Raw genomic sequence first — 114,458 nt, 5'->3', positions numbered from 1 at the left:
TCCAGGCGGATGCCCTTCTTCACCAGCTTGAAGAAGGTGAGGTTCTCGTGGTCACCGGGGCCGAGGATGCGCGGCGGGCGGGACACCGTCACCGGCAGCCGGTCTCCATAGGAGAAGGCGATGCGCTCCGCCTCCGCCTTGCTCTCGCCGTACCACTCGTGCGGCTGGAAGGCGTCCTCCTCGACGTGCGGGCGGGTGGGGGAGGAGGGCCCCATGGCCGCCAGCGAGCCGACCAGGACCATTCGCGGACGGTGACCCGCGGCCACCATGGCGTCGCACAACAGGCGCGTGCCCTCCGCGTTGACGCGCATGAAGTCCTCGCGTGTCGCGCCGCGGCGAACTCCGGCGAGGTGGAAGACGACGTCCTGTCCCTCCACGGCGGGGCGCAGCGAGGCCGCGTCCGTCACGTCTCCCTCCACGCGCTTATAGGAGATGCCGGCCAGTCCCGAGGCGTCTCCCCGAGGGCGCAAGAGGCACGTCACGGTGTCGCCGCGTGCCGCCAGGGCACGGGCCAACCAGATTCCAAGGAAGCCACCGGCTCCGGTGATGAGGGCTCGCATGGGTCGTTTCATCCGAAAAAGTACACCTCGTCCGCAAGAGGAATCCCACGTCCCCTGGTGCGAACCCGCGAGGGAGGACCCCGCGCGAGGCCGGATGGTCGGCCTCCGGAGTCGTCCCGCGAGGCTCTTCCCGAGGGAAAAGTGGCGCTGGGGCCGGATTCTCGGGGCGGGATGCGCCGCGAGAGGGGGGCGTCCGAGCGAGAACCGTGTTGCGGAGCCGGTTTCTCGGGCATGAAACGCGTTGCGTAGGGCGTTTCTAGAGGGAAAAACGCAGGAGAGGGCTGTTTTTCGGGCTTGGGCGTGCTACCTACGCCCCACCGGCACTGGCTTAAAATCAAGCGAGGCCGCACAACGTCCCCTTCGGAGGGGAGGAGACTCAAGACGAATGGCCGCCAAGAAAGCTGCTGCGAAGAAGGCTCCCGCCGCCAAGAAGGCCCCTGCTGCCAAGAAGCGTGCGCCCAATGCGTCGTTCATGAAGGAGATGACTCCTTCCGCCGCCCTGGCTGAGATTGTCGGCGCCAAGCCGCTGCCGCGCACCGAGGTCGTCAAGAAGCTCTGGGCCTACATCAAGAAGAACAACCTCCAGGATGCGAAGAACAAGCGGCAGATCAACGCCGACGACAAGCTCAAGCCGATCTTCGGCGGCAAGAAGAACGTCACCATGTTCGAGATGACCTCGCTGGTGAACAAGCAGCTGAGCTGACACCGTCGCCGGGGCCACCCGGCAGTTGCATCCCCGAGGGCTCTCCGGAAGTTTCGGCGAGCCCTCTGCTTTTTGGTGCGCGCGCGTGTGCCGTGCGCACGTCAATCCAGGCTCTTGGAGCGTTGGATAGAGGGCGGAAGTCACACCCCACGCTGGCGTCAGGCGCGCGGGAGCCCTACCTCTGGTCCCCATGTTGCTCGACGGACTGGAAGAAGAGGGAACCGCTCCCACGGGGGCGTCGGGTGCCACCCTGAGCGCGGAGTCCCTGGCGGAGGGACTGTTCGCTCGCGTGAAGCAGGAGCTGGGGCCGCGTCCCCGCACGCCGCTGTCCACTTATCGGGTCCAACTGCACCGCGGGTTCACCTTCCAGCAGGCGCGAGAGGTGGTGCCGTTCCTGGCCCGCCTGGGCGTGAGCGACTTCTACGCCTCGCCCTATCTCAAGGCGACACCGGGCAGCACCCACGGCTACGACTGCGTGGACCATACGCGGCTCAATCCGGAGGTCGGCTCGCCGGAGGACCACGCGGCCCTGTGCGCCAGCTTGCGTGAGCACGGACTGGGGCAGGTGCTGGACGTGGTGCCCAACCACATGGGCATCGAGCGCGACAACCGCCTGTGGTTCGACGTGCTGGAGAACGGCCCCTCGTCCGTCTACGCCAAGTACTTCGACATCGACTGGTCGCCGGTGAAGGACGAGCTGCACGACAAGGTGCTGCTGCCGATTCTGGGAGACCAGTACGGCATCGTCCTGGAGCGAGGGGAGCTGAAGCTGTCCTTCCGCGAGGGCGCCTTCTTCATCCACTACTATGACCACCTGCTGCCGGTGGCGCCCCGGCAGTACGGCCGCATCCTCCGCCACGGCCTGGAGCGGCTGGAGGCCCGGCTGGGCACCGAGGCCGCGCCCATGGTGGAGCTGCTCTCCATCCTCACCGCGATAGACCACCTGCCGCTGCGCACGGAGGTCGAACGCGCCCGCGTCGTGGAGAGGCACCGCGAGAAGGAGGTCATCAAGCGGCGCCTGGCCGCGGTGGCGGCGTCCAGCGAAGAGGCGCTCTTGTACATCGAGGACAACGTCCGCGTGTTCAACGGGGAGCCGGGCAACCCGCGCTCGTTCGACCTGCTGGACGCGGTGCTGTCCTCGTGCAGTTTCCGGCTGGCGCACTGGCGGGTGGCGGGCGAGGAGATCAACTACCGGCGCTTCTTCGACATCAACGGGCTGGCCGCCATCCGCGTGGAGGACCCGGAGGTCTTCCAGGAGGCGCACGCGCTCATCTTCCGCTGGCTGCGCGAGGGCTGCGTCACGGGGCTGCGCATCGACCATCCGGACGGCTTGTTCGACCCCACCGCGTACTTCCTGGACTTGCAGGAGCGCTACTTCGTGGAGCGCGCGCACGCGCTGTTCCTCCAGGAGCAGGCGGGGGACGACACGCGCTGGCCCGGCGTGGAGGCCGCGCTGCGCGAGCGCTGGCGGGCGGAGGTGACGGAGAACCCGTCCAGTCCCCTGCGCAAGGCGCTGTACGTGGTGGTGGAGAAGATACAAGGCGGTCGCGAGCGGATTCCCGAGGCGTGGGCGGTGCACGGCACCACCGGCTACCGCTTCGCCAACGCGGTGAGCGGCCTCTTCGTGCACCCGGCGGCGGAGACACACCTGACGGAGACGTACGAGCGGCTCACCGGGGAGAAGGGCGACTTCGCGGAGCTCGTCTACCAGAAGAAGCTCCTCATCATGCGCGTGTCCATGGCCAGTGAAATCAACGTTCTGGCCCACGAGCTCAACCGCATCTCCGAGATGAGCCGGCGCACGCGCGACTTCACGCTCAACTCGCTGCGGCGCGCGCTGGTGGAGTTCGTCGCGCTGTTCCCCGTGTACCGCACGTACGTGGACGGCTGGCGGCCGGGGTTGGACGCGCGCGACGTGCAGTACGTGGAGTGGACGATTCAGCGCGCCAAGGAGCGCAACGCCACCACCAACGCCTCCATCTTCGACTTCCTGCGCGACATCATCCTGGGTCGCTACCCGGAGCAGTCCGACGAGCGCGAGCGCGCCGTCATGCTCCGCTTCGCGATGAAGCTCCAGCAGGTGACGGGGCCCGTCATGGCCAAGGGCCTGGAGGACACCGTCTTCTACATCTACAACCGGCTGGTCAGCCTCAACGAGGTGGGCGGCGAGCCGGAGCGCTTCGGGGTGCGCGCCAACACCTTCCACCTGCGCAACCAGGAGCGCGCGGAGCACTGGCCCGCGAGCCAGCTCACGTCCAGCACCCACGACACCAAGCGCAGCGAGGACGTGCGCGCCCGCATCAACGTCGTGACGGAGGTGCCCGAGGACTGGCGCAAGCTGGCGCGGCGGTGGATGCGCCTCACCGAGAAGTTCGTGAAGCCGCTGCCCTCCGGACCCGCGCCCAGCCCCAATGACGTCTACCTCTTCCTCCAGACGGTGGTGGGCGCATGGCCCATGGGCGAGTCCCAGTCACCGGAGGCGATGGCGGACTTCCACCGCCGGGTGCGCGAGTACATGGCCAAGGCCATCAAGGAGGCCAAGGTCCGCACCTCGTGGACGAACCCGGACGGCGCCTACGACGACGCGGTGGCCGGCTTCGTGGACGCCTGCTTCGACGGGGACAAGGGCGCCACCTTCCTGGAGGAAGTGCGCCGCTTCAAGCGCCGCATCGAGCGCGCGGGACAGCACAACGCCCTGGGCCAGCTGCTCTTGAAGCTGGCCTCGCCCGGCGTGGTGGACACCTACCAGGGCTGCGAGCTGTGGGACTTGTCGCTGGTGGACCCGGACAACCGCCGGCCGGTGGACTTCGCCGTGCGCGCTCAGTTGCTGGATGCGCTGGACGCGCGGGCGAAGGAGGACCGGGTGGGGCTGTGCGCGCGACTGGTGGAGACCCTGGACGACGGCCAGGCGAAGCTCTTCTTGTTGTCGCGCGTGCTGCGGCTGCGGCAGCGTCACGCGGAGTTGTTCCGCAACGGGGGCTACAAGGCCCTGGAGCTGTCCGGGCCCCGGGCCCAGGCGGCGGTGGCCTTCGTGCGCGAGCTGGAGGACTCCGTCATCCTGGTGTGCTCGCCGCGCTACACCCTGTCCGCGCTGGAGTCTTCCGAGGGGCTGGCCGGTGCGTATGAGAACACGTTCCTCGACCTTCCGGAGGCATATGCGGGCATGATGTTCCGCGATGTCTTCACCGGGCGACAGGTACGGCCCGAGCGTGGGTCGGGTGGCGTGGTGCTGCCTCTCGCGCCGCTCCTGTCGGGGTTCCCGGTGGTGCTGCTGGAGAGGAGCACTGGATGAGGAGGGCCGAGGTGCTTCCAGGGAAGCCGTTCCCCCTGGGCGCCACGTACGACGGGCATGGGGTCAACTTCGCGGTCTTCAGTGAGCATGCGAAGAAGGTGGAGATCTGCCTCTACGACGCGGATGAGCCGTCGAAGGAGACGCGCCGCTTCCCGCTCCTGGAGAACACGCACCAGGTGTGGCACGGCTATGTGCCGGACCTGACGCCGGGGACGCTCTACGGCCTCAGGGTCCACGGGCCCTTCGAGCCCAAGAAGGGCCTGCGCTTCAACCCGCACAAGCTGCTGGTGGACCCGTACGCCCGCGCCATCCACGGCGGCGTGGACTACCGCGGCGCCATCTACGGGTACGTGGCCGGCGGCAAGGAAGAGGACCTGGTCCAGGACAAGCAGGACGACGCCGCGGCCGTGCCCAAGGGCGTGGTGCTGGCGGACTCGTTCGACTGGGGGGGCGACACCCATCCCCGCGTGCCCTGGCACCAGACGGTCATCTACGAACTGCACGTCAAGGGCTTCACCAAGCTGCACCCGCGCGTGCCGGAGGACCTCCGGGGCACCTACGCGGGGCTGGGCCACCCGGCCGTCATCGAACACCTGAAGAAGGTGGGCGTCACCGCGGTGGAGCTCCTGCCCATCCATCACATCGTCGACGAGCCCTTCCTCGCCGAGCGGAAGCTGACGAACTACTGGGGCTACAGCACGCTGGGCTACTTCGCGCCGGACTCGCGCTACAGCGCCGCGGGCTCCCGGGGCGGCCAGGTGGACGAGTTCAAGGCCATGGTGAAGGCGCTTCACCGCGCCGGCATCGAGGTCATCCTCGACGTCGTCTACAACCACACCTGCGAGGGCAACCACCTGGGCCCCACGCTGTCCTTCAAGGGCGTGGACAACGGCGCGTACTACCGCCTCACGGAGAAGGACCCGCGCTACTACCTGGACGTCACGGGCACGGGCAACTCGTGGAACGCCACGCACCCGTACGCGCTGAAGCTCGTCGCCGACTCGCTCCGCTATTGGGTGGAGGAGATGCACGTGGACGGCTTCCGCTTCGACCTGGCCACCACGCTGGGCCGCGACAGGCACGGCTACGACACGCGCGCGGCCTTCTTCCAGATTCTCCACCAGGACCCGGTGCTCAGTCAGGTGAAGCTCATCTCCGAGCCCTGGGACGTGGGCGACTTCGGCTACCAGGTGGGCAACTTCCCGGTGCTGTGGAGCGAGTGGAACGGCAAGTACCGCGACACCATCCGCCGCTACTGGAAGGGTGACGACCGGCAGGCGGCGGAGATTGGCTACCGGCTCACCGGCAGCTCGGACCTGTATGCGCTGTCCGGCCGCAAGCCCACCGCGAGCGTCAACTTCGTCACCGCGCACGACGGCTTCACGCTGCACGACCTTGTCACGTACAACGACAAGCACAACGAGGCCAACGGCGAGGAGAACCGCGACGGCGCCAACGACAACCACTCCTGGAACTGCGGGGTGGAGGGCGAGACGACCGACGCGAAGGTCAACGCCCTGCGCGAGCAGCAGAAGCGCAACTTCCTGGCCACGCTCTTCGTGTCCCAGGGCGTGCCCATGCTGGTGGCCGGCGATGAGATGGGCCGCACCCAGAAGGGCAACAACAACGCCTACTGCCAGGACAACGCCCTGTCGTGGGTGGACTGGGAGCTGACCGACACGCAGCGCTCCCTGCTGGAGTTCACCAGCCGCCTCACCCGCCTGCGCCGCGAGCAGCCCGTGTTGCGCAAGCGCCGCTTCTTCCGCGGCGCGCACATGTGGGACAGCGAGCTGAAGGACCTGGCGTGGTTCCGCCCCGACGGCAAGGAGATGAAGAAGGACGACTGGGAGAAGCCCTACGTCCGCTCCCTCGCCTTCCTTCTGGGCGGCGACGCCATCGCCACGCCGGATGACGAGGGCAACCGGATTGTCGGCGACACCGTGCTCGTCCTGATGAACGCGCACCACGAGCCCATCTCCTTCCTCCTGCCCGCCCTGGAGTGGGGCGCCGACTGGGAGCAGGTGGTGGACACCTCGACGGCGGCGGAGTCCCAGCACACACACACACCCGCTGGCGGCAAGGTGCAGGTGGCGGGGCGCTCGCTGATGGTGCTGCGCCGACCCGCGACGGAGTGATGGGGTGGTCGGGCCCCTGAAGGTGGGAGGGGCCCTGGTTGTACGGAAGTGTCGACGCCCGGACGCGCCACCGCTAGGGTGCGCCGGCTGTTTCTGAAACAGGATTCATACGTGAATACGCAAGTCGCGCTTTGGGTGGGCTTCAACCTCTTCGTCCTGGCGATGCTCGCCGTGGACCTTGGTCTGTTCCACCGCAAGGACCACGCGGTGACGCCCAAGGAAGCGGGCATCTGGACGCTGGTGTGGATTTCCATCAGCCTCGCGTTCTGCGGGGGCATCTGGCACTTCTCGGGGAGCACCCCGGCGCTCCAGTGGCTGACGGCGTATGTCGTGGAGTACTCGCTCTCCGTCGACAACCTGTTCGTCTTCCTGATGGTGTTCAGCTACTTCCGGGTGGCGGCGGAGCACCAGCACCGGGTGCTGTTCTGGGGCATCATCGGCGCGTTCATCATGCGCGCGGTGCTCATCATCGCCGGCGCCGCGCTGGTGCAGCGCTTCCACTGGCTCATCTACCTGTTCGGCGCCTTCCTCGTCTTCACCGCGGTGAAGATGCTCGTCTCCAAGGACGAGGAGATGGACCCGGAGCAGAAGGGCATCGTCAAGCTGGCGCGCCGGGTGCTGCCGGTGGCCCGGCTGGGCGAGGGCAGCCGCTTCTTCCTCACCGAGGATGGCCGCCGCAAGGTGACGCCGCTGTTCATCGTCCTCCTGGTGGTGGAGGCGACGGACCTGCTGTTCGCCCTGGACTCCATCCCCGCGGTGCTGGGCATCAGCCAGGACGCGTTCATCATCTACACGTCCAACGTGTGCGCGATTCTGGGCCTGCGCTCGCTGTTCTTCGTGGTGGCCAGCCTGATGGACAAGTTCCACTTCCTGAAGCTGGGGCTGAGCGGCATCCTGGCCTTCGTGGGCGTGAAGATGTTGATTACGTACTTTGACATCCACCTCCCCATCGCCCTGTCGCTGGGTGTGATTGGCGGCATCCTCCTGGCCGCCATCGTCGCGTCGCTCATCTGGCCCAAGAGCCCGGAGCCCGGTCATGACCGGGAGAGCGCGAAAACCTGAACCCAGACGGGCGGCCTCCGGGGTTTTCCTTGCAACCCGGGGGCCTTGCCTTCAAATGTGGAGGCATGTCTTCCAGCGCCACCACTGATGGCCTCCGCATCACCGTGAAGCCGGCCTACTGGCCGGAGCGAAGCTCGCCCGAGTCGGGTCAGTACGCCTTCATGTACACGGTGGAAATCGTCAACGAGAGCGAGGCGCCCGCGCAGCTGAAGTCGCGGCACTGGGTCATCACCGATGCCACCGGGAAGGTGGAAGAGGTGAAGGGGGAGGGCGTGGTCGGCCGTCAGCCCCGCGTGGCCCCGGGCGAGCGCTTCGAGTACACGAGCTGGGCCATGCTGCGCACGCCGTTCGGCACCATGCGCGGCAGCTACGAGATGGAGCGGCCGGACGGCACGCACTTCGAGGCGCGCATCGCGGAGTTCGCCCTCACCCTGCCCAACGCCCTGCACTGATGATGACTCCGGACCCGAAGCGGGGGCTGCTCCTCATCAACCTGGGCACGCCGGACGCGCCCGAGTCCGGGCCGGTGCGGCGCTACCTGCGCGAGTTCCTGAGTGACGCGCGCGTGGTGGACATCCACCCGGTGGGGCGCTGGCTGCTGCTCAACCTCTTCATCCTCCCGACGCGGCCCGCGAAGAGCGCGGAGGCGTACCGCAAGGTGTGGATGAAGGAGGGTTCGCCCCTGCTGGTGTACAGCCGGGAGCTGGAGGCGGCGGTGCGCGAGAAGCTGGCGGGGGAGTACGACGTGGAACTCGCCATGCGCTACGGCAGCCCGTCCATCCCCGACACGGTGGCTCGGATGCGCGCGCGCGGCGTGACGGACTTCACCGTGCTGCCGCTGTACCCGCAGGAGGCCACGTCGTCCTCGGCCTCGTCGCTGGCCCGGGTGTACGAGGTGATGACGGAGGGCTGGGACGTGCCCAACGTGCGCGCGGTGCCCGCGTTTCATGGGCACCCGTCCTTCCTGGACGCGTTCTCCGTGGTGGCCCGGCCGGTGATTGCCGAGGCGCGCGCGGACCATGTCCTGTTCAGCTTCCACGGCGTGCCGGAGCGGCACGTGCGCAAGACGGACACGTCGGGCCAGCACTGCTTTGCTTCCGCGGGCTGCTGTGACGCGCTCACGGACGCCAACCGGCACTGCTACCGGGCCCAGTGCTTCGCCACCGCGCGAGGGCTGGCCGAGCGCCTGGGGTTGCCCGCGAGCGGGTGGACGGTGTCCTTCCAGTCGCGGCTGGGGCGCACGCCGTGGGTGAAGCCCTACACGGACCTGGTGCTGCCGGAGCTGGCGAAGCAGGGCGTGAAGCGGCTGGCGGTGATGTGCCCGTCGTTCGTCGCGGACTGCCTGGAGACGCTGGAGGAGGTGGGCCTGCGGGCCCGCGAGCAGTTCGTCGAGGCGGGGGGCGAGTCGTTGACGCTCGTCCCCTCGCTCAACGCCCACCCGGCCTGGGTGGACGCCGTGGTGCGGCTGGTGCGCGAGTCCGACGGAGCGCCTACTGCTGCGGCTTCGCCGTCGGCTGGGGCGCGGCCGGAGCGGGAGCCGACTCCAGCGCGGTGAGCTTCAGCTTCACCGTGCCAGGCGGCACCTGGAGCGCGGTGGGGGAGACGGTGCCTCGCGTCGACGAGGTGATGCTGCCCTCCCACGAGCGCCACTTGCCGGCCTTCACCAGGAACTCGCCACGGCCGACGATGCGCACCTCCGCGCTGGCGTCCGTCGCGGTGGGCGGGGCGCCCTCCGGTTCGTCTCCGCCTTCTTCCGGGAGGGCGGCGCGCGCGGGCACGGCGGGCATCGCGCGACGGGTGGCGACCTTGCCCGCGAGCTGGTCCAGCAGGTCGTACTCCAGCGTGGCCACCTGCTCGCCGCCGTCCGCGGGGGTGAGCGCGGTGAGCTTCACGCGGTTGCGGCGCTCCGTCTTGACGATGGTGAACGTGGGGCCCAGGGCGTCGTGCGTCAGCAGCTCCGTGCCCAGCGCCCAGGTGTCGTTGGGGCCCACCGCCGACAGGGGCAGCTCCAGCACCAGCGAGGCCGTGTTGCGGGTGATGCCCTGGAGGCCGTCGAGCACGAAGCCGCGCTCGCTGACGGTGCCGGTGTCCTCGGCGGCGTTGGTGCCCTCCGGGATGACGCGCAGCCGGAAGTCACCCGAGTCGCCGTGCTCCAGCACATAGGTGAAGGCGCTGGGGAACGCGGGGGAGGGGGCGGCGGCGCGCTCGGGCTTCGGCGCTTCCTTGTCGCGGCCCTTCTTGCCCTTGGCGGGCTTGGCCTCCTCCACCTCCTCGACGGCGGCGGGCGCGGAGCCCGCTCGGTCCAGGGTGAGGCGGTAGGCCACGGGCGCACCGGCGGCGGGCTTCCAGCGCAACACCACCTTGGACGGGTCCACCGTGGGCGCGGCCGCGGGCTGGGCGGCACCCGCCTCCTTGGGGGTGTCCTTCAGGCCCGGAGGCCGGGGAATGGGCTCGAGCTGCCCTCGGGGCTCTTCCTTGCAGGCGAACAAAGACAGGGCAACGACCAGGCCGAACAGGCTTCGCATCACGCGGGGACGCTCCTCTGCGAGGACATGCGGGATACCGGAGCCCAGGAGGGCATTTCAAGTCCGTCACCCGGCCGCGTCTGTCGAATGCTTGCGTGAGTTTCCTCCACGGGCTCGCTTGACGCGCCCGATGAAGTCGGGGTTGCGGTGCCCGGCCTCATCCCTTGCAGCCCCAACTCCTTGCATCGCGTTCTGTGGCCGGGTGCGTCATGCGAGGTGGCTGGCGCCCCGGGACTCCTCGCGGTCGTGGAGTCGAGGGGCGCGACGGCACTCAGGTCCGTCGCGCCCGGGTGCTCACTGGGGCGCGTGCGCCACGTAGAAGTCGACCTGCTCCTTCACGCGCCCGGCGAACTCCGGGTTGAGGCGCTCGAGGATGTTCCACTCCAGCTCCAGGAGCCTGCGGATGTTGGGGCGGGCGGAGCGCGTCTGCATCTCCGGCTCCGTCCCCACCAGGGCGGCGGGAGTGGCGTTGGGGGTGTTGTGCACGGTGTCGTAGCCCGTGTGGACGAGGCCGGGGAGGGCCTGGGTCCGGCCGAAGGTCGTGGCGGCCATCTCATAGGCGCGCACGGAGAAGCGGCCATCGGCGCGGATGTGCCCCTCGACGTACAGGCGGGACCAGCGCGTGCCGATGTCGAAGCTGCCCGTCACCTTCCAGGGCGTCTGCAGGAAGTAGGGGTCGGTGCTGGGCAGCAGGTCATAGCCACGGTCCGCGATGACCTTCTCCGCGGCCTTCATGACCTCCATGGCCGGCAGGTCATACACGACGAGGCTGCTGGTCCGCTCCAACAGCACCTTCTGGGGGGCGGCGCACCCCGCGAAGCACAACGCCGCCACGATGCTCGTCATTGCCGCGAGCCATTGCTTCCGCACCATCATCGTCGCCTCGTTCGCTGGAGTGGACCGCGCGACGCAAGGGGAGTCGTGCGCGCGGTGCAGCGAAAACAACGAGGGATGTTTCGGGGCATATCGCCTTGGGCGGGCACTCGTTGCCGCGTGGTGCCTGGAGTCGCGAGGTAACTCCACTTCGGTGCAGGCCAGCCGGCGACTGGCGTCGCGACACCTCCACCGCGCATGTCGCTCAAGCGTTGGGCGCGCGGTGCGCGAGAAGGACAATCAGCTCGAGCTGTTTCCTCGGCGGCCGTTGCTGCTCGGTGACGGGAGCGCGCGAGACTCCGTGTTCGCGTGGAGGCTCGGGAGGCGGGCCCCTCGACGCGATACCTCGCCTTCCGTTGCTGTTCAGGGCTGAGGGTCGCGAGGCGCGGCGGCGCGGGAGAGTCTGTCTCGCACCGCGATGCCCAGCCCGCTGGCGGCGGGGAGACAGACGACGAGCACGTCATGCCCCCGCTCGTCCGCTTCACGCAGCCTCGCGTAGAGCACTCGCGCGGCTCCGGCCGGGTCCTCGGGCACGTCGAAGCGAGGCACGTCCGGCGGCAACTCCAGGCTCTCCGGTCCCAGCACGCCCACGCGCAAGCTCTGTTCCCTCAATGCCCGCACGCGTGCTCCGGCCTCTCCCGGCTCGGCGAGCACCACGCCCGCGCGCGGCGCGTAGTGCGACGCGAGCGAGCCCGACACGCGGACCTTGGATGCGGCACGCACGGGCACCGGATGTCCCAGCACGCGCTCGACGTCCTCGGCGGACAGGCCACCAGGGCGCAGGATGGCGGGGGCGCCGGAGCTCAAATCGACGATGGTGGACTCCACGCCCACGGTGCTCGGTCCACCGTCCAGCACCAGGTCCACGTCCGCGCCCAGGTCCGCGCGCACGTGCTCCGCCGTGGTGGGGCTCACCCTGCCGAAGCGATTGGCGCTCGGCGCGGCCACGCCTCCGCCCAGGGCCTTCAGCACCGCGAGCGCCACCGGATGTCCCGGCACGCGCAGCGCCACCGTGTCCTGGCCGCCCGTCACGGCGTCCGTGGCCCGGGGCGTGCGAGGCAACACGAGCGTGAGCGGTCCAGGCCAGAAGGCCTCGGCGAGACGGTGCGCGGCGTCGGGGATGTCCCGGGCCCAGGAAGACAGGTGCTCGGTGCCAGACAGATGGACGATGAGCGGGTGGGTGGCGGGGCGGCCCTTGATGGCGAAGACACGGCGCACCGCCAGCTCGTCCTCGGCGTTGGCCGCGAGGCCGTACACCGTTTCCGTCGGCAGGGCGATGACACCGCCGTGCCGCAGCAATTCCACCGCGCGCTCGACGAGCTCCGGATTTAGCATGCGTGGCCGCACTGTCGCGCCGGGAGGAAGCATGGGCAAGTCGCACGTCTTCGATGCGCGCAGTCGGATGCCGGTGTCGGCCTCCGAGCTGTTCGCCTGGCATGCCCGGGAAGGGGCGCTCGCACGGCTGACGCCCCCCTGGGAGCGGATGGAGCTGCTGGAGCGCTCGGGCGACGGCATCCACCCTGGCGCCCGCGTCACCATGCGGATGCGCCTGGGCCCCTTCCCCCGCCGCTGGGTGGCCGAGCACACGGCGTACGTGCAGGACTCGCTCTTCCAGGACACGCAGGTGTCCGGCCCGTTCTCGAAGTGGGTCCACACCCACCGGATGTGGCCCGAGCCCGCGACGAACTCCTCCGTCCTGGAGGACGAGGTGGAGTACGTCCTGCCCATGGGCCCGCTGGGCAGCCTCTTCGGTGGAGGCACCGCGCGTCGCACGCTGGAGCGGATGTTCGCCTATCGCCACCGGGTGACACTGGAAGACCTGCGGCGCCACGCCGCCTTCGCGCACGCTGGCCCCCTCACCGTGGCCATCACCGGAGCGTCCGGCTCGATTGGCTCGTCGCTCGTGCCGTTCCTCTCCACCGGCGGCCATCGCGTGAAGCGCCTGGTGCGAGGCCGCGCGGACGCGTCTGGGAACGAAGTGTCCTGGGCACCCGACAAGGGAGAGGTGGACACCGCCGCGCTGGAAGGCGTGGACGCGGTGGTGCATCTGGCGGGCGCCAACGTCGCGGGCAAGCGCTGGTCCCCCGAATACAAGGACGCCATCCTCAAGAGCCGCACGGAGGGCACGCTCACGTTGTCGGAGGCGCTGGCGCGCATGAAGCGCAAGCCTCGGGTGCTGGTGTGCGCGGCGGGCAGTGGCATCTACGGCGACCGGGGTGACGAGCCGCTTACCGAGGAGAGCGCCCCGGGCACCGGCTTCCTCGCGGACGTGTGCCGCGCCTGGGAGGCCGCCACCGCGCCCGCGGAGGCCGCTGGCATTCGCGTGGTGCACCTGCGCATCGGCCCCGTGCTGGACGCTCGCGATGGCGCGCTGGCGAAGATGCTGCCCGCCTTCCTCGCGGGCGGCGGTGGACCCATCGGCTCCGGTCGCCAGTGGATGAGCTGGGTGTCGATGGAGGACATCCTCGGGCTCTTCCACTTCAGCCTCTTCACGGAGGCGGCGCGTGGCCCTATCAACTCCGTGGCGCCGGGAGCGGTGCGACAGGCGGACTTCGCGAAGACGCTGGGTCGGGTGCTGAGACGGCCTGCCTTCCTGCCGATGCCCGCCGCGGTCATCCGCACCCTCTTCGGGCAGATGGGGCAGGAGGCCCTGCTGGCGGGTGCCCGGGTGCTTCCCTCCACCGCCGAGCGGCTTGGCTACTCCTTCCTCCTGCCGGACCTGGAAGGGGCGCTGCGCTTCACGCTCGGCCGCACCACGGCGGGGCCGGAGTTCCGCCACGACTGAGCGGTTCGGCGCTTGACAATGCCCCCTGGGGGGACTGATGGAATGGCCCCCTATGATTCAGGTCGAAGGGCTGACCAAGTACTACGGTGAGCATGCGGCCATCCGGGACCTGGCTTTCACCATCGGCCAGGGTGAAGTCATCGGCTTCCTCGGCCTCAATGGCGCGGGCAAGTCGACGACGTTGAAAGTCCTCGGCTGCGTGCTCTTGCCAACCGCCGGCCGTGTCGTCATCGACGGCCATGACGTGGTGAGCAATGCCCACGAGGTGCGACAGCGCATTGGCTACCTCCCGGACGTGCCGCCGCTCTACGAGGAGATGACGGTGGGCGAGTACCTGGCCTACGTCGCGCGCTTGCGCGGCGTGACGGCCCGGGACGCCACCGCGCGCGTGGGCGAGGCGGAGGAGAAGACGGGTCTTCGCGAGGTGGATGGCGAGCTCATCTCCACGCTCAGCCATGGCTACCGCCAGCGCGTGGGCGTGGCGCAGGCGCTGGTGCACAAGCCCGCGCTGCTCATCCTCGACGAGCCCACCAGTGGCCTGGACCCTCGGCAGATTGTCGAGATGCGCGACGTCATCCGCGGGCTCAAGGGCACGCACACGGTGCTCGTCTCCAGCCACATCCTCCCGGAAATCTCCCAGACGTGTGACCGGCTCCTCATCATCCACAAGGGGACGCTGGTGGCGCAGGGGACGGAGGAGGAGCTGGGACGGAAGATGGGCGGCGGAGGCTCCATCGAGGTGGAGGTGCGGGGAGACCGGGCGCGTGCGCTCGAGGTGCTCAAGCCCTTTGGTGCGGTGGACGTGGACCGGGCGGCGGACGGCGTGGTGTCGCTGACGCTGCGGGCCTCTCCGGACGAGCGTCCGCGCGTGGCGCAGGCGGTGGTGGGCGCGGGGCTGGAGTTGTTGCGGTTGGACCAGGGCGCGGGCCAGTTGGAGTCCATCTTCCTGCGACTGACGCACGGTCAGGAGGTGCGCGCGTGAAGGCCCTGCTCATCGCCCGTCGCGAGCTGTCCGGCTACCTGCGCACGCTCAGCGGCTACGTCGTCATCGCGGTCATCCTCGCGTTGAACGGCCTGTTCTTCAACGCGTACGCCCTGGGCGGCGCGAGCAAGCGCTCCGCCGAGGTGCTGTCGCAGTTCTTCTATTACTCGAGCGGCTTCACCATCGTCGCCTCGGTGTTCATCTCCATGCGGCTGTTGGCGGAGGAGCGGCAGACGGGAACGCTGCCTCTCTTGTACTCGTCGCCGCTGCGAGACCGCGACATCGTGCTGGGCAAGTTCCTGGCGGGGCTGGCCTTCCTGTCGCTGTACGTGCTGTGCACGCTGTACATGCCGGTGCTGGTGCTGGTGAACGGCAAGGTGTCCTTCGGCCACGTGGCGGCGGGCTACCTGGGCCTGCTGCTGCTGGGCAGTGCTTCTCTCGCCGTCGGCACGTTCGGCTCGGCGCTGGCGCGCAACCAGTTGCTCGCGGCGATTACCTCCGCGGTGATGCTGGTGGCGCTCATCCTCTGCTGGCTGCTGGCGCGAATCACCGAGCAGCCGCTGTCGGATGTCTTCAGCGCGATGTCCCTGTGGAACCAGCACTTCCCGCCGTTCCAATCGGGGCTCATCCACGTGCGTGACGTCGTCTATTACCTGGTCGTCACCTACGTGGCGCTGTTCGCGGCCACCCGGGTGCTCGAAGCGCGGAGGTGGCGATGAGCACCCGTCCGGTGGGCAATGGGCTGGCGGCGACGCTGGTCTTCGTGGCGGGGCTGGTGGCGGTCTTCATCGGCGAGCGCATCCTGGGCGTGGGGACGGGCCGCGCGGCCTTCTCCGGGCTGGGCGCGGTGGCGGCGGTGGGCGCGGTCATCTGGCGCTTCGCGCGCTCCCGTGGCACGGGCGCGGACCGGCGCACGGTGGATGTTTGGGTGTTGGGCCTCTACGGACTGGGCCTGCTCGCGCTGGCGCTCTACTTCCTCCAGTCCGATGTGGGCACGGCCCTCTTCGGCGGGCCGTTGTCGCAGAAGGCGCCCAAGCTGGCGGTGATGCTGGCGGCGCTGTTCCCCGCGCTCTTGACGTGCTGCCTGGTGCCGCTGGCGCTGGTGGAGACGGCGGCGCAGGCGATGACGCGGGCGCCGGTGCTGGAGACGGGCCGCGCTCGCAGCGCGCTGTTCTCCGGCCTGGGCCTGTCCTTCGTGCTCATCTTCGCCTTCGGGACCATGTACGTCGTCACGCAGGCGAACACGACGTGGGACCTGTCGTACTTCCGCACCGCGAAGCCCGGCGACTCCACGCGCAAGGTGGTGCGCGGACTCAACGAGCCGCTGCAGGTGACGCTCTTCTTCCCGCCCGCGAACGAGGTGGGAGAGGCGGTGCGCCAGTACTTCCAGGACCTGTCCGTGGAGAGCCCGGAGCTGCTCAACGTGGAGCGGCTGGACCAGGCGGTGGAGCCCGCTCGCGCGAGGACGCTGGGCGTGCACAACAACGGCACCGTCGTCGTGGCCCGGGGTGAGCGCAAGGAGCCCTTCACGGTGGGGTTGGAGCTGGACCGCGCGAGAGGGCAGCTCCAGCGGCTGGACCAGGAGGTCCAACGGCGGCTTCTGACGGTGGCGAAGCCCCGACGCGTCGTCTACTTCACCGCGGGCCATGGCGAGCGCGCGGAGACGCGTCCGGTGCCCGGTGAGATGCCGCAGCCGTCCGTGGCCCAGTTCAAGGAGCTGCTGCGCGCGCAGAACGTGGACGTGCGGTCGCTGGGGGGCGCGGAGGGATTGGGCCGTGAGGTGCCTCGCGACGCGGGGGCGCTGGTGGTGGTGGGTGCCACGCGCGACTTCCTCCCCGAGGAACTCGCGGCGGTGCGCGAATACCTGGAGCGTGGCGGCCGGTTGTGGGTGGCGCTGGAGCCGGAGGGCCCTCGCTTCGAGAAGCTGCTGGAGCCCCTGGGCTTGAAGTACGCGGGCACGCCGCTGGCGAATGACCAGGTGTACTTCCGCACCACGCGTCAGCAGAGCGACCGGGGCAACCTGGGCACGGCGACGTTCAGCTCCCATCCGTCCGTCACGTCGCTGTCGGCGATGGGCGGCCAGTCGCCGGTGGCCTTCCTGGGCGCGGGCGCGTTGGACCAGGTGCAGCCGCTGCCCAACGGCGTCATGCACGACATCTCCGTGCGCGCGCATGGCGCGACGTTCGCCGACGCCAACGGGAACTTCACCCCGGACGCCGGAGAGACGCGGCGCACGTGGCCGCTGGTGGTGGCGGTGGAGCAGCCCGCGGCGGCCGGCAAGGAGCCGATGCGCGCCGTCGTCATGGCGGACGCGGACGTGGTGAGCGACGTGGTGTTGTCCAACATGGGCAATGCCTACCTCGCGGTGGACACGCTGCGGTGGTTGACGGGCGAGGAGTCCGTGTCCGGCGCGGTGTCCTCGGAGGAAGACGTGCCCATCCAGCACACGCGGGAGCAGGACGTGGCGTGGTTCTACGCCACCGTGTTCGTGGCCCCGGCGCTGGTGCTGGCGCTGGGCTTCGTGACGACGCGGCGGCGAGGCCGTCGTGCTCCGCGCGCCCCGGTGGCGGCGGGAGGTGAGCAATGAAGGCGCGGGACCTGGCGCTCCAGGGCGCCCTCGCGGTGGTGGCGCTGGTGGCCGCCTATCTCGTGTGGCAGCGGGCGCCCTCGGGTGCTCCCGGTGACGTGACGGTGGTGGAGCTGCCGGCACGCGCCCTGGACAAGGTGCGCTACGAGGACGAGGCGCGCTACGTGGAGCTGTATCGCGACGCGCAGTCGCGGGACACGCTGTGGGTCCGCCTGGGCTACAAGCCCTCGAAGGGCCTCCCCGCGGCGGAGGGCACGGATGCGGGCTCCGCGCCGGGCACGGATGGCGGGGCTTCCGGCACCGTGGCTCAAGGTGGACAGGACGCGGGTACGCCGCCCCTGGCCGCCACGCCGCCACAGCCGCCTCCGCGCGAGCTCCGGGCCAACGAGGTGGCGGCGAAGCTCTTCCCGCGCTTCGCCCCGCTGCGGGCCACGCGGGCGCTCGGCGTGCTCGAGGCGAAGAAGCTGGAAGAGGTGGGGCTGACCACGTCGCAGCGCAAGCTGACGCTGACGCTGGGGGGCAAGGTGGAGACCTTCACGCTCGCCTCGACGACGGGGGGTTGGGGCACGCCCTACCTGCGTCGCGAGTCGGACGGCCAGGTGTTCCTGCTGGGCCCCGCGCTGCTGCCGGATTTGGAGAACGCGACCAGCCGGCTGGTGGACCGGCGGCTGCACACGTTTGATTTGGGTGACTTCGACGCGGTGGTCATCTCCTCCGGGGGCGCGTCGCGGACCTTCACGGCGACCGGCAAGGCGCCCAACCCCGTCGCGTTGGCGCCAGAAGAGGCGCCGGACAAGCCGGACGAGTTCACCCGGAACTGGCATGACCGCGTGTGGCGCCTGATGCCGTTGGACCTGCTGGGCCGCGACGAGCAGCCGACGGGAGGCGAGCCCAAGGAGGCCTTCCGCGTGGAGTACCGGCGCGGCGGCAAGTCCGTGGGCGAGCTGACGGTGGCGCGGGGCACGGACGGCTTCTTCGCGCGCACCGAGCACACCCCCGGCTGGGTCCGCCTCCACGCGGGCGTGGACCCGTTGGCCGCGGAGGCCGCGCGCGTGACGACGCCGGTGTCGTCAGCGGGCGCGCCGTGAATCGGGCGTCTCGGGGATGTCGTCCAGCCCCAGTCGCACGTCGACGAAGCTGTACGGCGCCCAGGGGCCGGTGAAGCGGAAGGCGTAGAGGTCCGAGCGCGCGGCGAGCATCCGGACCCTCGCCTCGAAGTCGGGCACCGCGTCCCTGGTGACGAGGAAGGCCGCGTTGAGCAGCATCCGCTCGCCCACGGGCGCGTCCGTGCGCGTCGCGTTGGCCAGCGGGTGCAGGCCCTCCAGCATCGCGGCCATGTCCAGCGACGCGCGCAGCTCCACGGCTTGCCCCAGCCGTCGCTCGTGCTCGGTCTCCAGCTCGTTCTCCCGGCGACGCAGGCCCGCGTCCTCGAACTCCATGCGTCGGGCCAGGTGCTCGCGGTGGTAGAGCACCTTGAGCCCCAGCTCCACCTTGCCCTCCAGCGCCACCAGGGTCCGGGTGAGCGCGTCCTGGGCGGAGCGCAGCAACCGCCGCACCTCGGCCTCCGAACCCAGCACCGTCCCGAAGGCCACGGGCAGCAGCGTGTGCTCACGCAGCACCACCTCGGCGGCGCGCTGGTGGGCCAACAGGTTGGCTCGCGTCGGGTCCACCACGCGCGCGGGGGCTGACGACACCAGCGCGACGAGCGCTCCTTCGCGCACCGCGTGGACGTGGGCCGGCGGCATCCCCAGGCCGATGGGGCCGAAGTCCAGCGGGCCCTCGATGCGCACCACGCCATAGAGGTAGTGCGGACCCGCGAGTTCCTCCGGCGTCCGCGTGATGCGCGCCCGGGGCTTGCCCTTCGGAGTGTTCTTCACCGTGTTGCGCTTGCCGCGTCCCTCCCGGGGCGGGGGTGGGGTGGGGGGACGGGTTTCCTCGGCGGAGGTCGTGCGTCGGGGCGCCTTGCGCGCGGGAGTACTCTTGCGTGCCGGGGCGCCGCGCCGACCGGAGGCCTTGGACTTGTTGGGAGGGCGAGAGGTCCGTGGCATGGGCACGTCTCAGTGGGACACGGCGGCTCCGCGCTGAGCGAGGATGTGCCGGACCTCCGCCACCAGCTCGTCGGGGAGGCACGGCTTGGTGACGAAGGAGTCGCACCCCGCGCCCTTCGCCTCGTCCGACTGGCCCGTCATCGCATGGCCGGTAAGCGCGACGACGGGGATGGTGCGCGTGCGGTCATCGTTCTTCAGCCGCCGCGTCGCCTCCCACCCGTCGATGATGGGCAACGACAGGTCCATCAGGATGATGTCCGGTGTGAGCGCGAAGGCCTGGTCCAGTGCCTCCTGGCCGTTCCTCGCCTGCGCCACGCGGAACCCGGAGAACTCCAGGTACTCGGCGTACATCTCCCGCGCGTCGTCGTAGTCGTCCACGACGAGTACGAGCGGCTTGAGGTTCGGGGAGGGATTCGTCATGTCCGCCTCGGGCGTCGTGGAAAGTGCAACGTGAAGGTCGACCCCTGCCCAGGGGTACTCTGGAGGGAGACGCGTCCCCCCAGCATGTCGGCCAGACGGCGACAGATGGACAATCCCAGCCCGGTGCCGCCATAGGCCCGGGTGGGCGAGCTATCCACCTGCTGGAAGTCCTCGAAAATCTTCTCCTGGTAGGCCGGGTCGATGCCAATCCCGGAGTCCTCCACGGAGATGGTGAGCATGGAGGTCGACGGAACGTACTCCGCCAGGACCTTCACACAGCCCTCGTGCGTGAACTTCAGGGCATTGGACAGCAGGTTGAGGACGACCTGCTTCACCTTCTGTCGGTCGCTGTGCACCGGCGGCAGCTTCGCGCCCAGGTGCGTCGTCACCGTCAGCTTGCTGCGCGCGATGATGGGGTCCATCTCCGCCATGACTTCCTGGAGCAGCTCGGCGATTCCGAAGTCCGACAGATGCAACGGCATCCGCCCCGCCTCGATGCGGGTGATGTCCAGGATTTCGTTGATGACCTCCAGCAGGTGCCGCCCATTGGAGTCGATGCGCGCCAGGTTGCGCTTCTGCGGCGGTGTCAGCTCACCGGACACGCCCTGCAGCAGCATGTTGGTGTAGCCGAGGATGGCGTTGAGCGGCGTGCGGAACTCGTGGGACATGTTGGCCAGGAACTGCGACTTGGCCGCGCTCGCCTGTTCCAACTGGATGGCCTGCCGGCGCAGCTTCTCGTTCTGCTCCGCCAGCTCCGCGGTGGCCACCTGCACGCGCGCCTCCAGCAGCGTGGAGACCTCCTTGAGCCGCTCCAACAGCCGCGCCTTCGCCAGGGCCTCGCCCCTGTCGCGGAAGAGGGTGACGATGCCCGTCAATTCGCCGCTCTCACCCAGCACCTTGCTGGCCACCGCCTCCACCGGGAGGGTGTCGCCGCTGGCCGGGTCCATCAGGCTGAGCTGCCCGCGCCAGCGCAGGCTGCCCCCGGCGTCCAGCAGGTGCGCGAGGAACGAGGCGAACGTCGCGTGGTTGGAGCGCACGCGGCGCTGCGCGGCGCGGCCTCCATCCAAAGGCGGCGTGAAGAGCTTCTCCGCGGGCTCGTTCATCATCACCGTGCCGCCGGAAGGGTCCGACAGGATGATGGGGTCCGCCACGGAGTCCAGCACCCGGTCCAACCGGTGCCGCTCGCTGCGCGCCTCGCGCTCGGTGGCGCGCAGGCGGCGGTAGCTCTCTCCCAGCGCCTGGGTCGCCCGTCCCAGGTCCGTCACGTTGCGCAGCACGCTCACCATGGCCTCGCGGCCGTCGGGCTCGTACACGCGGGTGCTGACGAGCTCGAAGAGCAGGTCCATCCCCTCCATGGGGTCCACCAGCGGTATCTCGCGCCAGCTGACACCCGGCGCGCCACCGCTGGCGGTGCTGGCCACCGCGGTGGCGAACACGCGCTGGTTGAGGTGGACGGCGCGCCGGTGGCCGTGGCTCGCGTCGGGATGGGCGACCAACAGGGCCTCCGCGCGCGCGTTGGCCAGTCGCGGACGTCCCCTCAGGTCCGTCAGCAGCACCGGGTCCGTCACCGCGTCGATGATGCGGCGAAGCAGCGCGCTGCCCGTCGTGCCCAGCGGCCCCGACGTGGCCTGCCGCGCGAGGAAGGGCCCCGCGTGTCCCGCGACCCACGTCACCTCCGGGGGAAGGGTGGGTCCGCTCGCCCAGACGAGCAACAGCCCCACCGGAGGCGCGTCGGCGCGTCCGAGCGGCACCGCGAACAGGCCTCCCGTGCCTTGCGCGGGCAGGGGCGCGCGCGCACTCGGAAAGAAGCGCGGCGCGGCCTGGGCCAGCGCGTCCGTCAGCGGGTGGGCCTTGTCGTCATCGGACCACGCCTGCAGCGCGGCGTGCTGCGCCTCGGACAGCCCCTTCGCGGCGAGGCAGCTCATCCTCCCACCGGGCTCCTCGCGCGCCAGACAGGCCGCGGCGGCGGCCTGGGCATGCCGGGGCAGCCACTCCATCATGGCCTCGGCGCAGGCGCGTGCCGTGTCGCAGGCGAGCAGTTGCTCGGCCAGGGCCAGGCGTGCATCGGCGGAGGAGGTGGGGTCCAGGGCGAGAGGGACGGGAGAGGCCAATGCGTCAGGCTCCAGGAGTGGGACGAGGTGTTTCGCCAGGGCGCGGGGTGTCGTCGGTCCGAACCTCCAGGTAGGTCACCACGACACGGGCGGCATGCTCGGGAGAGAGGCGGTCCGCGTGGACGACATCGTCCCAGCGAAGGCCGCGGTCCAGGACCCGGTCCATGACATCGACGAGGCTGGTGCTCCCAGCCATTCTTTCCACGGGCATCCTTTGTGGCTCCCTGGTCTTTCGGCAGGGTTCGGGGGGGCCGACCCAGCCCTTTTCTAGCGCGGCGGGTCTGCCCACCCCAGAACCGCTTCCTCGTCGACGTGACTTGCCAACACCCGGCCCCCGGCTCTGTCCGCTCGTGCACATCCCGAGTGACTCCCAAGCCGGGCAGCCGGGCAGGCCCGTGCTTCGACTCGGCGGGTTATCGCACCTCCGGCGCATTCCTAGGTTGAGGACATGGATGAGACGCGGACGAACCGGTCGCTCTGGACCTTGACGGCCCCGCCGCGCGACTTCCCGGCGCTTGCGGGCGACCTGGTGGTGGATGTCGTCGTCATCGGTGCGGGCATCACCGGACTCACCACGGCATGGCTGCTGAAGCGCGCGGGAAAGCGGGTGGCGGTGCTGGAGATGAACCGCATCCTGTCGGGCCAGACGGGGCAGACCACCGCCCACCTCACGGAGCTGCTCGACACGCCCTACGCCACGCTGCGGCGAGACTTCGGGGAGAAGGGTGCCCGACTGGCGGCGTCCTCCAGTCGCGCGGCGATGGAGCAGGTGGCCTCGCTCGTCCAGGAACTCTCCCTGGACTGTGACTTCCAGCGCGTCCCCTCGTTCCGCTACGCGGAGACCGCGCGTCAGTGGGCGTCGCTGGAGCAGGAACTCTCCGCCGCGCGCGACGCGGGCCTTCATGCCTCCCTCACCCACGCGGTGCCGCTGCCCTTCCCGGTGAAGGGCGCGCTGCGCGTGGAGGACCAGGCGTTGTTCCATCCGCGCAAGTACCTGCTCGGGTTGGTGGACTCGCTGATAGGCGAGGGCTGCTTCCTGTTCGAGAACACGCGGGTGACGGAGGTCCACGACGGCGCGCCCTGTCGCGTCGTCACGGAGCGGGGCACCCTCACCGCCGAGGCCGTGGTGGAGGCCACCCACTCGCCGCTCAACCGGGTGCTGCTGCAGACGAAGCTGTCCGCGTATCGCAGCTACACGGTGGCGGGTCCGCTCGAAGGTCCGCTGGAGCCCGGGCAGTACTACGACTCGCAGGAGCCCTATCACTACATCCGCACGCAGTCCGTCGAGGGCCGCGCGTACGTCATCGTCGGCGGCGAGGACCACAAGGTCGGCGCGGAGGAGGACACCGGGCGGCGCTACGCGGCGCTGGAGGACTACGCGCGCAAGCACTTCCCGGTGAAGCAGCTCACGTATCGTTGGTCCGGTCAGGTCATCGAGTCCACGGACGGGCTGCCGTACATCGGCCGCAACAGCGCCAGCCGCCATGTCTACGTGGCGACGGGTTTCTCCGGGACGGGCATGACGTTCGGCACGCTGGCGGGGATGCTCATCAGCGACCTCATCCTGGGTCGGCAGAGTCCCTACGCCGCGCTGTATGACGCCACGCGCGTCAAACCGTTGGCGGGCGCGAAGGACTTCATCCAGGAGAACGCGGAGACGGCCTTCCGCTTCGTCGCGGACCGGCTGGCGAAGCCCGAGGGCAAGCACCTGTCCGAGGTGGCGCCCGGCGAGGCGAAGATTCTGGAAGTCGAAGGGCAGAAGGTGGCCGTCTACCGCGAGGCGGACGGAACCTCTCACGCGGTGTCTCCGGTGTGCACGCATCTGGGCTGCCACGTGCACTGGAACGGCGCGGAGCGCTCGTGGGACTGCCCCTGTCACGGCGCGCGCTACAGCCCCACCGGCAAGGTGCTCAACGGGCCCGCGGTGAAGGACCTGCCCTCCCGCAAGTTGCCCCGCTGAGCCCCGGCTTCTTCGGTTGATGCCAGAACCCCGTTGGACACGGAGATACACCCATGAACGCGTTGGACCTCCTGAAGCAGCAACACGCCGAGGTGAAGAAGCTCTTCACGCAGTACGGCAAGCTCCCGGACCATGCCGATGCGAAACGCCGGGAGTTGTTCGAGATGATCGCCGACCGGCTCAGCGCGCACACCACCATCGAGGAGCAGTACTTCTATCCGGCGTCCAAGGCCAACGACACCGAGGACCTGCTGCGCGAGGCCGTGGAGGAGCACCTGTCCGCCAAGCGCATCATCGCCGACCTGATGGAGATGGAGCCGCACGACGAGGATTTCGACGCGAAGATGAAGGTGCTCCAGGAGCAGATAGAGCACCACGTGGAAGAGGAAGAGGGTGACCTCTTCAAGAAGGTCCGCAAGCTCGTCTCCAAGGAGCAGCTCGAGGACCTGGGCCTCCAGATGGAGGAGGAGTTCGACGAGCTGATGGAGGGCGAGCCCCGGCGCCAGGTGCCCTCCGAGACGGACAAGGCCGCGCTACTCTGAGTCTCGGCTCTTCGTGACAAGAATCGGGTTGCGCGGGGCGCTGGGAGCGGCAGCATGTCACCCCTCCCATGCCGCGTTCTGCTCCCACCGCCCCGCGCCTGCCCGAAGCCTTCACTCCCGAGGTCCGCCGTGCCCTGGCGCGCGAGGACCCGAAGCTGGGCGCGCTGATGAAGCGCGTGGGCTCCTTCCGCCTCCAGTTGAGTCCCCTGCACAGTCCCTTCGCCGCGCTGGCGGAGTCCATCGTCTATCAGCAGCTCCACGGCCGTGCCGCCGCCGCCATCTTCGAGCGCGTCAGCGAGCGCGTGGGCAAGGGCCGCCGCTTCACGCCCCAGGCCCTGCTGTCCGTGTCGGAGCCGGTGCTGCGCGAGGCGGGCCTGTCCGCCAACAAGCTGGCCGCGCTCCAGGACCTGGCGCGCAAGTCCCTGGACGGCACCGTTCCTCCCCTGTCCCGCGTGCGGCGCATGGACGACGCCTCGCTCATCGAGCACTTCACGCAGGTGAGAGGCATCGGTCAGTGGACGGTGGAGATGCTGCTCATCTCCCGGCTCGGTCGGCCGGACGTGCTGCCGGTGGACGACTTCGGCGTGCGCAAGGGCTTCATGCTCGCGTATGGGCTTCCGGAGATGCCGCGCCCCAAGGCGCTGCTGGAATACGGCGAGCGCTGGCGGCCCTGGCGCACCGTGGTGAGCTGGTATCTCTGGCGCGCGACGGAGCTTCCCGTGGAGCCCGTGGTCGGCTGAGCGGCGGTTCGTGCGCCACAAGGCGGCAGGGCAAGCAGGGGCTCGCTGTCGAGCGTCTTGCCGCGAGGCGTCGGAGTCCTCACCCGTATGTGCAACGGGAGAGGACTCACATGCGTGCACTGACGTACCAGGGGCCGTTCAAGGTCCGGGTGGAGAACAAGCCAGACCCTCGGTTGGAGCACCCGCAGGACGTCATCCTCAAGGTGACCCGCACGGCCATCTGTGGCTCGGACCTGCACCTGTTGCACGGCCTGGTGCCGGATACCCGCGTGGGCCACACGTTCGGTCATGAGTTCACCGGTGTGGTGGAGGAGCTGGGCTCCGAGGTGAGCCAGTTGCACAAGGGCGACCGGGTGGTGGTGCCCTTCAATATCTCCTGTGGCACCTGCTTCTACTGTCAGCGAGGGCTGACGGCCTCATGTGAGAACAGCAACCCGTCGAGCGACGTGGCGTGTGGCGTGTATGGCTATTCGCACACGACGGGCGGCTACGACGGCGGGCAGGCCGAGTACGTGCGCGTGCCCTTCGCGGACGTGGGGCCGCTGAAGATTCCCGACGGCATGGAGGACGAGGAGGCGCTCTTCCTCGGAGACATCCTGCCCACCGGCTACATGGGCGCGGAGATGGGTGAAATCAAGGGCGGCGAGACGGTGGTGGTGTTCGGCGCGGGCCCGGTGGGCCTGTTCGCCATGCGGTCCGCGTGGCTGATGGGCGCGGGCCGGGTCATCGCGGTGGACTGCGTGCAGTACCGGCTCGACTTCGCGGAGCGGTACGCGAAGGTGGAGACGGTGAACTTCCGGGAGGTGGACGACATCGTCCTCTACCTGAAGGAGCTGTTCGAGGGGCGCGGGCCGGACGTGTGCATCGACGCGGTGGGCATGGAGGCCGAGGGCTCGCTGGGGCAGCGCGTGCTGGGGCTGGGATTGAAGCTGGAGGCGGGCGCGCCCACGGTGCTCACCTGGTGCATCGACGTCGTGCGCAAGGGTGGCAACGTCTCCATCGTCGGGGTGTACGGCCCGCCGTGGAACCTGATGCCCATTGGCACCGCGATGAACAAGGGACTCACGCTGCGGATGAACCAGTGCAACGTGCGTCGCTACATGCCGCATCTGCTCCAGCACATCCGTGAGGGCCGCATCGATGCGAAGGGCATCATCACCCACCGCTTCCCGCTGGAGGAGGCACCCAAGGCGTACCACCTGTTCGCCCAGAAGCAGGACGGCTGCGTCAAGTGCGTCCTCACCCCTGGGCACGCGTGACGAGCAAGGAGCCGAACCATGCCGGATAGACCCATTCCTGACGCCGCGGTGGACCTGGAACCCTCCAGTCGCCCGGGTGTGCCGATGGAGAGAACGCCTCAACCCATGCCCGGGGCGCGCGTGCCCATCCGTGTGCAGCACTCGGATGTGCGCGTGTTCAAGCACAAGGGCCGTGCCGGGTTCCCCCCGGTGTTCGGCACCGCGCAGCCGCCTCACGGGGTAAGCGGACTGTTGCGCAAGGTGGCCTATGGCTACCCGGACCACCTGGCGCGCCACTGGATGATCTTGCTCCTGGCGGACCGGGTGGATGTCTGGGAGCACCGGCTCGCGAGGGTGGGGCCGTGGGCCGTGCCCACCGTCGGGGTTCTCGCCTTGACGGGCCTTGCCTGGAGGAAGTGGTCGCGGGCGTGAGAGGATCTCTCCATGCCGCCCCCGAAGCCGCCGCCCAGACGCTCGTCCTCGAAACCCGCCCCTCCGACGACCCGTGGGGCGTCCGCCGGAGGAAAGCCCTCGGCGGCGCAAGGGGCGGAGTCCGCGAAGAAGCCCGCACGCAAGCCGGAGCCCGCCGTGGCTCCGAAGGCGCAGGGGAAGTCGCCTGGAGCCGCTCAGGCCCCGAGGGCACAGGCGAAGCAGGCGGGAGGGGCACAAGCCACGAGGGCGCAGGGGAAGCCGGCTGGGGACGCTCTGGCCCCGAAGGCGCAGGCCAAGGCCGCTGGAGATGCTCAGGCCTCGAAGGCGCAGGGGAAGTCAGCGGGAGATACGCAGGCCTCGAAGGCACAGGCCCCAAGGGCGCAGGCGAAGTCGGTTGGAGATGCGCAGGCGACGAAGTCACAGGGGAACTCGGCGGGAGATACGCAGGCATCGAAGCCACAGGTGAAGCCGGCGGGAGATGCGCAGGCCCTGAAGGGACAGTCGAAGGCCGCCGGGACTTCTGAATCCGCGAAGCCCCAAGCGAAGCCAGTGGGCAAGGGACAGGCGAAGTCCGCTGAACGCTCCGCCGACGTCACGCCGCAAGAGATGTCCCTCAAGAGTGTCGAGGGAGTGAAGTCGCAAGCAACGCCCATCGAGACAGCGCACGAGGCGAAGCCGCGAGCAACGCCCATCGAGACAGCGCAAGAGAAGAAGCCGCAAGCAACGTCCATCGAGACCGCGCAAGAGACGAATCCGCAAGCAACGCCCATCGAGGAAGCCCCCGAGGCGAAGCCGCACGTGAAGGTCGTCGAGGCGACTCACGCGGCGAAGCCACGGGCGAACTCCGTCGCGAGTCCCCCGTCCGAAGCTCCCGCGAAGCCTCCTTCGCGGCGTGGGCTCACGCTGGTTTCATCTCGGGGGGCCAGCGTGGAGTCGGAGGAGTCCTCCTCGGACGATGTGATCATCGCGGAGGTGCCGCCCATCGAGGACGAAGCCCCGCCTCCTCGCTACGAAGCGCGAACGCACACGCGACCGCCGCTGTCCGTGGGTGACCTCGACTCGGAGGTGCTCCCCATCTCCGCCCTCGCTCCCATCGAGGGCACCTTCACGGGCGCGCCACTCCTCGTCCACTCGAGCCCGGAGACGATTCGGACCTGGGGTGTCCTCGGCTCCACGATGAGTCGGCTCGTGCCGGGAAAGAGCGAGGGCGGCTACACCTTCTCCGGTCAGGCCCGGCTGTTCGTGCGCGCCATCAACCGCGTGGAAGCAGCCTCCGAGGGAACCGGGCGTTGCTCCGTCGTGCTGCGAAACACGTCGGGGCGTCCCATCCAGCTCCAGGTCAAGGGTGGCCTCTTCTCCAAGTACCTCACGCCCCAGTTCCCACTGAGCACCACGGGCGCGCCCTTCAACCCGTTGAGCCAGGAGCCCATCGACGAGGACCTCACGGGACTGGTCGACGCGCAGGCAGAGCAAGGAAAGGAACCAGACCCAGAGGGCCTGTTCTTCCGAGGACCGCATGCCGTGCTCGCCTCGGGCCTCCTCGACGCCGTCCTCGATGCCCGGGACGAATCAGCGCGCCAGTCCCGTCCGCTCGTCCGTGACGACCTCGACCTGTCCCACCTGGACGACGTGCGCCTGGGAACCCGGGGCGCCTTCGAGGGCTCTCTCACCGTGCCGCCTGGCGCGACTGTGGTCGTCCTGGATGCGCGTCACGAAAAGTCGGGCACGCTCTGCGCCCTCCTGGACTTCACGGCCTTGGACTCGAAGGGGCAGGTGGACCCTGGCGCGAGGTTCCGTCTGGCCACCGTGTCCAGCCCCCTGCCGCTCACTCCCGACGAGCTCGCCGCCATCTCCCGGAGCGAGCATCCGCTGGCCACCGCCGGGGATGCGGGCACGACGGCCTTCCCCTCACTCCAGGGGGTGAGCGAAGCAGGCAGCCTCTTCGTAGGTGAGCGCACGCTGCGCCTGTCTCCAGGAACGCTCGCGGGCGACCTCGTCATGTCCATGCCCCGCAGGCGCGCGGGCACGGGGCCTGACGCGCCGACGTTGACGCCGACCTCGGGGACCTCCGCCTCGCGCGCTGCATCCGCTCGGGACGACAGGACGCACGACGGTGCCCGGGGCGTCTCGTACCAGCTGACGTACACGCTGGAGAACGAGGACAGCGAGCCGCGCGAGGTGGAATTGCTGCTCACCTCGCCGCGACTCCATCCCTCAGAACGCTTCTTCCCACAGGCCGGAGTGCTGAACCTGGCGATGAAGGTCGACGGCCAGCGCGTGGACGTCCGCGTCAACCAGCGCGGAGAGGGCAGGGTGCTGGCGGTCCTCGAGCTTCCGCCCGAGGGCCGCCGTCAGGTCCGGCTCGAGTGGACCCACGTGGGAGGAACCTTCCCTCCCGCGGGGCTCGAGCTGCGCGCACGGCGCTGAGGAACGATTAGTCCGACCAGGTCGTCACGCGCACCATGCGCACGAACTGGCGGTCCGTGCTCACCGCGGCGATGAAGTAGCCACCCATGTCCCCAGGGCCGCCACCGCCGCAGTACGTCTGGCACGACCAGCCCGTGGTGTAGAGCCGGTTGCTGTTGCGCGAAACCTGCGTGATGAGCGCCAGCGCGCCATCCACCTCATCCGAGTTCGGGGTGCCGCTGATGACCTGCGCGGAGAGCTTCGCGAGCAGCTCCTGGACGGTGATGGGGGTGAACGCCCCCACGCCCCGCAGCCCGAAGGCCGCGGCGGCCTTGTAGGACAGCGTCTCCTGGTTCGCCACGCCCTGCCCATTAGGGATGTAGCCCTCCTTGATGGAGGAGGACGTGGTGAGCGGCCCGGTCGCGCCGAACAGCTGCTCGGGCGTCTGCGCCATGTCGTCGAGCCACAGCGGCGCATAGGTGGTGGCGCCGTCGTTCAGCTCGTGGACATCAATCATGTACTTCTTGGCGGTGGCGGTGACGCCGATGTTGAAGACCAGGTCGTTGATGCGCGCGCCCAGGAAGGTGCGCTCGGCGGCGTCCACGCGGCCGTCGTCGTAGAGGAACAGGTTGACCGCGTTCTTCATCTCCGCGCGGCGCACGGTGGTGCCACCGGGGCTGTTCGACGTCCGGGCCGTGGCAATCGCCGCGTTGAAGGCGGGAATCGTGGTGGTGCTGTCCGCGAGGGCCTGGGGCGCGGCCAACAGCGCGACGCCGCCCAGGAACGACTTCAGGGATGTAGAGAACAAAAGGTGGACCTCTCGCGGGCAACTTCTCCCGCGCGTGAGAAGGGGGGAACTGCGGCTCCGCACTTAACACGCGCGTCTGACACATCTGTCTTGATAACAAATGAGTACAGCCAATCGAGGAAATGCGGCTGTTACGGAATCGTGACGTGCGCCCGCGCGCGTCAGCCGGTGGAGGCGACGGAGGTGGGACTCGTGCGCTGGTGGCGGATGGGAATCAGCAGCGCGAGGAATGCCACGGACAGTGCGGCACCGAGCAGGAAGACCGGCGCATAGCCCAGTCCCAGTCCGTGAGCCGGGTCCGCGAGCCACCCCGCGAGTGGTGCCGCGGGGGCCTTGCCCCAGACCTCGAGGCTGGCCAGCAGCGTGTAGTGCGTGGCGCCGATACGCCGGTCCACGCGAGACATCATGAACGCGAACATCACCGTGGTGAGCGCGCCGCCTACCAGCTCCTCCGCGAGCGTGACGCCGATGACGCCCGCGTCGCTGACGCCGTGGGTCGCCAGCCACCAGCGGCCCATGAGCGGCAGCACGCGAAGCGAGGCGGTGAGCGTCAGGGCTCCGACGATGGGCAGGCGCGTGGCGAGCAGTCCTCCCGCGAGGGAGCCGAGGATGGAAGCCACGTTCCCCCACGTCCCCACCCACTGGCCTATCTGCCAGGCGGGGATGCCCGCGTCGAGGAGGAAGGGCTTGTAGAGCACGTCCGCCATCGTCTCGCCGAACTTGTACGTGCCAATGAAGAGCAGCAGCCAGAGCGTGCCCGGCTTCATCATCACCGAGGCGAAGCGCTCGCGCAGTTGCCGCCAGCTCAGGCGTGTCTCCGGGGGCGACGCGGTGTCGCGTCCGCTCGCATCCTCACGCGGAGGTGGCTCACGGGTGAGCAGCGTCACCACGAGCGCGCCCGCGCACAGCGCGGCCATGGACAGGAACAGGCCCGACCAGCCAATGGACTTGCTGGCCCAGACCAGGAGCCCGCCGCCCGTGAGCATCCCCAGCTTGTAGCCCACCACCTGCACGGAGTTGCCCAGGCCCAGCTCCTCCGGCCTCAGCGTGTCCACCGCGAGCCCATCCACCGCGATGTCCTGCGTGGCGGCGAAGAGGTTCATCACCAGGATGAGCCCCAGGAGGACCTTCAGCGAGCCTCCTTCGGAGACCATGAACCCCGCCGCCGCGCAGGTGAGCGTCAGGCCTGCTTGCATCGGCAGAATCCAGGACCTGCGCCGTCCGAGCCGCGCGGAGTGATATCGGTCCACCAGCGGCGCCCAGAGCGCCTTGAGCCCCCAGGGCAGCGCGAGCACCCCGGCGAAGCCCAGCGCGGTGAGCGACACCCCTTGCTCCCGCAGGTACACGGGCAGCGCGGTGGCCTGGAAACCGAAGGGCAGGCCCTGCACGAAGTAGAGGACGCCGAGCAGCGCGAGCCGGGAGGAGGGGAGTTTCATGGGCGCCAGGAAGCATACGGCCTCCAGGCGCGCGTCACGCGGGGCCCCGGGTCGTTCCGGAACCTGTCGTCCCGCCCGAAGTGGCAGCGGAAGTTCAACGAGTTGGTCGGCGCGCCCGTCGAGTTCGAGGTGGAGTGGAACACCCTGGGCGCGGAGGGGCTGGCGGAGATTTTCGAGAAGGGCTTCGACGCCATCTACTTCGAGCCGGTGGTGCTGGCCCTCCAGCAGATCGCCGTGGATGACTTCTCCAAGCAGGCGGTGAAGGACGGCTTCAAGAAGTACTTCATCAGCGGCACCGAGCCCGAGGACCGCGTCTTCTACCGCTTCCAGGACAAGACGCTGTTCTACCGGCACAACTTCAGCAACATCGAGAACTACACGAGCGAGCGCGTTCAGCGCCTGGTGCAGTTGCTGGAGAAGAATCTCTAGCGGATGGGTGTCATTGCCTTCCGGAGCCGCCAGGGACGCGTCGGCTCCGGAAGGGGGTTGCGCGCGGTCAGGTGCGGCTGTGCTGCAGCACCATGGCTTCCAGTCGCGTCAGCGCCTTCTCCAGCACTTCCATGGACGGCCCGAAAGACAGCCGCACATATCCGCGGAAGCGGGATGGCCGCGCGCGGCGCTTGCCTGGATTCACGTCGAAGAACTCACCCGGCACGGTGATGATCTTCTGCTCCAGCGCGGCGCGGAAGAAGCCCATGCCGTCGTTGAGCGGCGCGGGCAGTCCGGACACGTTGCCCCAGACATAGAACGTCCCATCCGGCGCGCGGTCCGTGCGGATGCCCAGCCGCTCCAGGCGCGAGTGGAACTTGTCCCGCTTCTCGCGGAAGGCCGTGTGGATGGCCAGCGTCTCCGCGATGACAGGCTCCTCCTGGAGCAGGGGAATGGCGGCGCGCTGCAAGGGCCGGCTGCCTCCTCCGTCCAGGAAGCTGCCCGCGCTGGAGACGGCTTCAATCACCTGCTTGGGCCCCACCGTCCACGTCATGCGCCAGCCCGGGTAGCGCCAGTTCTTGGTGAAGCCGTCGAAGAGGACGACGGGGTCGCGGTTCACGTCCTCCACGTAGCGCGCGGCGCTCTCCACCGGCAGGTGCCCGGGGCGGCCCGTCCAGATGTAGTGCGAATAGAACTCGTCGATGAGCAGCACGCACTCCTGCTCGCGCGCCACGCCCACCCACCGCGCCAGCTCGTCCCCCTGCACCAGCTTGCCGGTGGGGTTGCACGGGTTGGAGAAGAGCAGCGCGGACAGCCCGCGGCCCTGCACCTCGCGGCGCAGGTCCTCGTGGGTGAAGGCGTAGCCGCGCTCACCCTCCAGGAGGATGGGGATGGCGGTGAACGCCTTGAAGACGTCCAGCAGCTCCTCGTAGGCCGTGTAGTCCGGCAGGAAGTGGCCCAGGTTGATGGAGCCCAGGCTCGCCGCGGCGCGGGTGAGGGCCGCTCGCCCGCCACCGGAGAGACACACGTTCTCCGCGCTGTACTGGCTGGGCAGCCCCTTGCGGTAGAGGCGGTTGTAGAGACTGGCGATGGCTTCTCGCACGTCCCACAGCCCCGCCACCGGTGCGTACTCCATGTCCGCCACGTCGATGTTCACCGTGTTCAGGCGGGCCGGTGCGCCGGGCAAATCTCCCGTCTCCGGCTGCCCCTGGCCCAGGTTGCACCAGTCGGGGTCGCTGGAACGGTAGCCTCGGCGCGTGGCCTCGGCGGTGACGTAGATGACGCCCGTGCGGGGCACGGAGCGGAATGCGGGAATCGTGACGTCGTCGCTCACGGCCGGGAACCCTAGCGGAAAGCGACGACGCGCGCGCATTCCCTTGCTACCGGATGATGGGCACCGTCACGGAGGCGTGGTCATCCACCGTCACCTCCACCTTGCCCAGCCGCCACAGGCCCGGCTGGAAGTTCGCCTCCACGCGGTGTCCGTCCGACGTCTCCAGGATGGCCGTGCCCTCCTTGGGCAGGTACTCGCCCACCTCGTACTGGAGGGTGTTGAGCGTCATCGTGTCCACGCCGTCGGGGCCGGTGAGCTCCCCTTCACCGTCGAGCACCAGCGAGGAGCCGCCCAACAGCGGCAGGCCCGCGCGCTTGCCCACCCGTGCATCCACGTGCAGCGTGTGGCCCGGGCGTCCCGGGACGTCGCCGGCCGCCTTCGCCCAGACGCTCGTCTGGTCTCCGCAGGTGCCATAGCCGACCTCCGCGGGCAGCACCGCGCCGTCCACGCGCAGCTGGCGCAGGTCCACGGAGACGTCCATCCGGTCCACACCGCCGCTGTACTTGAAGAAGGCACGGCCTTCGAGCCGCAGGCCGTGGACCTCGCAGTCCGGCCCGTTGAAGCTCAGCACCACGCCGTCCGTCACCGCGTCGAGCTGCTCCACCGTGGCCGTGGCGCAGGACAGGCGCGCGCTCACGTCGGGCGCCGCGATATCCAGGAACGCCCGGCGCGGCTCGCCACAGGTGTACACGGGCATGAACCCGAGCACCTCCAGCGCGCCCCGCGTCAGGTGCCCCGCCGCGACGACGCGCTCCACGCGCGCCTTGGCGGCTTCAATCACTTCATCCGGGGGCACGTCGCGGCCACACGCGACGAGGAGGGCGGAGAGAGACAGGCCAATGAGGGTTCGCACGGGGACTTCTCCAGGGATGCCCGGACCGCATCGTCGCGGGCGGGGTGCTCCCTGGTAGAGCAACCCTCGTGCCCTTCGCAACGTGGCGAAAACAGGCACAAGGGCTCCGTCAAACGTGCTGGGAGCGTATAGCGCCATGCACACTCACGGCGCCTTCGCCCCGGGTGCCGCCGGCCTCAGGTCTCCAGTGAGGCGCGCAGGAACCAGACGTGCTTCTCGAACTCCACGATGATGCCGGTGGCCAGGTCCTCGGAATCCGCGTCATCCACCTCGACGAAGAGCTTGCGGCTGTCTCGCAGGCCTTCCAGGTAGACCTCGATGCGTTCGGCGAGCAGCTTCACGTGCTCCAAGTCGCGCGTCGTCTCCTGGGGATACTCAGGCAGGCGGCTGGACTTGCTGACATGGCGGGTGGTGCCAAACGCCTTGCCCCCCAGCGTCACCGCGCGCTCGGCGATGGAGTCGTTGTGGTTGGCGAGGCTGACGGCGAAGGTCTCGAACAGCGGGTGCAACGCCGCGAACTGCGGGCCCTTGATGTTCCAGTGGGCCACCTTGATTTGCGAGTGCAGGTCCAGGCCGTCCGCCAGGCGGGCGTTGAGCGATTCGGCGATGGAGGCGCGGGTCTTCTCGGGGAGGGGGCTGGGGCTCTTGTACATGAGGGACTTCCTTTCGTTCTTAAGTGGTGCGGACGTTCATTCAGATGCGCGTCGCCCACAAATGGAGCGCCCCCCGGTGTTTCCACCGGAGGGCGCGGGTGAAGCACAGCGAATGACTCGCGGGTGCGAGGCTTAAGACTCCAGGCCCACCGCCGCGGCGTGGATGACCGCCGCGACTCGCACCGCGTCGTGCACCTGGTCCTCGGAGAGGCCGCCCTCGAGGACGACCTTCTCGTGGGACTGCATGCACATCTCGCAGCCGTTGATGGCGCTGACCGCGAGGCAGACCAGCTCGAAGTCCACCTTGTTGGTCAGCACCTGCGCGAGCCTGTTCATCCGCAGTCCGGCGCGCTTGGTCGAGTACGACTCTTTCCCGATCATGTGCCGGAAGCGGTAGTACACGTTGTTCATCGCCATCAGCGACGCCGCAGCACGCGCGTCCTCGATGATGGGCTCGGGGTTCGCGAGTGCCTTCCGCGCCTCGTTGAGCATCGCTTCCTTCAGCCGGTCATTCCGAACGGCGTAGGCCGACGCGACAGCCACGCCCCAACGCTGCTCGGGGGTGAGGCTGCCACCTTCCAGGACTGCCTGGAGGTTGAGGCGGGTGTCCTTGTGGGCGTCCGCGAGTTCAGAGCGGACGACTTCGAGCGAGGCCATGACGCGTTACCCCGCCTTCGCCAGCTTCTGGGTCAGGGTCTCCTCACCCTTGCTCCAGTTGCACGGGCACAGCTCGTCCGTCTGGAGCGCGTCCAGGGTGCGGACCGTCTCGGAGACGTTGCGGCCCACGGACAGGTCATTGACCGTCACGTGGCGGATGATGCCCTCGGGGTCCGCGATGAACGTCGCGCGCAGCGCCACGCCCTCCTCCTTGTGGAGGATGCCCAGCGCGTTGCACAGCTCGTGCTTCAGGTCCGCCAGCATCGGGAACGGCAGGCCCTTGAGGTCCGGGTGGTGCGTGCGCCACGCGTGGTGCACGAACTCGCTGTCCGTGCTCAGGCCCAGCACCTGCGCGTCACGGTCATTGAAGTCCTTGTTCTTCTTGCCGAACTCCGCGATCTCCGTGGGGCAGATGAACGTGAAGTCCTTGGGCCACGCAAACAGCACCAGCCACTTGCCCTTGTAGGTCTCGTTCGTGATCTCCTGGAACTCCTTGCCCTTCTCCAGGCTCACGGTGGCCTTGACCTTGAAGCTCGGAATCTTGTCGCCAACGGTCAGCATGTACTGCTCCTTGGGTTGAGGGACCCGCGGGGGGCCCCTGGGAAGGTGTCTTCTGCTAACGGCTACAGCAGACCTCGTGCCAGTCAATCGACTTCAATGATTCCGGGGACTTGACTTCAGGCCCCCACTGGCCGGTGTTGCTGGGACGGTGAATAACGAAATATCGGTGACGACCGCCACTGCAATTTCGGTGGAGCGCTATTATTCATGCCTCATGTCGGATGAACTGTCAGCGCCAACCGAGGGCGCGAAGGATGCTCGGGACCTGGTCGAGCTGGCAACCACCGAAGATTCGGTGGATGAGCTGCTTCGTCGAGGACTGGACTGGTTGACGCGCGTGGTGCGCTTCGACCTGGCGACGCTGTTCCTGTTGAGGGACGGCAAGCTGGTGTCGGTGGCGGCGCGTGGTCCGCTGGCGAACGCGAAGGTGCGCCACCACGCGTTGACCTTGTCGGAGTTCCCCTCGCTGCGTCACGCGCTGGAGACACGGCGCGCGCGAGCCTTCACGGAAGAGGACCACTCGCACGGTGACGGAGACCCGTTCGACGGCGTGCTGGATTTGCCGCCGGGGCACGCGTGCATGGTGGTGCCGCTGTGCGCGGGCGAGCGCACCTATGGCGTGCTCACGTTGGACCGCGCCGAGTGCGAGACGTACCCGCAGCCGGTGGTGGACCTGGTGGAGGTGTACGGCCAGATGCTGGCGACGGCGCTCCAGGCGGCCGAGCAGCGCGCGACGTTCGAGCGGCTGCACCGTCAGGACCACGAGCACGCGAAGCTCCTGGAGGCGCAGCTCAGCGGAGAGTCGGAGGGCATCCTCGAGGCGTCGCTGAGCCCCGTCATGAGGGACCTCGCGCGGCGGGCGCGGCAGGTGGCGGAGACGGACACGCCGGTGCTGATTACCGGCGAGACGGGCACGGGCAAGGAGCGGCTGGCGCGAGCCATCCACAAGTGGAGCTCGCGCGCGGACCAGCCCTTCGTCACGCTCAACTGCGCGGCGATTCCGGCGGGCCTGCTGGAGAGCGAGTTGTTCGGCCACGTGAAGGGCGCCTTCACGGGCGCGACGAAGGACCGCGCGGGCCGCTTCCAGATGGCGAGCGGAGGCACGCTGCTCTTGGACGAGGTGGGCGAGCTGCCCGTCGAGCTTCAGGCGAAGCTCTTGCGCGCGCTCCAGGAGAAGGCCTTCGAGCCGGTGGGCAGCGACAAGACGGTGCGCTCGGACGTGCGCATCCTCGCGGCCACGCACGTGGACCTGCACCGCGCCATCGCCGAGAAGCGCTTCCGCGAGGACCTCTACTACCGGCTGAGTGTCTTCCCGTTGCGGCTGCCGCCCCTGCGCGAACGGCGCGAGGACCTGGCGCAGTTGTGTACGTTCCTCCTGGAGGAGCAGGCGCGGCGCACCGGGCGGCGTGGCATGCGCGTGTCACCGGCGGGGCTGGCCAGGCTGGAGTCGTATGACTGGCCGGGCAACCTGCGCGAGCTGGGCAACGCGCTGGAGCGCGCCACCATCCTGACGAAGGGCACGGAGCTGGGTCCTTCCTCGTTCGACGTGGTGTCGCACGGTGGAAGCGCTCACCCGGCGGCGCAGGTGGAGCCGGCGGTGCCGAGCGTGCTGGACGCGACGATGAAGCCCGGCTCGGTGCTGACGCTGGCGGCGGTGCAGCGGGAGCACATCCTGCGGGTGCTGACGCTCACGCGGGGGCGCGTCTACGGGCCGGGCGGGGCGGCGGCGCTCCTGGGCCTCAAGCCCTCCACGCTCCAGAGCCGGATGAAGAAGCTGGGCATCGCCCGGCAGGAGCAGTTCGTGGTGGACGAGGTGTGACGGCGACGGGGCGCCGAGGTGACGGCGCCCCGAGGGACTTCAGCCCGCGCGCTGCTGGGTGGCCGGCAGCGGGTAGGTGGTGCCCGTCTTGCCGAACGGCGCGTCGAACAGGTGCGGGTCCGACTGGCGCGTGCGGAACAGGTCGATGATGTAGTTCATCCGCTGGTCCAGCTTGCTCCAGTCCTTGGCCGCGGTGCCCTTGAGGCTGTCGGAGCTGGAGTCCAGCTTGCCCAGCAGGGCGCGCAGCTCCGGGTTCTCGATGGCGCGCAGGTGCGGCGGGAAGAGCGTGCTCTCCATCCCCGGAGGCGGGGGCAGGTCGTTGCCCAGCTTCAGCGCGCCGCCCGGCACCGCGAGCTTCATCATGTGCTCGGTGGCGAGCCGGCGGAACACGGAGGCCGTCGCGTCGACCAGGGGGTTGAGCGCCGCGTCCACGAGGCCCGTCTTCAGGGCGGCCTTGCCCGCGAGGTTGGCGGGGAAGGGCAGCGCGTTGATGCCGGACTCGATGCTCTGCTTGAGGATGCTCCGGAAGGTGTCCTTCACCGGCGCGTTGAGCGCCTTCTCCACGTGCTGCTGGAGCTGCGTCTGCTCGTGCAGGCCAATCTGGTCATTGGCCAGCAGCATCAGCTCCGCCTTCTTGTTCGGGTCCTTCTCGAACATGGCCTTGGTGTAGTGGCCGAAGGCCTCCTTCAGGAGCGGCTTGTCCTTGCCGAAGCCGTCCAGGTACTTCTGCGTCTTGGCGGCGTCGTAGGACGTGTCGCCCTGGAAGGTCTCGATGAAGCGGGCGAACTCCTGGCCCACCTCGTTGAAGACGAACTGGTTGCCGTCGGCAATCGACTTGCTGACGTTGTTGAGCGCCTCGCTGCCCGCCGCGGCGATGTCCGCCAGCGGCAGCGCGGGCAGGCCCACCTTGCGCAGCACGTCGTCCACCTTCTTCAGCGGACCGGCCATGTCACCGGCGCCCTTGAGCGCGTCGGTGAAGAACTTGGGCATGTCCTCGTTGCGGATGCTCACGCCCGCCTGCTTGGACGCCCACGTCGCGAAGGTGGACCAGTTGGCGTTCTCCTTGCCGAGCATCTGACCCAGGCCGTTGGACAGGTCCGCGTAGCCCTGCGTAATCGCGTAGTTGCGCGCCACCGGGTCCTGGATGGAGGCAATGGCCTTCACGTCCGCGACGCTGGGGTAGGTGCCCGGGGCGACGTTCGTGCCCTGGGGGGCGACGGGCGTGGTCAGCGCCACCGTCGGCTTGCGAGCGGCTCCCGTGTCGAACAGGGACACGTCGCGAGCGTCACCGCGCACCACGGGCGCCTGGGGCTTCACCTCGTTGCGGACGGGCGCCGGGGTGGCGGGGGTCTCGAGCGGACGGGGCTGGACGCGGGGGCCGGAGATGGGGGTCTTCATGGTGTGGAAGAGTATCGGCCCGGAGAGGGCGGAAGTTGCGTGGCTGTCACGGGTTGTCCGGTCCCGGTGGAAACCCTTGATGCCTCAGGGATAGTTGGGCATGGGAGCTGTTCGTTCCATGTCGCGCCGCCGCCTTTCGTGTCGCCAGGCCCACACTCCCGGGCTGGCCTTGCTGTGCCTCGTGTGGGGGGTGCTGGTGCTGCTCGGCTGTGGCCGGGGTGAGGCGCCGGGCTCCCGGGGGGACTGGAAGGGGCGGACGCTGCGCATCGGGACGGATGCCACCTACCCGCCGTTCGAGTCCGTGAAGGACGGCGAGCTGGTGGGGTTCGACATCGAGCTGGGAGCGCTCATCGCGGAAGAGCTGGGCGCGAAGGTGGCGTGGACGAACACGTCCTTCGACGGGGTGTTTCCCGCGCTGATGGCGGGGAAGTTCGACCTGGTGATTTCGGCCGTGACGATAACCCCCGAGCGCCAGCAGCGGCTGGGCTTCTCCGCGCCGTACTACACGGCGGGACAGCTCGTGGTGGCGCGGGAGGCGGACACGGCCGTCACCGGAATCGAGAGCCTGCGCGGGAAGACGGCGGGCATTCAAATCAACACCAGTGCCGCGCTGGTGCTGGAGAAGTTCCCGGACATCGAGGTGCGGCAGTACCCGAGCATCGACCTGGCGCTCCAGGACCTGCGCAACGGCAACCTGGCGGGCGTGGTGGGGGATGGGCCGACGCTGCGCTACTTCCTGGCCCACGGCTTCCAGGGTCTGCGCGCCGCGGGCGGGCTGCTGACGGAGGAGCACTACGGCATCGCGATGCGGCCGGATGACCCCGCGCTGCGCGAGGCCGTCAACGCCGCGCTCCAGCGCCTTCGCGACAGCGGGAAGTTCGCCGCGCTGGAGGAGCGCTACTTCGGCGAGGCGGCCCAGAAGGCCCAGGCGACGCCGCAGGCCGTGCCCTGGGGCAAGGTGACCTGGCGGCTCGTTCAGGGCCTGGGCCTGACGCTGGGGCTCACCGTGCTGGCGTTGATCTCCGGGCTGCCCCTGGGACTGGCCGTGGCGCTGGGGCGGCGGGTGCGCTTCCGACCGCTGGCGTGGCTGTGCGCCGCGTACGTCGAGGGGCTTCGTGGAACGCCGCTGCTGGTGCAAATCATCTTCATCTACTACGCGCTGCCGCAGCTCTTGGGCGTGGACCTGGCGCCGATGCTGGCGGCGGTGCTGGCGCTGACGCTCAACAGTGCCGCGTACGTGGCGGAAATCTTCCGGGCGGGCATCGCCTCCGTGGACGCGGGGCAGGAGGAGGCCGCGCGAGCGCTGGGGATGGGCCGCGCGCAGGTCATGCGCTACGTCATCCTCCCGCAGGCGGTGCGCAACGTGCTGCCGCCCTTGACGAACGAGGGCATCGCGCTGCTGAAGGACTCCTCGCTGGTGTCCATCATCGGCATGGCGGAGCTGACGCGGGCGGGGCAGGAGCTGGCGAGCCAGCTCGCCGCGCCGCTGGCTGTCTGGCCGCTCGTCGCGTTGTTCTATTTGTTGGCCACGCTGCCGCTGACACGGCTGGCCTCGGCGCTGGAGAAGCGCCTCCACCGTCAGGGGTGAGGAAAGCCATGGCGCTCGTCGAGGTTCGCAATCTGCACAAGCGTTTCGGGGCGCTGGAGGTCCTCAAGGGCGTGGACCTCACGGTGCAGCCCGGAGAGGTGGTGGTCTTCGTGGGCCCGTCCGGCTGTGGCAAGTCCACGCTCTTGCGGTGCCTGTGCGGCCTGGAAGTCCCCTCCGAGGGCCAGGTCGTCGTCGGGGGCACACAGGTGAGCGATGAGCCCAAGGCGCTCCAGGTGCTGCACCGCCGCGTGGGCATGGTGTTCCAGCGCTTCCACCTGTTCCCCCACCTGAGCGCGCTGGCCAACGTGACGCTGGCGCCGCGCAAGGTGTTGGGGCTGTCGGACGCGGAGGCGGAGGCCCTGGGGCGGCGCATGCTGGCCATGGTCCATCTGGACTCGCGCGCGGACGCGTACCCGGGACAGCTCTCCGGTGGTCAGCAGCAGCGGGTGGCGATTGCGCGGGCGCTGGCGATGAAGCCGGAGTTGATGCTCTTCGACGAGCCGACCAGCGCGTTGGACCCGGAGCTGGTGGGCGAGGTGCTGGAGGTCATGCGCGAGCTGGCGCGCGAGGGCATGACGATGTGCGTGGTGACGCACGAGATGGGCTTCGCGGCGGACGTGGCGCACCGGGTGGTGTTCATGGACGCGGGAAAGGTGGTGGAGGAGGGCACGCCTCAACAGGTGTTGCGCGAGCCCCAGCACCCACGCACCCGTGAGTTCCTCGCGCGGCTGCTCAATCGGTGAGGGGATTCCCCCGCGGGGGACGTTGGGTGGAGGCACTGGCGCGATTGGCTGGCTCGCCATGATGGCGACCGGGCGCCCGTGGTGGAGCCTCGATGTCCCCTCGCTTCGTGTCGCGTCGCCCCCTGTCCTGGGGCGTGCGTCTGTCTCCCCTGTGTCTGCTGTGGTCTCTTTCCGTCGGCTGTGATTCCCCGAACTCGGGCGTGGAGGAGTCACCGCCCGCGCTGGACAGTGCCAGTGCGTCGTCCGTCACGAACCCGCCCGAGCCGGAATACCCGGATGATGGTCTGCCGCCGCTGACGCTCGCCGTCGTGCAGAGCCCCGCGGGCGACGCCGTCACCGCGCCGGTGCTGACCACGCTTCGAGCCCCCGATGACGTCACCGTCGAGTTCATCCAGGTGGACGAAGAGTCCATCGCCGTCGCCGTGGGTGGGCCCGAGACGTCCACCACGTCCATCAACCGGGTGATGACGCAGATGTCCGCCGCCGCGAGCCCCGCGGCCCTCTACCTCGCGCTGTCTCCCACGGGCACGATGGTGCCTCGCACGCTCCAGGCCCACAGCGACGTGGTCGTCGCCGCTGGCAACTGGAAGCAGGGCAGCACGTCGCCGTCCGTCTCCGAGCCGGCCCTCGGCTCGGGTGCACCGCGCTCCCTGGGCACGTGCGGCGGCTTGAAGGCCGGTGGGCAGGGCACCATGCACGACAACGCGGGCCGCTGCGAGGACTGGCACCGGGACATCGACGAGGTCACCGAGTGGATTTCGACGGACATGATTGGGTATGGCGCCTACGTGCGCGCCATCAACGGCGGCGTCTTCTGGGACATCCAGAAGCGCAACTGCCTGAAGAGCTGGTGCGACTGGGGCGTTCTCTTCAAGAAGACCATTCCCCAGGGGCACGTCTGGTATTTCCCCTACGTGAACGTGAACAACGACTTCAAGGCCCACAGCCGCGCCACCACGCTCAACAACAACGGTGTCCACCAGCACCACGTGTCCACGTGCAGCGACTGGAAGACGCGCACCAACTGGCTGTCGAGCCTGGCTGGCGGCTGCTTCATCAACTTCCAGCAGACGAACCTGTACTGCAACTCGCAGTCGTATGAGGGGCTGGACCCGAACTACATCTGGACGCCCTTCAGCGCGGGCGGCAACGGGACGCCGTTCGGCTGCTGAGCCCGTCAGGGACGGGGCCCGCCGCGAGTTCGATGGCGGGCCCCGAGCGCGAGGCCGATGAGGATGAGGAGCGCCGTCGCGATGACGAGCACCGCCTTGCTTCCCACTCCGACTGGGAAGCGGGCCGGGGCCTCGCGCGGAGAGGTGACCACGAGCGACGCATCTCCCAGCACCACCAGCCCGGCCCACGCGGCCGGGGGCAGCCCGTCATCGATGGCCTCCAACTGCGCGGCCCTCAGCGCCGCCGACGTGCTCGCCCCCGTGGCCAGGTGCCGGTAGAAGCGCTCCACCAGGTCCGCGGCTTCCGCGTCCTGCAGGGGCCACAAGCTGGCCACCACCGCGCGCGAGCCGGCCTCGAAGAAGGCGCGCGCCAGGCTCAGCACCCCTTCTCCGGCCAGCACCGCTCCAGAGGCGCTCCGACAGGCGGAGAGCACCACCAGCGCGCCCTTCAGGGGCAGGTCGACGATGTCACGAGGCTGGAGGATGCCGTCCTCCTCGTCGGAGCCCGGCGCGAGCACCAGCGCGGAGCGCTCGGGAGCCTCCGCGTCGACGACGGCATGGGCCGCCAGATGCAACACCTTCACACGTGCGAGGTCGGTGTTCTTGAGGGCGCGCTCGGAGGCCTCGGTGCCCACCAGGAGGTGGGGTGTCACCTGGGTGGAGCGCAGCGCCTTCATCACCGCATGCCCCTCGCGCCGGGCCTCGGGAAGTGCTCCGAGCCGCGCCGCCTCCGCGAAGACGCCGCCGCGCTCTGTCGCCGCGATGGCTCCCTCCAGGGGAGACCGGGTGCGGTCGGGGTCCGCCAGCACCAGGGCTTCTCCCCCGGGGTCGTGCGGGGACTCCAGACGCCAGTGCCGCCACAGGCTGGCGGAGGGCACCAGGGCCAGCTCGTAACGCGCCACCAGGGGCTCGTCGCCCGGACGCTCCCGCAACGCGGCGAAGGGCAGGTCATGCAGCGGTCCATCCGGGACCAGCAACAGCTTGCGCACGCCCGGAGGCAGCGCCGCGAGCGCCGGGCCGAGCAGTTGCGCGTGGAGGGCCGCCGCCGCGCCGACCTCTGAGCCGTCGCGCCGCTCGAGCAGACCGGAGAACAGCGTGACGGCCTGCGCGAGCCGCGCGCGCTCGGGGATGCGGTGCGCGCGCGCCCCGCCCCGTGTCACCACCAGCACCCACGCGCCGCCCCCCGAGACGTCGGACAGGTTCTTGTCGTCGCCCACGAGGAAGGCCAGCAGGGCCTCGTCCTCGGCCAGTTCCTGCTCGACGGCCTCCAGTGAGGCGAACTCCGTCGCGCCGTGTCGCGGCGCGGGCCGCAGGTCGCGCTCGCTGTGCTCCAGCGCCTGCAGCTCACGCAGGGTCTTCTCGCGCTCCAGGGCGGAGAGGTTCGGCTCCAGGAGTCGTCGCTGCACGGCCGTCAGTCGTCGTTGCACCTCCTGGCGCTCGGGTGTGGGCTTGGACGGAGACAACGCACGGGAAGCCATGAGGGCGTCGAGCAGCGTCCGCGCCCGCAGGCGCTCGCTCACCCCGAAGGCCCTGCGCAGCGCCTCCCGCTCGGGCAACACAGCGGCATTTCCCGTCGCGCCGCCCGCCTCCAGCGTCCAGCCCGCGAGGCGGTGGTAGTCGCGTGCCCAGTTCGAGAACAGCTCCGCCTGACTGGAGGCATCGGTCTGTGATTGGCGGAGGGCCTCCACCGCGTCCAGGGCCCGCTCGACATGCACCAGTGCCTCCAGCAGGGGCTGTGTCCGGTAGGCCACCGTGCCTCGGCCGCGCAGGGCCAGGGCCAGGTACTGCGGCTCGCCATGCGCGTAGGCCAGTCGCAGCGAAGTGTCGGAGTCCCGGAGCGCGGCGGCGGGGTCCTGGCCGGCCCGCCGCTCCGCGCGCGTCCAGAGACAGGCGATTCGCCGCTGGTTGGAGTCCAGCTCCTCCGCCAGCTCCATGCAACGCTCCAGCAGCGCCTCGGCCTCGAGCTGCTCCTCCGGGGATGGGCCGAGCACGTCCACGACCAGGCGCAGCGCGCGACTCACCAGCTCCTTGCTCCCCGTGTTCTCCGCGGCGACCAGCGCCTCGCGGGCGAGGGCCAGCACCCGCGCCCCGCCGCCCGGCTCGCGGTCCCTATCCAGCCGCCGCAGCGCGAGGTTGGCGAGCGTGAACCGCGCCTGCCCCTCCAGGGCGAGGCCTCGCGTGTCGTGGGCGTGCTCCGCCAGGCGGCGGTTGGCCTCCGTGGCTTCCTCCAGCCTGCCCAGCCGCTCGCTGACGCCGGTCATGACGGTCAGGTACTGGGCCTTCAGCCCTGGGCTGCCGTCCGGAAAGGTGAGCGGCTCGGCGCGCTTGAGGACGCGAAAGGCCCGGCCCAGGTCCTGATCCACCTCGTAGAGTTGACTGGCCTCGACGAGGAGCGCGCGCGCGTGGAGATCCGCGCGCCCGGAGGACTGGGCCACCTCGACCACGCGTTGTGTCCACTCCCGGGCCTCGCTGCCGCGCCCCATCGTCAGGAGGATGGAGCGCAGGTTGATGCCGGCCAGCACCTCTCCCTCCGCGTTCTTGAGTCGACGGAAGGTCAAGGCGGCACGGTGGTAGGGCGCCTCCGCGGCCTTCCTGTCGGCCAGGTACTCCACGTGTCCGGACACCAGGGCCAGCCAGCCGTTGTCGGGATGACGCTCCATCAGGGCCTTCAGCTCGCGCCTGACGGTGTCGCGTGCGGGCGCGGCCTGCGCGCACTGGTAGAAGCACATCGCGGAGGACTGCTCCTCCGGATGGGCCTCGAATCGCTCCCGGCACTCCACGAGCGTGGGGGGCGGGGGACGGTCCGCGCCCTTCGCGAAAGCAGCGCCCGGACACACGACGAGGAGCATCCCCGCCGCGAGGGCGAGGATGCTCCAGTGACAACCCTCGGGTCGTCGCTTCCGGAACGTCACAACAGGGGATGTCAGTGTGCTGAGTGGACTACGGGGATGCATTTGAGCACCTGCATCGTTGTCGGAACCGTCGGCCGCTCCGGCTCGGGCATCTCATCCTTCTCCATCTGCTCCAGCTCCCAGTAGCAGACGGACGGCTCGGACCACGGGGATGGCGCCACCGGAGACCAGCGCTCCACGGTGAGGATGGCCACCAGGCGCGGCGTGCTGCTCTGATAGGCGATGGCCCGCGCGTACAATGTGTCGGCGACCAGCGCGCGGTAGCTCAGTCTCAGGGGCGTGGTCTCGGTCAGCACGCCATGGGTCTGCGCCACCACGACGCCGGTGACGCTGTTGACGAGCTGGAGGGTCACCAGTTGATTGACGCTGGCGCGCACGCCGGTCTCCACCACCGAGGCCACCACCTGGTCGCGCGCCTCTCCCGCGATGGGCGTGGACCGCACCACCGACGTGGTCACCGGAGGAACCTGCGCCCCGGCTTGTCCAGACAGTCCACCCACCAGTACCGCGAGCGCCAGCAGCCCCCCCTGCATCCATCGTTGCGTCTTCATTTGAATGCCTGCCTTCATGACGTTCCTCCCCTGACTTCGCTCCCCATGCATCACTCCAACCGATTGACGAAGGTGATGCCGCGAAGCACCTGTCCGTCCGGCAACCGCGCTTCCACCTGCCACAGCAGCTTCGTTCCCGACTCCAACGGCGCGAGGACGGAGGCGGGCACCCGGTACTCGCTCTGCTCCAGCGAGTCCGCGCGGTGCACCCAGCTCAGGTCCTCCGTGGACAACCGCACCGACCAGCGCGTGCCGGCGGGGCCTCCGCTCCAGCGCAAGACACAGTCCTCCCGCTTCAGCGGCGCGTCCTCTGGCACCTGGGACACCAGCCCCGACGGGTCCGCTCCGCGCAGCCTGGGAGACAAGGTGTCCTCCCTCATCGCGACCCCCACCACGACCAGCGCCAGTGCCGCCGTCGCCGCCGCGCCCAGCAGGGGACGGCTCCAGGCGAAGCGGAACCGCCGCCGTTCCCGAGCCTCATCGGCTGGCCTCCGCGCGTGAGGGCCCGCCGCCTCGGGACGCTCGGGTGCCTCGGCCTCCCTGGCCGCGCGCGTCAGCTCCAGGGCCAGTCGCCACGCGGCGGCCCATGCGGGGTCGTCCGCCACGCGAGCGACGACGGCCTTCCGCTCCTCCATGGGCAGCTCCCCGCTCACCGCTCGCCACACGAGATCGGCGTCCACCGGCTCGTCTCCCGCAACCAGCTCCTCGTCGCGCACCGCGGCGCGCAGGCGCTCGACGGTGGCCTCATCGGGCTTCGTTTCGTCGTCGCGTCGATGCTCGCTCACGGCTCGAATCCCTTCGTGGAGAGGCAGACGCGCAGCGCGCTCAGCCCGCGGTAGACGAGGTTCTCGGTCCGCTTGCCGTCCCAGCCCATCAGCTCTCCTGCTTCCGGCACGGTGTGTCCCTGGAGGTACAGCGTCACCGCGAGCCTGCGGTCCTGTGCGAGCTGGCGCAGGCAGTCGCGCACCGCCCGGGCAATCTGCGACGCGCTCGCGGACTTCTCCGGGTCTCCCGACGCCACCGGCTGCTGAGGCAGCGACTCCACCTCCTCGATGGGGACCTCGCGGCGGCGATCCACGTTGCGCAGCTCGTCCACCAGCGCCGTGTACGCGACGCGGTACAGGTAGGAGGGGGAGAGCCGGGAGCGGTCGGGCTCGCGGCGCTGGAGCTCCATGACGCGCATCATCGCCGTCTGCACCAGGTCATCACGGCGGTTGGCCAGGCGCGGGGGACACACGCGGGCGACGGCCTGGGTCAGCTCCCTGCGGAGCTTCTCCAACTCGTGACCTGACAGAGGACTCGCGGCCAGGGTCGGCCTTGGTTGCGACTCCACGCGGAAGGTCCTCCAGGAAGCGCTCATGGTCATCGAAAGGTCCCTCCCCCGGCAAGTGTGACGCTCTGTTCGATGGGTATCTCGCTGGCAACGAAGGCTCGGTGCCTTCCTGGGATGGCGGACGACTCCGGCAAGGACACGCCTCGTGAGCTGTCGTGCGCCACGGGAAGCGACTTCTTCCCGTGCGGGTTGACCGGGCGGCCTCGCCACGAACTCAGCCCCGTGTTGTCCTCGGTCTTTCGCAAGGCGTCTCTCGGAGGTGGCGCGAGTCCGTCGACATGACGGTTCCTGGTGCGCGCCTGTCTTCCGGGACGGCCCCCGCGCTTTTTTCCCCTCACCCCCGTGCGCTGATTTTTCGGGAGGGGCGCGCACCCACACCGGCGCCTCCCACCTGAAGGGGCGAGCGGGTGCTATTTTCCATTCAGGTGGAAACCCCGGGTGGTGGGCGGATGTCGACGCGTGGGCAAAGCCCGTGACGTCGGGTGCTCCCTGGGCGCGCGGCGTGGCCGGGCGGGTCGCGGGTTCCTATATCTAGAAGATGTCGACAGGAGGCAGGTCGCCAGGATGCTCTCCGGGCGGACACGACGAGCGAATGAACGTCCTGTTTCCCAGGTGTGTTGGCTGAGTCCTTCTCACAAGGAGGCCGTCCCTTGCGAAGGTTTCAGGAGCGCCTGCCACTGGAGGCGCTGACATTCGACGACGCGCTGGTCTTGCTGGACGTGGTGCAGGAGCTGGCGCATCTGAGGACGCTGGAAGACGTCATGGCGCTGGTGCGCCGGGCGGCACGACAGCTCAGTGGCGCGGATGGGGTCACGTTCGTCCTGCGCGAAGGCAACCTCGTGCACTACGCGGATGAGGAGGCCATTGCCCCCTTATGGAAGGGGCATCGGTTCCCCATCGAGTCGTGCATCTCCGGGTGGGCCATCTTGAACCGGGAGCCCGTGGTCATCGAGGACATCTACGCGGATGACCGCATCCCTCACGACGTCTACCGCGCGACGTTCGTGAAGAGCCTCGTCATGGTGCCGGTGCGTCGCGCGGACCCCGTGGGGGCCATTGGCGCGTACTGGGCGGAGCGCCGGGTGCCGGGGATTCGGGAGGTGTCCCTCCTCCAGTCGCTCGCGGACTCCGCGGCCGTCGCGGTGGAGAACGGGCGGCTGTACGAAGCGGAGCGCGCGGCGCGGCGGGCCGCCGAGTCGGAGACGCGCCTGCGCCGGGAGCTGCTGGCGATGGTGTCCCATGACTTGCGCAATCCGCTGGGCGTCATCGCCATGACGTCATCGCTGCTGGCGCCGCTGCTGTCTCCGCTCAACGGGCGCGCGCGGCATCATCTGGACACGCTCAACCGCTCGGCGCTCCGGATGGAGCGGCTCATCCATGACCTGCTCGACTTCGCGGCCATCGAGGGCGGGGGCTTCCGGGTGAGCCGCGTGCCGTTGGCGCTCTCGCGGCTGTTGGAGCAGGCGTCGGAGCTGGGGCCGCTGGCGCAGGAGCGGGGCATCGGGCTGGAGCTGCGCGTGCCCGAGCGGGATGTCGACGTGCGATGTGACCCGGACCGCATCCATCAGGTGTTCTCCAACCTGGTGGGCAATGCCGTCCGCTTCACGCCCGCGGGTGGGCGCATCACCGTCATGGCGGAGGTCCATGCGGATTGGGTCGAGCTGAGCGTGGAGGACACGGGAGCGGGGATTGCGCCGGAGGTCTTGCCCGTCTTGTTCGACAGGCTCCAGCGGCCGACGCGAGTGCCGGGGAGTGGCGTGGGGCTGGGGCTCTCCATCACCCGAGGCATCGTCGAGGCGCACGGTGGCGCGGTGCGCGTGCGCAGCGAGCTCGGGCAGGGGACGACCTTCACCTTCACGCTGCCGATGGAGGGCTGAGCGTCAGGGGTGGAGGCGCTCGTAGCGGCCTTCGGTGACGCGGTGGAAGCCGAGTGACTCCGCGAGCCGGATGGCGCCGAGGTTGCCGGGCTGGGTGAGGGCGAACAGCCTCTTCAGGCCGAGCGATTGGAAGCCGAACTCGAGCAGGGCCCGCGACGCCTCGCGCGCGTAGCCGTGACCCCAGAAAGCCGGGTCGAGCTCGCAGCCGTATTCCGCGGAGGTGTCCTCGGGCGCTTGCTTGCGCACGCCGCAGGTGCCGATGACGCGGCCGTCCAGGGTGATGGCGAGCTGGTACTTCGCCCGGGGGACCTCTTGCGCCCAGCCACACAGCATGGCGACGAAGGCGCGTACGTCCTCCTGAGTCGGTGGCGGCTGGCCGTAGTGCTCCAGGTACGCGGGCTTGGAGTGGTAGGCGAAGACGCTCGGGGTGTCCTCGCGCTGGAAGTCCCGAAGGACGAGCCGTTCGGTGCGCAGCTCCATGCGATTCACCCTGCTCAGGCCCCGCCACGAAAGCGCCGCAGGTGCTGTCGCCAGGCCTCGCGTGCTTCGTCTGGATTGACGGCGTGGAACTCGACGGTGGCTCCGGGGCGCCGTGCTCCGAGCCGGCCCCAGTCCGCGCGGATGACGGTGGCGATGAGCGGATAGCCGCCCGTGGTGGGGTGGTCCGGCCCGAGGATGATGGGCTCACCCGACAGCGTCACCTGGATGGCGCCGCGCACCATGGGCCGCGACGTGCTCGCGCCCTCATCGCCATGCGCCAGCGCGGGACCCTGCAGGCGCATCCCCACGCGGTCGCTCGCGCTCGACACGGTGAAGCTGCTTCCCAGGAGCGAGGCCGCCATCAGCGCGTCGAAGCTCTCCGTGTCCGGTCCGAGCATCAGCCGGATGGGTGCCGTGTCATCCCAGATGCCTTCCGCGTCCACCTGCTCCGAGGGCCCTCGCGGCGCTCCCACGGGAAGCGAATCCCCGGGGCGCAGCACGCGCCCTTCGTGTCCACCCAGTCGCGCCACCAGCAGCGTGCCGCGCCCACCCAGCACCTCCGGCACGTCCAGTCCACCGTCCACCGCGACGTAGCGGATGCTGGCGTGCTCCGGGGCGGGCACGCGGAGGCTCTCCCCGTCGGACACCACCTGTGCGCTTCTCCCATCCACCGAGACGCGCAAGGGCCTGCCTCGCGCGCGCAGCTCCAGGGACCCCAGGCACTCCAGCGCCGCCGCGTCCCAGGTGTTGCCCACGGCGCGGTTGGCCAGCGCCAGCAGCTCCGGCACCAGCGCGCCACCGGGTGGGACGCCATGGTGCATCTGCCCCGGCCGCCCGCCGTCCTGCACCGTGGCGGGCCCTCCCATCCCCACGAGTTCCAGCCAGCCCGCCATCATCCCACCCGCTCGAAGCGCACCCGGTCACCGAGTTGCAACACCGCGCCCCGGTCCGGGTGGAAGGCCGTGAAGTCCAGCGCCGTGCCAATCAGGTTCCAGCCCCCCGGTGACGCGAAGGGATACACGCCCGTGCGTCCTCCCGCGATGCCCACCGCGAGCGCCGGCACGCGCATGCGCGGCGTGGGAAGGCGCGGCACGACGATGCGGGGGTCCAACTCGCCCAGGTATGCGAAGCCCGGGAGGAAGCCCACGCAGCGCACCGAGTACTCGCGCGCCGCATGGAGCCGGGCCACCTCGTCCACGGACAGGCCCGCGCGCGTGGCGACCTTCTCCAAATCGGGCCCGTCGTAACGCACGCGCAACGTGATGAGCGTCTGCTCCGGCGGGGCCACCGTCTCGCGCAGCAGTCGCGCCAGCGCCAGGCGGGGTTCATCGGGAGGCGCGGAGGGGTCGAAGTACACGCAGGCGTGTTCCTCGGTGACGACGGCGTCCACCACGCCGGGCAGGGCCCGAAGCACCTCGCGCGCCGCCCGCCGCTCCAGGCTGTCGGGCAGCGTCAGCCGCAGCGCGCCGTCTCCCAGCGGCTCCACGTGGAGCGACAGCGCGTCCAGCGTGGCGCGCACCTCGCGGGCCAGCTCCACCGCCCCGGGCGTGTCGCCATGCACGCACACCGTATCGACGGTGCCCTGGGTCGCCAGCCGCACGGTGTTCTCCCGCACCTTCGCCGCCTCCGTGAGCACCGCACCCGGTTGCCCCCGGGGAATCAGCGAGCCATCCGGAAGCGTGCCCCGGTCCGCGAAGCCCTCGCGTGCATGGGCCAGCCCCGCATTCCTCGCCGCGTCTCGCAGCGAGCCCTCGGCGGGCGCGATGAGGGTGACGCCCGTGCCCAGCGCCTCGACGATTCCCTCCACCACCGCGCGCGCCAGCACGGGCGAGGTGTTGGCCGCGTGGTACAGCGCGCCGTGGAGCTTGGCGTAGACGACCGGCACCCGCTGCTCCTGCGCCAGCCTGGAGAGGCGCGCGCACTGGCTCGCCACCTGTCCGCGCAGGACGTCCGGTGTCACGTCGAGCGCTCTTCGTCCGAAGCCCTCGCGGTCCTCATAGGACGGATGCGCGCACACCCGGGTGCCATGGCGCGCGCACAGCTCCAGCGCTCGGCGCATGGAGGCGTCGTCTCCGGCGTGTCCGCCACAGGCGATGTTGGCCACCTGGGCGAGCGCATAGAGCCGCGCATCCTCGTCGGGCAGCTCACCCAGGTCGATGTTGAGGAGGCACTCCGTCATGCGTCCACGCTATGCGAGCCGCGTCCCGGACGCAGCCTTCTCCCCACGGGGCGGAAGGCTTGGAAGATTACACGCACCACCCCGGGGCAGGGGCCGGTTGGCACCGGGGTGGCACGTGCCCCGGCGTGTCGAAGGACACCCCGAGGAACTTCCACCCCAGATACGTGGGGGCTCCCTTTCTCCGGTCATTTCCCGCGAATTTCAGCGGGTCAGTGGGAGACGGGAGGCAGGGTCGCGGGGCCTCCGGATTTCACCCAGCGGACGAGGGCCAGCGCGGTGGGTACGTCGAGCAACTCCGCGTAGGTGGGCATCGTCGTCCCCGGCTGGAACTGCTCCGGGTTGCGCACCCAGCGCACCAGCTCCGCGTCGCCCCGGCGGGAGGCGCGAGCGAGCCGGTCATGGTAGCGGGCCCCGGGCGCATGACAGCCCGCGCAACCCAGTTGCGTGAAGAGCTTGGGCGCATCCACCCGGGCTGGCACGACTCGAGGCTTGCGCGGCGCGGGCGGTGCGACCTTCGGTGGCGCCGATGCGGAGGCACTGCTGCTCGGCGCCGCCGTGGCTCCAGTGGTCGCGACGCTCGCTGGCGCCGAAGTGGCCTCGGCCGGAGTCGCGACGCTTTGACCGCTCGTTGGAGCGGGCGCGTGGGCGACCTCGCCAGTTGGTGTGGCCTCCTCGGGCGCTTCCACTTCCCGCACGTCCCCGGTCAACGAGACTGGCGCTACCCAGTCCGGGCGGGGCGTCGTGGCGGTGAGTCGGGGCCGTGCTCCGTCCACGGCGTTCTTCCGAGGCGGCATCGAGCGCAGATAGTCATAGAGGGCCTGGGCCTCCTCCTCATCCATGCCGCGAAAGCGGGGCATGGGCGAGCGCAGCGCGGAGCCATCCGGCGCAATCCCATCCCGCACCGCGCGCATGAAGTCCGCCCGCGTCCAGTGGGCGAGCCCCGTCTCATGGAAGGTGATGTTGCTGGAGTGGACCTCCTGGCCCTCCGGGTCCTTGAAGGACATTCCTCCCGAGAAGACGTCATCGCCCTGCGTCTTGTCCGGACTGAAGCCCGGCGTGTGACAGGAGGCGCAGTCGTAGACGTCCTGGGCCATGTACCGGCCGTACTCCAGCGTGGGGCCCTTGGGCGGCACGGGGATGCCGACGACGGGCCGCTGCACCGGCTCGTTGCCGGTGATGACTCGGAAGCCCAGTCCGCCAATGAAGCTGAAGTCGGAGCGCGGCGCGGGAGTCGCGTCCGGCGTGAAGAGGGGATGCCCCGAGCGCATGAAGCCCAGCACCGCCGCCAGGTCCTTGTCCCCCATGCCATAGCTGGGCATCACCATCAGCCGTCCGTCTCGACTCACCGCGTAGCGGATGACGCGCGCCAGCTCCTCGTCCGTCGCCGCGCCGATGCCCGCCGTGGGGTGCGAGGTGAGGTTGGACGAGTGGAAGTCGCCCATGTACGACGGCAGCTCGTGCAGCGGCGCGCCGGAGGCCGTCTCCGCGTCACCGCTCCGGTGACACGCCTCGCAGCTCGCATGGAAGATGACCGCCCCGCGCGCGAGCGCCGCCGGAGAGGTGTCCGCGCGAATGGGCGGGTAGGGGGCCTTGACGGTGCCGGCACAGCCCGCCAACAGGAGGCCCAGCAGCAACGTGCTCCTCACGGAACCGCGAACCTCGCGACGCATGCACTGCGCTCCCCGCTGATGAGGGCCGGAGGTATAGCCCATCCGCTCACCGTCAGGGGAGGGGGCCCCTGATGGCGGGTGAACGCGGGCACGCCTCCCCGCTCACGTCGTCCGCCTGACTGGGAGGCGGGTGGCTAGACTCGGACGCATGACGCGCTCCCTCGAGTCCTACCGCGCCCTCTTCCCGGTGCTGCAAGAGCAGCTCTACTTCAACCATGCCGGAGTCGCGCCCACCAGCCTGCGCGCCGCCGAAGCCGTGCGCGAGTGGATGGACGACCTCGTCTACCATGGCATCCGCCACGAGCGAGGCTGGGAGGCCCACTGCGAGCGCATCCGCGCGTTGGCGGCGCGCCTGCTCCATGCCGAGCCCGGCGAGGTGGCCTTCGTGCGCAACACCAGCCACGGCCTGGGTCTGGTGGCGGAGGGCCTGGACTGGAAGCCGGGGGACGAGGTGGCCGTGGCCACGTCGCTGGAGTACCCCTCCAACGTCTACCCGTGGCTGCACCTGAAGGACCGCGGCGTCGCGGTGCGCGAAATCCAGGTGCCGTCCGGAGGTGTCACCCCCGAAGCGGTGGAGCAGGCCCTGACGCCGCGCACGCGGCTGGTGGCGGTGTCCTCCGTGCAGTTCGCCACGGGGCACCGAACGGACCTGGAGGCGGTGGGCCGGGTGTGCGAGCGCGCGGGCGTCCTCTTCTGTGTGGACGGCATCCAGAGCGTCGGCTGTGTGCCGGTGGACGTGAAGAAGTGTCGCATCCACTTCCTGAGCGCGGACAGTCACAAGTGGATGCTCGGTATCTCCGGCATTGGCCTGTTGTACGTGGCGAAGGAGGTGCTGCCCCGGCTGCGTCCGGTGCTGGTGGGCTGGCGCAGCACCACTGACGCGTGGAACTTCAACCGCACCCACTTCGAGCTGCGCGCCGACGCGGGCAAGTTCGAGGAGGGCAGCGCCGCGTACCCGGGCCTCTATGCGCTGGGCGCCGCGCTGGAGTTGTTGCAGGAGGTGGGCGTGGAGAACATCGAGGTGCGCATCCGGGAGCTGCTCGCATCCCTGGAGAAGGGCCTGCTCGCGCTGGGCTGCGAGGTGGGGCCCGCGCCGGAGCATCGCGCGGGCATCCTCACCTTCCTGCCGCCCGGGGCGCAGGCGCGGGCGCTCGGGGCATATCTGTCCGAGCACCACGTCGCCCACTCCGTGCGCCGGGGGCGCATTCGCCTGTCCCCGCACTTCTACAACCTGCCGGAGGAGATGGACCGGCTGGTGGAATTGGTGCGGGGATACGGCGGCTGACGGCGCTCAGCCCTGGGGCGAGAAGAGCGTGTCGATGGACAGGTAGCGCTCGCCGGTGTCGTAGCAGAAGCACAGCACGCGGCTGCCGTCCGACATCTCACCCAGCTTCTGGTTCACCGCGGACAGCGCGGCGCCGGAGGAGACGCCCACGAAGATGCCCTCCTCGCGCGCGGAGCGGCGGGTGAACTCGAAGGCGTCTTCCTCGGTGACCTGCACGGTGCCGTCCAGCACCTCGGTGTGGAGGTTCTTCGGGATGAAGCCCGCTCCGATGCCCTGGATGGGGTGGGGGCCGGGCTGGCCGCCGCTGATGACGGGCGACTTGGTGGGCTCCACCGCGAGGACCTTCAGCTTGGGCCAGTGCTGCTTGAGCACCTCGGCGCAGCCAGTGATGTGGCCGCCGGTGCCCACGCCGGTAATCAGGTAGTCCAACCCGTCCGGGAAGTCCTTGAGGATTTCCTGGGCGGTGGTGCGCTTGTGCACCTCGATGTTGGCCTCGTTCTCGAACTGCTGGGGCATCCACGAGTCGGGCACCTGGGAGAGCAGCTCGTTGGCGCGGGCGATGGCGCCCTTCATTCCCTGGGCGCGCGGGGTGAGCTCGAACGTCGCGCCATAGGCGGCCATCAGGCGGCGGCGCTCGACGCTCATCGACTCCGGCATGACGAGCACCAGCTTGTAGCCCTTCACCGCGGCGACCATGGCCAGACCGATGCCGGTGTTGCCGCTGGTGGGCTCGATGATGACGCTGTTCTTCTTGAGGATGCCGCGCTTCTCCGCGTCCTCAATCATGGAGAGGGCGATGCGGTCCTTGATGCTGCCGCCCGGATTGGCGCGCTCCAGCTTCATGTGGACCGTGACGCGCGACGGGAACAGCCGGTTGATGCGTACGTGCGGCGTGTTGCCGATGGTCTCGAGGATGTTGTTGACCTTCATGTCGGGCCTCGTCGGGGGCTGCGCGGGGTAGGTGCTTCGCAAAGGCGTCATCAAATGTGGAACTCGATGGCGTCCAGGACGCCGTCGGCTCCACGGGGACGAATCTCGCTGCGTCGGGTGACGACGGAACCCGGAGGGATGCTCTGCGTGAGCCACGCGTTGCCGGCGATGATGCTGCCGTGGCCCACCACCGTCTCCCCTCCGAGGATGGTGGCGTTGGCGTACACCACCACGTCGTCCTCAATCGTGGGGTGGCGCTTCTTGTCCGCCAGGGCCTTCTCCACCATGAGGGCGCCCAGCGTGACGCCCTGGTAGAGCTTCACGTTGTCGCCGATGAGCGTCGTCTCACCGATGACGACGCCGGTGCCGTGGTCGATGACGAACCGCCGGCCAATGGTGGCGCCGGGGTGGATGTCCACGCCGGTGCGCTGGTGGGCGAACTCGGTGAGCAGCCGTGGCAGGAGCGGGAAGCCGAGCATGTGCAGCGCATTGGCCACGCGGAAGATGGCGATGGCCTGGAAGCCCGGGTACGTGAGGATGACCTCGTCCACGGAGCGGGCGGCGGGGTCCGCGTCGAAGATGGCCTGCGAGTCCTGACGGAGCCAGTCGTAGAGCTCCGGCAGCCGCTCCATGAAGCGCGCGGGGATGCTGGCGTTGATGTCCGGGTAGAGGGGCGCGAGCGTTTCGCGCAGGCGGTGGAGGCTGGCCTCCACGGTGGTGACGTCCCGGCGGACAGCGGCGGCGGTACACTCCAGGCGCTCCGCGAAGTGAGGGAACAGCAGCCCAAGGACCTGTGCGACGAACTCGGGGGCCGCCCGGCGCACGTCCGGGGGGAAGCAGTGGCGCTGTCGGGCTTCCAGCAGTGCCGCGACCAGCCTGGCGTTGGAATCATCCATGAACCCCTCCATTTAATGCGGTGCGTGGTGGGGCCGCACCACCTGAATCCCTGGATGGCTCGGAAGTTCGGGTGAGTGTGGGACAAGTGGACAGCGGGGGATGCCGGGGGGCTGCCCTGGCGGGCGTCCGACCGGGGGGGAGGGGGCCCGAGGGCGCGGGGAGTGGCCTCCGGTGACCCCAGGGGGTGCCTGAAGGGAACAGCATCCACCGGGTCGCCCGGGTTTAGGACCGCTTGTCGGGCGGGCGCTTCACAGCGGACTCGCCCCAGGGGCGCTTGCTCGACCTTCTTGACGGCGTGACGATGGGTGCATGAGCCAGGCTCCCTCGTATGTCCATGGCACCAGTGCCACGCCGCTCCTCGGTGAGACCCTCGGGCAGAACCTGCGAACAACGGTGGAGCGCCATGGGGACCGCGAGGCGCTGGTCGTCGTCTCGCAGGGGTATCGGGCCACGTACCGGGAGTTGTGGGAAACCACCACGCAGGTGGCGAAGGGCCTGCTGGCGATGGGCGTGGAGAAGGGGGACCGCGTGGGCCTCTGGTCTCCCAATCGTTTCGAGTGGGTGGTGACGCAGTATGCGGCGGCGCGCATTGGCGCCATCCTGGTGAACCTCAACCCGGCCTATCGCACGGCGGAGCTGGAGTACTCGCTCAACCAGTCGGGCACCAGTGTGCTGCTGTTGGCGCGGGGTTTCCGCCAGACGGACTACCGGGCGATGCTGGAGGAGGTCCGCCCCCGCTGCCCTCAGCTCCGCGTGGCGCTGGTGCTGGACGACGACTGGCAGCTATTGCTCTCCAACGCGAAGCACGTGAGCGAGCACACGCTGGAGGACCGCGAGGCGTCGCTCCAGTTCGACGACCCCATCAACATCCAGTACACGTCCGGGACGACGGGCTTCCCCAAGGGCGCCACGCTGTCGCACCACAACGTGCTGAACAACGGGTACTTCATAGGCGAGGCGCTGCGCTACGGGCCGGAGGACAGGGTGTGCATCCCCGTGCCCTTCTACCACTGCTTCGGAATGGTGATTGGGAACCTGGCCTGCACGACGCATGGCTCGACGATGGTGATTCCGGGCGAGGCGTTCGACCCGCTGGCGGTGCTCCAGGCGGTGCAACTGGAGCGCTGCACGTCGCTGTACGGCGTGCCGACGATGTTCATCGCGGAGCTGGACCACCCGCGCTTCGGTGAGTTCGATTTGACGACGCTGCGCACCGGCGTCATGGCGGGTTCACCGTGTCCGGTGGAGGTGATGAAGCAGGTGCAATCGCGGATGAACATGCGCGAGGTGACCATCTGCTACGGGATGACGGAGACGTCTCCGGTGTCCACGCAGAGTTCGCTGGATGACCCGTTCGACAAGCGGGTGTCCACGGTGGGGCGCGTGCATCCGCACCTGGAGGTGAAGGTCATCAACGCGGAGACGGGGGCGGTGGTGCCTCGCGGGGCGGCGGGAGAGCTTTGCACGCGGGGCTACAGCGTCATGCTGGGGTACTGGGCGAACGAGGAGGCCACGGCGAAGGCGGTGGACGCGGCGGGGTGGATGCACACCGGCGACCTGGCGACGATGGACGTGGACGGCTACGTGCGGATTGTCGGTCGCATCAAGGACCTCATCATCCGGGGCGGGGAGAACATCTCTCCGCGCGAGGTGGAGGAGTTCCTGCACACGCACCCGGGCGTGAGCGAGGCGCAGGTCATCGGTGTGCCGAGCGCGAAGTACGGCGAGGAGGTGATGGCCTGGGTGAAGCCGAAACCGGGCGTGACGCTCACGCCCGAGGAGCTGAGGAAGCACTGCACGGGCCGCATCGCCACGTTCAAGGTGCCGCGCTTCTGGAAGCTGGTGGACGCGTTCCCGATGACGGTGACGGGCAAGGTGCAGAAGTTCCGGATGCGGGAGGTCTCCGTGGCCGAGCTGGGCCTGGAGTCGGCCTCGTCCATCAAGACCGCTTGAGACGGGGGCTCTTGCGCGCGGTCTTCTTGGCGACGGCGGGCTTTTTCGGGGGCGTCGACCTCGTCGAGAGGGACTTCGGCTTCGGCTTGCTTGGGGCCGGGGTCTTCTTCGCGGGGGCCTGTTTCTTCTCGGCAGGGGCCTTCTTCGCTACCGCGGCGGGCTTCTTCTTCGGAGCCTTCTTCAGCGCGGCCCTCGCCGCCGCGTCGACGGCACGGCGAGCCCAGGGCAGCAGCTCATAGGCGTCATCGCTCGCGTCGGCGGGCGGCGTCCAGTAGCCCAGCGCCACCGTCTTCCCGCCGCCCTCGAAGATGAAGGGGCGGCAGCCGGCGGCCTGGAAGTCGGGCCTGGTGACGTCGTCAACCTTCAGGAAGAGCTGTCCGTCTCCAATGAGGCCGAACATCCGCCCTCCGAAGTACAGGCCCCACCCGCCGAACATCCGCCGAGCCTGGACCGGCCCGAGCTTCTCCAGCAACTCCACCACGTACTCCACGAAGCTGTCCGTCCGAGCCACGCTGCTCCTCCTTCACACCACGTCCCGATGAAACGCTGGAGGGATAACATCCCCGCGCGTCTTGTCGTAGGGCATCGAAAGGGGGAGCGTAGCGGAGGTGACGCGCGCTCAGCCGCGCCCGCGTGCAAGCGCCGAGGGCGTGCACCCGAACTCCTGCCGGAACGCGCTGGTGAAGTGACTGTGCGAGGAGAAGCCCACTCCGAGCGCGACGTCCGTGAGGCGGCCTGATGCCTCCTCCAACTCGAACAGCGCGGCGCGCAACCTCACGCGGGTGAGGTGTCGATGCAGTGTCTCCCCTGTCACCGCGTGAAAGACGCGACTGGCGTGGAAGGGGGATGCGTGGACCTCCGAAGCGAGCGCCTCCAGCGTCAGCCGCTCCGCGAAGCGCGTGGCCACTTGGTGTTGCAACTCCTCCGTGAGTTGACGCCACGCGGGCGTGACGGAGGCTGCTCGCGTCCGCTCGGGCGCGGCGTCCCGCACGAAGCGATGGACCAGGGCCAGCGCGACTTCCTCTCGCGCCAGCGGGTCCGTGTCTCGCAAGAGCTTGAAGTGCAGGCGTGCCACCTCCGCGGAGACCTGGAGGACCTGGGCTCGAACGTGCGGGCCCAGCTCCTCCGCCAGCGCGCCACGCAGGAGCAGCAGCGTGCTGCGCTGTGGCTGCTCCCCGGTCGAGGCCATCCAGTACTCGTCACCCGGAACCTGCAGCGCGGCGGTCGTCGGGTCCACCACGCTCCGTTGCCGACCGAGGGTCCGCACATGCATCCCCGCGCGCAGCAGGTCCAGCTCGACGTAGTGCGCCTGCTCCAGCGTCCGAGCCTGGCGCGCTCCGGGACACGTCCACTCGCCCACGAAGAGTTCGGTTCCCTCGACGAGCGGGCGCATCGGACTGGGGAGGTCCCAGCTCATTCTCTCGCCCGCGCGGTCATGCTCAAGGACTCGAGGCGGGAAGCAATTCCGGTGGAATGGGATGCGCCGCGTCCTCCGACTGCCACACCACGCTCGTCACCCACCAGCGCGCGCCGTCGAAGTAGAGCTGGATGTAATTGACGCCCCGCGAGAGCGAGCCTTCTCCGGGGCCCGTCCGCGTCTCGTAGGTCGAAGCCACATGCGCGATGTTGCCGTACCGGCGCGTGACGCGATTGATTTCCCACTCGCGAAACCCGGCGCGGACGAGCGGCTCCGTGGCCTCCACGAAGCCCTGGTGGTCCCAGATGGAGACCTTCTGGCCAATCGACACGAAGTGAATCCATGGGCTGTAGAGCGTCCTGTCGCGTGCCCACTGCCGGGGTGCGTCGGGGGCGAGGTTCACCACTTCGTAGAAGGCCTTCATCACCCCATCGATGGAGGCCACGTCCTCGGGGCGGGCGGGAATCGTCTCCACGGGGACGGAAGGCGGCGCATGGGCGCATGCGGTCAGGGCGAGCAGCAGGCTGAGGAGGGTGGTTCGCATGGACATACCATCGGAGGACCCCCAGGACTGGCGCTATCAGGATCTTGCGCGGACGACCGCGTGTCAGCGGAACGTGGCCACCAGCGGGTTGTGGTCGGACGTGTCGCCCACGTCGATGACCTCCGAGGACACCAGTCGCTCCACCATGCGCGGTGACGCGAAGACGTAGTCGGTGCGGTAGTCGATGGTGACGCCACCCCGGTTGCGCCGCGCCGTCACCCACTTCGTGGACCCGGCCCGCGTCGGCAGCGTGTCCACCCAGCCGAAGTCCTCCACGTCGTCGATGACGTCGAAGCGCGGCGGGTGTCCGTACTTGTCCGTCCCCGCGCGCCGCAGCCTGTCCTCCAGGTCCACCGGGTACGGGTCCCTGCGAGACAGCGAGTTGAGGTCTCCGGCGAGCAGGTACTGCCCGTCCCGGAACTTCGCCGGGTCGATGAGCGAGCGCAGGTAGCGCGCCTCCACGTAGCGGAGCCTCTCGTGGTGCGCGTCGAAGTGCGTGCCGAACAGCGTCACCGGTCCGTTGGCCTCCAGCTCGCACTCGACGATGCAGTGGCCCAGGAAGTGGCGGTCATTGTGGATGCGCAGCGAGCGCAGGGGAGGGCGGCTCACCACCGCGACGTGGTAGCTGCGCCCACTGGGGCGCGAGCGGGACTGACCCAGCACCACGTGCGCGTCGTCCTGCGGCACGTCCAGCGCCTCGGCCACCCGACGCAGGCGCCCGCCGTCTTCCCAGCCCAGGCACTCCTGGAGCACCAGCACGTCCGGTGAGGCCCGGGAGAGGAAGGTGGCGATGTCGTCGAACCGCTCCTCGCCTCCCTGCAACACGTTGAACGTCATCACCTTCAGCGACATGCGACAGCCCTCTCGCCCGTGGGCTCCCGTCACCCGCCCACGCGCGACAGGCTATCGCACCCGCTGCCCCGAGGGCGCTCCTCCACGCCTGCCTGCTCCCCAGGGCTCCGGCATCGCGCGCACGCTCTCCACGATGAACGACTTGAGCTCGCGCGCCGCCGCCGTGAGGTAGCCCTCGCCCCGGTGGACCAGCGCCACCTGTCGCTTCAGGCCGCTCTTCGCCAGCGGCACCACGTCGAAGCCGCGCGCCGCGTGGTCCCTGGCCATCAGCTCCGGCACCAGCGCGATGCCAAGTCCGCGCTCCACCATGCGCCGCATCGCCTCCGCGTTGTCCGTCTCCATCGCGACCTTCGGTGTCACTCCGCGCGCCTCGCACTCCGCCTCCAGCGCGCGCGTGCCGCTCATGCTGGGGATGACCACCCACGTCTCTTCCACCACGTCCCCGAGCGTCACCGGCCGGCTGCTCTTCGTGAGCCGGTGTCCGCGCGGCACCGCCAGCATCAGCACTTCCTCCCAGAGCTTCTGCGACACCAGGTCCGCCCGTCGCACGGGCAGCGACAGGATGGCCAGGTCCAGCGCGCCACGGGCCACGCCTTCCTCCAGCGTCGACGCCATGGCCTCGCTGAGCCGGGGGCGCACCTCCGGAAACCGCTGCGCGAAGGCCGGGATGATGTCCGGTAGCAGGTACGCTCCCACGGTGTGCAGCGTGCCGAGCGACACCGGCCCGCGAGGGGTGTTCGACAGCCGCTCCAGCTCGGAGGTACCCGCCGCCAGGGCATCGAGCGCGCGCCGTGCGTGGGGCAGGAACCGCTCCCCCGCGTCCGTCAGCACGGCGCCCCCGGGCGTGCGAACGAGCAGGCGAGTGCCCAGCGCCGCCTCCAGCGACTGGAGCTGGCGGGACAGCCCGGACTGGGACAGCCCCAACCGTTTGGCGGCCCTGGAGAGGCGGCCTTCCTGGGCCACGCGGAGGAATGCCTGGAGCTGTTCGTGGGTCATGCGGATTCCGCATGGAGTCTATGCGGAAGTTGCGATTTCCGCATGGGGAGCCCCCGGTTACACGTGTGCCATGGATGGAAGCGGCTTGACGGTGGAGCCGGTGTCTTCCGCACGGCCTGGAGCGGCGCGGCGGATGGCCACTGGCGCGGTGCTGCTGGCCCTGGTGGTCAGTGCCTTCGAGGGCACGGTGGTGACCAGCGCCATGCCCACCATCACCCGGGAGCTGGGCGGACAGCACCTCTACTCGTGGGTCTTCTCCGCGTTCCTCTTCGCGTCCACCGTGGGCGTGCTCATCTCCGGGAAGCTGGCGGACCGGCTGGGACGCAAGCCCGTCTTCTTCGCTGGCATGGGGTTGTTTCTCGTGGGCTCCGCGCTGTGCGGGCTCGCCCATTCGGTGGAGGGGCTCATCGCCTTCCGCGTGTTGCAGGGGCTGGGCGCGGGCGCGCTTCAGCCCACCACGCTCACCATCAGCGCGGACCTCTACACGCTGCGCGAGCGCGCCGCGGTTCAGGGGCTCTTCACCGGTGCTTGGGGTGCGGGAAACGCGGTGGGGCCGCTCATCGGTGGATGGCTGGTGATGCACGCCTCGTGGCGCTGGGTGTTCCTGGTCAACGTGCCCGTGGGCCTGTTCGCCGCGCTGCTGCTGTACCTCTCCTATCGAGACCCGCCGCGTCGCACGGACGTGAAGCTGGACCGCTGGGGGCCGGTGCTCGCGGGTTCGTCGGCGGCGATGCTCTTGTTCTCGCTGGAGCCGGGTCACGCGGAGCTGCGCTGGCTGTGCCTGCTGGGCGCGGTGGTGGGGGCCGCGGCGCTGGTGTTCCAGCAGCGTCGGTCGGAGGCGCCGCTCTTGCCGATGGAGTTGGTGAAGGACCGCACCGTGCTCAGCGGAGTGGCGGGAGGCATCGCTGGCGGGGCGTTGCTCTACAGCATGGCCGCGTGGGTGCCGCTGTGGATGACGGAGCAGGGCGGCCAGACGCCCATCGTCGCGGGGCTGACGCTCCTGCCGATGTTGCTGGGCTGGTCGGTGGGCTCCACGTTTGGCGTGAAGCTGCTGGTGCGCGGAGGCATGCGCTTGAGCGCGGGCGTGGGCTTCGCGGTGGCCGCGACGGGGGCGGGGCTCCTGGCGCTCACCGCCGCGTATGATTGGGGCACGCTCCCGGCGCTCGTCTCGCTCGCGGTGCTGGGTATGGGATTGGGGCCGGCGGCGAGCACGTCGCTCATCGGACCGCAGTCGCGCGCGCCCTGGCATCACCGGGGCATCGTCACCAGCAGCCTCTATGCGACGCGACTGCTGGGTGGCTCACTGACGGTGGCCGCGCTGGCGCTCGCCCGAGGCCACTTCGCGCTCCAGTTCGCGATTGCTGGTGCGATGGCGGGCACGGTGGCGCTGCTGCTGGCCGTAGTGGCACCCGGCAAGATGGCCAGCGAGCCCTGAGTTCACCTGATAGGGCGGTAGAAAATCCTGAGCAGGACGCGCTGGTTCCGCTCAGGCTTCGTCGTCCGGCAGCAGCGCCCGGAGAAGCTCGTCGTCAGGGCCGAGCGGGCGCCAGCTAGCGGGAGGCGGATTCGCTCGGAGCGCGACAATCACCCGTCGAGTGCGCTCCGAATAGGCTTCTGGAGTGGAGCCCGACCAGAGGCCAAGCGCCTTGGCGACCTGGAAGCGGGTCACATCATCAAGTTCGGCTGGCCACCCGTTGGGAAGGCCTGCTGCCAACTCCCGCGCGAGCAAGTCTCGAACGAGTCGTGTGACCTGCTTCCGTCGTTCCGCTTCAGTGCGCAACCCGGTCAACACCTGCACCCCTGCGACGTCATCCTTGCCAAGCTCTTCGGCCAGGGCGTACAGCGGGACAGCAGGACGTGCATCCGCGAAGGCGGTCAGCGAGTCGAAGCCACGCTCGCGGACCCGTTCATAGAGGCGGGCCTTCCAATCCCCCTGCCATGAACGTCCGTCGGTCATCGGCTGCGCCCCTTGGTGAACTTCATCGGAATGTCGTAGAGCCTCATGTTCTCCGCGACGATGCTCAGCACCTCATTGCGCGTCAACTTCTGCCCTGCCGACAACTCCGCATCATTCAGGGTGCGCATGATCCTCCTGTTCCATTCGTCGGGCCATATGCGCCCCAGCTTCCAGTTCCCCCCGCCGTGAATCGCCTCGTGGTGGGCCCGTTCCAGTCGAACACAGAACTGGTCGATGTCCAGGTCACCCTTGAAGCCGCGCTGCTCGAACCACTCGCGATGCTCCTTGGGCATGACGTGGTGCTTCGGAGCCTCGGACATGCCCGCTCCCGCTCTGCCCGTCACCTGCATGCCGCGCACCTCGGGACTGTCCCCCAGCGCGTCGCGCACACCCTTGGGTAGGCCTTGGTGGGCCTGCGCCATCATGACCTGACCGCCGTGGATGCGGACGGCCGCGCTCACTGCCGGAACGGAGATGACGCCCGCCTGCACGAGCCTTCGCATCATCTCCACCCACTCAGCGGAGACGACGATTCGCGAGCCCGCCATGACTCCCCCCGAACTCATCGTGAGGCCCACGCCGAGCGTCGCAGGTGTGGCCGGGGGCAGCCGTGGCAGCGACATCTTCAGCGAGGAGATCAGGGTGACCATCTCCAACACCTGCATGGCCACCAGGACCTTGCCTCCATCCTCTATGGCCGACAGTCCATCCGAACGAAGCGTGTTGAACTCCCGGGTCAATGTCCCCATCAGTTCGGGCATCCCGAGTGCCGCCGCCTCGACACGGTCAGGGTCCTGGGAGGCGAGGTCCGCCAGCGCGGTCTCCATCAAGCCCCGAACGCGGTTGAGGTCCACGAACTGCTTCTCGATGCCGCACATGAAACACTCTCGGAGCAAGGCGTCGGAGAGCTGAAGGAAGTCGCCCCAGGTTGCCAGCAGCAGCGTCCCGAACATCGCGGCCTGGAGCTTGGGCCCCGTCATGCGAAGAATCCCCAGCTCCATGGCCGGATCCCCCACCTCCGAGGCCACTTCCGTCAGTCCGGTCGTACTCTCGAGCGCGCCGCGAATCCACGTCGCCTGCTTGTCGCCATGATGGAGAAAGCGCGTGAACACCTCGCCGTTGATGCTCCGGCCATCGAAGCCAGGCCGACGCGTCGCCATCTTGGACAACGCGGACTCGACTCCTTTCAGCGAGCCCTTCGCCTCGTTGATGGAGTCGAGGAGGGCTTGATGCGTTCGTTCAGCGCTTTGCCTTTCGCCCCCGACGGCGCCCGTGGTTGTGCCAGGTCCCGCGCGCGTCGCGTCAGCTCGTGGAGTCGCGTGTCGCCACTGTCGGGGTGTGTAGCTCAGCGTTTCGCCACGCCCGGGAACCTGCGTCACCGAGGATCATCCCGCGGTCAGCAACGCCACGACCCAGAGCAGAGCGTCAACGCGCATCGTCCACCCGCAGGCCCATCGAGGCGAAGGCCCCCGGTCGCAACGGGACCTTCAGCGCGGGCAACAGCAGCGTGTCCCTCCCCAAGTCTTGGAAGAATTCGCAGGAGGTCTCGCCATTCGTGAATAGGACAACGCTCCCAGAGGGATGGGGCATGGGCAGGAATCTCCGAGCGCCGCGCGAGAGGGGTTCGCGCAAAGGCAGACTCAAGGTACTGCCAGCCCGTCTGGACTTGAACGACGTGGTGGGTCCAACAACCATGAAACCGAAGCGCAAGAGGGCCACCGAACTGGGGCAAACTCAGTTCAGGGAAAAGAGCCGTGAGCCGGTAGCGCTCGTGCGCGCTGTGCAGCGGCCTCCCCACGGTGTGCCGCGCGCTGCACACCGTGAGCCCGCCCCACCGCGCAAACGTGCGTGATGCCGTGCGTCAGCGGTTGGCAGGTCCGATGCAATCGGAGCCTCCCCACACGCCACGGGTTGGCGGTGGAGGATTGGCGATGACGGAGATGATGGCGAAGTGGGACGTGAAGGTGTTGGGTGGGCTCGGCGGCGTATTGCTGGCCCTGGCCGCTGTGTTCCTCTGGCGGGACCTCCACATGCCCGTGGAGGCGCTCCTCATTCTGGCGGCGGTCGCGACGCTGGCCCTGGGCTTCCTGGCGGTTCCTCGCGGAGGACTGCTGATCTTCCCCATCGCCGTGCTCGCCACCTCCGTGACAGGAGGCCTGTGGTACGCGGCGACGAAGCAACCCTTGTTGCTCGTGGGACTCGCGCTGACGTTCATCGCGTCCGTCATCATGTTGCCGCGCTCGCTGCGTCGCGGTGACACGCAACTGGAGCGAATCCGTGACGTGCTCGTCTGGTTCGGCCTCACCGCCGCGACCATCGCCACGTCGTGGACCTTCTACTTCCACTTCCTCACCCTGGGCGTCGCGGAGGACCACATCGCGCGTCGGCTCGTGCTCACGCTGGGCTGGCTCGTCATCGGCGTGGTGCTGGTGTTCCTGGGCCGCAAGCGGGGCGCTCCCGTGATTCGCGACGCGGGCTTCTGCTTCGTCGCCATCTCCGTGGGCAAGACGCTCCTCTATGACACCGCCCACCTCGACGGCTCCCTGCGCGTGGCGGGGCTCGCCGCGGCCGGTGCGCTGATGCTCGGCACCGCGTGGCTCTCGGCGCGGTCGACCCCGGCCACTCCCCGGAGCTCGTGACATGGGGCCCCTGCTCTCCTGGATGGGCGCGCTGTGGCTGACGCAGGCGACGCCTGTTGCGTGCTGGTCGCATGAGGACCCGACTCCGGGCTGGAAGCGCGTGGAGCTTCCTGCGTCCGCGCCCCAACTGGCCGCGCCGGCGGACGTGGACCAGTTCCGCTCGGGTGAGCCCGTCCTCGTCCGGGAGGCCAACGTGGGGACGTACTTCGGCGGCCAGCACGTGGGCACGGGCCGCATGGCCTTCCGCTTCCAGGTTCAGCCCGGCACGACGCGCCTGGAGCTGGACTTCCTCGGCTCGTTGCGCGGCGCCAAGGTGGATGCCACCGCCTACGTGGGGCCTCGCCCCCTGCACCTGCTCGACGAGCGACGCATCCCGGGTTCAAGCCTCATGCTGGAGTGGGGCTCGGAGGAGGTGGGCGCGGTGGTGGTGGAGGTCCACTACCACCTGCGCGAGCGGCCCGTGGTGCAGTCCTGGTGGGCGACCCGCCGCGTCTGGCCCGAGCGGGATGCCGCGCTCCCCGGCGAGTTCAAGGCCGCGCGCTCGCTCTATTTCTTCCACCCTGGCGGAGGCCGCGTCCTCACGCTGTGCCAGCAACCGGACCTCATCCCGCGCACGTCCCGCTGGCCCCAGTTGGGACTGCGACTCGTCACCGTCGCGCTCAAGCCGACTCCTTGAGCGCCCAGGGCCACAGCTTCGCCAGCGCGGAGCGCAGCTCACCCGCGCTGGCGTAGCGGTCCTCGGGCCGCTTCTCCAGGAGCTTCAACACCACGCGCTCGAACGGGCCGGGCAGGCTCGGGCGCAACGTGGTCGGCGGCACCGGAGCCTGCTGCACGTGCAGGAACATCAACGGCACGGGCTCGGTGTGACGGAAGGGGAGCTGTCCCGTGCACAGCTCGTAAGCCACCACGCCCAGCGCGTACAGGTCCGTGGTGGGCGACAGCGGAGGACTGCCCATCACCTGCTCGGGCGCCATGTACTCCGGTGTTCCGAGCACCGTGCCCTGCGCCGTCGTCCCCACCACATGGGTGCTCTTGGCGAGGCCGAAGTCCATCAGCTTCAGCACGCCCGCACGGGTGATGAAGAGATTGGCGGGCTTCACGTCCCGGTGCAGCACTCCCCGGCCATGCGCGTGCTCCAGCGCGACGGCCGCGTGCGTGAGCCAGCGCAACGTCTCCGCGAGCGTGGGCCGTCGCTCCAGCATCCGCTGGCGCAGGTCCATGCCGTCGAGGAGCTCCACGGTGAGGAAGTGCCGGTCTCCATCCAGGCCCACGTCGAAGACGCGCAGGATGTTCACGTGCTCCAGCGCCCGCGCGTGCTCCACCTCCTGACGGAAGCGCGCCACCGTCGACGGCTCCGCATGCGGTGTCGCAAGCACCTTGAGCGCCACCCGCTGGCCCTGGCGCAGGTCCTCCGCCTCGTACACCGTGGAGCTGCCTCCGGCGCCGAGCCAGCGCTCCACCCGGTAGCGCCCGCCCACGAGCTGTCCTGGCACCAGTCCGCGCACCGTCGCGGCCGGAGCAGGCGCGGGCGTGGGGATGCCTTGCAGCCACGTCCCGTGCGGTGACATGGGCGTCACCGCGCGCAGCGTCTCCGCCAGCGACACCGGAGGCGGGGGCGTCACGGGCGCGAGAGTCGGTGTCCGCGCCACCACCGCCGCGGGTTCCAGGGACATCCCTCCGAGGTACACCACGCCTCCGGAGTCTTCTTCCGTCGAGCCCACCGCGCCTCCCTCGGTGTCCGTTGGCCCCGTGCTCTTCGCTCAGGGGTCCAACAGCGAGATGTGCGACGGCGCTCCCGCGCCTTCGATGTCCAGGTGCGGCGTGGGCAGGTTGTACTCGGCGGCGGCGCTGGTGGCCTCCACCATGATGGGCCCCGCGATTTCTGGCGGCTCGCCTTTGCACAACACGTCCACCACGTGCTCCACGGTCCACTTGCCCAGCCGGTTCACGACCAGGCGATTCCCGTCGAACGTCGACGTGTCCGACAGGTCCTCGCTGGCCCCGAGCTTCACGTCCACCGAGTCGCCCAGGTAGCCCCGTGCCAGCGCCAGCACCCGGTCCACCACCGAGTTCCACGCCTGGAGATGCGTGCGGTCCTGCGCCTCGTCCATGATGTCCAGACCCACCTGGAGCTTCTCCATGCGCTCCAGGAACTGCTGCACCAGCGGGCCTCGGATGACGCGCCCGTGCTGCGGCGCGATGATCTCCACCGCCGGAGTGAGCTTGCGGATGGTGGCCACCACGCGGGCCAGGGCGGCGTTCACCGGCATGTAGATTTGATGGAACGCGCGGATGCCCGACCAGTCTGACTCGTCCGCCCACAGGCCCTTCGCGTTGGCGTCGGTGAGGCCGCCGAACAGGTCACCCGTGAAGAGCACCCGCGTCTGCGGGTCATAGAGCATCACCGCGCCCCGGAAGTGGCAGAAGGGCGAGGGCACCGGCAACAGCTTGTGCCCGGTGGGCACGCTCAGTCCCTGCGCGAACTTCTCCGTGGGGATGAAGCGGTTGCGCGGCAGGTTCTGGTGGACGATGAGCCGCCAGGTGTCCTCCGAGCACAAGAGGCCCGCACGAGGAGCATACCGCGCGGAGATGATGCTCGCGGACGAGCCCACGTCCGGGTCCTGGTGGTTGATGAACAGGGCCGACAGCCGCTCCATGCCACCGATGAGCGACGTCACCTTGGTGTGGATGGTGGAGAAGTCGCTGCTGGAGCCCGGGTCGATGAGGAGGTTGAACTCCGACGCCCGCTGCGTCTTCGTGTCCGTGCCTCGGAACCGTCGGAGGTAGGGGTTGGCGTAGAAGATGTTCCCGGGCTCTCGCTTGCCCACCCAGAACGTCTCGGGGGCAATCTCCACGGGAACGATGCGGAGGTCGTTGCTCAGGCCCGGGGCGGGGAGGTCGCTGCTGCTCATGACGCGGAGGTCCTTCGCGGTGGAGTGAGGTCCCCCGGCCCATAGCAAGGGGTGCGCCGCGGCCCGTGTCCCCTCGGGATGCGTGGCGTGGGCGCTCGTCGCGCGCAAGGTCTGCGCACCGCGGCATGCCCGCGCAGTTCATGCGGGGGGCCGCGAGCCTCGCGGTGCGTCGAGCGCTCGCACGCGAGGTGGGAGCAGGCGGCTTCGAGGTTTTCGCGCGTCCGCTTCCAGGCGCGTGGCACACTGCTGGGGCCGCTCGCACCCACCACCATGCCCGACGCAGCCATTCTCTCCACCTGGGGGCTCCCAGGTCTCTTCCTCGTCGCGATGCTGGCGGGTTCCGTGGTGCCGGTGCCGTCCGAGGCGCTGCTCGCCGCGCTCATCTATGGCGGCACGCCGCCGATGCTGGCCACGGCAGTGGCGACCGTGGGCAACGTGCTGGGCGCGCTGTCGCTCTACGTGCTGGGTCTGTGGGTGGCGCGCGGCGGAGGCGGTCCGCTGGGTCGCTGGTATGCACGTCGGCGCGCCAGCGAGGGCCCGCGCATGCAGAAGGTCGAAGCGCGGCTTCGCACCTGGGGCGCGCCCGCGTTGGTGATGTCGTGGGTCCCCATCATCGGTGACGCGTTCGTCATCGCCGGAGGCGTGGTGGGCGTGAAGCCCCTGCCTTTCGTCGTGTTCGTCACGCTGGGCAAGGGCCTGCGCTACGTGTTCGTCGCCCTGTCCACCGCCGCATCCCTGTAGGGCGATGCCGCGTCATGTTTCAATCGTGTTTCACGCGCCTTCCTTGCGCGACATCCGGATAAGTTGAGGCTGTGGCCTTGGGTGCGGATTGCCTGGACCACCCGTTCAGCAGTCGTTGCCGACCTCAACAGCTCCCGCTCGGGAGCAGGACCGGACTTCGTGCGAAACAACCTCGCCGTACCAACGCGTGTGCTGTCGTCGTGGCGCTACTGGCTCGTGGCGCTCTTCCTGGGACTCGCAGCTTGCGGTGGCGAGGGCGTGGAGCCCACCACTGGGGAGTCCTCGCTCGGTGAGCGCCAGGACTCGCTGGCCAACGTGCGCATCCGGGTGATGGCCGCGAACATCTCCAGTGGCAACGGGCAGGACTACGACCCGGGCCACGGCATCCGCATCTTCCAGGGCACGGACGCCGACATCGTGATGATTCAGGAGTTCAACTACCTGACGGACTCCGCCGCGGACATCCGGACCTTCGTGAACACGGCGTTCGGCGCGGGCTTCTCGTACTACCGCGAGGCCGGCGCGCAGATTCCCAACGGCATCATCAGCCGCTACCCCATCATCGCCTCGGGCGAGTGGGATGACCCGCAGGTCACCAACCGCGACTTCGCCTGGGCGCGCATCGACATCCCGGGGCCCAGGGACTTGTGGGCGGTGAGCGTGCACCTGCTGACGTCGAACGCCAGCACGCGCAACACGGAGGCGGCCAGCCTGGTCAGCCGCATCCAGGCCAACATCCCCACGGGGGACTACCTGGTCATCGGCGGCGACTTCAACACCAGCAGCCGCTCCGAGGCGAGCTTCAGCACCTTCTCGCAGGTGGTCTCCACGGCCAGCCCCTACCCGGCGGACCGCAATGGCAACACCAACACGAACGCGGGCCGCAACAGCCCCTATGACCACGTGCTGGTGGACAGTGATTTGCGGCAGTACCAGACGTCGGTGGTCATCGGGAGCAGCTCGTTCGCCAACGGCCTCGTCGTGGACACGCGGGTGTACTCGCCCATCGGCGACCTGTCCCCCGCGCTCGCGGGCGACAGCGGCGCGACCGGCATGCAGCACATGGGCATCATCAAGGACTTCCTCGTTCCCGGGGACTCGGTGGCGTCCAGTGTGACGGTGACGTCGCCCAACGGCGGGGAGAGCTGGACGACGAGCAGCGCGCGGACGATTGCGTGGACGTCGTCGAACGTGACGAACGTGCGGGTGGAGTACACGCTGAATGGCAGCACCTGGACGACGCTGTCGTCGAGCACGCCCGCCTCGGCGGGGAGCCTGTCGTGGACGCTGCCGGCCACCGCGAGCACCACCGCGCGGGTGCGCGTGACGGACACGTCCGACGCCAGCATCACGGATACCAGCAATGCGACGTTCTCGATTGCCACGGGCGGCGGTGGCGGCACGGGCACCCTCATCATCAACGAGGTGCTGGTGAACGAGGCCGGCTCCGACGTGAATGGCGAGTTCGTGGAACTGGTGAACACGGGCACGGCGGCGCTGAGCGTGGCGGGGTGGACGGTGTCCGACTCCGCCAGCGTGCGGCACACGTTCCCCAGCGGCACCTCGGTGCCCGCGGGCGGCGTGCTGGTGGTGTTCGGCGGCGCGGCGGGAATCCCCTCGGGCACTCCGGGTGCGGTGGCCGCGACCACGGGCACGCTGGGCCTGTCGAACAGCGGTGACACCGTGACGGTGAAGAACGCGTCCGGCACGGTGGTGGACACGGCGACGTTGTCTTCCACCATGGCGGGCACCGACGGCGTCTCCGCGAACCGCAGCCCGGACGTGGGCTCGAGCGCGACGTTCGTGCTGCACACCAGCCTGTCCAGCCTGTCGACCTCGCCGGGTCGGCGCGCGAGCGGCGCGTCGTTCTGATGTAACCCTGGCACCGCGCTCCTGGCTCCTGCTTCAGGCGGGAGGCAGGAGCGCGGGTGCCTCAGTGACTTTCGCGGACCGTCGACGTGAGCGCGCCTTCCGGGCTCGAGGTCTTCGTCGACAGTGCAGCGTCTGGACCGCGCCCATCGCTGGGGCCGGGCGTCGTCGGGCTGTCGGGGCCTGGGTGGTTGCGGCCGTAGTCGCGCTCGTGGATGCGGACCAGGGCCAGGAAGAAGGCGACGATGAGCGGGCCCAACAGCAGGCCCACCGTGCCGAACGCCGCCAGGCCGCCGAGCAGCGAGAAGAAGACGATGGCCCCGTGCTGGTGCATGCCGCGCTTGGCGAGCAGCGGCTTGACGATGTTGTCCACCAGGCCCACCACCACTGTGCCCCAGATGGCCAGGAACAGCGCGGCCCAGGGGTGTCCGCTGAAGAACATCAACGCCGCGGCCACCAGCACGACGAGGGCGGCGCCCACGGCGGGGATGAGCGCCAGGAAGAAGGCGACGCCCGCGAAGAACAGGGGCGCGGGAACTCCCGCGAGCAGGAAGCCGATGAGCGCCGCGAACGCCTGCACGCCCGCCGTGGCGAGCGACGACAGCAGCACCGCGCCCGACACGCTGCGGAACTCGCGCATGATTTCCAGCGTCTCGCCGCGCCTGAGCGGGGACACGCTCTCTATCCACTGCACCAGCTCTCGCCCATCCGTGAGGAGGAAGAAGAGGGCGATGAGCATCATCACCGTCTGGAAGGCGATGGAGCCCGTGGCCGCCACCGCTCCCGTCACCGCGCGCGCGGCCGTTCCGCCCTGGCTGCTCACCTGCTCCTGGAGCTTCTCGTCCAGTTGCGCTTCCTCCAGGGGGAGCCGCTCCATCAGGCGCTCCACGCCCTTGCGGACCGGCCCCGGCAGCTTCTGCACCAGGCCTTCCACGCCCTCCTGCTGCACCGTCTTGGTGACGAACTGCGCACCCGACGACACCTCGGCGACCACGAAGGCCGTGAGCCCTCCCAGGGGCAGCAGCAGCGCGAGGACGACCATCGTACAGATGAGTCCGGCGGAGATGTTCTTGCGCCCGCGCAGCTTGCGCGTCAGCCGGCTGTGGATGCCGTAGAGGGCTCCGGCCAGCACCGCGGCCAGGAAGATGCCCTTGGCGAAGGGCTGGATGACCAGCGCCAGCAGCACGATGGACAGCAGGATGAGACCGGTGAAGACGCGCCGGGCGGTCTGCTCGGATGCCATACCCGTGAAGTTAGGGCGGGTTCCCCAGGAGGGAAGGGGGGAGCGGCCCCCATGGCTGCCCGCCCGGTCTCCAGCGGAGAAGACTTGGGCCCGGGCCCCAGGCGGCTAGAGTGCCGCGCCATGCCGGCTTTTGAATCGACTCAGTTCACCGCGTGGCTGCTCCAGGCGCTGTGCTCCGCCTTCCTCGCCATCCTGTTCCTCCAGTCCGGGCTCGACAAGGTCATCGACTGGAAGGGCAACCTGGGCTGGCTCACCGGTCACTTCGCCAAGAGCCCCCTGCGGGGTGTCGTCCCCTTGATGCTCGGTGTCATCACCCTGATGGAGCTGGCCGCGGGCGCGCTCAGCGCCGCCGGACTGGTGGCGCTCGTCGCCACGGGCAGCGCGACCCTGGCCTTCTGGGGCGCGCTGGTGTCGGCGGTGTCGCTGGTGGGCCTGTTTTTCGGTCAGCGCATGGCCAAGGACTACGCGGGCGCGGGCGGCCTGGTGCCGTACTTCCTGCTGTCGCTCGCGGCCATCTACTTCACGCGCCTGGGCTGAGGCTTCACAGCACCTTGCGCGGCGGGACGAGCGCGTTGGCGGACAAGAGGCCCGCCACCAGCGCCACGGCCACCATCAGCATGTTGAAGGCCGTGTCGACTCCCGCCACCACGTCCCGCTCCAGCAGCGAGGACAGGCTGCGGAAGCCCACGCTGCCGGGCACGAGCAACATCAGTCCCGGCACGACGATGGTGACGGAGGGCTTGTTCCTCAGTCGCGCCAGCGCGTTGCCGCCGATGCCCAGGAGCAGCGCGCCCACGAAGGCGCCGAGCTGCGGCCCCAGGAACTCCGAGCCCAGCCGCGCGCCGGTGAAGGCGAAGGTGCCCGCGGCGGCAATCCAGCCCCAGTCGCGAGGGCGCGCGCGGAACAGCACACCAATGGCCACGCCCGCCACGGCCAGGGCCGCCGCCTGCGTCCATGCGGGCAGCGCGGCGACCGTCGGCGCGACGGGGGGCGGCAGCACCTCCGACAGTCGGCTGCCCAGCGCGACACCGAAGCCGAGCTGGAGGAACACCACCGCCGCGCCCGTGAGTCGCGAGGTGCCGGAGATGAGGTGGCGCGTGGCCAGCTCGTTGAGAGCCACCGTCAGCGTCAGGCCCGGCAAGAGGACGATGAGCCCCGCCAGCGTGGCGACCTGAATCGACAGCGGGCCGATGACGCTCGCGGCGAGCACGGCGAGCGCCGAGGAGAGGATGGCGGCGACTGGCTCCAGCACTCGCGCGGTGGAGGGCTGTCGCTGCGTCACCACGCTCAACAGGCCGATGAGCAGGCTGCTCACCGTCGCCACCGCCATCTCCTTCAGCCCACCGCCGAAGAGTCGAGCGCCAGCCCCGCCGGCCAGCGCCCAGCAGAGGACCTGGAGCACCGGCCCGAAGCGCTGTGGACGCGCGAGGATGGCCTCCACGCGCAGGGCGCCCTCGGCGGGCGTGAGGCGTGCCTGGATGACGTCGTCGGCGAGCACGTCCAGCAGCGTGAGCCGCTCCAGGTCCATGTCCCCGGGCTCCACGCGGATGAGGCTGGTGCGCAGTGCTTCAGGAGGCCCGAAGGACGCGAAGAGGGACGTGGGAGTGGAGAAGAAGCGGCCCTCCAGACCCAGCCGCTCCGACACTCGCTGCATCAGCCCCTCCAGCCGGTGCGCGGGGGTGCCGTAGCGGTGCAGCGCTTCGGCCAGTCGCAGCGTGAAGGCGACGGAAGGCCCCGGGGGAGGCGGGAAGTGTTGGAGCGAAGCGGCGATTTCGGGAGGGACGGCCACGGCGGCGCAATGGCAGAGGCGCCCGGGTGGAGTCAAATGGCGGTGCCGTGACGTGCGCCTGTCCGCCGCCTCTCCCTCGGGCGAAGGTGCTCGTTGGTTCTCCAAGGTGGACATGGGATGTCGGGGTGACGAAGGGAGGAGGCGAGAGGATGGCGCGAAGGAGCAAGACGCCCCGGTGGCTGGAGGCGGCGCGGCGCAGGGGGGCGGAGGCGTCGGAGGACGGCCGCTCGGACTGGCTGACGCGGGCGCTGGGGCGCGCCGGGGTGCTGCCTCGGGCCGAGGCGGAGGAGGCCATTCGCGCTGGACGGGTGGAGGTGGACGGGCGCGTGGAGTTGGAGCCCTTCGCGCCGGTGCGGCCCGGTGGGGTGGTGCGCGTGGATGGGCGGGAGTGCTCGCTCGCGGCGTCGACGCGGGTGCTGATGTTTCACAAGCCGTCGGGGCCGGTGGTGCATGGCTCGGACCCGGAGGGCGTGGGCACGGTGTTCGAGCGGCTGCGCGCGGTGCTGCCCGAGTCCCTGCGAGGCTTCGAGTGGTACACGGTGGGGCGCCTGGACCGGGACACCACGGGCCTGTTGTTCTTCACGAACGACGAGCGGTTCGTGCGGCATGGCACGGCGCCCGAGACGCACCTGCCCAAGCGTTATGTCGCGCGTGTGTCGGGGCGGCCTGGGGCGGCGGCGCTCCAGCGATTGCGAGAGGGCGTGGAGCTGGAGGATGGGCTCACGCGTCCGGCGGAGGCCCGGCTGCGCGAGCCCGACGTGGTGGAGTTGACGCTGACGGAAGGGCGGCACCACCAGGTGAAGCGGATGCTGGCGGCCGTGGGGCATCCGGTGCTCGCGCTGCACCGTGAGGCCGTGGGCACCGTGGTGCTGGACGTGGCCGAGAGCACGTGGCGAGCGCTGCGGGACGAGGAAGTCTCCGAGGGGCTGGGCTTTCGGCCGGAGGAGCCCGTTGTCGCCTGAGTGCCTACGGCGTGGGGCGCGTGCCGAAGCGTGACAGCAGCGCCTCCAGCACCGCGGGCTCGCGCGGGTTGTTGAAGTGACGGCCACCGGGGACGACGAGGACCTCCGCGCCGAGTCGCTCCTCCCAGAGCTGACGGTTGCGGCGCCAGTCGGAGGTGAACGGGTCTCCATCCGAGAGGACCACGACGCAGTGGCCCATCGCCGCGCGGACGCGAGCGAAGTCGATGGGCGTGTCGAGCCAGGGCCGCAGCGAGCCCCACGTCTTGTCCACCTCGAACCAGCCCGCGACGAGGACGGCGCCTTCCACGCGGTGTCCCTCGGGCATCGCGGCGAGGTAGCGGAGGATGGTCTGACAGCCCACGCTGTGGCCCAGGAACACCGTGGAAGGTGGCGGCACCGGCCCCAGGGATTGCGTGAGCGCGGACACCCAGCCCTCGATGGTGGGCGCGGCCGGCTCGGGCATGTCGAGCGTGACGATGGAGTCGAAGGGCGCCGGGGGCTGACGCAGTCGTTCCTCGAGCCAGGGATAGAAGTCGGTGTTCGGACGTCCTGCCCAGCGGTGAACGACGACGAGGGAACGGCTCATGGCCGCTCAGTCTGCCTCAACCCTCGCGCGACGCCATGGCCAGGACGTGCTCCCGGATTCGCGCCGCCAGTGACAGGCTGTCGGGGAGGGCGCGGCCCAGCAGGCTCGACACACCGGTGGCCAGCACCGCGGAGTTGGTGAAGACGCAGGCCCGAGCCTCGGAGAGTCGCGCGAGCGGGAGCGCCTGTTCCACGACGGGCAGGTCGTCGAGGTGCCCCGCGTCCAGGAGCACCTCGCGGATGATGCCGGGCAGGCATGGTGCATCCAGGGGAGGCGTGACGAGCGCGCCGTCCAGGAGCACGAAGAGGTTCGCGGTGGGCAGCTCGCACGCGTGTCCCAGGTCATTGGCCAGCACAGGGAGCCTCTGCATGAGCGAGTACTGGCGGAAATACGAGAGGCCCTTGTGATTTGGCATGGGCTCTCCGTGGCGGTAGGCACCGGCCTCCACGGTGTCCACGGCGCGACCTTCGCGCTGGAGTCGCTCGGCGTCCGGCGAGGGAGCCCGGAAGGTGAGCAGGAGCCGACCATCGCTCGCGGTCAGCTTGCCGATGCCGGTGAAGCGCGGACCGAGCGCGGGGTCCGACTCCAGGCATCGACGGAGGACTTCGCGCACGGCGTCGGGGTGGAGCAGCTCGGACGGGGGCGCGCGGACGGTTTCGGGGAAGGACGCGACGCTCGCGACGAGGCGCTTCAGATGCCGGGCGAGAAAGAGCGGGACACCGTCGTCGATGCGGAAGGTGGTGAAGAAGCCAGCGCCGAAGAAGAAGCCCTGCGCGAAGTCGTGCAGGGGCAGGTCTTCCCAACGCCTCACCTCGCCATTCACCGCCACCGTGGAGAACATGCGTGCGGGCTCCGTCGTGCCTTAGCGTCGAGCCGCCAGGAAGTTGGCGAGCAGCCGCGGGCCGTGCGTCGTGAGGAAGGACTCGGGATGGAACTGCACGCCCTCCAGCCCGGGCAGGGTGCGGTGACGCATGCCCATGATGAGCCCTTCATGCCAGGCCGTCACCTCCAGGCAGTCCGGGAGCCCCTTTCGCTCCACCACGAGCGAGTGGTAGCGCGCGGCGGTGAAGGGCCGGGGCAGCCCGTGAAAGAGGCCCTGCTCCTCGTGCTCGACTTCCGCCGTCTTGCCGTGGACGGGCACGGGGGCGCGCACGACTTTCGCGCCGAACACCTGCCCGAGACACTGGTGTCCCAGACAGACGCCGAGCAACGGCACGCGCCCACCGAAGGCGCGGATGACGTCCAGGGAGATGCCCGCGTCCTCGGGAGTGCCCGGGCCCGGAGAGATGACGATGCGCTCGGGCTGGAGCGACTCGATGTCGGCCACGGTGATGGCGTCGTTGCGCACCACCTTCAAGCGCGCGCCCAGGGCTCCGAGCGCCTGGACGAGGTTGAAGGTGAACGAGTCGAAGTTGTCGATGAGGAGAATCATCGCGCGCCTCGAGTCGCGGAAAGGGCGAGGAGCTGTGAGCGCGCCTTGTTGAGCGTCTCCTTGTATTCCTGGCGCGGCTGCGAGTCGTGGACGATGCCACCCCCCACCTGTGCGTAGGCTCGGCCGTCCTTCACGAGCAGCGTGCGGATGACGATGTTCAGGTCCAGGTCGCCGGTGAAGGACACGTAGCCGAGCGAGCCGGTGTAGAGGCCACGCGCGTGAGGCTCCAGCTCGGTGATGAGCTGCATGGTGCGAATCTTCGGCACGCCGGTAATCGTCCCACCGGGGAACAGCGCGCCCACCACGTCGAGCGGCTCGATGCCCGGGGCGAGCTGGCCCGTCACCTCGGACTCGATGTGGAGGACGTGGGCGTACTCGACGATCTCCATCAGCTTCGTCACTTCGACGGAGCCGTAGGCGCAGACGCGGCCCAGGTCATTGCGCTCCAGGTCCACGAGCATGGCGTGCTCGGCGAGCTCCTTCTCGCTGGTGCGCAGCTCCTGGACGAAGCGAGCGTCCTCCTCGGGTGTGCCTCTGCGCCGGGTGCCGGCGATGGGGCGGGTGATGGCTCGGCCCTGCTCCACGCGGACCAGTCGCTCGGGTGACGTGCTCACGACGTGGAAGCCGTCGCCTTCGAGGTAGCTGGCGAAGTGGACGGGGTTCGTGGCGGACAGCGTCTCGTAGAGCGCGAGCGGGTCGCCGGGGAAGTCGACCTCCAGGCGCTGCGAGAGGTTGACCTGATACGTGTCCCCGGCGCGGATGTACTCGCGCACGCGCTCCACCGCGTCCAGGTAGCCCTGCTGCGTGAAGTTGGAGCGAGGCTCCACGGTGGAGGTGCTCGGTGGTGACGGGGGCTCGGTGGGGACGGCTCGATGCACGTGGGCTTCGAGTGCATCCAGTCGTCGTGCGCAGTCCGTCCAGTCGGAGCCCGTGGCGATGGCGAGCAGGTGGCCTTCGAGGTGGTCCACGGCGAGGAAGGTGTCCACGAAGGACAAGGCGATGTCCGGCACCTTCAGGTCATCGTGGGGATGTCGCGGGAGCTTCTCGAAGTAGTGACTGGCCTCGTAGGCGAAGAAGCCCACCGCGCCGCCGAGGAAGAGGGGCAGGCCGGGAAGGCTCACGCCACGCCACTGCTTGAACAGCGCGCGGAGGGTGTCCAGTGGCGCGCCCACCTGGGGCTCGTCGTTGATGAAGCACTGGTTGCCCTTGGCGGAGAAGCGGAGGAACGGCTGCGAACCCAGGAAGGAATAGCGCCCCTCCTCGCTGACCCGGGTGCTCTCCAGCAGGAACCGATGTCCGGAGGGCAGGGCTCGCAGCAGGTCCACGGGACGCAGGGCGCCGGGCTCCAACCGTCGGACCACGGGGACTTGATTGAAACCCTGGGCCACGAGCGCGTCGAAGCGTGCGCGGTCCAGCGGAGGTGGAAGCGGCCGGGTGCTCATTCCGGGGCGCTTCCTAGCAGGAAGTCGAGAGTCCTTCGCGGGACTTCAGTCCGTCCCGGTGGGCCTGGATGGACCTGGCGCGGCCTGCTGCTCGCGTGACTGGCGAGCGAACCGGAGAATCTCGTCCTCGGAGAGCTGGTCGGTGCGCATGACGGAGCGGTCGGCCTTGATCTGCTGCACCTTGCCTTCGCGCAGCACATGGAACTGTCCCGGCTTCTGCCCGGGGAGCCTGGCTTCGGCATCCACGCGGGCCTCGGTGAACATGGGTTTGACCTTCCGGATGGCGTTGTCTTCCTTCACCCGCCCCACGCACCAGGTGCGCACGTTCTCCCGGCACTTGTAGTCGAGGTCTCCGGGGCTCTGCGTGGCGAGCATGATGCCCACGCCCGCCGAGCGCGCCCGCTTGAGCAGGCTCTCCATGGGCTCCTTGGTCGCGGGCTTGCTCGTCGCGGGCAGGTACAGGTCCGCCTCGTCGAAGAGGAGCACGGCCTGAAGCTGGGGCGAGGGGTGCTGACTGGCCCAGCGGTGGGTCTCCAGCAGGAGTTGGGAGACCCAGAAGAGGACGCGCGGATTGTCCCCCAGGAACTTCGTGCTGATGATGCTCAGTCGCGTGCGCCCGGGAATGCCGTGGACGCCGCGTCCGAGCAGCTCATCCAGGTCGAGCCGCTCGCCACCGGATGTCAGCAGCGAGCGCAGGTTGATGCGCAGCACGCTGAGGTCCTGGGCGAGCTTCGCGAAGGTCTTCTGGGGAATCCCATCCGTGGCCTCCAGGAGCGCGGGGTCCTGAGAGGTGACGAACTGCTGGATGAGTTCGAGGGTGACTTCCTTGCCGAACGACTGGCCCAGCAGCAGGCGGAGGGCCTGGGCGAGCAGGGCCTTCGCGGCTTTGTCATTGGGGCTGGTTCGATAGTCGAGCATCCCGGCGATGGCATCCGCCGCTTGCTGGACGCCCTGCTCGCGCTCCTCGGCGGGCAGTGTCTCCATGCCGTGAGGGACGATGGGAATCGCCAGCGGTCTGCCATCCGAGCGCCCCGGCGTGTACAGCGCCACGTCCACGCGCTCGCGCAGCAGCCGGCGCCGCTCCTGGAGCACGGCATCTTCCAGCGGCTCGTTCCAGGACTCGGGGCGGGCGTAGGTGGCGAGGTCGCCCTTCCTGTCCACGAGGATGACGGGGATGCCGCGCAGCAGGAGCTGCTCCAGGATGTTGAGCGCGAGCGTCGTCTTGCCGCTTCCCGAGCCACCCAGGAAGGCGCTGTGCCGTGTCAGCTCGGACGGGTCGATGGAGATGGGCTGCGTGAGGAGCCCTTCGGACGCGCCTATTCCCAGGGGGCCTGTGAGCACCTCGCGAGGCACTGGAGGGATTGATGCGGGAGCAACGCGAGGTACTGGGGGGAGGGAGGCGTGAGTGACGCGAGGCACCGGGGTGCCGGAGTCAGGAGTGACATGAGGCACCTGGGTGCCGGCTGCGGGAGTGACGCGAGCCCCGGGGGTAGCGGACAGGGGCGTGACCCGAGCCACCGGAGTGCCGGATGGGGGAGTGACGCGAGCCCCGGGGGTAGCGGACAGGGGCGCGACCCGAGCCACCGGAGTGCCGGATGGGGGCGTGACGCGAGGCTTCCGCGTGAGCCCTGGAACGGTGGCGGGGGGAGCCCGCGCGGCCGGCCGGCTCTCGTGCCCGGTCAAAAGCTCACTCACCGCCTCCATGTGCTGGGTGGCGTTTTCGACGTCATCGCCCACGGAGACCGGTGGCTGGCTCGGGGGGCGTGGTGCGGTGGGCGCACTTGCTGGACTCGAAGAGGCCTTGTCCAGGGGGCTCGGTGCGCCAGGCGCACTTGCTGGACTCGATGATGTCTTGTCCGGGGTGCGCGCCTCCGTGGTGCCACGCGTGCATTCCGAACGAGAGGTCGACGCGGTGTCCTCGGTTGCGGCGTCGCGAAGCGGTTTCCCGAAGGGAGACGTCACCGAGCCATCGAAGAACCCGGCCTGCCTGGGAATGAAGCCGTTCTCCGTCCTGGCGCGCGATGGAGCGGGCGGGGCTGGGACGTCGGCGCTCTTCATGGCGCGGCTCGTGGGCTCGCCATCAGTCTTGGGACGCGCGGGCCCCGTGGGCGGAGGCGGAAGCCCGAGTCGCTCCAGCCCGAGAATGTCACCCATCGACTTCAGTCGCGTGACGGGCCGCGCGGTGCGGCTCCACTCCGCGAGGGCCGCCTGCGCCACGTGCTGGGCGCGGAAGTCTCGCAGGGCGGACAGGTCCCTCAGGTCGCTGTCTCCCAGGACCACGCGACGCCCACCCTGACGGAAGAGATGTCCCAGTTGATCCTCCACCACGGTCCCCTTCGTGGCCGGGAACTCGGAGGTCCGGACCAGGACAGGTGTTTTGCCGGCCGCGGCCTTGAGGGCCTCCGCCATCTGTCGACCCAGATGACCACCTCGGGAGCTGTGCTCACACAGCGCGAGGATGAGCTTGTTGCCCGACGGGTGGACGCCGACGTCCAGCAGGTCGTCACCGTTGCGCGTCTTCACCATGAAGCGGGGCGAGCCGTTCAGTTCCTCGCTGCCCATCTCGATGGCCCAGGCGAGCAGGGCCGTCACGTCGGACGGGTCCTCGGGCAGCTTCTCCTTGTAGGCGGCGCGGAAATCGGTCCACGCCTGGTCCATGTCAATGCCTGGTCCAACCGGGGGCTTCACGAGGTCGCCACCCAGGCCCTTGTTCGGAGACGGGAGCGGGAAGGAATCCGGGAGCCGCTGCAGGTCGATGGCCCGCTCTCGATACCGGCGGCACTCGTTCAAGACATCTCGTGCCCGCTGGCCGCCGAGTGCCTCGAAGCCCTCGGGAGGAATGGGATAGGTGGGCGTGCTGGGGTCGAAGGCCACGCCGCGCTGCTCATAAAGGGAGCGGAGCCTGCGTGCCGCGATGTCCCGCGCGGTGCTCGCGGTGACGGTGCGCTCCAGCGTCCCGGGCTCCGGGTCGGTCTCGATGCGGTCGACCATGGAGCGCGTCAGCAGGGGCCGCATCTTCTCCCAGTAGTCGGAGAGGCAGCAGACGACGACCACGGCCCTGGGCACCTTGCCCGCGATGGCGGCCAGCGTGTTCATCGCCCGGCGGAACGAGTTCTCCATCTGCGGACGCTGATCGAAGTCGCTGATGTCCTCGACCTGGTCCACGCAGAGCACCAGCGCATGGCCCAGCGCGCCCATGAGTCGGCCCAGGTGCTCCACCATCCGCGCGGGGCCGTCGTCTGACGTGCGGGGAATGAGTTCTCCGATGACCTTCCGGTCCTCGGTCGAAATCTCCTCGCAGCGCAGCCAGTTGAAGATGCGGCGGTTGATGCGAGGGTCCCTGCGCTGGAAGTAGATGAGCGCGCGAAGCAGGTCCACTTCCACGTTCCGGAAGCGCGCGTCCGCGAGCAGTTCGTCCGCGACGGCTCGAACGGTGCCGTGCAGTTCATCGTCTTCGAGGATCTTCTGTTCGTGCTCGATGAGCGGCGCGAAGAGACTGGTGCACTGGCTCATCAGGGTGTTGGACAGGTGCATCAGACCGCTGTCGTCGCCCTGGGCCACGTCGTACGGGTGGTCCAGCGAGTCGATGAGGCTGGAGAGGATGTAGCGGTCGTAGTGCGAGGCATCGACGGTCATCGGCATGTAGCCGGTGAAGCCTCGCTTCTGTTCGTGTGCTTGGTTGCGGAAGGCGCGCACCAAGTGCGTCTTTCCGCTGCCGGACTCTCCGAGCAGGAGCAGGATTTTGCCGGTGTCGGGAGGAGGCGTGGTCGTCGCGCGGTCCAGCAGGCGCTTGAAGGCGCGGCGCGCGGGCGCGTTGAGCGTCTCCACGTCGAACGGGTCGGGCTGCCAGAGGTACTGGCCCTGTTGGACGCCGCTGAAGACCTCTCCGCTGTCGGAGATGAAGACCTTGAGTCGAGGGTCGCTGGACATGCGCGCTCCTGGAAGGGCGAATCAGACGACGACGAAGTGGAAGCTGGCGCCGTAGGAGCGCACCTCGGACTCGGCGACGTCCGTGGGGTTCATGGCGGAGACGAGGTCGGCGCGAGTCAGGGACAGGCGTTGGGTGCGGTTGGCTTCCAGCAGCGCGGCCTCGAAGGCCTCCCGGTGGGGCCACTCGGGCTGGAGGGCCTTCCACACGTGGGAGATGAACACCTTGTCGCGGCCGAAGCGGCCGGTGGGCAGGGCTCGGGCCACCGAGAGGACGTGGTCGGCGAAGTCCTCCGTGCGTGGGGCCGGTGGCTTCGCGTCCCGGGTCGTCGGTGCGGTGGACACCACTGTGGGAACAGCGGGCTGCTCGGGGAGGAACCACTTGCGCAGGAGGGTCAGACGCACGGCTTCCGCGTCGGCACGTGTGGCTCCCGCGACGCGGGCGGTGAGCTGCTCCACGGCCTTGCGAGGGTCCTTCACCTCCGTGCCGAGCAGCTTGCCGAGGAGGTGCGCCTGTACGGCGGCGAGGGAGAAGGGGCGCTCGGTGTCGACGCCGAGCTGTCGCCAGAGGAGCCGGTCGCGGAGCTGGGGGAGGGAAGGGTCTCCCGCGCTCACGGCGGGGTACTGCCGGCCGAGTACGGCGGCGCGCACGCCATCGGCGTCAGCGAGTCGGGTCAGCACGGCCTTGGACGGAGTGAGCTCCAGGCTGTTGGCGAGCAGGTAGGTGGCCTTGAGCTTCTTCCAGGTCAGGCCCTTGGGGAGCTGTTCGAGGCGCAGGAACTGGAGGACGCGGGTGAGGCCGGCGCTGGTCAGCTCCAGGCCGGCCTTGTTCTTCCGGGCCACGAGCTGTTCTTGGAGCAGGTGCTCCAGCACGGAGTCGAGGAGAGTCTTCCACTCGGCGCGGCTGAGTCGGTGTTCCACGAAGGGGCGCAGGGCCTTGTCGAGTTCCGCTCGGGTGCCGGTGCGGTGGGGACGGGGAGCGAGCCAGGTGAGAGTGAGTCCCGCCAACCGGTTGTCAGCGCTGTCCATGCGTTGTCCTCTGCGAGGCGGCTTCTTGCCGCCGGGCGGCCATCAGCGTTTCGATTGTCTTGAGAATCTCTTCGTAGCGAGGCACCACGTCCTCCTCGAGGAAGCGGACGACCCAGTACCCGGCGCGCTGGAGCGCGAGGTCCTTGCGTCTGTCGCGGCGGAAGCGCTCGGTGTCGAGGAAGTGGTGGTAGCCGTCGATCTCCACGGCGAGCCGGAGCTCACGGCAGAGGAAGTCCACTTCGAGGGGGCGACTGCCGTCGCCGAGGTCCAGGGTGGCATTGAGGGCGAAGAGGCCCCGGGTGGCGGGGTGGACCTGGAGGATCTTGTTGTAGAGGAAGCGCTCGGCCTTGCTGCGGGCGCGGGCTTCGTCCTTCTGTCGGGCGACGTGGACGGCCTGCGCGCTTTCACGGAAGCGTTCGAGGAGGACGGGCTCGGCTTCGTCGTCCTTCGCGCGCGGAGTCTTGCGCGGGGTGCGGGGTGGTGGCGCGGGAGGGGGCGGCACCGCGTTGGACGTCACTACGACTGGCGCGGACACGCTGCCGGGGTCTGGGAGTTCGAGGAGGCCCTCACGCAGCATGGCGAGGGCATGAGACTCCTTGCGGCCACGCGGTTCGCCGAGGGCGTCGGGGGGCAGCACGCAGGCGACATGGAGCATGGGAGCCGCGGAGCAGAGGGCGGTCGCCGTGCGCAGGCTGCGCGGGTCGGAAGGGGAGACGCGGAGTTGGAGCGCGGGAGCGCGGCCCTCGGGGATGAGGCAGAGGAGGGCGTGGAGGATGCGGAGGGGATCGCGAGCGATGGCCTCGCGAACCTCGGCCGAGAGTTCGCCGGGCGTGGCAGGCGAAGGGGCTACGAGGAGCTGTCGGCACAGGGCCCAGGTGACGGGCTCTGAGTGGGGAGGCTCCAGTCGCTCGAAGAGGACGTGGCGCTCGTGAGGCGTCTTGCCCTCGAAGTGCAGCTCGCGAGGGGAGAAGGCGCGTTGGGAGAGGACGACGTAGCTCTCCGCGTCACGAGAGAGATTGCGCTCGGAGGCGAGGGCGGAGGCCCAGGTGGAGACGGTGGTGCGAAGGTCCTCGCTGCCCGAGGAGGTGGCTTTCAATCCGCTGCGGTGAAGCCATTCATCCCAGAGGAGGAGGGCGCGGTCTTGAGGACCGACGAGGACGCTCAGCGTGGGGATACCCTCCGCGCGCCGCCGGGCATGCCGGTCCAGCGAGTCCAGGAGCGCGGTGTCCGCCGGTGACAGCAAGGCCATTCCCCCACGGGTCTCCTGAGATGGACCCGTCACGCTGGGATGGAAGCCTGCTCCCGCACAGACACCTCTGGCAAGCCAGGGGACCGGGCTCCATCCAATGGCGCACAACCTGCGCGGCTGGGTCGGACACGACATCCACTTCGGGTAGATAGCCCAATTGCGCAGAGACCCACGCGCGACCAGGAAGAAGCCAGTCCCTACTGAGGTCGAGCGTGATTACCGCTGGGACTGGTTAGTGTCGGTGCGCTCGTTTTGCTACGCGGCAGTCAGCGGATATGCCTCGCGGGGTCGCAGGTTGCGTCCCCGGTTAGGGCTCCTTTTCTTGCCTTCGAGGGAGCTCAGCAGAGAATCTCTACATGGGGCTACAAATCCAGAGGAAGGCGGCGGAGGCAATCTTCGCAAGAGCTTTGGAACTCGCGCGCAGCGACGCGCAACTGCCCGAGATCTGGCTCGAGCGAGCACGGCGGGTGAGCAACGCAAAGAGCATGACCTTCGTCCCTGTCCTGGGTACGGCCCTACTAGCGAAGGCGACTGATAGGCGTGTAGATGCTCTCTCTCTTCGGGAAAGTGCCGGACATAAAGGGTACTCCGCGCGCAGCCTTGCGAAGGAGGTTCTCGTTCCATGCTGTATCCGGGCTGGCGTGAACATCCGGAACACCGGTGCGGAGCCTCTCAACAATCAACCCTTCCTTCGCGCTGAGCACATCAGCCTGGATCTGGAGGTAAAGCCGAACGCACGTACAGACTTCCAGTACCTCGTGGATACGGTTACTCAGGTTGACTTCCTTGAGGACGCAGCTGCACTTGCCGCGCTCGCGGCTTTCCTTCGGGTACGACTGGAGGCGACTGCGACACTCACTTTGGTCCATGTTGGCGTTGGAATCTTGGCTCTGCCAGCGTTGGAATCGGCTCTTGACTCGTACCTCGCCGGTGATTCCGAAGGCGGCAAGGTTGGCCAAGCTGTCGTTGCTGCAACTTGGGACCTCGTCTTCACGAATGTCCGTACGAAGCGCATCAACGACCCAAGCATGAAGTGGCCTGGCGATGTGGGCGTTTTCGACGAAGGCGGCGGCCTCTTGCTGAGCGCCGAGGTGAAGCAGCGTCCGGTGACCGAGACGGAGGTGCTCCTTTTCGCTCAGAGGCTAAGCGCAAATTCGGTTTACCGCGGAGTCGTTGCGGCACTTGCTCAGGGGAAAGTTCCGCTTGACGTTCAGGCACTCCGGATGAAGATTCACGAACAGTTCGGGGTGGACATGGTGATTGAGCGTCAGGCGAGTGCCCTGGTTGCTCAAGCTGTTCGATTCTCGGTTCGCGACTTGCCCAAATCGCTGCGCGACTTCCCCGGAATCCTCCTGCTACGACTGAAGGAGATGGAGGTCAGCACGGTGCGCCGGCAGGAATGGGCGGCCCGCTTCGAGGTGGCATCGCACGAGACTCCATAGGGAAGCTCGTGGTGTGCCGGGTGGTTGGTCAGTTGGAGGTGGTAGTAGGGGTACGGCACTCATGAGCAAAGTTATCAGTCTCTTCACTGGCGCAGGCGGCATGGACTACGGTTTTGAGGCCGCCGGTCTCGACACGGCCGTGGCCTTGGAGTTCGATCACGACTGCTGCGAGACCCTTCGCCAGAGTCGCATGTGGCCCGTACTGGAAGGCGACATCTTCGATATTCCTACAGGGGCAATCCTTGAGCGGGCGGGTCTCAAGCCAAAGGAGGCGGCCCTCGTAGTTGGAGGTCCCCCTTGTCAGCCGTTTTCGAAGTCCGGCTATTGGGCTCATGGGGACGCTAGGCGCCTTGATGACCCGCGCTCAGGAACATTGAGCGCCTACATGCGCGTCGTTGAAGAGGCGCTGCCGCAGGCATTCGTCTTGGAAAATGTGACGGGCCTTGCTTTCTCAGGGAAGGACGAAGGGCTACGCCTTCTGCTCAAGAACATCGAGCGCATCAACGAGCGTACGGGCAGCAACTACCAGCCGCGCTTCGAAGTGCTCAATGCCGCGAGCTTCGGTGTGCCGCAAATGCGAGAGCGCTTCGTTCTTGTCGCTTCGCGGGACGGTAAGCCGTTCTCGTTTCCTGCGCCTGCTTTCTCGCCCCCTTCCGAGAAGACGAGTCTGCTTGAGATGGGCCTGCCGATGTACCGAACGGCGTGGGACGCAATCGGTGATCTGAATCTAGACCCAGCCGAGGATTTGGAAGTCCGTGGAAAATGGGCAGCCCTGCTGCCCTCCATCCCCGAGGGGCAGAACTACCTGTGGCACACAGACAGAGGCGGAGGGCTCCCTTTGTTCGGTTGGCGCAGGCGCTACTGGACGTTCCTCCTCAAGCTGGCAAAGAATCGTCCATCCTGGACTGTCCAAGCCCAACCGGGGCCTGCCGTCGGTCCGTTCCATTGGCACAACCGTCGGTTGAGTATCCGTGAGCTTGCTCGTCTACAGACCTTCCCGGATGACGTGAAGATCGCGGGCGGGCGCACTTCGGCGCAACGCCAACTTGGCAACGCGGTGCCTTCGCTGCTCGCTGAGGTGCTAGGTCGGGCTATCAGTGCCCAGCTTCTCGGCCTCAAGCCGAAGCGGGGGGCGCTCAAACTGCTCCCTCCGGACCGCTCGCCCACGCCAGCACCTGAGCCCGTGGCGCAAGTTCCGCGAGCATTCAAAAAGCTCGCGGGTGCTCATGAGGCACACCCTGGTACGGGTAAGGGCTTCGGGGCAATGGCTCGAGTTCAGTCCGTCGCATAGGAGTGCCGAGCAACCCACCTTGATGCAGCTGCCTAGCGCTACAGCTACCTCGGGTCCGGGTCCCCCTGAGGTAGCTCCAGCACATCCGGCATCTCCGCGAGCATGTTGGCGTTCGGGTAGAGCGTGAGCTGTCCCGCCTGTCGCTCCAGGAGTCCCTCCATCCCGCCCGGCGTCACCTCGAACGGCGTCCCATGCGTCTGGAAGGCGAACGCCTCCCACAACCTGGCGACATGCTCCCGCCAGGAGCGAGGCAGTGCCTGGAACGTCTTGCGCGCCTGCTCCGCCAGCGGTGACGTGTCTCCACCCTCCTCGTTCCCGAACACCCGGCGCCGGAAGATGTCCCGCTCCCGGCTCCGCTCCTCCGGTGTGGCCCTCGCCAGCGCCCGCACTCCCGCCGACAGGTCCTTCCACAGCTCCAACGTCGCCGAGGACGGAATCGTCGTGATGAAGCTGTTCACCATCACGTGCATCGCCCCGAAAGACTCCACGTGGTGCCACCAGAAGGGCGGAATCAACAGCGCCTCCCCGGGCTCGACGACCGCGACACACGCATGCTCCATCGCCGTGCGGAACCTCGGATGCCGCTCCAAATCCAGGTCCAACAACTCCACGCTCGTCGTGGGCGCGCCTCCCGCCAGCACGTCGAACGGCGCGTGGTACAGGTTCGCAAGCTGCTCCGGCGGGAACATCGTCACCCGCTTGGTGCCTTCGAACATGCAGATGAAGTTGATGCAGTCGTCGTAGTGCAGGTTCACCACCTGCCCATCCGAGCCAATCCAGAACTTGCTCTCCACCCCGCGCGGCTCGGTGAACCGCAGGAAGTCGAAGCGCAGCTTCTCCCGGACGTGCGACTGCTCCAGCATCCCGTTCTGCATGTAGACGTACTCGCCCGTCGCCACCGCCGCCTTCAGGCGCCCCGCGAAGTCCGCGAACGTGCCCTGCTCCGGCATCACCGCCGCCCCATCCGCAGGGTCCTCGACGAGCTTCGGCCGGTACTGCCCCCGCGCCTCCGGCGGCAGCACGCAGAAGTAGTGCGTGCGCTCCCCAAGCTGCGCCTCCAGCGCCGCCAGCTTGCCGTCCAACGTCGACCGCGAGCGCAGCTCCCCCAACAGCCCCGAGTCCTCCAGCAACCCCCGGACGATGACGGGCTCTCGGTAATGCCACTCCCGGAGCTCCTCCTGCGAGGGGCGCTCCAACCTGCGAACCGATGGGGCGGAAAAGGGCAGGGGCTTCAGGGGCATGGGCTCCAACTCGCGGCACGAGGGGACCTCCACGCTAGCATGTCTCCCGAAGCCCTCCGGAGCACCCCTAGAGCCACCCCCCCGACACGGGCACCGGCGCCGCCTCACGGTAGAGGCGCAGCGTGTCCGCCACGCTGTGCTGGAACTCGAAGCCCGTCGCCTCCAGGAAGCGCCGGTTGTCCACGACGATGGGATAACGCAGGTGGTCCAGCGCCCCCACTGACAGTCGAGGGAAGCCCGCTCGCCCCAACAGGAACGACAACACCCGCGACGGCAACGGAATCCCCATGCGCCCCGTCTCCCGCACGATGACGGAGAGCGGAATCGGCGCGGGCCCGGCGATGTTGAAGATGCCCCGCACCTTCTTCTCCAGCGCGAGTTGCAACGCCGTCACCACGTCCTCTTCCTGCATCACATGGAACAGCGGGTCATACCCCAGCACCAGCGGCACCCGCCGGCCCTTGAGGAACGACGCCAGCGTCCCCGTGCCCGGCGCGCCCAGGGTGTACGGCAGCCGCAGCACTCCCGTCGTCACCTCCGGCAGCCGCCACAGCGCCGTGGCCGCATACAGGTCGGCGGCCACCAGGTCGGCCAGCTCGGGGATGGCCTCCAGCGCGCGCGGTGGCTCGTCCTCGGAGTGGTACAGCGGCGAGTCCGGCGCCGCCCCGTAGAACGTGTGCCGTCCCACGAAGAGCAGCTGCTTCACCCCGTGCGTCGCGCAGTGGTCGAACACCGCCTTGGTGCCGTCCAGATTGATGCGCCCTCGCTCCGCCCCCGGTACCGTGAAGGCCGTGACGGTGGCCATGTGCACCACCGCCTCCGGGCGCCAGCGGCGGAAGACGTCCTCGGCCACGCGCTTGCGCACGTCACCCCGGAACACCTCGATGCCCGCCTCCCGCGCGTTCTCCCACGGGCGGATGTCCACCCCCGCCACGTCGTGGCCAGCGAGCTTCAGCCGCAGCGCCAGCTTGCGCGCGATACCTCCGGCGATACCCGGGATGAGCACCCTCATGGCAGCAGCTTCCTCGCCAGCCCGCGGTGCTGTCGCCCCGCCCGGCCAAGCTCGATGAGACCCGCGATGCGCTCCTTCACCTTCGCCACATACCCCTCGATGACGTGGTCGTCCTCGTCCCCGGTGCCGTGGAAGACGAGCGGCTCGCCATAGTGAATCTCCAACTGCACCGGCAACGGCAACGGGAGCAGGTACGGCGTCAGCGGGATGTACGGCACCCCCAGCAGCTTGCCCAACGTGTACGCGTTGAACACCGTGGGGATGGCCGAGCCTCCGCCCAGGAACGCGAAGGGGATGATGGGCGAGCGCGTCTGCAACGCCAGCCGCACGAAGCCCGTGCCGAAGTCCACCAGCGAGTACCGGTCCGGATACAGCTTGGCCGTCCCGCGCGCGCCCTCCGGGAAGATCATCAACAGCCGGTCATCCTCCAAGAGCCGCTTCGCATGCTCGGGCAGCCCGGTGAACTGGCCGGTGCGGCTGGCCCAGAGCGAGGAGACGGGGAACTTGTGGAGGAAGCGCTCCACCATGCCCTGCGACAGGCGGGGCGGGTCCATCTCCAACATGGTGGACGTCAGCACCATGGCGCCGTCCACCGCCACGCCGCCGGAGTGGTTGCCCACCAGCATCCCGCGGCCTCGGGCGGGGATGTGGTGGATGCCATGGCAGCGCACCCGGAAGTAATACCGGTAGATGAGCGTGAAGAGGCGCAGCGCGTCCCTCACGTGCTTCTTGGAGATTCCGTACGGGTCCACGCCATACTCGTTGAACGGCAACTCCAGCCGGTCAACCCGCGCTTCCAATCCGTCGCTCAGGGCCACGGCGCGGGACCGTAGCACCCCCGGATGAGTCCCGCTGCATTCCGCGCCGAGTGCATTGGGCCCCGACCCCCGCCTGGGCCATACTGCCGCCACCCCCCTATGACATCCCCAGACGAACTCGCCATCGAGGTGAAGGGACTGGTCAAGCGCTTCGGTGACGTCGTCGCCGTGGATGGCATCGACCTCGACATCCGCCGGGGCGAGTGCGTGGGTCTGCTCGGCCCCAACGGCGCCGGCAAGACGACCACCGTCGAAATCCTCGAGGGACTCCAGGAGCCCACCTCCGGTCACGTGCGCCTGCTCGGCCTGGACTGGAAGCGCTCCGCCACGCAGTTGCGCCAGCGCATCGGCCTGACGCTCCAGGAGACTCGGCTGGTGGAACACCTCACGGTGGAGGAGACGGTGAAGATGTTCGCCTCCTTCTATCCGCGCCCGCTCCCCGTCGAGGAGCTCATTGGAATGGTGCAGCTCGGCGAGAAGCGCGGGGCGCGGGTGGGCAAGCTGTCAGGCGGGCAGCGGCAGCGGCTGGCCCTGGCGCTGGGCCTGGCGGGAGACCCCGACCTGTTCTTCCTGGACGAGCCGACGACGGGGTTGGACCCACAGTCGCGCCGGGCGCTGTGGGACGTGGTGGTGGCGCTCAAGGCGCGAGGCCGCACGGTGGTGCTGACCACGCACTACATGGACGAGGCCGAGGTCCTCTGTGACAGGCTGGTCATCATCGACAAGGGCCGGGTCATGACGCGCGGGACGCCCGGGGAAATCATCGCCTCGCTGGGGGCCGATCAGGTCATCGAGCTGGAGGCGGACCCCGCGTTGGACCTGGAGCGGCTGCGCCCGCTGCCGGCGGTCGTCTCGGCGCAGCTCCACGCGGACCGGCTCTCCCTGCGGGTGAAGGAGCTGCATGTGGCGCTGCCCTCGGTGCTGCGCGAGGTGGAGCTGTCGGGCGCCCGGCTGCGGCACCTGTCCACGCGCAGGTCCACGCTGGATGACGTGTTCATCGGATTGACGGGGCGCTCGCTTCGCGAGGGCACCGAGGAGAAGGCGGCGTGATGGGCTCGCTGGGACAACTGGTGCTGATGCGGCTGCGGGTGCTGTGGCGCCAGCCCGAGGTGTTCTTCTGGACGTTCATCTTCCCCATCGTCACCACGCTGGTGCTGGGGCTGGCCTTCCGCAACGAGTCGCTGTCGCCCGTGCGCGTGGCTGTCACCGACGGGCCGGGGGCCCCGGCGCTGCTCGCCCGGTTGGAGGGGACACCGGAGCTGGAGGCCCAGGTGCTGGACGCCGCCGAGGCGCGGCGCATGCTCGCCCGAGGGCGGGTGTCGCTGGTGCTCGTGCCCGGTGACTTGAGTCCCGAGGCGCTGGTGGACCCCAGCCAGCCCGAGGGACGCACCGCGCGGCTGCTGGTGTCCCAGGCCCTGGCGCGGGCTCCGGACGCACCTCGACTGGAGGCGGTGAAGACGACGCCGGTGTCGGAGCCGGGCAATCGCTACATCGACTTCCTCATCCCCGGGCTGCTCGGCATGTCGTTGATGTCCTCCAGCCTGTGGGCGCTGGCGGTGCCGCTGGTGTCGATGCGCGGCGGCAAGCTGCTCAAGCGCCTGGCGGGCACGCCCATGTCCCGCTCGCACTTCTTCCTCGCCTTCCTCTTGGGACGCACGGTCTTCGCGGTGCTGGAGGTCGCCTTCTTCTGCGCCTTCGCTCGCTGGCTCTTCGGCGTGCCCATGTTCGGCAGCTACTTCGCGCTCCTGGGCGTGGGGCTGCTGGGGTCCATGTGCTTCGCCTCGCTGGCGCTGCTGGTGTCCATCCGCGCGCGCAACGAGGAGTCGGTGGGCGGCCTCGTCAACCTCGTCTCCATGCCGATGATGTTCCTGTCCGGCGTCTTCTTCGCGTCGGAGAACTTCCCCGGCTGGATGCAGCCGCTCATCCGCGCGCTGCCGTTGACGGCGCTCAATGACTCGCTGCGCTCCATCATGCTGGAAGGCACGTCGCTGATGACGCTGGGCGTGCCCATGGCGGTGCTCGCCGCCTGGACGGTGCTTCCGATGGTGGCCGCGCTGCGCTGGTTCCGCTGGGTCTGAAGGAGAGTCCATGTCGAAGCCCGCCGTGTCGCCCGCCTTCGTCCAGCAGCTCAACTTCCTGGCCCGTGACGCGAGCAACGAGTCCGCGGCGCTCCAGGCCGCATTCTCGCTCGGGTTGCTCGACAAGCTTCCCCGGGGACCCGGCGCGGTGCCCGTGTCGCTGGATGCCCTGGCTCGACAGTTGGGTGCGAACTCGCGCGGAGTGCGCGCCGTCATCGAGCCCCTGGTGGGCCTGGGCTTCGTGCGGCTGGAGGAGGTGCGGGGCTACTCGCTCGCGGACGCGACGGCGGCCTTCCTCGCGCAGGACTCCTTCACCGCGCGGCTGCGGGACGTCCTCGATTGGTGGCATGTGGTGGCGAAGCTGCCGGAGGCGGTGCGCACCGGTGGCGCGGTGGATGGGCGCGACCTGCTCGGCTGGTACCGCGCGCTGTTCCTGGAGCCCTTGCCGCCGGCGCCCGGCCCGGAGGCGGAGGACTTTCATGACCGCTTCGCTCGCAACTTCGCGCGCACCCAGGCGCTGGTGACGGCGGCGGAGCTGGGCCTGCTGGCGCGGCTGGTGGAGTCATCCGCCCCGAAGGCCACGCTGGCGGCCGAGCTGGGCGCGCATCCGGAGGGGCTGGGCGTGTTGCTGGGCGTGCTCGCCACGCTGGACGTCACGCGCGAAGAGGACGGCCGCTGGGGCTTCACGGAGTCCGCGGCGCGGATGCTGGATGCGACGAGCCTGCCGTACTTCCAGCGCGCGCTGCCGGCGACCATGGCCTACTGGGAGGCCTTCGGGCACCTGGACGAGGCGGTGCGTGAGCATCGCTTCCGGTTGGACTTGAGGCAGCCCGAGACGGCGCGCCGCATCTACCAGGAGAACGCGTCGCGCATCTCCAGCATCTTCGCCTCGCACCTGCGGCTGAGTCGAAAGGCGGCGGAGCTGGTGGGCTCCATGCGCTCGCTCGCGGGCGCGCGGGTGCTGGACGTGGGCACCGGCTCCGGCGTGTGGGGCGCGGCCTTCGGGCTGGCGGCGCCCACGACGCACGTGACGTACCTGGACTCGCCCCACGTGCTGGACGCGGTGCGCCCGCACCTGACGAAGCTGAAGCTGGAGGCTCGCTCGCGGCTGTGGGAGGGCGACTGCCTCACGGTGGACTACGGCGAGGCGGAATACGACGTCATCCTCCTGCCGCAAATCATCCCCGCGCTGCCGCCCGAGGCCCTGCCGGGCTTCTTCGCGAAGCTCGCGCGGGCGCTGCGGCCCGGAGGGCTGCTGCTCATCTCGGGCTACCTGCTCACGGACCGGCGGGACGGGCCGCTCGACGCGCTCTACTTCTCGCTGCGGCGCTACGTGTCCAACGAGGGCGACGTGTTGTCCCTGCCGGAGTTCCGCGCGCTCCTGACGCCCGTGGGACTGTCGTCCGCGCGAGGCTTCGACATGCCCATCCAGCAAGTCGTCGTCGCCCATCGCGGTGATGTCGCCTGGCCCGTGGTCCCCAGCGCCGCCGTGACGGCCGCCTGAGTCTTCACTTCCGGAGTCGAGATGGAACCGCTGCGTTCATTCTTCATGGAGGACTACCTGGAGGGCTCGCGGTTCACCGCGCGCTACAACCTGGGAGAGTCCGGAGGCCGTCCCGTCACGGTGGGCGAGCTATTGACGGGCTCGGGGGTGAGTGCCGCCCAGGCGTCGGAGGTCTTCCTGTCCACGCTCCTGCGCGACAGTCCGAACTGGGGGCGCGCGGACCTGCGGGATTTGGTGGCCGCCATGCACCCGGGCGCCACGCGGGACAACGTGCTCATCACCACCGGCACCAGCGAGGCGCTGCTGTTGCTGTTCCGTCAGCTCCGTCCGCGCAAGGTGGCGCTGGCGTGGCCCGCGTTCCAGCTCCTCTATGAACTGCCCATGCAGCAGGGCGCGCAGTGGGTGAAGCTGCCCGTGCGTTGGAACGCCCAGGGGCAGCCGTCCATCGACGCGGCCGAGTGGCTGGCGTGCCTGGAGCGCGAGCGCCCGGACGCCGTCATCATCAACACCCCCCACAACCCGAGCGGCCTGGTGCTGGACGCGGACCTGCTGGGCGCGGTGACGGCGTGGGCCGAAGCCCATGGCGCCACGGTGGTGGGCGACGAGCACTATCGCTTCTTGTCCTCGGAGGACGCGGTGCTGGGGCCCACCGTCTGGCGGCCGGGCACGCGCTCGTTCGTCACGGGCTCGTTCATCAAGTGCCTGGGGTGTCCGGGGCTGCGCATCGGCTGGTGCGTGGGCGACACGAAGATGCTGGCGTTGATGCAGAACGAGAAGAACTACACGACGCACACGGTGAACCCGGTGACGGAGTGGATTTCGTACGAAGTCCTCAAGGACCTGCACAGCCCCGCGCTGCATCGCGCGCGCGAGGACTGGCTCCAGAACCGGCGCACGCTGGCCGCGTTCCTGGAGCGCTCGCGGGGCGTGTACGGCACCGCGCCGCAGGGCGGCCTCGTCACCTGCATTGGCGTGCGGGACGCCATGGAGCCGGCGGCGTTTTCTGCCCGGCTGGAGGCCCTGGCGGCCGCGGGCGTGTTCGTGCTGCCGCTGAGCGCCATGGAAGTTGGCGAGCCCCACGGCGCGCATCCCCTGGAGCGGGGGCACGGCTTCCGGCTGGGTTTGGGCGCGGCGCCGGCGCACTTCGCGGAGGCGCTCGAGGTGATTGAGCGGGCGACGGCCCGGTAGCGCTACCGCAGCAGCGCGGCGAAGGAGTGGTCGCGGGCGGAGTAGTCCGCGTCCTCCATCAGCATCTGGTGCACGCGGCCCTGGAACGCGGTGGGCACGGCGGGGAACAGATGGTGCGTCAGGTGGTACTGGTCATGCCGGGGGAACAGCACCCGGTTGAGCCAGCCCCACGCGAAGACGTGGTTGCGGGAGCGGTGGAACTCGTCCGGCGAGCCGATGACGCCCGCGTGGTCCACCGCGTCCGACCAGTAGCGGATGACCTGATACGGCACCAGGTACGGCAGCGCGTAGAAGAGGGCGAACGCCTTCCAGCCGATGCCCCACTGCGCCAGCGCCACCAGCCCCGCGAGGAAGGCCCACCGGGTGAGTGTCACCGCCCACGGGTCCGTGCGGTGGAAGAACACGGGCCGCAGGAAGGCGGGCAGGTGCATCAGCGACAGGGGCCGCAGCAGATGGTCCTTCACGAACGGCCGGTCCGCCTCCGCGAAGCCGAAGCGGCGCCGGGAAGCGAAGTCCAAATCCTTCTGTGCGTCACCCAGGTGCAGGTGGTGCGTGAAGTGCTCGCGCGTGTACGGCTCCAGCGCTGTCAGGTCGATGACGGCCAGCAGGTGGCCGAAGACGCGGTTGCGGCGCTTGCCGCGCACGAACATGCCGTGACAGGCCTCATGCAGCATGTTGCCCAGCGCTCGGAAGCGCGTGCCGATGAAGAAGGCCGCCAGCGGGTAGAGCACCCAGCCCGCCAAGGGGTGGTCCGCCATCAACCGCGCCGTGCCCAGGGCCGCGGCTGCCGCCAGGCCCACGTGCAAGAGGAGGTGTCCCACGCCCGCCGGCAACGAGTGCGAGTGGTAGCCCAGCGAGGCGACCCGCCGGGCGAACCGACCGCGCAGCTTCGTGGCGATGGACGCACCGCGCTCGCCCATTTCGGGCAAGGCCACGGAGCCTGGACTGTCCACCTTCGGCACGGCGCGCATCGGGACCTTTCAGGGGTCTGACTCGAACGCGAGGGAGGAGCGACGCTAGTCGGGGTGCCGCGCGACGAGCAAGCGAGCGGCCCGGATTCCCACGGGGACAGGCCCTGGGTGGAAGGCCCGTGACGCGGTGCGTGCTCAGTCCGCCAGCCGCGTGGGCAGGTTCACCCCGGGGCGCGCGGCGAAAATCATCTCCTGCGTGGGCAGGGGGATGCAGACGGAAGAGGACAGGCCCACCGCCTCCAGCAGCCGCGCGTACTCGGAGGCGGACAGCAGGTCGCCCTCGTTGGTCATGAACCGACGCAGGCCGAAGTACAGGTGGTCCAGGGGGCCGTCACGGCGCTCGTTGAGCACGTACTCGGCGATGAGCAGCACGCCGTCGGGCTTGAGGGCCCGGGCCACGCGCGCGAACAGGCCGGGCAGGCTCTCCGGCCTCAGGACGTTGAGCACCTGGGGCAGGATGATGACGTCGAAGGCGGCCTCCCCGAAGTCGTGGGTGAACAAGTCCCCGGGCCAGAAGCGCGCCCGGTCCGCCACCTGGAGCCGCTCCAGGTTTGCGCGCACCTGCTCGAGCACCACCGCCTGGTCGAAGTAGGTGACGTGGGTCGTCGGCGTCGCGCGTGCGAAGGCCGCGCCCCACACGCCGGAGCCCGTGCCGATGTCCAAGACTGACGCGCCCTCCAGCGGGTGCGCTTTCGAGAGCGTGGTGGCCGCCTTGCGACTGAGCTGGAAGTGCGACGCGAAGACCGCCGTAATCTGGTTGGAGTTGTCCGCGTAGAAGCGTCGGCTCACCTCCGGGTCCTTCAGGTCCAGGATGAAGCGCTCCTCGCGCACCGTCTCGTCCAGGCGCTCCAGCGCCTCCGTGTACTGCGCGGACACGCTCAGCGAGCGCACCATGTACGCCAGCGCCTTGCCGTCCAGCAGCCTCCGCGCCTCCGCGCTCAACCCGAAGGCCTCGCCCTCCCGCGTCGCGAGGCCCAGCTTCTCCAGCACCTCCACCACGACGCGCAGCCCGCCCGTACTCAGGTACGTGGCCGCGCCCAGCTCCGGCAACGTGCGCGGTGCCGACGCGAGCAGCTCCAGCAGGCCCAGCCGCCCGGAGGTGATGAGCACTTGCGTGCGCGCGCCGCTCCGGGCGAAGCGGTCGAAGAAGTCCTCCGCTTCCGTGCTGGAAGCGGGCGCCGCGGCCTCCAGGAACAGCGCGCGCAAGTGTCCGAGCACGTCCCAGCGCTTTCCCGCGTGCTGCACGGGCTCGCCGTGTTTCACCGCCTCGTCGAGCAGGGCCACCGGGCCCCCCCAGTCCTGCTCGGCCTCGAGCCGCTGGAGGAAGGCGCTGTCGCGCAGGAATGCCGCCGCGCCTTGCGTCAGGGCGAAGCGCCGCGCGTCATCGTCATCCCGTTGGGAGACGTAACCCAGACACACCAGCAGCTCGAGCAGGGCCCGCAGTCCTCGGGCGGAGGTCTCCGTGGCGGTGGCGAGTGCTTCGAGGGAACACGGAGTGGAGCTGCCCTGCACCGGAAGTGCGTCGAAGAGGCCCAGGCGCAGGGAGGCTCTCAGGAGCGCTGACTCGTTGGCGGCGTTGCGCGCCCAGAAGTGGAGTGACTGCGCGAGGGAGGGGCTGGGGGAGGCCGTCATGCGCTGTCTCGGGAGAGGGAGGAGGCGGCGTGCAGCTTGGTCTGTCCTTCTCGCGTCGCGCAACCATCCAGGGCGTGTGGCTTGTATCGCTCCAAGGGGTTCTCTATCGTCCGGCCTCCACGTCCGGTCGAGGACGCCGCCCGCCCCGCCGGGGCGAGTGTGCAGGGTCCGCATCGCGAGGAGTCTCCAGTGACGTTGCTGTCGTTCGCGCTCCAGAGCGTCGTGGCCCGACCTCGGAGCTGGGTGGTGGCCCTGCTGGCGCTCGGCTCCGCGCTGCTGCTCACCCTGGGGTTCGCGATGGTGGCGGGCATCTCCGAGGGCACCCAGCGCAGCGTCATCGAGAGTGGAGCGGGCCACTTCCTCGTCTACAACTCCCAGTCCACCGAGTCCGCCGTGGTGGTGACGGGGCCCACGGGCGCACCCGTGCTGGTGCCGCTGCCCGACTATCCCGCCACCGAGGCCCGCGTGCGCGAGACGCCCGGGGTGAGCGACGTCGTGCCGCTGGAAGTGGGCATGGGCGCCACGTTTCGGGGCAACTACCTGGACGACAAGCTCTCCACCGCGCGTGCCGTGGCGCGTCAGCCCCCTTCGCCGGAGCGCGACGCCCGGCTGGCGAGGCTGGCGGCGGACCTGCAACGCACGCTGCTGGAAGTGGCGCGTGACGCGGACCGGCAGGCGGAGGCCTTCCTCACCGCCGACGAGGCGCGCATGGACCGCGCGGCGCTGGAGGAGGCGACGACGCCCGCCTTCTGGGAGCGCTTCGGCGCCCAGCCGCTCGCCGCGCTCGAATACCTGGAGAACCACGTCGCCCGGCAGGTGGGCGAGGGCGAATCCATCGACCTCGAGTACCTGGGCAGCGACTTGAATCAGTTCGTCCGCGCCTTCCCCCGCTTCGAGCTGGTGACGGGCACGCTGCCACCCCCGGGACACCGGGGCCTGCTCCTGGGGCACGGCCTGTACGAGCAGCGCTTCAAGCTGCCGGTCGCCGCGCGGCTGGATGAGCTGAAGCGGGAGCTGGACCGGGGCGCGTTGCTCGCGGAGGACGAGCGGCTGCGCACGCTGGTGGACCGCGCGTCGGCGGAGCTGCCGGACCTGCTGGCGCGCGTGGACGCGGAGCGCTCGGACGCCGCGCGCGCGGTGCTCACCCGCGTGCTGGGACACCCCGGAGAGGCGGAGGCCCTGTGGCGCGAGTTCCTGAAGTTGGATGACGCCAACTTCGCCACGCGTCACCAGCTCTTCTATGCGGAGCTGGCGCCGCTGTTGCCGCTGTACCGCGTGAAGCCCGGGGACACCGTGGTGCTCAAGGGCCTGGACTCACTCGTCAATGGTGTGCCGCTCAAGATTTGGGGCACGTACCGCTTCCGGGGGCTCGGCGGAGACTCCAGCCGCGTCAACACGCTCAGCCTCATGGACCTGGTGAGCGCGCGCTACCTGTCGGGCCGCCTGTCGCCGGAGCTGATGGAGGAGGCGAAGCGCGACGCCCAGTCGCTCGGCCTGGACTTCCTGCCGGAGTCGGAGGTGAACCTGCTCAAGCCGGCCACCGTGGTGGAGGTCGAAACGCCGGAGAAGCCCTCGTCGGAGGTGCCCGACTTCCCGCGTGCCCGCGCCTGGCCGGAGACGTTCTCCGCGACGGAGCTGCGCGGAGGCAGCGTGCTCCAGGCCGCCGTGGTGGTGACGCCGGAGGCGAACCCGGAGGCGGTGGCCCTGGACGTCGTCCAGCGGGCGACGAGCGCGTCGGTGCCGCTGACGACGGTGGACTGGGAGGCGGCGGGCGGCTTCGTCAGCGAGGTGGTGGGCCTGACGCGGGTGGTGCTGCTCGGCTTCTCCGTCATGTTGTGTCTGTTCGTCGTGCTGGTCTCCGCCGGCACGCTGCTGCTCCTCGCGCAGGAGCGCGTGGGTGAGGTGGGGACGATGCGCGCGGTGGGAATGCAGCGGAGCGACGTCTTCGGCTCGCTGTTGACCGAGGGGTTGCTGCTGGGCGGGCTGGGCGCGGGCGTGGGCCTGGCCATCGCCGCGGCGCTGCTGTTCGGGACGATGGGAGACGGCATCGGCGTCACGGACGAGTCCCTCCAGTTCTTCATGGGCGGCCCGGTGCTGATGCCTCGGCTGTCCCTGGGGCAGGGCGCGGCGGTGTGGCTGGGCGTGGTGGGCGTGGTGGTGGTGGCGTCCCTGGTGCCCGCGTGGCGCGGCAGCTCGGTGCCTCCCGCCGTGGCGATGCGCAAGAGGGAGGACTGACCCATGCTCTCCCTCATCCAACTCGCCCTGCGCAACCTCTTCGCCCACCGGGAGCGGGCGCTCTTGCTGCTGGGCATCGCCGCCGCGGCCAGCGGCGTCATCGTCTCCGTGTCGTCGCTGTCAGCGGGAGTGGCCGCGGCCCAGCGCGAGGCCATCACCACGTTCATCAGTGGCGACCTGAATGTCGGCGGCTTCTTCAAGGTGCACCCGGACTCCATCGCCCCGGTGGTGGGCGACGCGGCGAAGGTGCGAGGCGTACTGGCGAAGAGCGTCCCGGAGGGCTGCTCGGTGCGCGAGCGTGGCCGCAGCTTCGCGCTGGCGGGCGCGGGCCGTCGCCGCACGGGCTCCTTCCTGGTGGGCATGGACGTCGTGGGAGAGCGCGGGGCGCTGGAGCGCTTCCGGGTGGCGTCCGGCAGCCTGGAGTCGCTGGCCCGGCCGCGCACCCTGGCCATCTCCACCACGCTGGCCGAGCGCCTCCAGGTCAAGCCAGGCGACATCGCCACCCTCTTCGCGCAGCCGGTGGGGGGAGGTCGCCGCAACGCGCTGGACGTGGAGGTGGTGGCCATCACCGAGAAGGCGGGCCTCTTGGGCGAGTCCGCGGGCCTGCTCGTCTCCAACGACACGCTGCGCGAGCTGGACGGCTACAAGCCGGGCTCCGCGGGTGTGTTGCAGTTGGTGTGCGGTGACACGCCGGTGGACGTGGACGCGCTGGGGGACACGCTGCGCGAGTCGCTGCGCGGCGCGGGCTTCGACGTGCTCCCCGCCACGAACGAGTCCTACGCGGAGAAGCAGATGCCCCTCTTGCGCGAGGGCTGGCGCGGACAGCGGCTGGACGTCAGCACCTGGGAGGACGAGTCCTCCTTCCTGTCCTTCGTCACGCTGGGCCTGGCCGCGCTGGCGGTGCTGGTGAGCGCGGTGGTGCTGGTGCTGGTGGTGATTGGCCTGTTCGTCGCGCTCAGCGTCGCGGTGCGGGAGCGCACGCGGGAGATTGGCACGCTGCGCGCCATGGGTATGCATCGCCGGAGCCTGGTGGCCCTGTTCCTCATGGAGGGGCTGCTCTTGGGGCTGGTGGGCTCGACGCTGGGCGCCGTGCTGGCCTCGGGCCTGTGCGTGGCGCTGCGCGGCGCGGTGCCGTTGCAGGGTGAGATTTCCAACCTGTTCTTCAGTGGCACGCTGCCCCTGGCGCCCAGCCTGGGACTGGGCCTGCTGTCGGTGGTGCTCGTCACCATCGGCGCGGGGCTTGCCACCATCGTTCCCGCGGCGCGTGCCGCTTCGCTGACCCCGCGGTCCGCCATGGAGGCCCTGTGATGCCGACGTCCGTCCGCCGTCTCGCCGTCCTGCTCGCCGTCGTGCTCGCCCCCCTGGCCGGGGCCGAGGAGAAGGCTCCGAAACCGCCGGAGACGAAGGCCGCCCTGTCCGCGGAGGACGTGATTCGTCGCGTGGACGAGCGCATGGCGCTCAAGAGCGACTTCAAGAGCACGGTGCGCCTGCGCGAGAAGCGCAAGGACGGCTCGGAGGCGCTCCTGGAGATGCTGGTGTTCCGCCGCGACTCCTCGCGGGACCTGCTCATCTACATCACCAAGCCGCGCAACATGGCGGGTGGCGGATACCTGCGCATCGGCCGCAACCTGTGGGAGTACGACCCGTCCGTGGGCCACTGGCAGCGCACCACGTCGCGCGGCAACATCGTCAACACCATCTCCTGTGAAGAGGACTTCGACCGCTCGCACCTGCTGGAGACCTACGAGGTGCAGGACGAGGGCGAGGAGGCGGCGGCGGGCACGAAGTTCCGCAAGCTGTTCCTCAAGGTGCGGCCGGGCATGGAGGCGTCCTTCCCGCAGCTGCGCATCTGGGTGGACCCCGACTTCAACATCGTCAAGCGCGTGGGCTACGCGCCCTCGGGCCGCACCCTGCGCACCGACATCATTCGCGGCTACCAGAAAATCAAGGACCCGGCCGCGGACAACCGGCCGGTGTTCCTGATGCGCGAGGTGCTCGAGGTGGAAGAGGCCGAGGGCACCCAGCTCACCGTGCGCTACGACGAAGTGGAGCTGGCGCCACTCAGCCCCAACATCTTCACGAAGACCTGGTTGGAAGGCCGCTTCCGCTGAGGAGCCCCTCCGCCAGGAGGTCCACTTCTGGCGGGTGAAGCACCGTGGCGTGTTCGCCCTCCAGCTCCACGACGTCCAGGTGCTCGGCGGGAAGGTGGCGCGTCCAACCCAGGAACGCGTCACCCACCTGCTGACGCACGGCCCGGCTGGTGAGCAGGCGCGGCCGCACCCGAGTCAGCGGGATGCTCCACGCGCGGGCCTGCGGCGTCAGCACCTCGCCCAGCACACGCCAGATGCGAGCGAAGTCGCTGCCCCGGAAGTGCGGCGCCGCCGTGCCTCGCTCGCGGGCGCGCAAGGCCACGTGCTCCCACTGCTGGGGCCGGGGCATCGTGGACAGCTCCTCTTCCAGCGCCTCGTCCCTCACGCCGAACTCGCTGGCCAGCACGAGCACCGGGTCCTCGCTGGAGGACGGCGCCACGGCCTGGATGGCCTCGGACGTGGCGGTGTCCACCATGCCGAGCAGCTCCACCGTCTCGCCCTGGGCCTCCAGCGCGGCGGCGACACCGAGGGCGGGATAGCCGCCATAGGAGAAGCCCACCAGACGGTAGGGGCCCTGAGGCTGGAGGGCGCGGATGTCTCGGGTATAGGCCTCCACGCGTGCTTCCATCGTCGCGTGGCCGTGGCCAGACGCCAGCGTCTCCGGGGCCTGGATGCCGTAGCAGCGGAAGTGTGGCTCCAGCCGGGGCACCAGGTCCCGATAGTGGTGAACCTCGCCGTCGCCCGCGTGGAAGAGGAACAGGAGTGGCGTGCCCTCCGGCACTTGGGGACTCGCCAGCCGCACCGCGCTGGTGCGTCGGGGGCCTTCACGCATGAGCGCGAGGATGGCCTCGGCGGACTCGCCCAGGGTGGGGCTCTGGAAGAGGGTGGCCAGCGGCAGCGGCAGGCCCAGCTCCTCCTCCAGTCGTGCCAACAGGCGCATGGCCAGGATGGAGTCTCCGCCCAGCGCGAAGAAGTCGTCGCTGGCCTGCACGTCGGCGCGCCCCAGCGCCTCCTTCCACAGTCGTTGGAGCACCATCTCCAGCGTGGTGCGGAAGGGCGTCTCCAGCTTCGATTCGGAGGCGGGCTCGGACGACTCGGGAGCCACCAGCACGTCAGGGTCCGGCAGCGCCTTGCGGTCCACCTTGCCGTTGGCGTTGATGGGCAGCGCGTCCATCACCACGAAGGTGGCGGGCACCATGTAGCCGGGGAGTTGGGAGGCGACGTGCTGCCGGAACACGTCGGAGCGCGTGACGCCGGGCGCCTGGATGTACGCGCACAGCGATGTCGTTCCCGCGGAGGACACGCGCGCGACGACGACGGCCTCCTGCACCTGGGGCTGGCGTCGCAGGCAGTTCTCAATCTCCGACAGCTCGATGCGGAAGCCGCGAATCTTCACCTGGTGGTCGGCGCGGCCGAGGAAGCGCAGGCGTCCATCCGGCAGCAGCCGGGCCAAATCTCCCGTGTGGTACATGCGCGCGCCGGGCGTGGACGAGAACGGGTCCGGCAGGAAGCGCTCGGAGGTGAGGTGCGGCGCGAGCAGGTAGCCGCGCGACAGCGCCGCTCCGCCGATGTACACGCGGCCGGGCAGGCCCGGAGGCACCGGCTCCAGGTGCTCGTCCAGCAGGTAGAAGCACACGCGCGGCATGGGCCGGCCAATGGGGAACGTGGCCGCCGTGCCCAGGCCCTCCTCACCGGGGATGTCGCAGGTGGCGGAGGTAATCGTGCACTCGGTGGGGCCGTAGACGTTCACCCACGGCGCGTGTCCACCGCCCACGCGCACCCAGGCCTCGAAGGTCTCCTTCTTGAGGACGTCACCACCCGGAGCGAGCAGCTTCAATCGCGCGGGCACGCGCTGGCCGAGCGCCTCCATCTGCCGAATCCACTCCTCGATGTACGTGGGCGGCAGGCTGATGATGGTGATGCCCGTCTCCTCCAGATACGGCGTCATCGTGTGCGCGGGGACGAGCCCGCTGCGCATCACCACCGTGCCACCCACGGCCAGGGGCGGGTACAGGTCCTCGGCGGCGGCGTCGAAGGTGAGCGGCGCGAACTGGAGCATCCGGTCGCCCTCCACCAGCCGGAAGCGTTTGGCGATGGCGACGTTGTGGTTCACCACGGAGCGGTGCTCCACCATGACGCCCTTGGGCTCGCCCGTGGAGCCGGAGGTGAAGACGATGTACGCCGTCTGCGAGTCGAGGACGCGACGCGGCCCGGGCTCCAGGTCATCCGTCACGGCCGCGGGCTGGGGCGCCACCTCCACATCCGCGACGAGCGGCACGTGGGCCTCCAGCACGTTTTCATCCACCCACAGCCGGCGCACCTCGGCGCGTTCCAGCACGTCGCGCTTGCGAGGCTCCGGCCAGTCCGCGTCCAGCGGCACGTAGGCTCCGCCCGCCTTGAGGATGCCGAGCAGCACCGCCATGGCCTGCGTGGAGGGCTCCATCACCACGCCCACGCGCTCCTCGGGTACCAGTCCCCGCGCGAGCAGGCGAGAGGCCAGCAGGTTGGCGCGAGCGTTGAGCTGGGCATAACTCCACGTAACGTCACCGTGCGCGACGGCGGGTGCGTGCGGCGTGCGGCGCACCTGGGCCTCGAAGAGGGTGTGGATGCAGGTGCCCGGCGCGATGTCCTGCGAGGGGCCCGCCAGCGCGGCGAGCACATCGGCGCGCTGGGCCGGTGACAGCATCGACAGCCGGGGCAGCGACACATCCGGCTCGCTCAGGGCGGAGGCGGCGAGCTGCTCGAAGGCGCGCGCGAAGCGCTCCCCTGTCTCCGGCGTGAAGAGGGCACCGTCCAGGGCGACGAAGCCCGCCAGCGCGCCCGAATCGCCCAGGGTGACGCTCACCACCACGTCATACGCGGGGATGACGCCGTCGACGTCCAGCTCCGCCACGGACAGTCCCTCCAGCTCGGGCAGTCCGGGACGCTCCGCCTGGAGCAGCGCCTGCGCGAGTCGGGGCGCGGCCCGGTCTCCATCCGGCTGCACCGTGTCCGCGATGCGCTTGAAGGGCACTTCCTGGTGCGTGGTGGCGTGGGCCACGACGTCGCGCACGCGGCCGAGCAGTGCCCGCAGCGACGGCGCGCCCGACACGTCCGTGCAGAGCGGAAGCACGTTGGCGAAGTAGCCCAGCAGCCTCTCCACCTGGGGCGTGGCCCGGCCGGAGAAGGGCGTGGCGACGACGACGTGGGCCTGTCCGCTGAGCCGGTGCAGCCACGCCTGCGTCAGCGCGAGCAGGACGCTGAAGGAGGAGACGCCTTCGCTCCGGGCGAGCGCGCGGATGGTGTCCGAGTGCTCCACCGACAGGGACACCGCCACGGCGCGCATGTTGTCGTTGAGCGCGGGCGCGCGGCGCGGGAAGTCCAGCGGAAGGTCCAACAGCGGCGGCGCATTCGCCAGGGCCTGCTTCCACGACGCGAGTCCTTCTTCGAGTCGCCGCAGCTGCTCGGGCTGCCGCTGCCAGACGGCGTAGTCGGTGTACTGGAGCGCCAGCGGAGCCAGCGTCACGGTGCGCCCGTGGACCGCGGCGTTCCAGGCGGTCGCAAGCTCCTCAGCAAAGGTGCCCAGGCCCACGCCGTCATTCACGGTGTGGCTGAAGGCAATCACCACGGCGTGGCGCGTGCCCGTCGCGTCCAGCTTCAGCAGCTCGAAGCGATACAGCGGGCCGTGCTCCAGGTCGAAGTGCTCGCGGTCCAGTCGCACCACGGCCTCGCGTGCGGTTTCCAGGGCGTGCGCGGCGGACAGGTGCGAGAGGTCCACGCGCGTGAGGACCGTGGCGCGCGAAGGCAGGACGCGGACGCGCAGCGCATCGCCGTGCTGGAAGAACGTGGAGCGCAGTGTCTCGTTGCGCTCCACCACGGCCGCGAGGGACTCCTCGAACCGGTCCGCGTCCAGCGCGCCCTCCAGCAGCAGGCCGAGCGTGAGGACATACGGAGGCGCCTGCGGAAGCTGGAGCGCGTACCAGAGCCGCTCCTGGACGAGCGACGGGGGCAGCACCTCCGGCCGGATGACGACGGTGGGGCCCTGCTGCATCGCGCGAGGCGCAGCGTCGATGAACGCCGCCACCGAGGCGATGGTGGGGTTCGCGAAGAACACCGACAGGGGCAGCTCGACTCCGAAGGCCTGACGCAGCCGCGCCACGAGTCGGGTCGCCGAGAGCGAGTGTCCGCCGTGCTCGAAGAAGTTCCCCTGTCGGGAGAGCTGCTCCAGTCCCAGCGCGTCCTGGAACATGCTCGCCACCTGTAGCTCCGTGGCGCCGCGGGGCGCATCGTCGCCCAGGGCGGACAGCTCCTGTCGAGGCAGCTCCCGCTGTGACAGCGCCTTGCGGTCCACCTTGCGCGACGTCGTGAGGGGCAGTGCGTCAATGGGAATGAAGGCCGAGGGCACCATGTGCTCGGGCAGGCGCTGACGCAGCCATGCGCGAAGCTCGTCGAGGGCGAGGGTGCCGGAGCTGGCGGATACGAGGAACGCCACCAGTCGCGTGCCGCCGCCCGCGTCGTCGCGAGGCACCACGGCGACCTCGCGCACGTCCGAGTGGCGCGCGAGCACGGCCTCGATTTCGCCGGGCTCCACGCGCATGCCACGTATCTTGAGCTGGGTGTCCAGTCGGCCCAGGTATTCGACCTGGCCGTCCCCGAGCCAGCGCACCCGGTCTCCCGTGCGGTAGAGCCGCTCGCCGGGCGTGGTGGCGAAGGGATTCGGGATGAAGCGCTCGGCGGTCAGGTCCGGGCGCTCCAGGTAGCCACGCGCCAGTCCGATGCTGCCGACGTACAGCTCACCCGGCACGCCAATCGGACTCGGCTCCAGGCGCGCGTCGAGCACATAGAGGCGGTTGTTGGTCAGGGGCTTGCCCACGGTGACGCGGGTGATGTCCGCCGCCGCGCCGGACGGCTGTCCGAGGCCGGGGAAGGTCGTGATGGTGGCGGCCACGGTGACTTCCGTGGGGCCGTAGGAGTTGAGCAGCGCGCGGCCCGGGGCCCAGCGCTGGGCCACCTCGACCGATAGGGGCTCGCCGCAGGAGATGATGAGCTGGAGGTGCTCCAGTCCCTCGACTTCGAGCTGGGCGAGGACCGTCGGCGTGAGCGCGCAGTCGGTGATGCGCTGCTCTCGCATCAGTGTGCGCAGCGGCAGGTCGGGCATCAGCCGCTCTCGGGGGGCCAGCACCAACGTGGCGCCGGAGAGCAGCGTGGAGAAGATCTCGCAGACCGAGCCATCGAAGGTCACGGAGGCGAACTGGAGGACCCTCCGGCCGGGCCGGAGCCCTTGCGCGTCGAGCAACGCGAGGGCGGTGTTGCACAGGCCCTGATGTGTCAGAAGCGCGCCCTTGGGGCGACCTGTCGAGCCCGAGGTGAAGATGACGTACGCGAGCTGGTCCCCCGCCGCGAGCGGTGGCAGGTCCTCCACCGGCTTGCGGGAGATCTCCGCCGCGTCGGTGTCGACGTACGCGGCCATGATGGGGACGGTGGAGAAGACGTGCCCCAGGGACTCGCGCGTCACCAGGACCCGCGCGCCCGAGTCGACGAGGAGCTGGGTGAGCCGCTCTGGCGGATGCACGGGGTCCAGCGGCACGTAGGCTCCGCCGGCCTTCAGCACGGCGAAAATGGACACGATGAGCTCGGGGCCGCGCTCCAGGCAGAGGGCGACGCGCTCCTCGGGCCCCACGCCGAGCTCCCTCAGGAAGCGGGCGAGCTGGGTGGAGCGGGCATGCAGCTCCCGGTACGAGAGCGTCTGGCCCTCGTAGCAGAGGGCCTCCGCGTCCGGCGTGCGTGAGACCTGCGCGGCGAAGCGGGAGACGACGTTGTCGTGTGCGTCCCGGGCGAGGGAGAAGTCGTTGAAGTCGACGAGCACCTTCCGGCGCTCCTCCTCCGTGAAGAGCGACAGTCGGCTCACGGGAGTCGAGGGTGCGAGCAGCGCGGCCTCGAGCAGGCTCACGTAGTTCGACACCATCCGCTCCGCGCTCTCGGCCTCGAACAGCGCGGTGGGATACTCGAGGTAGAAGCCGAAGCGGTCGCGGAACTCCTCGGCGGTGAGCATCACGTCATAGAGGCTGGCCGCCGAGCCGAGTCGAATCTGGTTCGCCTTCAGTCCCGGGAAGCCATCCGAGAGAACACGGGGACTGGGGTTCAGCTCGAACATCGCCTGCACGAGCGGCGCGTGAGAGAGGCTGCGCTCCACCTGGAGGGCATCCACGACTCGCTCGAAGGGAACCTCCTGATGGGCGAACGCCTCCAACGCCGTGGTCCGCGCGTGGTTCAGCAGCGTGAGGAAGGACGCCTCGGGGGCGATCTCCGTGCGCAGCGCCACGGTGTTGATGAACAGGCCGACCAGGGGCTCCACCGACGGATGGACCCGACCGGACACGGGCGTGCCCACGCACAAATCCAGCTGGCCGGTGTACCGGTGGAGCAGGGCGGCGAAGGCCGCGTACAGCGCGATGAACGGGGTGACCTGCTGCTCGCGGCACAGCGTCCGCAGCGCCTCGGCGAGGTGCTCTGGCAGGGGATGGTGCCGCGTGAAGCCGCCTTCGTGACTGCGCCCGGGGTGCCGAGGCACATCCGTGGCCAGCTCCAAGACGGTGGAGGCTCCCTCCAGCTTGCGCCGCCAGTACTCCAGGTGGACGTCCTGACGTGCGACCAGGGCGGGCGAACGCTGCCAGGCCGCGACGTCCGCGAAGTCGAGCGCGAGGGGGCGGAGTGTCGGCGTGCGGTTCTCGACGAAGGCCGCGTAGGCCTCCGCCAGCTCGCGCAACACGATGTCCATGGACAGGCCGTCCACCACGATGTGGTGGAACACCAGCAGCAGGACGTGATGCTCCGGCGCGAGGTGGAACAGGTGGAAGCGGCACATCGGCCCCGTGTCCAGAGGGAAGGGGCGCTCCGACTCCTCCTTCAATCGGGACAGGAGGACCTGCCGCGTGGCCTCGTCACCGCCAGCCACCGTCGACAGGTCCTCACGGTCGAGCACTCGCGGCGGTACGGGCTGGAAGCTCACCCGCGGCCCACCCTCCGCGGCGATGAAGGTGGAGCGCAGCGCGGTGTGGCGCTCGAGCATGAAGACAAGCGCGGACTCCAGGGCCTCGGCGTCCAGCGGCCCACGCAGCTCGGTGGCCTCCGGAATGGCGAGGGACGCGGAGTCGGGCATGATCTGCTGGAGGAACCACATGCGCTCCTGCGAGAGCGACGACAGGGTGGGCGCATCCGCGCTCCGAGGCAGGGGCTCGGGGAGCGGAAGGGCCTGCCCCGGAGCCAGCTCCGAGAGCGCCCGCGCGACGCCCGCCACCGTGGGTGCCAGGAAGAGGGCCTTGAGCGGCAGCTCCTGACCCAGGGCCTGACGGATTCGCGACACCAACCGCGTGGCGCTCAGCGAATGGCCGCCCAGCGCGAAGAAGTCCGCGTCGCGAGAGACGCTCTCCAGGCCGAGCACCTGGCAGAAGAAGCTCGCGAGCAACTGCTCCAGCGGTCCCTTCGGTGGCGCTTCGCTGGCGCCTCTCGTGGACTCGGTCTCCGGGAGCGGGAGCGCGGTGAGCGCCCTCCGGTCCACCTTCCCTGACGGCGTCAGCGGCAGCGCGTCCAGCACGACGAAGGCCGAGGGGACCATGGCCTCGGGGAGCAGGGTCTTGAGCGCCGCGCGCGACGTCGCGGCTTCTTCCGCTCGCCCCTCACGCGCGACGACGTAGGCGATGAGGCGCGCGTCGTTGTGCGCCGTTGCCCGTGCCAGGACAACGGCGTCACGCACGGAAGGCAGCCGCCGCAGCGTGGCTTCAATCTCCTCCAGCTCGATGCGCTGCCCGCGCACCTTCACCTGGAAGTCGGTGCGGCCCAGGTACTCCAGCGTGCCGTCGCCGCGCCAGCGGGCCAGGTCTCCCGTGCGATAGAGGCTGGCGCCGGGCAGGTCGCTGAACGGGTCCGGGATGAAGCGCTCGGCGGTGAGCTCCGGACGACGCCAGTACCCGCGCCCCACCTGGATGCCGCCGATGAAGAGCTCACCCTGAACACCCACGGGGACGGGCCGTCCCGAGGAGTCGAGGACGAGGAGGTGGGTATTCGCCACCGGGCGACCGATGGGCACGCTCGTGCGCGTGTCGCCTCGGCGGCAGCTCCAGTGCGTCACGTCCACCGCGGCCTCGGTGGGGCCGTAGAGGTTGTGGACTTCCGTCGCGGGAAGCCGCTCGTGGGCGCGTTGGACCAGGTCCGCGGAGAGGGCCTCGCCGCTGCACACCAGCACGCGCAGGTCCTTGAAGGACTCCTGCCAGGGCTCCTCGAGGAAAGCCCCGAGCATGGAAGGAACGAAGTGCGCGATGGTGATGCGCTCGGCGGCCAGCAGCCGCGCGAGATAGGCGGGCTCGCGGTGTCCACCCGGCCGCGCCAACACCAGCCGCGCGCCCACGGTGAGCGGCCAGAACAGCTCCCAGACCGAGACGTCGAAGCTGGTCGGCGTCTTCTGGAGGACGCTGTCACCCGGGGCGAGCGCGTGGACCTGGTGCATCCACGTCAGGCGATTGACGACCGCGCGGTGCGCGTTCATCGCGCCCTTGGGACGGCCCGTGCTTCCCGAGGTGAAGATGACGTAAGCGAGCGAGTCCGGGTGCGGCCGGCTCGCGACCCGTGTGTTCGGGAGGCTCGCGAGCCGCGGGGTTTCCGCGTCGAGGAGGACCGTGTGTCCTTCGTGCTGCGGCAGGTGGCTGACGAGGTCCTGACGAGTGATGACGACCGGAGCCGCGCCGTCCTGGAGCATTCCGGCCAGTCGCTCGCGAGGAAGCTCCGGGTCCAGTGGCAGGTACGCCGCGCCCGACTTGAGGATGCCCACCAGGGCGATGACGAGCTCGAGTGAGCGCTCCAGGAACACGCCGACGAGGACCTCGGGGCCCGCGCCGAGTGACTGGAGGTGCCGCGCGAGCTGATTGGCCCGTGCCTCCAATTCACCGTACGTGACGTGGTGTCCCTCGAAGGTCAGCGCGCACAGGTCGGGAGTGCGCTCCGCCTGGGCTTCGATGAGCGAGACGAGCGTCGCGTTCGCATCGTACTCCCTCCGCGTGTCGTTGAAGTCGCGGAGCACCTGTCGGCGTGCGTCGACATCGAGGAGCGAGAGGTGGGCGACCTGCTGGCTCGGAGCGCCGAGTGCGTCCTCGAGCAGGTGGACATAGTGGGACAGCAGGCGCTCGATGGTGGGCGCCTCGAAGAGGTCGGTGCTGTACTGGAAGGACAGCTCGTGGCCCTGGGGGCTCTCCGTGACGGTGAGGGCCAGCTCGGACTGGGTGTTCAGTCCGTCGACGACGATGGGGCGGGCCTGGAGCCCGGGGAAGGTGTCGGCGAGCGTGCTCTCCGCGTGCTCCCAGAAGAAGCCCACCTGGAACAGCGGGGAGTGCGCGAGGCTGCGCTCGACCTGGAGGGCCTCGACGACTCGCTCGAAGGGCGCGTCCTGGTGCGTGAAGGCTTCCAGGGCCGTGGTCCGCGTGCTCGCCAGCAGCTCCGCGAAGGTGGTCCCCGGAGCGAACCGCGTGCGCAGGACGACGGTGTTGGTGAAGAGGCCGACGAGGTCTTCGAGCGCGGGATGGGGACGGCCGGAGACCGGCGTGCCCACGGACACGTCATCCTGTCCCGAGTGCCGATGCAGCAACGCGCTGAGCGCCGCGCCGAGGACCATGAAGGGCGTGACCTGGTGCTCGCGGCATACCTTCGTGAGCGCCTGCTCCAGCGCGGGGGACAGTCGGTGGAAGCGACTGAGCGCGCCTGTGTCTCCGAGGACAGAGGGCCGGGGCTTGTCGGTGGGCAGGGATAGGAAAGCGGGAGCACCGGCGAGCTGGTGCTTCCAGTACTCGAGGTGGGCGCCTTCGCGCTCCCGGACAGGGGCTGAGTGCTGCCAGGCCGCCACGTCAGCGTAGTCGAGCGGGAGCTGGGGCAGCGCGGGCATCCGCTGCTGACCGAGGGCCGCGTAGGCCTGGGACAGCTCGTGCAAGAGGATGTCGATGCTCAGGCCATCGACCACGATGTGGTGCAGCACGAGCAGGAGGACATGATGCTCGGGCGCGAGGCGGAACAGGCGGAAGCGATAGAGCGGTCCCTGCTCCAGTGACATGGCGCGAGTCGCTTCTTCGCGCAGCCGCTGGTGGAGCAAGGGGCTGTCACCGTCCAACGCCGGAAGGTCTTCGACCTGGAGCAGCTCCACGGGAATGGAGCCCCGTCGAGGAACCGGTCGTCCGTCCTCCGCGACGAGCGTGGTCCGCAGCACCGGGTGGCGCTCCAAGAGCAACCGCAGCGCGCCATCGAGTGCAGGCACATCGAGCGGACCGCGCAGCTCCACGGCCTCGGGGATGTTGTAGGCGCGAAGCTCCGGCTGGAGCTGGTGGAGGAACCAGAGGCGCTCCTGGGCGAAGGAGGCGCGAGGAGGGAGGGAGGAGGGAGTGGGGTTGGGGAGAGGGAGGGCAGGCGCGTGGTGCTGAGCGAGTGCGGCGGCCA

89 protein-coding genes and 1 pseudogene (1 of these 90 running past the window's edge) are annotated in these 114,458 nt (G+C 69.4%); 41 read left to right on the top strand and 49 right to left on the bottom strand.

Going from position 1 to position 114,458, the window contains the following annotated elements; all coding sequences use genetic code 11:
• A protein-coding gene (locus HUA74_RS24855; RefSeq protein ID WP_174456534.1) for an NAD(P)-dependent oxidoreductase crosses the window boundary here: on the bottom strand, positions 1-560 show its 5' portion. It extends 421 nt beyond the left edge of the window; the window shows 560 of its 981 coding nt (coding positions 1-560); its start codon is at positions 558-560; its stop codon lies off the left edge, out of view.
• Between the two features lie 385 nt (positions 561-945).
• Between HUA74_RS24855 and HUA74_RS24850 the strand changes: the two genes are divergently transcribed.
• From HUA74_RS24850 to hemH, 6 genes are all read left to right on the top strand, one after another.
• Positions 946-1,263 (top strand): SWIB/MDM2 domain-containing protein, encoded by a 318-nt coding sequence (locus HUA74_RS24850; RefSeq protein ID WP_141642278.1) that lies wholly within the window; start codon positions 946-948, stop codon positions 1,261-1,263.
• Between the two features lie 190 nt (positions 1,264-1,453).
• Positions 1,454-4,555 (top strand): malto-oligosyltrehalose synthase, encoded by a 3,102-nt coding sequence (gene treY / locus HUA74_RS24845; protein WP_174456533.1) that lies wholly within the window; start codon positions 1,454-1,456, stop codon positions 4,553-4,555.
• Entirely contained in the window at positions 4,552-6,690 is a 2,139-nt protein-coding gene (gene glgX, locus HUA74_RS24840; protein WP_174456532.1) for a glycogen debranching protein GlgX, read from the top strand. The genes treY and glgX overlap by 4 nt, the downstream gene beginning before the upstream one ends.
• A gap of 111 nt (positions 6,691-6,801) precedes the next feature.
• Positions 6,802-7,752 carry a TerC family protein gene (locus tag HUA74_RS24835; RefSeq protein WP_141642281.1) on the top strand — a complete coding sequence of 317 codons (951 nt, stop codon included), beginning with the start codon at positions 6,802-6,804 and terminating at the stop codon, positions 7,750-7,752.
• Between the two features lie 65 nt (positions 7,753-7,817).
• Positions 7,818-8,204, top strand: coding sequence for a Co2+/Mg2+ efflux protein ApaG (gene apaG / locus HUA74_RS24830; RefSeq protein ID WP_141642282.1), 387 nt, complete (start codon positions 7,818-7,820; stop codon positions 8,202-8,204).
• A complete protein-coding gene (hemH, locus tag HUA74_RS24825; RefSeq protein ID WP_141642283.1) occupies positions 8,204-9,307 on the top strand; it encodes a ferrochelatase in 1,104 nt (367 codons plus the stop codon). The genes apaG and hemH overlap by 1 nt, the downstream gene beginning before the upstream one ends.
• Here hemH and HUA74_RS24820 read toward each other — a convergent pair.
• The 3 genes from HUA74_RS24820 to HUA74_RS24810 form a co-directional block, all read right to left on the bottom strand.
• A complete protein-coding gene (locus HUA74_RS24820; RefSeq protein ID WP_217443569.1) occupies positions 9,243-10,277 on the bottom strand; it encodes a hypothetical protein in 1,035 nt (344 codons plus the stop codon). The two genes, hemH and HUA74_RS24820, sit on opposite strands and share 65 nt — an antisense overlap.
• A gap of 294 nt (positions 10,278-10,571) precedes the next feature.
• Positions 10,572-11,153: a hypothetical protein gene (locus HUA74_RS24815; RefSeq protein ID WP_246137136.1), complete on the bottom strand. Its 582-nt coding sequence runs from the start codon at positions 11,151-11,153 to the stop codon at positions 10,572-10,574.
• A gap of 360 nt (positions 11,154-11,513) precedes the next feature.
• Positions 11,514-12,485, bottom strand: coding sequence for an L-threonylcarbamoyladenylate synthase (locus HUA74_RS24810; protein WP_174456530.1), 972 nt, complete (start codon positions 12,483-12,485; stop codon positions 11,514-11,516).
• A gap of 31 nt (positions 12,486-12,516) precedes the next feature.
• Here HUA74_RS24810 and HUA74_RS24805 point away from each other — a divergent pair, with 31 nt between their 5' ends.
• From HUA74_RS24805 to HUA74_RS24785, 5 genes are read left to right on the top strand one after another with little or no spacing between them, the layout of a single operon-like run.
• Positions 12,517-13,935: a TIGR01777 family oxidoreductase gene (locus tag HUA74_RS24805; protein WP_174456529.1), complete on the top strand. Its 1,419-nt coding sequence runs from the start codon at positions 12,517-12,519 to the stop codon at positions 13,933-13,935.
• 52 nt (positions 13,936-13,987) lie between these two features.
• Positions 13,988-14,917 (top strand): ABC transporter ATP-binding protein, encoded by a 930-nt coding sequence (locus tag HUA74_RS24800; RefSeq protein ID WP_174456528.1) that lies wholly within the window; start codon positions 13,988-13,990, stop codon positions 14,915-14,917.
• Entirely contained in the window at positions 14,914-15,636 is a 723-nt protein-coding gene (locus HUA74_RS24795) for an ABC transporter permease (protein WP_141642288.1), read from the top strand. Before HUA74_RS24800 ends, HUA74_RS24795 begins: the two co-directional genes overlap by 4 nt.
• Positions 15,633-17,504: a Gldg family protein gene (locus HUA74_RS24790; protein ID WP_174456527.1), complete on the top strand. Its 1,872-nt coding sequence runs from the start codon at positions 15,633-15,635 to the stop codon at positions 17,502-17,504. Before HUA74_RS24795 ends, HUA74_RS24790 begins: the two co-directional genes overlap by 4 nt.
• Complete coding sequence (locus HUA74_RS24785) at positions 17,501-18,592, top strand: hypothetical protein (protein ID WP_174456526.1); 1,092 nt, start codon at positions 17,501-17,503, stop codon at positions 18,590-18,592. Before HUA74_RS24790 ends, HUA74_RS24785 begins: the two co-directional genes overlap by 4 nt.
• Here the strand turns inward: HUA74_RS24785 and HUA74_RS24780 are convergent.
• From HUA74_RS24780 to HUA74_RS24770, 3 genes are read right to left on the bottom strand one after another with little or no spacing between them, the layout of a single operon-like run.
• The gene (locus tag HUA74_RS24780) at positions 18,575-19,552 is read right to left on the bottom strand and encodes a GvpL/GvpF family gas vesicle protein (RefSeq protein ID WP_174456525.1); all 978 of its coding nucleotides are present in this window, start codon (positions 19,550-19,552) and stop codon (positions 18,575-18,577) included. The two genes, HUA74_RS24785 and HUA74_RS24780, sit on opposite strands and share 18 nt — an antisense overlap.
• 9 nt (positions 19,553-19,561) lie before the next feature.
• Entirely contained in the window at positions 19,562-19,972 is a 411-nt protein-coding gene (locus HUA74_RS24775; RefSeq protein WP_141641633.1) for a response regulator, read from the bottom strand.
• A complete protein-coding gene (locus tag HUA74_RS24770; protein ID WP_174456524.1) occupies positions 19,969-22,083 on the bottom strand; it encodes a PAS domain-containing hybrid sensor histidine kinase/response regulator in 2,115 nt (704 codons plus the stop codon). Before HUA74_RS24770 ends, HUA74_RS24775 begins: the two co-directional genes overlap by 4 nt.
• A 448-nt stretch (positions 22,084-22,531) precedes the next feature.
• On the opposite strand from HUA74_RS24770, the gene HUA74_RS24765 reads away from it, so the two are divergent.
• The 6 genes from HUA74_RS24765 to HUA74_RS24740 all read left to right on the top strand — a co-directional run bounded on the left by HUA74_RS24765 (position 22,532) and on the right by HUA74_RS24740 (position 29,422).
• Entirely contained in the window at positions 22,532-24,043 is a 1,512-nt protein-coding gene (locus HUA74_RS24765) for an FAD-dependent oxidoreductase (protein ID WP_174456523.1), read from the top strand.
• A gap of 53 nt (positions 24,044-24,096) precedes the next feature.
• Positions 24,097-24,585 (top strand): hemerythrin domain-containing protein, encoded by a 489-nt coding sequence (locus HUA74_RS24760; RefSeq protein WP_174456522.1) that lies wholly within the window; start codon positions 24,097-24,099, stop codon positions 24,583-24,585.
• A gap of 68 nt (positions 24,586-24,653) precedes the next feature.
• Positions 24,654-25,325 carry a DNA-3-methyladenine glycosylase gene (locus HUA74_RS24755; protein ID WP_174456521.1) on the top strand — a complete coding sequence of 224 codons (672 nt, stop codon included), beginning with the start codon at positions 24,654-24,656 and terminating at the stop codon, positions 25,323-25,325.
• Between the two features lie 110 nt (positions 25,326-25,435).
• Entirely contained in the window at positions 25,436-26,584 is a 1,149-nt protein-coding gene (locus HUA74_RS24750) for a zinc-dependent alcohol dehydrogenase (protein ID WP_141641627.1), read from the top strand.
• A gap of 18 nt (positions 26,585-26,602) precedes the next feature.
• A complete protein-coding gene (locus HUA74_RS24745) occupies positions 26,603-26,995 on the top strand; it encodes a hypothetical protein (protein WP_174456520.1) in 393 nt (130 codons plus the stop codon).
• A gap of 462 nt (positions 26,996-27,457) precedes the next feature.
• Positions 27,458-29,422: a hypothetical protein gene (locus tag HUA74_RS24740; RefSeq protein ID WP_174456519.1), complete on the top strand. Its 1,965-nt coding sequence runs from the start codon at positions 27,458-27,460 to the stop codon at positions 29,420-29,422.
• 7 nt (positions 29,423-29,429) lie between these two features.
• On the opposite strand, the gene HUA74_RS24735 is transcribed toward HUA74_RS24740, so the two are convergent.
• Together HUA74_RS24735 and HUA74_RS24730 are read right to left on the bottom strand one after the other, a co-directional pair.
• Positions 29,430-30,209, bottom strand: coding sequence for a hypothetical protein (locus tag HUA74_RS24735; RefSeq protein WP_141641625.1), 780 nt, complete (start codon positions 30,207-30,209; stop codon positions 29,430-29,432).
• 161 nt (positions 30,210-30,370) lie between these two features.
• A complete protein-coding gene (locus HUA74_RS24730; RefSeq protein WP_141641624.1) occupies positions 30,371-31,645 on the bottom strand; it encodes an MFS transporter in 1,275 nt (424 codons plus the stop codon).
• Between the two features lie 102 nt (positions 31,646-31,747).
• Between HUA74_RS24730 and HUA74_RS24725 the strand changes: the two genes are divergently transcribed.
• Positions 31,748-32,074: a hypothetical protein gene (locus HUA74_RS24725; RefSeq protein WP_174456518.1), complete on the top strand. Its 327-nt coding sequence runs from the start codon at positions 31,748-31,750 to the stop codon at positions 32,072-32,074.
• A 67-nt stretch (positions 32,075-32,141) separates the two neighbouring features.
• Here the strand turns inward: HUA74_RS24725 and HUA74_RS24720 are convergent, their stop codons facing one another.
• The 5 genes and pseudogenes from HUA74_RS24720 to HUA74_RS24700 all read right to left on the bottom strand — a co-directional run bounded on the left by HUA74_RS24720 (position 32,142) and on the right by HUA74_RS24700 (position 36,131).
• Positions 32,142-33,407 carry a pyridoxal phosphate-dependent aminotransferase gene (locus tag HUA74_RS24720; RefSeq protein WP_141641623.1) on the bottom strand — a complete coding sequence of 422 codons (1,266 nt, stop codon included), beginning with the start codon at positions 33,405-33,407 and terminating at the stop codon, positions 32,142-32,144.
• Between the two features lie 46 nt (positions 33,408-33,453).
• Entirely contained in the window at positions 33,454-34,260 is an 807-nt protein-coding gene (locus HUA74_RS24715) for a hypothetical protein (RefSeq protein WP_174456517.1), read from the bottom strand.
• A gap of 176 nt (positions 34,261-34,436) precedes the next feature.
• Positions 34,437-34,940: pseudogene (gene dps, locus HUA74_RS24710) on the bottom strand (DNA starvation/stationary phase protection protein Dps); the annotation flags it as partial.
• 105 nt (positions 34,941-35,045) lie between these two features.
• A complete protein-coding gene (locus HUA74_RS24705) occupies positions 35,046-35,570 on the bottom strand; it encodes a carboxymuconolactone decarboxylase family protein (RefSeq protein WP_141641620.1) in 525 nt (174 codons plus the stop codon).
• 6 nt (positions 35,571-35,576) lie between these two features.
• Positions 35,577-36,131 carry a peroxiredoxin gene (locus HUA74_RS24700; RefSeq protein WP_141641619.1) on the bottom strand — a complete coding sequence of 185 codons (555 nt, stop codon included), beginning with the start codon at positions 36,129-36,131 and terminating at the stop codon, positions 35,577-35,579.
• Positions 36,132-36,345: 214 nt separating this feature from the next.
• Here HUA74_RS24700 and HUA74_RS24695 point away from each other — a divergent pair, with 214 nt between their 5' ends.
• On the top strand, positions 36,346-37,950 hold the full coding sequence (locus tag HUA74_RS24695) for a sigma 54-interacting transcriptional regulator (RefSeq protein WP_174456515.1): 1,605 nt from the start codon (positions 36,346-36,348) through the stop codon (positions 37,948-37,950).
• A gap of 39 nt (positions 37,951-37,989) precedes the next feature.
• Here HUA74_RS24695 and HUA74_RS24690 read toward each other — a convergent pair whose 3' ends face one another.
• On the bottom strand, positions 37,990-39,348 hold the full coding sequence (locus HUA74_RS24690) for a hypothetical protein (protein ID WP_174456514.1): 1,359 nt from the start codon (positions 39,346-39,348) through the stop codon (positions 37,990-37,992).
• A 118-nt stretch (positions 39,349-39,466) separates the two neighbouring features.
• Between HUA74_RS24690 and HUA74_RS24685 the strand changes: the two genes are divergently transcribed.
• From HUA74_RS24685 to HUA74_RS24675, 3 genes are all read left to right on the top strand, one after another.
• Positions 39,467-40,936: an ABC transporter permease subunit gene (locus tag HUA74_RS24685; RefSeq protein ID WP_174456513.1), complete on the top strand. Its 1,470-nt coding sequence runs from the start codon at positions 39,467-39,469 to the stop codon at positions 40,934-40,936.
• A gap of 8 nt (positions 40,937-40,944) precedes the next feature.
• Positions 40,945-41,679 (top strand): amino acid ABC transporter ATP-binding protein, encoded by a 735-nt coding sequence (locus tag HUA74_RS24680; RefSeq protein ID WP_174456512.1) that lies wholly within the window; start codon positions 40,945-40,947, stop codon positions 41,677-41,679.
• 92 nt (positions 41,680-41,771) lie between these two features.
• The gene (locus HUA74_RS24675; protein ID WP_174456511.1) at positions 41,772-42,851 is read left to right on the top strand and encodes a hypothetical protein; all 1,080 of its coding nucleotides are present in this window, start codon (positions 41,772-41,774) and stop codon (positions 42,849-42,851) included.
• 5 nt (positions 42,852-42,856) lie between these two features.
• Here the strand turns inward: HUA74_RS24675 and HUA74_RS24670 are convergent, their stop codons facing one another.
• The 4 genes from HUA74_RS24670 to HUA74_RS24655 all read right to left on the bottom strand — a co-directional run bounded on the left by HUA74_RS24670 (position 42,857) and on the right by HUA74_RS24655 (position 47,674).
• Positions 42,857-45,700: a CHAT domain-containing protein gene (locus HUA74_RS24670; protein WP_174456510.1), complete on the bottom strand. Its 2,844-nt coding sequence runs from the start codon at positions 45,698-45,700 to the stop codon at positions 42,857-42,859.
• A gap of 74 nt (positions 45,701-45,774) precedes the next feature.
• Entirely contained in the window at positions 45,775-46,314 is a 540-nt protein-coding gene (locus tag HUA74_RS24665; RefSeq protein ID WP_174456509.1) for a hypothetical protein, read from the bottom strand.
• 50 nt (positions 46,315-46,364) lie between these two features.
• Positions 46,365-47,099 (bottom strand): hypothetical protein, encoded by a 735-nt coding sequence (locus HUA74_RS24660; RefSeq protein WP_371745601.1) that lies wholly within the window; start codon positions 47,097-47,099, stop codon positions 46,365-46,367.
• Positions 47,096-47,674, bottom strand: a complete 579-nt coding sequence (locus HUA74_RS24655) for an RNA polymerase sigma factor (RefSeq protein ID WP_141641610.1) — start codon at positions 47,672-47,674, stop codon at positions 47,096-47,098. Before HUA74_RS24655 ends, HUA74_RS24660 begins: the two co-directional genes overlap by 4 nt.
• 623 nt (positions 47,675-48,297) lie before the next feature.
• Between HUA74_RS24655 and HUA74_RS24650 the strand changes: the two genes are divergently transcribed.
• The gene (locus tag HUA74_RS24650) at positions 48,298-49,524 is read left to right on the top strand and encodes a GAF domain-containing sensor histidine kinase (RefSeq protein WP_141641609.1); all 1,227 of its coding nucleotides are present in this window, start codon (positions 48,298-48,300) and stop codon (positions 49,522-49,524) included.
• 3 nt (positions 49,525-49,527) lie between these two features.
• Here the strand turns inward: HUA74_RS24650 and HUA74_RS24645 are convergent, their stop codons facing one another.
• The 4 genes from HUA74_RS24645 to HUA74_RS24630 all read right to left on the bottom strand — a co-directional run bounded on the left by HUA74_RS24645 (position 49,528) and on the right by HUA74_RS24630 (position 53,853).
• A complete protein-coding gene (locus tag HUA74_RS24645) occupies positions 49,528-50,004 on the bottom strand; it encodes a GNAT family N-acetyltransferase (RefSeq protein ID WP_174456507.1) in 477 nt (158 codons plus the stop codon).
• A gap of 14 nt (positions 50,005-50,018) precedes the next feature.
• Complete coding sequence (locus tag HUA74_RS24640; protein ID WP_254625218.1) at positions 50,019-50,900, bottom strand: biotin-dependent carboxyltransferase family protein; 882 nt, start codon at positions 50,898-50,900, stop codon at positions 50,019-50,021.
• A complete protein-coding gene (locus HUA74_RS24635) occupies positions 50,897-52,183 on the bottom strand; it encodes a LamB/YcsF family protein (RefSeq protein WP_174456506.1) in 1,287 nt (428 codons plus the stop codon). The genes HUA74_RS24640 and HUA74_RS24635 overlap by 4 nt, the downstream gene beginning before the upstream one ends.
• 209 nt (positions 52,184-52,392) lie before the next feature.
• Complete coding sequence (locus HUA74_RS24630; RefSeq protein WP_174456505.1) at positions 52,393-53,853, bottom strand: c-type cytochrome; 1,461 nt, start codon at positions 53,851-53,853, stop codon at positions 52,393-52,395.
• 148 nt (positions 53,854-54,001) lie between these two features.
• On the opposite strand from HUA74_RS24630, the gene HUA74_RS24625 reads away from it, so the two are divergent.
• On the top strand, positions 54,002-55,138 hold the full coding sequence (locus HUA74_RS24625) for an aminotransferase class V-fold PLP-dependent enzyme (protein ID WP_141641605.1): 1,137 nt from the start codon (positions 54,002-54,004) through the stop codon (positions 55,136-55,138).
• A gap of 6 nt (positions 55,139-55,144) precedes the next feature.
• Here the strand turns inward: HUA74_RS24625 and cysK are convergent, their stop codons facing one another.
• Positions 55,145-56,068, bottom strand: coding sequence for a cysteine synthase A (gene cysK, locus HUA74_RS24620; protein WP_141641604.1), 924 nt, complete (start codon positions 56,066-56,068; stop codon positions 55,145-55,147).
• Positions 56,069-56,118: 50 nt separating this feature from the next.
• A complete protein-coding gene (epsC, locus tag HUA74_RS24615; RefSeq protein WP_174456504.1) occupies positions 56,119-56,964 on the bottom strand; it encodes a serine O-acetyltransferase EpsC in 846 nt (281 codons plus the stop codon).
• A gap of 310 nt (positions 56,965-57,274) precedes the next feature.
• Between epsC and HUA74_RS24610 the strand changes: the two genes are divergently transcribed.
• A complete protein-coding gene (locus HUA74_RS24610) occupies positions 57,275-58,918 on the top strand; it encodes an AMP-binding protein (protein ID WP_174456503.1) in 1,644 nt (547 codons plus the stop codon).
• Here HUA74_RS24610 and HUA74_RS24605 read toward each other — a convergent pair.
• From HUA74_RS24605 to HUA74_RS24585, 5 genes are all read right to left on the bottom strand, one after another.
• Entirely contained in the window at positions 58,905-59,429 is a 525-nt protein-coding gene (locus tag HUA74_RS24605; protein ID WP_174456502.1) for a TfoX/Sxy family protein, read from the bottom strand. The genes HUA74_RS24610 and HUA74_RS24605 overlap by 14 nt on opposite strands.
• Before the next feature lie 108 nt (positions 59,430-59,537).
• Positions 59,538-60,335 (bottom strand): AraC family transcriptional regulator, encoded by a 798-nt coding sequence (locus HUA74_RS24600; protein ID WP_174456501.1) that lies wholly within the window; start codon positions 60,333-60,335, stop codon positions 59,538-59,540.
• A gap of 22 nt (positions 60,336-60,357) precedes the next feature.
• The gene (locus tag HUA74_RS24595) at positions 60,358-60,879 is read right to left on the bottom strand and encodes a hypothetical protein (protein WP_174456500.1); all 522 of its coding nucleotides are present in this window, start codon (positions 60,877-60,879) and stop codon (positions 60,358-60,360) included.
• A 63-nt stretch (positions 60,880-60,942) separates the two neighbouring features.
• Positions 60,943-61,731 carry an endonuclease/exonuclease/phosphatase family protein gene (locus HUA74_RS24590; RefSeq protein ID WP_174456499.1) on the bottom strand — a complete coding sequence of 263 codons (789 nt, stop codon included), beginning with the start codon at positions 61,729-61,731 and terminating at the stop codon, positions 60,943-60,945.
• Positions 61,732-61,782: 51 nt separating this feature from the next.
• Positions 61,783-62,727 (bottom strand): LysR family transcriptional regulator, encoded by a 945-nt coding sequence (locus HUA74_RS24585; RefSeq protein ID WP_174456498.1) that lies wholly within the window; start codon positions 62,725-62,727, stop codon positions 61,783-61,785.
• Positions 62,728-62,797: 70 nt separating this feature from the next.
• Between HUA74_RS24585 and HUA74_RS24580 the strand changes: the two genes are divergently transcribed.
• Positions 62,798-64,162 (top strand): MFS transporter, encoded by a 1,365-nt coding sequence (locus HUA74_RS24580; protein WP_174456497.1) that lies wholly within the window; start codon positions 62,798-62,800, stop codon positions 64,160-64,162.
• 51 nt (positions 64,163-64,213) lie between these two features.
• Here HUA74_RS24580 and HUA74_RS24575 read toward each other — a convergent pair whose 3' ends face one another.
• Complete coding sequence (locus HUA74_RS24575) at positions 64,214-64,684, bottom strand: NUDIX hydrolase (protein WP_174456496.1); 471 nt, start codon at positions 64,682-64,684, stop codon at positions 64,214-64,216.
• Complete coding sequence (locus HUA74_RS24570) at positions 64,681-65,844, bottom strand: DUF2380 domain-containing protein (protein ID WP_254625247.1); 1,164 nt, start codon at positions 65,842-65,844, stop codon at positions 64,681-64,683. Before HUA74_RS24570 ends, HUA74_RS24575 begins: the two co-directional genes overlap by 4 nt.
• A 771-nt stretch (positions 65,845-66,615) precedes the next feature.
• On the opposite strand from HUA74_RS24570, the gene HUA74_RS24565 reads away from it, so the two are divergent.
• Together HUA74_RS24565 and HUA74_RS24560 are read left to right on the top strand one after the other, a co-directional pair.
• Positions 66,616-67,323, top strand: a complete 708-nt coding sequence (locus HUA74_RS24565) for a DUF2339 domain-containing protein (RefSeq protein WP_174456495.1) — start codon at positions 66,616-66,618, stop codon at positions 67,321-67,323.
• 1 nt (position 67,324) lies between these two features.
• Entirely contained in the window at positions 67,325-67,999 is a 675-nt protein-coding gene (locus HUA74_RS24560; RefSeq protein ID WP_174456494.1) for a hypothetical protein, read from the top strand.
• Here the strand turns inward: HUA74_RS24560 and HUA74_RS24555 are convergent.
• Both HUA74_RS24555 and HUA74_RS24550 read right to left on the bottom strand, forming a co-directional pair.
• Complete coding sequence (locus HUA74_RS24555) at positions 67,983-68,996, bottom strand: serine/threonine-protein kinase (protein ID WP_217443557.1); 1,014 nt, start codon at positions 68,994-68,996, stop codon at positions 67,983-67,985. The two genes, HUA74_RS24560 and HUA74_RS24555, sit on opposite strands and share 17 nt — an antisense overlap.
• A gap of 87 nt (positions 68,997-69,083) precedes the next feature.
• Positions 69,084-70,235, bottom strand: coding sequence for a hypothetical protein (locus tag HUA74_RS24550; protein WP_141641590.1), 1,152 nt, complete (start codon positions 70,233-70,235; stop codon positions 69,084-69,086).
• A 270-nt stretch (positions 70,236-70,505) separates the two neighbouring features.
• Between HUA74_RS24550 and HUA74_RS24545 the strand changes: the two genes are divergently transcribed.
• Both HUA74_RS24545 and HUA74_RS24540 read left to right on the top strand, forming a co-directional pair.
• Positions 70,506-70,976, top strand: coding sequence for a YqaA family protein (locus HUA74_RS24545; RefSeq protein ID WP_141641589.1), 471 nt, complete (start codon positions 70,506-70,508; stop codon positions 70,974-70,976).
• Positions 70,977-71,135: 159 nt separating this feature from the next.
• Positions 71,136-72,848 carry a lamin tail domain-containing protein gene (locus HUA74_RS24540; RefSeq protein WP_371817305.1) on the top strand — a complete coding sequence of 571 codons (1,713 nt, stop codon included), beginning with the start codon at positions 71,136-71,138 and terminating at the stop codon, positions 72,846-72,848.
• Between the two features lie 61 nt (positions 72,849-72,909).
• Here HUA74_RS24540 and HUA74_RS24535 read toward each other — a convergent pair whose 3' ends face one another.
• Complete coding sequence (locus tag HUA74_RS24535; RefSeq protein WP_141641588.1) at positions 72,910-74,088, bottom strand: AI-2E family transporter; 1,179 nt, start codon at positions 74,086-74,088, stop codon at positions 72,910-72,912.
• A gap of 120 nt (positions 74,089-74,208) precedes the next feature.
• Between HUA74_RS24535 and HUA74_RS24530 the strand changes: the two genes are divergently transcribed.
• Positions 74,209-74,625, top strand: a complete 417-nt coding sequence (locus tag HUA74_RS24530; RefSeq protein WP_141641587.1) for a DoxX family protein — start codon at positions 74,209-74,211, stop codon at positions 74,623-74,625.
• A 4-nt stretch (positions 74,626-74,629) separates the two neighbouring features.
• On the opposite strand, the gene HUA74_RS24525 is transcribed toward HUA74_RS24530, so the two are convergent.
• Entirely contained in the window at positions 74,630-75,877 is a 1,248-nt protein-coding gene (locus HUA74_RS24525; protein WP_174456492.1) for a threonine/serine exporter family protein, read from the bottom strand.
• A 149-nt stretch (positions 75,878-76,026) separates the two neighbouring features.
• Between HUA74_RS24525 and HUA74_RS24520 the strand changes: the two genes are divergently transcribed.
• Positions 76,027-76,839, top strand: a complete 813-nt coding sequence (locus HUA74_RS24520; RefSeq protein ID WP_174456491.1) for a pseudouridine synthase — start codon at positions 76,027-76,029, stop codon at positions 76,837-76,839.
• 4 nt (positions 76,840-76,843) lie between these two features.
• Here the strand turns inward: HUA74_RS24520 and HUA74_RS24515 are convergent, their stop codons facing one another.
• From HUA74_RS24515 to HUA74_RS24485, 7 genes are read right to left on the bottom strand one after another with little or no spacing between them, the layout of a single operon-like run.
• Positions 76,844-77,425 (bottom strand): alpha/beta hydrolase, encoded by a 582-nt coding sequence (locus tag HUA74_RS24515; protein WP_174456490.1) that lies wholly within the window; start codon positions 77,423-77,425, stop codon positions 76,844-76,846.
• Positions 77,426-77,441: 16 nt separating this feature from the next.
• Complete coding sequence (locus HUA74_RS24510) at positions 77,442-78,266, bottom strand: aminotransferase class IV (RefSeq protein ID WP_174456489.1); 825 nt, start codon at positions 78,264-78,266, stop codon at positions 77,442-77,444.
• Between the two features lie 21 nt (positions 78,267-78,287).
• Positions 78,288-78,857: an aminodeoxychorismate/anthranilate synthase component II gene (locus tag HUA74_RS24505; protein ID WP_174456488.1), complete on the bottom strand. Its 570-nt coding sequence runs from the start codon at positions 78,855-78,857 to the stop codon at positions 78,288-78,290.
• Positions 78,854-80,299: an anthranilate synthase component I family protein gene (locus tag HUA74_RS24500; protein ID WP_174456487.1), complete on the bottom strand. Its 1,446-nt coding sequence runs from the start codon at positions 80,297-80,299 to the stop codon at positions 78,854-78,856. The genes HUA74_RS24505 and HUA74_RS24500 overlap by 4 nt, the downstream gene beginning before the upstream one ends.
• 45 nt (positions 80,300-80,344) lie before the next feature.
• Positions 80,345-84,229, bottom strand: a complete 3,885-nt coding sequence (locus HUA74_RS24495) for a helicase HerA-like domain-containing protein (RefSeq protein WP_174456486.1) — start codon at positions 84,227-84,229, stop codon at positions 80,345-80,347.
• Between the two features lie 21 nt (positions 84,230-84,250).
• A complete protein-coding gene (locus HUA74_RS24490) occupies positions 84,251-85,255 on the bottom strand; it encodes a hypothetical protein (RefSeq protein WP_174456485.1) in 1,005 nt (334 codons plus the stop codon).
• On the bottom strand, positions 85,242-86,504 hold the full coding sequence (locus HUA74_RS24485; RefSeq protein WP_174456484.1) for an endonuclease domain-containing protein: 1,263 nt from the start codon (positions 86,502-86,504) through the stop codon (positions 85,242-85,244). Before HUA74_RS24485 ends, HUA74_RS24490 begins: the two co-directional genes overlap by 14 nt.
• Positions 86,505-86,860: 356 nt before the next feature.
• Here HUA74_RS24485 and HUA74_RS24480 point away from each other — a divergent pair, with 356 nt between their 5' ends.
• Both HUA74_RS24480 and HUA74_RS24475 read left to right on the top strand, forming a co-directional pair.
• Positions 86,861-87,946 carry a restriction endonuclease, SacI family gene (locus HUA74_RS24480; RefSeq protein ID WP_174456483.1) on the top strand — a complete coding sequence of 362 codons (1,086 nt, stop codon included), beginning with the start codon at positions 86,861-86,863 and terminating at the stop codon, positions 87,944-87,946.
• A gap of 61 nt (positions 87,947-88,007) precedes the next feature.
• Positions 88,008-89,237 carry a DNA cytosine methyltransferase gene (locus HUA74_RS24475; RefSeq protein WP_174456482.1) on the top strand — a complete coding sequence of 410 codons (1,230 nt, stop codon included), beginning with the start codon at positions 88,008-88,010 and terminating at the stop codon, positions 89,235-89,237.
• A 44-nt stretch (positions 89,238-89,281) separates the two neighbouring features.
• Here HUA74_RS24475 and HUA74_RS24470 read toward each other — a convergent pair whose 3' ends face one another.
• From HUA74_RS24470 to HUA74_RS24460, 3 genes are all read right to left on the bottom strand, one after another.
• Complete coding sequence (locus tag HUA74_RS24470) at positions 89,282-90,478, bottom strand: cupin-like domain-containing protein (RefSeq protein ID WP_174456481.1); 1,197 nt, start codon at positions 90,476-90,478, stop codon at positions 89,282-89,284.
• 67 nt (positions 90,479-90,545) lie between these two features.
• Positions 90,546-91,490 carry an NAD-dependent epimerase/dehydratase family protein gene (locus HUA74_RS24465; protein WP_141641575.1) on the bottom strand — a complete coding sequence of 315 codons (945 nt, stop codon included), beginning with the start codon at positions 91,488-91,490 and terminating at the stop codon, positions 90,546-90,548.
• The gene (locus HUA74_RS24460; protein WP_217440436.1) at positions 91,487-92,290 is read right to left on the bottom strand and encodes a lysophospholipid acyltransferase family protein; all 804 of its coding nucleotides are present in this window, start codon (positions 92,288-92,290) and stop codon (positions 91,487-91,489) included. The genes HUA74_RS24465 and HUA74_RS24460 overlap by 4 nt, the downstream gene beginning before the upstream one ends.
• Before the next feature lie 117 nt (positions 92,291-92,407).
• Here HUA74_RS24460 and HUA74_RS24455 point away from each other — a divergent pair, with 117 nt between their 5' ends.
• The 4 genes from HUA74_RS24455 to HUA74_RS24440 are packed head-to-tail and all read left to right on the top strand — an operon-like array spanning position 92,408 to position 97,078.
• The gene (locus HUA74_RS24455; RefSeq protein WP_174456480.1) at positions 92,408-93,358 is read left to right on the top strand and encodes an ABC transporter ATP-binding protein; all 951 of its coding nucleotides are present in this window, start codon (positions 92,408-92,410) and stop codon (positions 93,356-93,358) included.
• A complete protein-coding gene (locus HUA74_RS24450) occupies positions 93,358-94,386 on the top strand; it encodes an ABC transporter permease (protein ID WP_174456577.1) in 1,029 nt (342 codons plus the stop codon). Before HUA74_RS24455 ends, HUA74_RS24450 begins: the two co-directional genes overlap by 1 nt.
• Positions 94,387-94,396: 10 nt before the next feature.
• The gene (locus HUA74_RS24445; protein ID WP_174456479.1) at positions 94,397-95,890 is read left to right on the top strand and encodes a class I SAM-dependent methyltransferase; all 1,494 of its coding nucleotides are present in this window, start codon (positions 94,397-94,399) and stop codon (positions 95,888-95,890) included.
• A 21-nt stretch (positions 95,891-95,911) separates the two neighbouring features.
• Complete coding sequence (locus HUA74_RS24440) at positions 95,912-97,078, top strand: pyridoxal phosphate-dependent aminotransferase (RefSeq protein ID WP_174456478.1); 1,167 nt, start codon at positions 95,912-95,914, stop codon at positions 97,076-97,078.
• Positions 97,079-97,080: 2 nt separating this feature from the next.
• Here HUA74_RS24440 and HUA74_RS24435 read toward each other — a convergent pair whose 3' ends face one another.
• Both HUA74_RS24435 and HUA74_RS24430 read right to left on the bottom strand, forming a co-directional pair.
• Complete coding sequence (locus tag HUA74_RS24435; protein ID WP_371817304.1) at positions 97,081-98,013, bottom strand: fatty acid desaturase; 933 nt, start codon at positions 98,011-98,013, stop codon at positions 97,081-97,083.
• 171 nt (positions 98,014-98,184) lie between these two features.
• Positions 98,185-99,681 carry a class I SAM-dependent methyltransferase gene (locus HUA74_RS24430; RefSeq protein WP_174456476.1) on the bottom strand — a complete coding sequence of 499 codons (1,497 nt, stop codon included), beginning with the start codon at positions 99,679-99,681 and terminating at the stop codon, positions 98,185-98,187.
• A gap of 189 nt (positions 99,682-99,870) precedes the next feature.
• Here HUA74_RS24430 and HUA74_RS24425 point away from each other — a divergent pair, with 189 nt between their 5' ends.
• Genes HUA74_RS24425 through HUA74_RS24415 form a run of 3 tightly spaced genes read left to right on the top strand, consistent with a single transcriptional unit; the run spans position 99,871 to position 104,027 of the window.
• Positions 99,871-101,916, top strand: a complete 2,046-nt coding sequence (locus HUA74_RS24425) for an FtsX-like permease family protein (protein ID WP_174456475.1) — start codon at positions 99,871-99,873, stop codon at positions 101,914-101,916.
• Positions 101,917-101,919: 3 nt separating this feature from the next.
• Positions 101,920-103,224 carry an ABC transporter permease gene (locus tag HUA74_RS24420; RefSeq protein WP_174456474.1) on the top strand — a complete coding sequence of 435 codons (1,305 nt, stop codon included), beginning with the start codon at positions 101,920-101,922 and terminating at the stop codon, positions 103,222-103,224.
• Positions 103,224-104,027, top strand: a complete 804-nt coding sequence (locus HUA74_RS24415; protein WP_141647753.1) for an outer membrane lipoprotein-sorting protein — start codon at positions 103,224-103,226, stop codon at positions 104,025-104,027. Before HUA74_RS24420 ends, HUA74_RS24415 begins: the two co-directional genes overlap by 1 nt.
• Here HUA74_RS24415 and HUA74_RS24410 read toward each other — a convergent pair.
• A partial coding sequence (locus tag HUA74_RS24410; RefSeq protein WP_174456473.1) for a non-ribosomal peptide synthetase occupies positions 103,993-114,458 on the bottom strand: 10,466 nt, incomplete at its 5' end. The two genes, HUA74_RS24415 and HUA74_RS24410, sit on opposite strands and share 35 nt — an antisense overlap.

This window comes from Myxococcus sp. CA051A (assembly GCF_013336705.1).
Taxonomy (GTDB): Bacteria; Myxococcota; Myxococcia; order Myxococcales; family Myxococcaceae; genus Myxococcus; species Myxococcus llanfairpwllgwyngyllgogerychwyrndrobwllllantysiliogogogochensis.
The sequence above is the reverse complement of the archived record's forward strand: the minus strand, read 5'-3'. Positions and strand labels throughout refer to the sequence as shown.

Excerpts from the sequence above, each read along its gene's own strand:
- HUA74_RS24610 (WP_174456503.1), top strand. The coding sequence starts at position 57,275 with ATGAGCCAGGCTCCCTCGTATGTCCATGGCACCAGTGCCACGCCGCTC.
- HUA74_RS24635 (WP_174456506.1), bottom strand. The coding sequence starts at position 52,183 with ATGACGGAGTGCCTCCTCAACATCGACCTGGGTGAGCTGCCCGACGAG.
- glgX (WP_174456532.1), top strand. The coding sequence starts at position 4,552 with ATGAGGAGGGCCGAGGTGCTTCCAGGGAAGCCGTTCCCCCTGGGCGCC.
- HUA74_RS24470 (WP_174456481.1), bottom strand. The coding sequence starts at position 90,478 with ATGCCCCTGAAGCCCCTGCCCTTTTCCGCCCCATCGGTTCGCAGGTTG.
- HUA74_RS24760 (WP_174456522.1), top strand. The coding sequence starts at position 24,097 with ATGAACGCGTTGGACCTCCTGAAGCAGCAACACGCCGAGGTGAAGAAG.
- HUA74_RS24490 (WP_174456485.1), bottom strand. The coding sequence starts at position 85,255 with ATGGACAGCGCTGACAACCGGTTGGCGGGACTCACTCTCACCTGGCTC.
- HUA74_RS24815 (WP_246137136.1), bottom strand. The coding sequence starts at position 11,153 with ATGATGGTGCGGAAGCAATGGCTCGCGGCAATGACGAGCATCGTGGCG.
- HUA74_RS24685 (WP_174456513.1), top strand. The coding sequence starts at position 39,467 with ATGTCGCGCCGCCGCCTTTCGTGTCGCCAGGCCCACACTCCCGGGCTG.
- HUA74_RS24585 (WP_174456498.1), bottom strand. The coding sequence starts at position 62,727 with ATGACCCACGAACAGCTCCAGGCATTCCTCCGCGTGGCCCAGGAAGGC.
- HUA74_RS24420 (WP_174456474.1), top strand. The coding sequence starts at position 101,920 with ATGCTCTCCCTCATCCAACTCGCCCTGCGCAACCTCTTCGCCCACCGG.
- HUA74_RS24530 (WP_141641587.1), top strand. The coding sequence starts at position 74,209 with ATGCCGGCTTTTGAATCGACTCAGTTCACCGCGTGGCTGCTCCAGGCG.
- hemH (WP_141642283.1), top strand. The coding sequence starts at position 8,204 with ATGATGACTCCGGACCCGAAGCGGGGGCTGCTCCTCATCAACCTGGGC.
- HUA74_RS24465 (WP_141641575.1), bottom strand. The coding sequence starts at position 91,490 with ATGAGGGTGCTCATCCCGGGTATCGCCGGAGGTATCGCGCGCAAGCTG.
- apaG (WP_141642282.1), top strand. The coding sequence starts at position 7,818 with ATGTCTTCCAGCGCCACCACTGATGGCCTCCGCATCACCGTGAAGCCG.
- HUA74_RS24455 (WP_174456480.1), top strand. The coding sequence starts at position 92,408 with ATGACATCCCCAGACGAACTCGCCATCGAGGTGAAGGGACTGGTCAAG.
- HUA74_RS24820 (WP_217443569.1), bottom strand. The coding sequence starts at position 10,277 with ATGCGAAGCCTGTTCGGCCTGGTCGTTGCCCTGTCTTTGTTCGCCTGC.
- HUA74_RS24775 (WP_141641633.1), bottom strand. The coding sequence starts at position 19,972 with ATGACGAATCCCTCCCCGAACCTCAAGCCGCTCGTACTCGTCGTGGAC.
- HUA74_RS24430 (WP_174456476.1), bottom strand. The coding sequence starts at position 99,681 with ATGACGGCCTCCCCCAGCCCCTCCCTCGCGCAGTCACTCCACTTCTGG.
- HUA74_RS24675 (WP_174456511.1), top strand. The coding sequence starts at position 41,772 with ATGTCCCCTCGCTTCGTGTCGCGTCGCCCCCTGTCCTGGGGCGTGCGT.
- HUA74_RS24850 (WP_141642278.1), top strand. The coding sequence starts at position 946 with ATGGCCGCCAAGAAAGCTGCTGCGAAGAAGGCTCCCGCCGCCAAGAAG.
- HUA74_RS24555 (WP_217443557.1), bottom strand. The coding sequence starts at position 68,996 with ATGTCCCTGGAACCCGCGGCGGTGGTGGCGCGGACACCGACTCTCGCG.
- HUA74_RS24690 (WP_174456514.1), bottom strand. The coding sequence starts at position 39,348 with ATGAAGACCCCCATCTCCGGCCCCCGCGTCCAGCCCCGTCCGCTCGAG.
- HUA74_RS24475 (WP_174456482.1), top strand. The coding sequence starts at position 88,008 with ATGAGCAAAGTTATCAGTCTCTTCACTGGCGCAGGCGGCATGGACTAC.
- HUA74_RS24755 (WP_174456521.1), top strand. The coding sequence starts at position 24,654 with ATGCCGCGTTCTGCTCCCACCGCCCCGCGCCTGCCCGAAGCCTTCACT.
- HUA74_RS24645 (WP_174456507.1), bottom strand. The coding sequence starts at position 50,004 with ATGGAGCTGCGCACCGAACGGCTCGTCCTTCGGGACTTCCAGCGCGAG.
- HUA74_RS24780 (WP_174456525.1), bottom strand. The coding sequence starts at position 19,552 with ATGCCACGGACCTCTCGCCCTCCCAACAAGTCCAAGGCCTCCGGTCGG.
- HUA74_RS24590 (WP_174456499.1), bottom strand. The coding sequence starts at position 61,731 with ATGTCGCTGAAGGTGATGACGTTCAACGTGTTGCAGGGAGGCGAGGAG.
- treY (WP_174456533.1), top strand. The coding sequence starts at position 1,454 with ATGTTGCTCGACGGACTGGAAGAAGAGGGAACCGCTCCCACGGGGGCG.
- HUA74_RS24495 (WP_174456486.1), bottom strand. The coding sequence starts at position 84,229 with ATGTCCAGCGACCCTCGACTCAAGGTCTTCATCTCCGACAGCGGAGAG.
- HUA74_RS24570 (WP_254625247.1), bottom strand. The coding sequence starts at position 65,844 with ATGGCGACGCGTCGGCCTGGCTTCGATGGCCGGAGCATCAACGGCGAG.
- HUA74_RS24535 (WP_141641588.1), bottom strand. The coding sequence starts at position 74,088 with ATGGCATCCGAGCAGACCGCCCGGCGCGTCTTCACCGGTCTCATCCTG.
- HUA74_RS24520 (WP_174456491.1), top strand. The coding sequence starts at position 76,027 with ATGGCGCGAAGGAGCAAGACGCCCCGGTGGCTGGAGGCGGCGCGGCGC.
- epsC (WP_174456504.1), bottom strand. The coding sequence starts at position 56,964 with ATGGATGATTCCAACGCCAGGCTGGTCGCGGCACTGCTGGAAGCCCGA.
- HUA74_RS24500 (WP_174456487.1), bottom strand. The coding sequence starts at position 80,299 with ATGAGCACCCGGCCGCTTCCACCTCCGCTGGACCGCGCACGCTTCGAC.
- HUA74_RS24575 (WP_174456496.1), bottom strand. The coding sequence starts at position 64,684 with ATGACCGACGGACGTTCATGGCAGGGGGATTGGAAGGCCCGCCTCTAT.
- HUA74_RS24785 (WP_174456526.1), top strand. The coding sequence starts at position 17,501 with ATGAAGGCGCGGGACCTGGCGCTCCAGGGCGCCCTCGCGGTGGTGGCG.
- HUA74_RS24680 (WP_174456512.1), top strand. The coding sequence starts at position 40,945 with ATGGCGCTCGTCGAGGTTCGCAATCTGCACAAGCGTTTCGGGGCGCTG.
- HUA74_RS24640 (WP_254625218.1), bottom strand. The coding sequence starts at position 50,900 with ATGATGGCGGGCTGGCTGGAACTCGTGGGGATGGGAGGGCCCGCCACG.
- HUA74_RS24565 (WP_174456495.1), top strand. The coding sequence starts at position 66,616 with ATGACGGAGATGATGGCGAAGTGGGACGTGAAGGTGTTGGGTGGGCTC.
- HUA74_RS24600 (WP_174456501.1), bottom strand. The coding sequence starts at position 60,335 with ATGAGCTGGGACCTCCCCAGTCCGATGCGCCCGCTCGTCGAGGGAACC.
- HUA74_RS24790 (WP_174456527.1), top strand. The coding sequence starts at position 15,633 with ATGAGCACCCGTCCGGTGGGCAATGGGCTGGCGGCGACGCTGGTCTTC.
- HUA74_RS24655 (WP_141641610.1), bottom strand. The coding sequence starts at position 47,674 with ATGAGCGCTTCCTGGAGGACCTTCCGCGTGGAGTCGCAACCAAGGCCG.
- HUA74_RS24800 (WP_174456528.1), top strand. The coding sequence starts at position 13,988 with ATGATTCAGGTCGAAGGGCTGACCAAGTACTACGGTGAGCATGCGGCC.
- HUA74_RS24670 (WP_174456510.1), bottom strand. The coding sequence starts at position 45,700 with ATGCTCCTCGTCGTGTGTCCGGGCGCTGCTTTCGCGAAGGGCGCGGAC.
- HUA74_RS24580 (WP_174456497.1), top strand. The coding sequence starts at position 62,798 with ATGGATGGAAGCGGCTTGACGGTGGAGCCGGTGTCTTCCGCACGGCCT.
- HUA74_RS24765 (WP_174456523.1), top strand. The coding sequence starts at position 22,532 with ATGGATGAGACGCGGACGAACCGGTCGCTCTGGACCTTGACGGCCCCG.
- HUA74_RS24485 (WP_174456484.1), bottom strand. The coding sequence starts at position 86,504 with ATGGCCTTGCTGTCACCGGCGGACACCGCGCTCCTGGACTCGCTGGAC.
- HUA74_RS24745 (WP_174456520.1), top strand. The coding sequence starts at position 26,603 with ATGCCGGATAGACCCATTCCTGACGCCGCGGTGGACCTGGAACCCTCC.
- cysK (WP_141641604.1), bottom strand. The coding sequence starts at position 56,068 with ATGAAGGTCAACAACATCCTCGAGACCATCGGCAACACGCCGCACGTA.
- HUA74_RS24450 (WP_174456577.1), top strand. The coding sequence starts at position 93,358 with ATGGGCTCGCTGGGACAACTGGTGCTGATGCGGCTGCGGGTGCTGTGG.
- HUA74_RS24440 (WP_174456478.1), top strand. The coding sequence starts at position 95,912 with ATGGAACCGCTGCGTTCATTCTTCATGGAGGACTACCTGGAGGGCTCG.
- HUA74_RS24625 (WP_141641605.1), top strand. The coding sequence starts at position 54,002 with ATGACGCGCTCCCTCGAGTCCTACCGCGCCCTCTTCCCGGTGCTGCAA.
- HUA74_RS24665 (WP_174456509.1), bottom strand. The coding sequence starts at position 46,314 with ATGAAGACGCAACGATGGATGCAGGGGGGGCTGCTGGCGCTCGCGGTA.
- HUA74_RS24630 (WP_174456505.1), bottom strand. The coding sequence starts at position 53,853 with ATGCGTCGCGAGGTTCGCGGTTCCGTGAGGAGCACGTTGCTGCTGGGC.
- HUA74_RS24505 (WP_174456488.1), bottom strand. The coding sequence starts at position 78,857 with ATGATTCTCCTCATCGACAACTTCGACTCGTTCACCTTCAACCTCGTC.
- HUA74_RS24515 (WP_174456490.1), bottom strand. The coding sequence starts at position 77,425 with ATGAGCCGTTCCCTCGTCGTCGTTCACCGCTGGGCAGGACGTCCGAAC.
- HUA74_RS24595 (WP_174456500.1), bottom strand. The coding sequence starts at position 60,879 with ATGCGAACCACCCTCCTCAGCCTGCTGCTCGCCCTGACCGCATGCGCC.
- HUA74_RS24445 (WP_174456479.1), top strand. The coding sequence starts at position 94,397 with ATGTCGAAGCCCGCCGTGTCGCCCGCCTTCGTCCAGCAGCTCAACTTC.
- HUA74_RS24700 (WP_141641619.1), bottom strand. The coding sequence starts at position 36,131 with ATGCTGACCGTTGGCGACAAGATTCCGAGCTTCAAGGTCAAGGCCACC.
- HUA74_RS24805 (WP_174456529.1), top strand. The coding sequence starts at position 12,517 with ATGGGCAAGTCGCACGTCTTCGATGCGCGCAGTCGGATGCCGGTGTCG.
- HUA74_RS24415 (WP_141647753.1), top strand. The coding sequence starts at position 103,224 with ATGCCGACGTCCGTCCGCCGTCTCGCCGTCCTGCTCGCCGTCGTGCTC.
- HUA74_RS24480 (WP_174456483.1), top strand. The coding sequence starts at position 86,861 with ATGGGGCTACAAATCCAGAGGAAGGCGGCGGAGGCAATCTTCGCAAGA.
- HUA74_RS24750 (WP_141641627.1), top strand. The coding sequence starts at position 25,436 with ATGCGTGCACTGACGTACCAGGGGCCGTTCAAGGTCCGGGTGGAGAAC.
- HUA74_RS24810 (WP_174456530.1), bottom strand. The coding sequence starts at position 12,485 with ATGCTAAATCCGGAGCTCGTCGAGCGCGCGGTGGAATTGCTGCGGCAC.
- HUA74_RS24730 (WP_141641624.1), bottom strand. The coding sequence starts at position 31,645 with ATGAAACTCCCCTCCTCCCGGCTCGCGCTGCTCGGCGTCCTCTACTTC.
- HUA74_RS24705 (WP_141641620.1), bottom strand. The coding sequence starts at position 35,570 with ATGGCCTCGCTCGAAGTCGTCCGCTCTGAACTCGCGGACGCCCACAAG.
- HUA74_RS24560 (WP_174456494.1), top strand. The coding sequence starts at position 67,325 with ATGGGGCCCCTGCTCTCCTGGATGGGCGCGCTGTGGCTGACGCAGGCG.
- HUA74_RS24510 (WP_174456489.1), bottom strand. The coding sequence starts at position 78,266 with ATGTTCTCCACGGTGGCGGTGAATGGCGAGGTGAGGCGTTGGGAAGAC.
- HUA74_RS24545 (WP_141641589.1), top strand. The coding sequence starts at position 70,506 with ATGCCCGACGCAGCCATTCTCTCCACCTGGGGGCTCCCAGGTCTCTTC.
- HUA74_RS24550 (WP_141641590.1), bottom strand. The coding sequence starts at position 70,235 with ATGAGCAGCAGCGACCTCCCCGCCCCGGGCCTGAGCAACGACCTCCGC.
- HUA74_RS24695 (WP_174456515.1), top strand. The coding sequence starts at position 36,346 with ATGTCGGATGAACTGTCAGCGCCAACCGAGGGCGCGAAGGATGCTCGG.